Here is a 115,343-nt window from a genome sequence, read left to right as displayed (position 1 = left end):
ACGAGTTCGGGGCATTCGCGCAGAAGAACGGGTGGATTCCCGCCCTCTATTCGACCCACGCCGAGGTCGCTAAGGCGGCGCAGAATCTGGGTTGGACTGCCGTGCGGGTAGCTGAAGAGGCCGTGGTTCCGATGGCATCGTTCACGCTGGTGGGTAAGAAATATCAGGATTTGCGCACCGCAAAGAATCGGGCCGCTCGCGAGGGCGTACACGTCGAAGAGGTAACTTGGGAGGATCTTCCCGAGGGCGGGCGCGATCAGATTCGCGCGATTTGTGCCCGCTGGGTCGAGGGCAAGGCGTTGCCGGAAATGCATTTCACCCTGGGTGGGGTGGCTGAGCTGCAAGATCCCGCCGTGTCGCTTTTGATTGCTGTTGACGATGAGCGCACCATTCACGGGGTAACTTCCTGGCTACCGGTTTACCGAGACGGGCAGTTGGTTGGCCGCACCTTGGATGTGATGCGCAGGCGCGAGGGCGGTTTCAAACAGGTCATCGAGCTGCTGCTGGTAGAACAGGCTATTGCCTGCCAGGAAGCCGGTTTAGAGTTCGTGTCTTTGTCGGGGGCGCCGCTTGCCCCGGCGCCGGCGGGCGAGGAACCGAGTGAGATTGAGGAACGCGCTTTCCTTTCCGATTCGTTGGATCGGGTGGGGCGCATGTTGGAGCCGGTCTATGGGTTTAGGTCGTTAGCCAGGTTTAAAGCAAAGTTTCAACCGACTTACGAACCAATGTACCTGTTAGTTCCCGACGTAGCGGAGCTACCTGCGGTAGGTTTTGCCATTGGTCGCGCCTACTTACCCGATTTTGGGGTGACCGATGCGTCCATGATGGCCGCCCGCTGGGTGAGGGCGAAGCTGGGGGTCTGACCCTACCCCTTGATCGCGCTTGTGCCAGGACCCAATTTTTCCTGCTGCCACCCGTGTCGCCTGGCGCCGTCCACTGGACGCAGAGAGCGTGGAACTTCCCGCCGCATTAGAGTCCTTTAACGTTATGCGACGATGAATCTACCTTGTTATTCTCGTGATGCAAGGGGCTCACTCTGCCCGACTAAAGGAAGATGCCCCAGTAGCAACCCGAAGCAACGAAGGAGTTCGCATTGAGACCCGAAACCGTTCCTTACGCACGCACCGACCAAGACCACCGATAATCCTGCGGATAATTCATGATTACGTGTTCTGGGATATCGTTCCATTTTCCCGACGCTCGGCAACTGCGAACAATCTTCACAAATATGGATGCCGAATTCGCATCCGGCTTATTTCACGTGGTTATGGGCCCTTCCGGGTCGGGGAAGACTACGTTGCTAAACCTGCTTGACGGCTCCCTGGTTCCCGAAAAGGGAACCGTGAAGATAGCGGGAAGACCAGTTTCCGACTTTCCACTAAAAGACCTGCGAGGGAAGGTACTGGCCCGAGTATTCCAGGACTATCGGCTAATTCCCTACCTCAGTGCGCGTGACAACATTCGGCTGGCTCAGCAGGTTGCAGGCACCCTCGGCCACAACCCTGACACAGCGTCCCGATTATTACAGCGTCTGGGGTTAGGGGATATAGCCGACTCACGCGCCGACCAACTCTCTGGGGGCGAAGCACAAAGGGTCGCAATTGCTAGAGCTTTAGCGAACAAGCCAAAAGTCATCTTGGCAGACGAACCAACAGGTGCCTTAGACGAGGAATCCTCTAGCGGAATCTCCGAATTACTCGGTGAACTAGCACACGAACTAGACGTGTGCATAGTCACCGTCACCCACGATCCAGCAGTGGCTAAAGCCGCAGACAGAGTGCTGGAAGTATCTGAACACAAACTGATCGAAAAAAGGTAATACGCGCAATGCGGATGAAGGTTGCAATAGGTTTTCTTCGAGAGCATTTCCGCCTAGCATTGATCCTAAGCGTAGGCCTACTGGTCTTTTCTACATGTGCTTCCCTTTCCGGAATGTTCCGCGCAAATTTCATAAACGCCATCGAAACCGACTGCAAGACAACCTACGGCGGATATCAATACAAGGTCGGTACCACAACTTCTAAAGCGCGGACAGATCTTTTGAGAGGCGCTAAGAACAGCAAGTTAGTCCCGGTCGCGAGAACTAGTCATGTTATAGAAAAGGCCAATCACTCGACGAAAACTACATTGATCGAGACAGGCAGAGATTTCCCCTATGGAAAGTTGATAGTAGGCCACAGGCCACACAACCAACACCAGATTGTGCTCTCGCAAGCTACATCACAGAAGCTGGATGCTAACATTAACGAGCGAATAAAAATAGGGAACTCTATCTTCGAAGTTGTAGGAATTGCAATCCTACCTGCCCATATAAGCGAGGAATTTGCTGTAAAACAGATGCCGCCACCGGAGCAGCAGGCAGCCACTTTATGGTTTACAAATCTTAATCTGGAGCAGGAAGAATATGCTTCGAAAGACATCCACGCCGGTACTATTCGATCTACCTCAGTGGACAGCGCAACAGAGTATATATTACATGGAGAAAAAAAGACTCTCCTCGATAGCTGGCAGGTACTGTCTATAATCCTTTCGTTAGCTGCCGTAGCGCTTCTGGTGATAAGCGCTACTGTTGTAAGTAAAATTGCCGCTAAAACAGTGAGCTCGCTGCGTGCTATAGGAATGAAACAGCAATTAGCCTGGCTTTTATCTGCTGGAGTTATCGTCACATCACTAGTAACTACAGAACTACTCGGCGGCTTGTTCGCTCATTTAGGAATGTGGCTCCTGTGCGGTTACCTAGGTCGTAAATTCGATCAATTCTGGACAGCCTACGAGCCAAGTAGTGTGTATACCTGTTATATCCGAGTTTTTGCGACTATACTTATTTCACTCATAGTATTACTTGTTTACTATAAGTCGCGCAACAGAAGGCGCCACAAAACGGCAGTGAGAGTTGGAACTGGATCTCTCAAAACTATTTCAGGGTTCGGAGCTGCACTTTTAGCAATTTCCGCTATCTCAATCTGGTTCGCTGTTCCTCTTACATCAATCCTGTATTTCCCATCAATTATCGTAGCCGTAACTGGCGCTGCCCTACTCGCGTGTTCATTGTCATGGGTGAGTATCGGCAAACCATTACGGGAGACTGGTATTGTCAGCTCAGCCTCCACTCTTACCCTTACTCCCATGGTTGCAATAGTTATTTCACTTACCACTCTGATGGCAATTTCTTTCCAGGGGCATGCTAACGCCTTAAATTATGGCAAACCGGACGGGGACAACTACCTGACTGCAGCAAACATTAGTTCCCAGCATGTATCATATCTAAAATCACAATTCCCCGAAGTAATGAGAAACTCAATTATTTTCGCCTTGCCAGATGAGTCTCGGTATATGCCGCGTATAGTTCCCGACACTTATCGGCAGTGTTTCAATAAATCCGATAATCCCGATTCATGCCGTCAATGGATGGACTTAATCGGATTTACGATAAGCGCCCCTCCTGGTGAGGATCTCACCGGGTATATATCACCCGAATTGGGAGAAACTCAACAAGGGAACAAATTTGATATTGCGTTAATATCCGCTCCAAAGTTTAGTATAATAAAATTTATTCCACTTACGTTAGATAAGAAAGTAAATCCGCGCCTCACGCAAGCAAATCTACCCGGGTGGATTGCGAATCCAAACGATGCTCGGTTGCAACAGGCCGGAATTGTTCCCGGTCCCGATCGTAGAATCTACATTCCTGATTTCGCCACAAAACCTATTGTTCAACAGACTGGTTTCAGAAGAGCAGCGGCAACAGTATCCCCCTCTATCGCAATCACTGAGGCAACTAGTGTGAATACTTCGTCTTTACACAAATTGTCTTTGGCTGTTTTAGCTTTGGGTTTCACCCTTAGTGCCGTACTAACAGGGACGGGTCTTACCTTGGCGCGGAAACGCAGCGCCGCCCTGCAATTCGTTGTAAACAACTACGGTGGGGGCGATAGCCTGCTGCGTAACCTCCGATTGCGGGAGGTGAGCCCCTACCTCTGCTCCATAATAGTTTCAACAATAATCGGCTGGCTAATGTCTACTCCCGGGGTTGCCGGACGCGGCCCCACCCCACACCAGGTTAGTGCCGGCTACACTTGGCTAATCCCCCCTGTGCTTCTGACGATAATATTCCTAGCCGAAGCATTCCACCTGCCCAAAGACCGCAGAAAACTATCCGCCCCACAGGAATAAACCGCTACCCTTCGAGCTCACAAACTAAAGCTGCGCACTTTTCAGCCAATTCGCCGCCCTCTACAAGGGACTCAGAGAGGCCAAGATATTCAAAAATCTTCGCCACCGCAACACTAGGCGGCCGCGCAACCAGTTCCCGCAAATACCCGCCATCTGGATCCACCACGGGCGCTCCCATCCCACGCAGATGTGCTATCCAAGCAGCCAGAGGGCGAAGCGCCGGGGTAGGATCCACCCCAGCCGTGGCGGCAGCCTCAAGGACAGGCACAATCCGAACCGGGATCTTCCTTGACCCATCGTGAGCTATCTGCGACAACTGATGGCGGATCCGCCGATTCCTGAACCGCTTTAGCAATTCGCGTCTGTAAGCAGCCGATTCTACCTGCAAGAACGCCCCCGCCAGATCCCAAAACTGCTCTACCCACCGTTTCAGAAGAGGATGCGCAATCGCCTGAGCCACAGTGTCGCAACCCAAAATGGGACCCGCATAGGCCAGCAGCGAATGCGAACCGTTTAACAGCCAAAGCTTACGTTGACCGTAAGGCTTTACATCCGAAACGAATTTCGCCCCAGCCAACTCCCACCGTGGCCGCGACGCCGGAAAATCCCCCTGAATCACCCACTCTTTAAACGGTTCAGTAACAACAGGGGCAGCATCACAGTAACCACACTCAGCGCGCACCAACTCGACCTCTGCAGGGGTAGTAGCTGGCGTAATCCGGTCCACCATGCAGGTGGCCCAACTGACCTCTAGACCACCCCAGCCCCCCAGCCCCGTGGCGGAAGCAAAACCCTCCACAGCCGCTCGCACTGCCGCCCCATTTTCTGCCAAATTATCGCAGGGCAAAATTGTAATCGGGCCCGCCTCTGCCCTGGCGCGCGCCCGCAGCCCAGCCCAAATGCGTCCGGGAATCGAGGCCGGAACTCGCCCTTTCCTGACGCCCTCTAAATCGTCTTTGATCTGCGGGTTTTCTAGGTCTAACCGGCCAGCAGAATCCAAACAATAGCCGGCTTCAGTAACCGTAGTAGTAACCACACCAACCTCAGGGCGCGCAAGTAGCTCTAGAAACGCCCGCGACTCAGAAGCTGGATATACCTGTGAAAGCGACGTAATGACCTCAAAAGAATCACCCTGCGCTCCCCTGGTAATTAACGTGTACAGCCCCCCTTGAGGGCGAAGCTTTTCCGCCGCCTTGGGGCTGCGCCCCGTAAACGCCGCAATCCCCCACCCGGCCTCGGCCTCAGTTTCAGCCTCGGCAGTGTACGTAGCCAAATGTGCTCGGGAAAAGTTACCCACCCCCAGGTGGATAATTCGCACCTGGCGGGCCCGCTCACTTCGGCTTAGACGCCTCATACCTGCGCTGTCGACGCCCTCTCGATTAGCTTCATGGGCAAAACCATTGCCGGCACCTGTGCTACCCCGTGCTTGCGGATCTGCCCTATCAACATTGAAGCCCCTGTAACCCCCATTGTGTAGGCGGGCGTAGCAACCGTGGTTAGCGGCGGGAACGAGAGTGTCGCCGCCATAGTATTGCCTATACCTATCACCGACACCTCGTGCGGCACCTGGATCCCATTGTCGCGAAGGAAACGCACAAACCCGGCCGCCATCAGATCGTTGTAGGCAATAACCGCGGTAGTCTTCGCGTGCAGGAACTCCTTGCCTGCGGCATACCCGCCCTCGACACTTCCAGACTGAGGGCTGGTGCGGCGGACTCTAATCCCAGCCTGTTCGGCGGCTTTCAAAAGTGAACGCCAACGCACTCCGTCGGCCCAGGATTCTTCGGGACCCGCCAAATACGTAATGCGTTTGTGCCCCAGCCTCGTAAGATGCGAAACAGCGTATTTCATTCCCGCCCTGGTGTCAGTGACGATCGAAGGGATTGACGAGACCGCCCTGTTGATCGTAACCACTGGCTTTACTTTGATGATCTGGCGGATAGCGGAATCAGACATTCTAGACGAGGTGAGTGCAATCCCATCGGCGGTAGAAAGAACGCGTTCTACCCCGGCCCGTTCCTTAGGTCCATCCTCGAGAGAGTCAACCAACATCACCATGTAGCCAAGCTTGCTTGCGCGCGCCTGAAAACCCCTGACCGTATCGCCGAGCAACGGGTTGGAAATATCGTTCACAACAATTGCCAACATCTTATTGATGGGCGTGGACACGGCTCTGGACACCGGGCCCGTGCGGTAACCCAGCTTGCGGGCAGCCTCACGTACCCGTTCCGCGGTTTCGGCATTTACCCGCCCGGGCCGGGAAAACGTCCTAGAAACTGTCGAGGGCGCAACCCCGGCTTCTTGCGCTACATCATTAATAGTTACCGCCTTGCGGGCACCCCTACCGGTGGTCCGCCCGTGTGGCAGCGGAGCTTTGTTGCGGCCCAGGATACTGTCCAGGCCGCGCTTGTTAGGTTCGGTCACGTCTGTACCTCTTTGTTGGATATAATTTATTGTAGACAAAATAAGGAAATTATTAGAGGTTCTAACCAATTTTTAATGTTTCTTGGGCGGGGAAATCCTACGCGCGGCATCTGGAATAAGCCTTAGAAGGTTCAGGGCGCATCGGGAACCCCCGGCGACAGCGGTAACATCCAGCAGAGGGCGCACCAAACTTCGAAAAATACCCACCTAGCACTAGGCTTGCAGCAGCTATTTACAAACAAAAAAGGCCGCTACCCTAGTAGCGACCAACATTTCTGTGGAGCTAGCGGGACTCGAACCCGCGACCCTCTGCTTGCAAAGCAGATGCGCTACCAGCTGCGCCATAGCCCCTTACAAGAAAAGCCGCTCACGCGGCCTGTGGGCCTAGCTGGACTCGAACCAGCGACCTCTTCCTTATCAGGGAAGCGCTCTAACCAACTGAGCTATAGGCCCGCCGTCGCAACTGCGACACCGTTAGACTATAAACCACGAACGGCGTCAAAGACAAACCAATTTCGCATTCCGTTGCAGGCATCACAACAGTGCCGCCCCGCGCGCCCACTACCTCGCCTCTTCAAAGGATCGCAAGCAGCGCAAAAAGTGGGCCCGCACGGCAAATCCGTACGGGCCCACTCGGCGAAGAATTATTCATCCATCAAGGTCAACTTGAGGCCACCAACCAAAGTAGCCGCAATGTTGTAAAGGAACGCAGAAATGGTAGCCAGCGCGGTTAGCAATACCGCGTTACAAACTGCAAACACGGTGGTGAGGCCCAAAACGCGCGGCAACTTCATCATTTCAATCAAAGATCCCAAAGTATTCTCGGAATCTATCGATTCGACAAAATTGCGCACTGAGCTAAACACCTGCAACCCATTCAGCAATAGCCAAACAACTAGGGCGGCCAAAATCATGGCCACACCAAATGCCACCGACAGCAAAAATGTCAGTTTCATAATGGTCCACGGATCAATGCGCGATACGACCAGGTCTACCTGACGGGCCCCGTCGGAAGCTGGCTGTTCCACGTCGGTGCTCATTTGTTCTCCTCACCTTCGGATTCGTTTTCCGATTCTGCCAGGTTTTCGCCTGCTTCGCCCTCACCTATGCCGATTTGGTCCGAATCAGTATCAGATTTGTTACCGTTTTCGTCCTCTTCGGGCTCATCTTGAATAGTTTCAGCATTCAAGGTCATTCCGATCACATAGTCGCGCTTGTCGGGACGCGAGAAAATAACTCCCTGCGTGTTGCGGCCGGTGCGCGATACCTCGTCAACGCGCGAACGCACTACCTTGCCACCGTGCATCATGACCATCACCTCGTCGCCCTCGCCAACGACCAGTGCTCCCACCAGGTCGCCGCGTTCCTCGACCAAGTTGGCCACCTTGATGCCCAAGCCACCGCGCCCTTGGACGCGGTATTCACTCAGCGAAGTACGCTTGCCATACCCGCCCTCGGTAAGGACAAATAGATCCGCCTCGTCCTCGACCCGGCGCATCGCCAACAGTTCGTCGTTGTCGCGGAACCGCATACCCGTAACCCCGGAAGTGGCACGCCCGGTGGGGCGAAGCGCTTCGTCCGAAGCGGTAAAACGCAGCGACTGACCCTTGCGCGAAACCATAATCAGATCGTCTTCAGCATTGGCCAGAACCGCCGAAACTAACTGGTCGGGCACCCCATTGGCATCTTCGCGAAGATTGATCGCTATGATGCCCCCGGAACGATTTGAATCGTACTCGCTAAGGCGAGTCTTCTTCACCAAACCCCGCTTGGTGGCCAGCACCAGGTAATCAGCCTGCTCATAGTTCTTTATCTGCAGCACTTGGGAAATGTGCTCGTCAGGCTGAAAGGCCAACAGGTTTGCCACATGCTGGCCCTTGGCGTCGCGCCCGCCCTCGGGGAGCTCATACCCCTTCACGCGGTAGACGCGCCCGAAATTAGTGAAGAATAGCAACCAATCGTGTGTGGTAGTGGTGAAGAAATGTTCCACCACATCCTCGCTGCGCAAGTGAGCCCCGCGCACCCCCTTGCCACCACGCCGCTGGGAACGGTACTGATCCAGGCGCGTGCGCTTGGCGTAGCCCGAACGCGTAATGGTAACCACCACGTCCTCTTCGGGAATCAGGTCCTCCATGCTCATCTCGCCGTTAAAGGGCAGGATCTGAGTGCGCCTTTCGTCGCCATACTTGTCAACAATCTGGCCCAATTCTTGGCCCACGATTGAACGCTGGCGCTCGTCAGAGGCCAAAATGTCGCGGTAATCGTCGCAGCGAGCCTTTAGTTCGTTGTGCTCGTCAACAATCTTTTTCCGTTCGAGGGCGGCCAGCCGGCGCAGCTGCAAAGCCAAAATTGCGTCGGCCTGGATCTGATCCACGTCCAGCAACTCCATTAGGCCTTCGCGTGCCTCATCTACAGTGGGGGAGCGGCGGATCAGCGCAATAACCTCGTCCAGCATGTCGAGGGCTTTCAGGTAGCCATCCAAAATATGTAGACGTTCAAGCGCTTTATTTAGGCGGTACTGGGTGCGCCTCCGGATCACGTCAATTTGGTGGTCAACCCAGTGTTTGATGAAACCATCCAACGACAGGGTACGTGGCACGCCGTCGACCAAGGCCAACATGTTCGCCGGGAAGGAATCTTGCAGCTGAGTGCGCTTGTACAGGTTATTCAAAACAACCTTGGCCACCGCATCGCGTTTCAAAATGATTACCAAACGCTGGCCGGAACGCCCCGAAGTTTCGTCGCGAATGTCGGCCACACCCGTAATCTGGCCATCCTTGACCAGTTGGGCTATCTTCTCGGCCAGATTGTCGGGGTTCACCTGGAACGGCAGCTCGGTTACTACCAGGCATTGCCGGCCGTGGATTTCTTCTACATTGACCACCGCGCGCTGGACTATAGAGCCGCGCCCAGTGCGGTAGGCTTTTTCGATTCCCGACCGGCCCAAAATAGTTGCTCCAGTTGGGAAGTCAGGGCCCTTGATGCGGGCCATAAGCCCTTCGAGGAGCTCCTCGCGGGACACTTCCGGATGCTGCAAATACCACTGGATGCCATCGTTTAGTTCGCGCAGGTTGTGCGGGGGGATCCGCGTGGCCATACCCACAGCAATCCCTTCGGAACCATTAGCTAAAAGGGCGGGGAAACGCGCGGGCAATACGACGGGTTCGCGCGAGCGGCCGTCGTAGTTATCCATGAAATCGACAGTGTCCTCGTCAATGTCGCGCACCATTTCCATGGCCATAGGCGCCATCTTGCACTCGGTATAACGGGGAGCCGCAGGACCCAGGTTGCCGGGCGAACCGAAGTTACCCTGGCCAGCCACCAGCGGGTAGCGCATAGACCAAGGCTGCACTAGGCGAGCCAACGCATCGTATACTGCTGCGTCGCCGTGCGGGTGGAAGTTACCCATAACGTCGCCAACAACGCGCATACACTTAGAAAAACCCGCGTTAGGGCGGTAGCCGCTGTCGTACATCGTGTACAGGATGCGCCTATGCACAGGCTTGAACCCGTCGCGCACATCGGGCAAGGCACGCCCCACGATTACCGACATTGCGTAGTCCAGATAGGACTTTTGCATTTCGTTCTCGAGGTCGACCTGCATGAGCCGTCCGCCCGCCTTAGTGGGTATAAGCTCAGCCGAGGCTACATCGTCACCCGTAGACATGCCGAAGGCGTCAGTGGCATCCTCCGGGGCGTAGCGTTTCGGATCATTTTTTTCGTCAGACACTTATTTTCCCCTTTAGATATCCAAGAAGCGTACGTCGGATGCATTGCGCTGAATGAAGGCGCGGCGAGCTTCCACGTCCTCGCCCATAAGCATTGAAAAGACCTCGTCAGCGCGAGCGGCCTCCTGCATTTCGACCTTCTTCAAAATTCGCCCGGACGGATCCATAGTGGTTTCCCACAGCTCCTGGTCACTCATTTCGCCCAGGCCCTTGTAGCGTTGGATGCCACCCTCCTTGGGAAGGCATTGGCCCCCATTCAAACCGGCCTTGACCTTCTCGTCGCGTTCCTTGTCCGAATAGACAAAATCGTGGGAAGCGTTAGACCACTTGATGCGGTAAAGCGGGGGAGTGGCCAGATAGACGTGCCCATTTTCGATCAGCGGACGCATGTACCGGTACAAGAAAGTGAGCAGCAACGTAGTGATGTGCTGGCCATCGACATCGGCATCTGCCATCAACACAATAGTGTGGTAGCGCAATTTCTGAATATCAAAATCTTCGCTAACCCCAGTGCCGAGGGCGGTAATCAAGCTTTGAATAGTCTCTGAAGACATGGCCCTATCCACCCGGGCCTTTTCGACATTCAAGATCTTGCCGCGCAACGGCAAAATAGCCTGCGTTTCGGGGTTGCGCCCCATAACCGCACTGCCACCTGCCGAATCGCCCTCGACAATAAAAATCTCGGAAATCGAAGCATCCCGGGAAGAACAATCGCGCAACTTGCCGGGCATGGAAGCGCCCTCGAGCACACCCTTGCGCCTAGTGGCTTCACGCGCTTTGCGGGCTGCAATTCGCGCCGACGCCGCCGACTGGGCTTTGTGCACGATCGCCTTCGCCTCAGTGGGATGCTCGTCCAACCAATCACCTAGACGCTGGTACATGTTCGAATAGACGAACGTGCGCGCCGCAGTATTTCCCAACTTAGTCTTGGTTTGGCCTTCGAACTGCGGTTCAGTCAGCTTGATAGAAATGACAGCCGTGAGGCCTTCGCGCACGTCGTCGCCAGTAAGGTTCGAATCCTTTTCCTTTAGCAACCCCTTGTCGCGCGCATACTTGTTGAGGACGGTAGTGAGCGAAGTGCGGAAGCCTTCCTCGTGAGTGCCGCCCTCGGTGGTGTTGATGGTATTAGCAAACGTATGTATAGAAGTGTTATAGAGGGTAGTCCACTGCAGGGCGATCTCGACACTCATGCCCGCTTCGGTATCTTCCGCCTCAAAATCAATAATCTGACTATTGATCACATCAGTCTTTTTGCGGGTGTTCAAAAACTGCACATAATCGCGCAACCCGTTCTGGTAGCAGTAACTAACCCGCTTGACCTTTTCCTGATCCGTGTCGGCAACGCCATCCCCGTCAAGATCCTGGCCCGCAATCTCGTCGCCCTCGACAGTAACGCCCTCGCGCAGATCGGTAAGCGTAATGCGCAAACCCTTATTCAAAAAAGCCATCTGCTGGAACCGCATGCGCAAGGTTTCGAAATCAAAACGCACCGTTTCGAAAATTTCCGGATCGGGGTAGAAGGTTTGCGACGTACCGGTTTCACTAGTGGGTTCGCCCTTCTCGAGTTCCCCTACAGGGTGGCCCCCGTTAGCGAACTTTTGCCGCCACACGAAACCCTGCCGGCGCACCTCGGTGTCGACCCGCTTAGACAGTGCATTCACCACCGAAATACCAACGCCGTGCAACCCACCGGAAACAGCGTAGCCGCCGCCCCCAAATTTGCCGCCGGCGTGCAATATGGTCATTACCACCTCGACGGTGGGGCGGTGTTCGGTGGGGTGCATGTCCACGGGAATGCCACGGCCGTTGTCGTCAACACGGATGCCCCCATCTTTTTGGATGGTGACCTCGATGTGGTCGCAGTAGCCGGCCAAAGCCTCGTCTACCGCATTGTCCACCACTTCGTACACCAAGTGGTGCAAACCGCGTTCACCGGTTGAGCCAATGTACATACCCGGACGTTTACGAACGGCCTCGAGTCCTTCTAGAACAGTAATATCCGAGGCGCCATATTCGCCCTGGTTGTGTTGTGGTTCGCTCACCTACAACCCCTCTTTTTCTTTCAAACAGCTAGGGAAATGCGTCAAATCCAGAAACTATTCTAACGCGGTTTTACGCGCTTGCCGAACTCGATAGGGCCAGGGATACAGAAGCGGCCCTTAAATCGCTTCTAGGGGCCATATTTGAAAGCAGTCGGGATTTCGTTTACTGATACGTTTGCCTCGCGCAGCAAAATCTCTATCCGTAAGTGTCGCGTGGGCCACGGCCCTTCACGCGCAGGCGACCGTGAGTCCACTTGGGGGCTGCCGGGGCCAAAATCGTCACCTCGGTTATGAAGCCGGCTCCCACTTTCTTATCAATTCGATTTAGCAGCGTAGGAATCTGCATACGCAGCGCACTGGCCCAGGGGGTAGAGGAGGCCCGCACCACCAACTTGGGCGCCTGCACCGTTTCAATCTGGGCGTGTTCTAACAACTTCGGCCCTACAATTTCAGGCCATTTAGCCTCTATCGAGGCAGCCCGCAGGGAATCATTCCACCCATTTTTATAGGTCAGATAGGACGCAATAGTAGAAACCTTCTTGGGGTCGCGGCGGGAGGGACGCGGGCCGGTGCCCCCGCCGGCTATTCCCGGGGGAGCCTGCCAAATTTTGTCTACTTCGGGTGCCGGGTCCTCGCCCTCTTTGGCACGTGTGCCCTTGCGTTCGCGAATGTGGCGCAATTGGCTTGCCGAAAGGCGCGCATTTCCTTTTTCCCAAGCCTGCTCCTGCATGCGGCGCAGGGCTTCGCGAGCGTAGCGAGTCCCCTCATTCATCGCGCCGGACAATTTGTGTTCCCTTTTCCTGATCGAAAGCTACGTCAAAAAATGTGGCTTGACTAATTTCGGGCAAATCCTCGCCCACCGCAGCCGTGACGATAACTTGCTCTGAAGCCTGCATTACCTTGGCTAGCGCCTGCCTGCGGTGCGTGTCGAGTTCAGCAAATACGTCGTCCAAAATCAAGATTGGTTCCGTACCATCTTCCTTCAGCAACGCAAACGCCGCCAGTCTGAGGGCGAGGGCGGTTGACCAGGTTTCCCCATGGGAGGCATAGCCCTTTACAGGCATATTTTCTAAGGTAAGTTCCAGGTCATCGCGGTGGGCTCCTACCAGATTTACCCCCCGCTCTAATTCCCGAGGGCGCATAGCGGCAAGCGCCTGAACCATCTTGGGTTCAACCACTTTTTCGTCCATCAGTTCTTCGGCGGCAAGCGGAATTTTTGAAACCAGCGAAGAACGGTAGTTGATATGCAAGGCGCGGGCATCTTCCGCAATTGCCGCGTGAGCTCCGACCAACAGTGGGGCTAAAGCAGCAACGGTTCGTGCCCTCGCCGCAATAATCTTGGCAGCCACCTGCGCTAAATGACTGTCCCACACCTCCAAGGTGGCGGGTGAAGCCCCACTTGTTCGGCCCGTGCGCAAGAGTGCGGCGCGTTGACGCAAGATTTTGTCGTGCTCAGAATAGACGGGCGCAAGTAGGGGGTGTAATTGAACTACTAAATCGTCTATGAATCGACGTCTACCTGCAGGATCACCCCGCACTATTTGCAGATCCTCGGGGGCGAATACAACTGTTCGCACAATACCGAGTAACTCGCGCGGCTTTATTCCACCCCGATTTAGGCGTGCCCGATTTGCTTTGCCTCGAACAATTTCTACCTCTAACAGCTTTTCGTGGCCATCTTGGACGGCCCTAGCTCTAATTACCCCGGCTGAGGGAACAGGTTCACCCCCGCTCGCGATTCGCACCAAAGCCGTGTCGGCAGCCACCCTGTGCGAAGAGAAGGTGGCCAGATAGGCCACCGCCTCCACCAAGTTTGTTTTGCCCTGGCCGTTTTTGCCCAAAAAGACGTTGATCCCACCGGAAAGACGCGTTACAACATGCCGGTAGGATCGAAAATCGTCTAAGGCCAGATCGGTTAGGTGCACCCTACCCCTTATATGCCGTAACGAATCGGCATGAGTAGATAGCGGTACGAGGGATCTTCGCCGGCTCCCGGCTCTTCTTGGCCGGTGAGGACGGCCGGCTTAGACGGATGATTAAACGACATCTTCACATAGGGATCGTCGATGGCGTTTAACCCGTCTAACAGGTAGTGCGGATTGAAAGCGGTCACTATAGGTTCGCCATCTAAGTGGAGTGGCACATCTTCGCGAGCCTGTGCGTCCTCACCTTGGCCTGCTTCGAGGGTGAGCTGGCCGGGTTCGAGCGTCAGTCGCACCGCCGTGTTTCGTTCAGCAACCAAGGACACACGCTTGAGGGCGGACTGCAGTTCCACCCTATCTACTACCGCGTGTATGGACGTAGTTTCGGGGAAGAGCCTGCGAACCTGCGGATAGTCGCCATCGGTGAGCTGACTGGTCATGCGCCGGCCACCCTGTTCCATTGCCAAAATGGCTGCTGCCCCTTCGTCAGTGGAAAGCGAAATTTTAACCTCACCGCCACCAGAAAGAGATTTGGTCATGTCCGTGAGCATTTTCGACCGCACCAAAGCCCCAGCTTGCAACGACTCATCCTGCGGCTTCCACTTGATATCGCGCTGAGCTAGGCGGTAGCGGTCAGTAGCCAACATGGTGAGTGTGTCGCCGTTAATTTCGCAATTGATAGTGGTGAGCAGTGGCAGCGTATCGTCTTTGGAAGCAGCAACTGCTACCTGTGAAACGGCCTGCGAAAAATCGGCAGAATCTATAGTTCCCACAACCGGGGGAACGGATGGCAATGCCGGATAGTCATCCAATGGCATGGTAAGCAGCGAAAACTTCGACGAACCGCATTTGATGCGCACCTTGGGCCCGTCGAGTATGACATCGACGGGTTTCGCTGGTAGTGCTTTACAAATGTCAGCTAAGAGGCGACCCGATACTAAGACTTCCCCGTCCTCTTCCACTTGGGCTTCGATAGTTGAACGTGCCGAAGTCTCGTAGTCGAAAGAAGAGAGCACCACAATAGAACCCTCCGTGGTTAGGCGTACCCCAGCTAAAACAGGAACCGCGGGGCGCTGTGGCAAAGTTCGGGCCGTCCAAGTTACGGCATCGGCCAGTACATCGCGGTCTACACGGAACTTCACGCCGCTTCCCTTCTTTAGAAAAGTTCGAGCAATTGGAAAGTTGCCCGCGCGTCTACTTGACGCAAGCTACTCACACTTTAGTGCAGGGGCGAAAGCTCTGCAAAAAGGTTTCACCCCGTTCGACACTTAGCTAGGCAAACACGAGGTTAACTAGCTGAGCCGAACTGAAATTGTTTCATTTTTGGGTGTCGGAGGAAAAATTTTGCCCGTCTGCGGGCAGCGCAGGCAGCGGCCGGGGAGGCCTTTGGTATCGATCCACAGAAAAATCCCACAGTTAAGGGTTCATAGTCGTCATAGGTGCTGTGGATTTCGTGGATAAGCGGATTTTGGGGCGTAATTTCAAGAAAAACACTTGGGATAAAAAAGTGGAGAAATCTGTGAGTAGATGCGGTCTGGTGTGGAATTCTTGTAATTCGCTACAGGCGGCGTCCACAGATTTTTGTAAGTTGTGAAAAGAGGGGTCTTGTAATTCCACAGCTATCCACAGACTTATCCACAGATGGGGATAAAATCCCGGAATAGAGCCTTAAAGTTCGCTTAGGTCACACTAATTTACCTGCCGGTTACCCGCGCGCCTTCTGTTTGATCCGGTTGGTGAGCTCCGTGACGTGATTGAAGGTCTGAGGTTTCTTAGCCATCTGCTCAGTAATCTTCCGTTGGGCGTGCATGACCGTGGTGTGATCGCGACCGCCGAATTCTTGACCAATCTTGGGCAGCGAGAGCGTGGTGAGCTCGCGGCACAAATACATGGCTATTTGGCGCGCTTCAGACAGTGCGCGCGAGCGGTCGGCCGAACAGAGCTGATCCAGCGTTACCCCAAAATATTCGGCTGTTTGCACCTTAATGAGTGCCGGAGTGACCTCGGGATCCTCCGGATCCGAGACAATGTCCTTTAGAACCATTTCCGCTAGCGAGCGCGAAACTTTGGTGTCGGAAAGTGAGGCAAAGGCAGTAACGCGCAGAAGGGCGCCCTCGAGCTCGCGAATGTTGGTGGCAAATCGCGAGGCGATGTAGGCCAGCGAGTCGTCGTCTACCTCGAGGCCTTCGGCCTGGGCCTTCTTCCGCAAGATAGCGATTCGGGTTTCCAGATCCGGCGGTTGCACATCGGTCATCAATCCCATTTCAAAGCGCGAGCGCATGCGTTCTTCGAAGCCTCCGAGCTCCTTGGGAGGCACGTCGGACGTGATAACTACCTGCTTGTCTGCGTTGTAGAGGGTGTTAAAGGTATGGAAAAATTCTTCGACGGTCTGTTCCTTACCCTGCAGGAACTGGATATCGTCGATCAACAGAATATCTATATCGCGGTAGCGGCGCTGAAAATCTTCGGCTCTACCTGCAGAAATAGAATTGATGAAATCGTTTGTGAACTCTTCTGAGTTCACGTACAAGACCTTGATTGCCGGGTACAGGTTGAGGGCGTAGTGGCCGATGGCATGCAACAGGTGGGTTTTGCCGAGGCCGGAACCACCGTAGATGAATAGGGGATTGTAGGCCTTTGCAGGAGTTTCAGCGGCAGCGTTGGCTGCAGCATGTGCAAAACGGTTCGAGGAACCTATGACGAAGGTCTCGAATGTGTATTTCGCGTTTAAATGAGTATCAAAGTCTGCGTTGGGGTTGGGTACCAAACCGAGCTTAGGTTGTTTATTTGGTGCTGGGGCATCCGTTTTTTCCTGCTCTGAAGCCGAATTAGAGTTATCCACAGGCTTGGGGGCGGGCTGTGGGTTTTCGACGGGCTTCGAACCGATAGTGGTTTCGATAGGTTTTACGGAAATTGCGATCGAAAGAGGGCGCCCAAAGGCCCTCGAAAGTGCCTCTTCGACGGTTGTCGCGAGACCGCCCTCGATCACCCCTTTGGTGTATTCGTTGGGTACCGAAAGTAGAACAGTATCGGACAAAATGCCTAGTGGTTCGGTCATATCCAAGAAGCCAACTTGTGCTTTGCCGAGGGTGGGATCGTTTGCGAAAGACTCCACTATGTCTTTCCACGCCGCGGCTAGGGCGTCTTGGTCCATTACTACTCCGTCCGTTCATGCTGGCAACTAAGGGATTACCCCTTACTAAATCATATTCCACAGGTTTTTCCACAGTTGTTGATAAACTACGTGGATGTAATACCTGTGGAATCACAAGCATGTTATTTCGGGTTGATCTGTGTATATAACTGCTTCACTTATCCACAGCTGGGGAAAACTTTGTGGATAACTACATCGATGTTATTCACAACTACCCACAGGCTGTGTAAAACTAGCGCTGTAGGGCAACTTCGCCAAATGCGTCACACCTGGCCAAAGGCTGTTGAAATAGGCCCAACAGATACGTACCCTTGATGTTTGTTTGTGCCCTCTTTAGGGCCACCACCAGACTTGAGGGGAATCCCCTAAACAACAGGAGAAGTTATGAGTACAAAGCGCACTTACCAGCCCAGCAACCGCCGCCGCTCCAACAAGCACGGCTTCCGCGCCCGCATGCGCACCCGTTCTGGCCGCGCCGTGATTGCAAGGCGTCGTTCCAAGGGCCGCAAGTCCCTCAGCGCCTAAGGTGCTTCCCCGGGAGCACCGGATGGTTGACCCCGCCGATTTCACCACCGCAATAAAAGGGGTGCGCGGGGCGACTAAGCAAATGGTGGTACACATGAGCGACCAGAGTGATACAAGCACTCTGGTCGGCTTCATTGTGCCCAAAAAAGTGTTCCCGCACGCAGTCGACCGCAATTTGGTGAAAAGGCGGTTGCGCCACCTGATGGCTTCTAGGCTTGAGCAAATAGAGGGACGTAAGGTAGCAATTCGCGTGCTCCCTGGCATCCGGGGAGTGAGCTTTCACGCGCTCGAAGAAAGCCTCGACCTCGCCATCGTGAAGGCCTGCAAAAAGGTGGGCCAACAGTGAACCTCGCCAAGAGCGCATTGATGGCAGCTGTAAGGGGATACCAAAGGTGGATATCCCCGCTGTCTGGACCACGCTGCAAGTATTATCCAACTTGTTCTGCCTACGCTCTGAGCGCGATAAATATACACGGAGCCATAAAAGGGCTCATACTGGCGGTGTGGCGCCTGGCGCGCTGCAATCCGTGGAGTAACGGAGGACTCGACTACGTGCCCCTAAAAGGGCAGTGGAGGCCGGGTCCATCCGAAAGACTCACTGAAACAGAACTGACCGCTTACTGGCGTGCCCTAGACGCAGGCCAGAACGGTAAAGCAAACGACATAGTGGAAACCGCGCTCGCAGCTAGAAAAGCTGAAGCCAGCGCTGGCCCGCAACACAGTTAGGACACCTAATGGGTTGGTACGACACAATTCTCTTCCCCATAAAGTGGCTGATCGCCTGGATTATGTATGGGGTTCATGAAGGTTTAACCTTCCTAGGATTCTCTGGCGGGGCAGGGCCTGCATGGGTTTTGGCGATTGTCGGTTTGACACTAATCATTCGCGGTGCAATATGGCCTCTGTATCTGAAACAGATTAAGTCTTCGCGCTCGATGCAAGTGGTGCAGCCCGAGATGATGAAGATCCGCGAGAAATACAAGGGCCGCAAAGACCAAGTCTCGCAGCAGCAAATGAGCCAAGAAACCATGGCACTGTACAAGAAGTATGGTGTTTCGCCCATGGCCTCGTGCTGGCCCATGCTAGTGCAGCTGCCGATTTTTGCTGCGTTATTCCGGCTTCTGTTCTCTCTAGGTGCGGTAGCGAACGGCACCTATGCTAAGCCTGCAATTGGTCCAATCGATGCCTCGTTGGCCAACGAGATTCAGCATTCTACCTTCTTTGGCGCCCCACTTTCGACGTCAATGGTCAACGCCCCCGACTGGGGCACAAAGATCGTCGCTTTGGCACTGATCATTCTGATGATGCTCACCCAGTTCCTGACGATGCGCCAGTTGACTATGAAGAATATGCCGGCCTCCGCCCTTTCAGGGGACAATCCGATGGCGCGGATGAACAAGTCCATGATGTACACGATGCCGCTTATCATGGCGTTCTCGGGTTGGGCGCTTCCTATTGGTGTGCTCGTATATTGGGCAACCACTAACATCTTTACTACCTTCCAGCAGGCCTTCGTCCTCTGGCGGATGCCCACGCCCGGCTCGCCGGCTCACGACCGCCTTATTGAAAAGAACAAGGGTAAGTACGCCACCTACCGCGAGGAACGCGAGGCAGAATACAACGGCGAGTTGGCTAAGCTAGGAGTAAGCGACGAGCAGGTAAAGGGAGCCGCTACAAAGATTTCAAAGGCTGCTGCCAAGGGCAACGACGACGCTAATGCCGTCCTCGCTGACAACCCCGACAAAGATAAGCTGCTGCGCGGCGTAGAATTGCGTGCCGAGATGCTCGAAGAAATGCGCCAGCGTCGCGTCAAACTACAGCTGGAAAACGAAAAACCGAAGCCGCGCACTAAAGAAACCTTCATGGAAAAGATGATGAAGAAGGCTGAGGAGCAGAATAAACTCCAGCAACAGGCGCAGCGGGTTTCAGGCACACAAAAAGGGCAGCAGCGGTACCAGCCATCGCGCAACATGTCCAAAGCCGAACGAGCCGCTGAGGCCAAACGGCGCCGCAATCTAGCCCAGCCCAACAACGGGAAGGGCAAAGGTAAACTAAGTGATGACGAAATCCAAAGGCGCAGGGTTGAAAGGCAGCGCGCCGCAAGGGCCAAGCGCAAGAAAAAGAACCAGAAGTAAGGGCCGAATTCCGGAGGAAACATGCCAAATCAGAGCCAAAATGGTCTGGTGACCGACGACAACGCTATTGAGGTTATCGGGGACGAAGAGGAAACTGCTACCGGTGCCAACGAGCGGGTGGAGCAGTTAGAAGAAGAGGGCGACATTGCGGCCGACTACCTCGAGGAGCTACTCGATATAGCTGATCTTGGTGGCGACATAGACATCGACGTAGAAAACGATCGTGCCAGCGTCGAAATTGTTGCCGAAGGGGAAGATCTGCGCGATCTGAAGCGGCTGGCTGGCAAGGATGGCCACGTACTCGAATCGTTGCAAGAACTTACAAGACTTGCCGTACAGGCCCGTACGGGCCAAAGGTCCCGGCTGATGCTAGATGTGGCCGGCTTCCGAGCTGACCGCAAAGTTGCACTGCGGAAGATTACCGAAAAAGCCATAGCGCAGGTGCGCGAGACCGGTGAGGACGTTGAACTCAAGCCGATGAATCCTTTCGAGCGCAAAGTCTGCCACGACGTTGTTGCCGAAGCCGGGTTGACCTCTGAATCAGAAGGTTCCGAACCGAAGCGTTACGTAGTGGTGTTGGCACCCGAAGGTGACGAATGAGCGGCGAGCTCGAAACACCTTCGCAGGCAATAAAGGATTATCTAGGCTATTCGTTTGCGCCGCTTGAACATTTTTCGTTCATGCTTCGCGATGAGGGTGAGCTGCGCGGGCTTATCGGTCCTCGAGAGCTTCCGCGTCTATGGACACGACACATTGTCAACTCTGCCCAGGTTGCAGAGTTTCTGCCGCCTGAGGATCCGAATGAGGAATTCAGTATTCGCCTGGCGGATATTGGTTCTGGGGCCGGTTTTCCTGGAATTGTGCTGGCGGCTATGCGTCCGGACATTGAGGTGACGCTGATTGAACCTATGGAGCGTCGAATCGAGTGGCTCGACGACGTGGTTAGCGAGATGGGGCTCGACAACGTGACACTCATCCATGGTAGAGCGCAGGAAGCCATGCAGCGCAAGAGGGCGAAGAAATTTCACCTCGTCACTGCGCGTGCTGTTGCCAATATGAAAAAGCTAGCTCCCATGGTTTCGCCCCTGCTTTATGTAGATGGCAGGCTGCTAGCGCTCAAAGGTCGCAAAGCCAGACAGGAAGTTGAAGAGGCACGCCACGTCCTCAAGAGGTCTCGGTTGATTAAGGTGAAGGTTCATGAGTTGCCGTCACCCGCCGCGCCAGATGACCCGGAAGAAATTACGCGTGTAGTTGAGGCATTGCGTATTTGAGTCACGCTAGCCCGTAAATTTCAGGCGGAGATTCAGTGGGGGTATGTTTCACGTGAAACATACCCCCACTGAATATTTTGGGTCCCCTGCAGGGCTCCGCGAATCATGTGATTTTTCTATACCAATCAAGGTAGGTTGAGTGGGTTATTCCTGGGCGCTGGCCACTATGATGGTTAGGTAGATCGACATGGGAGGATTGCGCGTGAGTTCACGTACAAAGTCTTTTGCAGAAAAGTTGACTGCTAGAAACGAAAAGGCGCGAAGGTTAAAGAAACTCAAATTCGAAAAGCCTAAAGGTACCCGGGTAATTGCGGTAGCTAATCAAAAAGGCGGCGTAGGCAAAACGACGTCAGTAGTTAACCTTGCGGCTGCGCTTGCCGACAATGGCTTGGACGTCTTAGTAGTGGATTCGGATCCTCAGGGGAACGCGTCGACTGCGCTTGGGGCTGCGCATGGAATCGGTACTAAAGATACTTATTCTGTGCTGGTCGGGGAGGCTTCTATCGATGAGGTAGTGGTTCAGAATCCGGAATTCAAGACACTCAAAGTAGTTCCTGCAACCATTGATTTAGCAGGAGCGGAAATGGAGTTGCCAAGCGCGGAGCGTCGCGAATACCTGTTGCGCGATGCACTTAAGGCTTATATCGATGAGCACCATCCTCACTATGTGTTCATAGATTGTCCGCCGTCACTTGGTCTACTGACCCTCAATGCGTGCGTAGCGGCAAACGAAGTGCTGATCCCAATGCAGGCTGAATATTACGCACTTGAGGGGTTGTCGCAACTCCAGCGATCTATTTCCGGGATAGCGGACGCGTTCAATCCGGGGCTGCACATTTCGACTATTCTGATGACCATGTTGGACCGGCGTACCCGCCTTGGTAAAGACGTAGAGACTGAAGTTCGAAAGCACTTTGGCGAGCAGGCTTTGCATACGGTGATACCAAGGAATGTAACCGTTTCAGAAGCGCCGAGTTATTTTCAAACAGTCATTAGTTACGATCGCAAAGGCATGGGAGCGCTTGCTTATAAAGAAGCAGCGTATGAATTAAATAAAAGGAGTTTTGAGTGAGTGCGCGTCGATCTGGTGGGCTAGGCAGGGGGCTAGGGGCCCTGATTCCTTCTGAGCAGCGTGAACCTGAGCCCAAGAAGGGTAAACCGATTGATATATTTTTTCCCGATTCTAAGGAGCATCCGTCGGGAGGATCCAGATCGGATCTGCTTTCGCCGCGCAAACGTCCGAAAAAGGCCGTAAAGAAAAAAGAGGCCGCAACTAAGGCAGGCCGGGCCGCCTCCTCCGGGCCTTCAGGCAATGTTTCACGTGAAACAAATTTAGTGAAGGTTCCGGGAGCATCGTTCGGGGAAATAGCGATCGCAGATATTATTCCGAATGCGAAGCAGCCTAGAAGGAATTTTGACGAACAGGAACTTGACGAGCTGTCCGCTTCGATTGAAGAAGTAGGTGTGCTACAACCCATCGTCGTTCGCCCTCTGAAAGAACTAGGCCCTAAAGGGGAACACTATGAACTTATTATGGGGGAGCGACGGTGGCGAGGCTCGAAGCAAGCGGGCAAAGTAACGATCCCTGCGATTGTTCGTAAAACTGCGGAATCTGATCTGTTGCGCGACGCCCTCTTGGAAAACTTGCATAGGGCGAATCTAAATCCTCTTGAAGAGGCTGCCGCATATCAGCAACTGATGGAAGATTTTGATTGCACCCAGGCCGAGTTGGCAGTGCGAATCAAAAGATCGCGACCCCAGATTGCTAATACTGTGCGTCTACTCAAACTTCCCGCGCCCGTACAGAGAAGGGTTGCAGCCGGAGTTCTTTCTGCAGGGCATGCTCGGGCACTACTTGGACTTTCAGAAGTGGCGGATATGGAACGGTTCGCTTCGCGGATTGTTTCCGAAGGGTGGTCTGTACGGTCTACGGAAGAACAGATTGCATTATTCCTCCGGGATGGTGCCGCAGAGCCAATAAAGAAAAAGTCTCGTACTCCCATAGCAATCAGTGCTACGCAACAGTCTTTTCAGGATCAGTTAGGTAATAAACTTGATACGCGGGTTTCGGTAAAGCCTGGAAAAAAGCGGGGCAAGATCGTGATCGAATTTGCAGATGAGCAAGATTTCGCTCGTATTGCTGGATTGCTGAAATGAGATAGTCGGGATATAAAACCTAGCCGAAAAGGAATGTTTCACGTGAAACAGTGGGGGCGGGAGCCAAACGGCTCCCGCCCCAAACTAACAGCGCTTTGTCAGTCAGTAATATCAGTAACTTCCCGGACACCTTGAGTAAACGCCCGCTGCACAAGCGACTCCAAAATCTTTTGGAAGTTGGTTCCCTGCGCTGCGTCCGCCGCCTGCGGGAACAGCGAGGTGTCGGTCATGCCTGGCGTTACGTTGGCATCTATGAACCAGGGAGTACCTTGTTTATCTAGAATGATATCGATGCGGCTGAGGAAGGAAAGCTCTAAGACTTTGTGGCAATTCAAAGCCAACCCCGATACGGCCTCGAGTTCCTTCGCCGACAATCCGGCAGGCACGGCAAAGGCTGAGCGGCCGGCTTCGTAACGAGCGTCGTAGTCGTAACGCCCCTCTTCCGGAATTACCTCAACAACCGGTAGGGCAGTGGGGCCGTCTGCATCATCCACGATAGAAACAGCTAATTCCCGCCCCTCCACATAGTGTTCGACAAGAACCTCGCTATCGTAAGAGAAGGCCGAGATCATGGCGCGAGAAAGATCGGCGCGATCTTTTACAAAAGTAACGCCCAAGGCACTCCCGCCACGAGCGGGCTTCACCATCATGGGAAGACCGAGTTTCTGTTCGAGCAGATCGAGGATTTCGTTCGAATCGAGCTGCTGGAAAGCCTGCTGTGGAAGCGAAACGGCAGCAGGAGTAGTTAGCCCATTTTTAGCAACCACAGATTTGGCCACAGGTTTGGCAGAAGATAACTTGCACGCCTGTGGGCCTGAGCCAACAAAGGGAAATCCAGCGAGTTTAAGCAGCGATTGTAAGGTACCGTCCTCGCCAAGCGATCCGTGCACCAGTGGAAAGACCACATCGGGCGAAAAAGCGTGAAGTTTAGAAATTAGATCAGGGCCAAATTCGATCAGTTTTGCCTTGTACCCGGCACGAACTAGCCGGTTAGCAACGCGGGTTCCAGAGGCGAGGGAAACATCGCGCTCGCCAGAAACCCCACCCGCTACTACAGCGACATTTTTTGCCTTCTTCTGTTCGGACGACTGTTCACTGTGAGCCATGATTAGTTCTCCTTAGCCTTATTGCCGCCAAAAATATTCAGCAGCTCTAACTCACGATCCATCACCACTGAAAGCCTGCGAACGCCCTCGCGAATCTGGTCAGGTTCGGGATAGCAGTACGAAAGACGGATATTCCTGCGCCCGTTCCCATCGGCGAAAAAGGCTGTGCCCGGCGTGTAGGCAACCAACTCGGTAACCGCGCGAGGCAACATCTCTTTGGTGTCAATTCCCTCGGGAACAGTTAGCCAGGTGTAGAAGCCGCCTTCGGGTTTTGTCCATTCGCAGTAGGGTAGATATTCCTCGAGCGCAGAAAGCATGGCACCGGCACGCTCTTCATACATCGCACGGAAAATCTTGACCTGTGAATACCAATCGTAATCGCGCAAGTATGCGCTAATAGCCATTTGCCCGACCATAGAAGGCGACAGCACTGCGGATTCAGAGGCCAGAACCAGCTTCTGTCGAATAGCGGGGGGAGCGGCGGCCCACCCAATCCGAAAGCCAGGGGCGAACATTTTCGAAAATGAACCCAGGTAAACGACAGAATTCGGATCGTAGGATTGTAGGGAGGGAAGCGGATCGGAATGGAACCCTAAAAGACCGTAGGGATTGTCCTCTAAAATCAACACGTGATGCCTACGGCAAATTTCAACGATCTTTGGGCGACGTTCAGCGGTAAGAGTTACCCCGGCCGGATTGTGATAGTTCGGTACAGTGTAGAACATCTTCGCGGGGGTGCCGGCCTTTTCTAGAGCGGAAAGGGTTTCGTCTAGGGCCTGGGGAATCACGCCCTTGTCATCTAGGGGCACATGAGTCACTTGTGCTCGATAAGCCTCAAACACCCCAAGCGCGCCCACATAGGAAGGAGACTCGGCAACAATCATGTCGCCCGGATCGATAAAAATTTGGGTGACGTAATCTAGAGCCTGCTGAGAACCGGTAGTGATAACAATATTGTCAGGGTTCGGGGCATAACCGTCATATGTCATAAGCTGGCTTATTTGTTCGCGAAGCTCAGGGAAACCCTGTCCACTACCATATTGCATGGCTTGGGCGCCGTGGCGAACAATAAGTTGCTTTGCTGACTCCGCTAAACGGTCTAACGGGAGGTCCTTAATATTAGGCATTCCACCGGCCAACGAAACGACTTCGGGCCTTGAAACAACCGAGAATAGCGCCCTAATTTCACTTTGCCTGAGGTTGCGTGCCTTCTGTGAATAGATGTCGTCCCATTGGTCAAGGTTAGATGGACGCGAATCCCGCGTCTTCTTAGTGGTCACATGTGCCTCCTTATTGGCAGCTATGCAATATATAGTGCCACTATTTCCATAAAATTTGCGAAACTCATGTTTAACATTACCGAATGTTTAAATTCAGATGGGTCGGCTAGGCTTGTAATGTGCAAAAGACGTTTACTGCGAATCTGGCCGCCAATGTAGTTGCGGCCGTGTTGGTTCCACTACTGCTGGCCGATGCGGCGCTGGCTGCTAGCCCATTTTTACAATCATTACTAGCCGGAGAGCACACGGGGTTAAAGCAGATCTGGCTGTCGCTAGTGTTAGTGGCTGGCGCAGCTGCTTGTGATTTCGCGGCGAAGGTGGGTACCGGCAGGGCTGCGGGATGCCAGGAAGGGCAGCTGCGTCGAAGCCTTTTGCATAAGCTGTTTTCCGCAAGTCCCCTAAAAGCTCCGCAGGCGGGCAGATTTACCGCTATAGCTACAGGTATTGTGGAGCGAGTATCAGCCTCGCGCACCTGGGTGGTACCTGAGTTGTTTGCGATTTTATATGCTCCTTTCTGTGTCAGTGCAGTGTGGCTGCTGTGGGGCTTGTGGCGTTCAGCGTTAGTTCTAGCAGGCACTAGCGCCGTGGCTCTATTTGCCGTTCAATTCTTTTTAAAGCGCATTCGCAAATCCGCGATGAAAAATAGAAAGGCCGAGCAGCGGCTCTCGGCTTCGTACCTAGAAGCGCTCAACGCCCTCGCGTCTGTCTCTTATATTCGGGGGCAGAAATACCTTTCAAAGCGCGTTAGGGGCTCAGCTTCCCGCCAAAAAAACAAAACGATGGCATTACTGGCCGTGAATCAGTCTGTACTGCTCGTGATTCACCTACTCGCTTTTTCAGTAAGTTTTGCGGCCACGGCGTTGGTGCTCAGTTATGAGGCGCCGTACACGGGGAGGGCGGTGGCAGCATGCCTGTCGCTAGTAATTGCGTTGCGGCCTGTCGACAGAGCTGGGTTGTATTTCGTGTCGGTTATGGGAGGGCGAGGAAGTGAGAAGGCGCTTGCCGGTTTTTCTAAGCGTCTCGAGCAATTCCCCATTGAAGAGGTATCGAATAGCAGTGGGGCAGCAATTGACTTAGTTGACGTAACGGTGGGCTATAAGCAGCAAGAGCCTGTATTGCGAGATTTCAACCTGCGCATAGAAAAAGGTGAGCACGTGGCGGTAATTGGACCGACAGGAGCAGGTAAGACGACTTTGGTCAATCTTCTACTCGGATTCGTAAAAGCAGATAAGGGCCGGGTAGCGATTGACGAGGTTGATTCAACTACCTCTTTTCCCGCGCTTTCCTCGATCGCTTACGTACCGCAAAATCCCTACCTTCTAGGAGCTACCTTGCGGGAATGCCTAGGCAATGCAGAAGAGGAAACAATGTGGCAAGCGCTCGAAAAAGCCCAGATTGGGTCGTGGGTGCGGGCTAGTGGGGGCTTGGATATAAAAATTGTCGAGGGCGGCAAAAACTTATCTGGGGGCCAACGTGCCCGGATCGCAATAGCACGGGCACTACTGACCGGCAAACAGATATTGCTTTTAGACGAGCCCACGGCAGCAGTAGATGAAGATAGTCAGCGAAAGATACTTAGGGTTATAAACCAGCTAACGGGAGAGCGAACTATTGTCCACGTGGCCCATCGGCCCGAAGCCATCGCCTCAGCACAAAGGGTGGTGACGCTGAAGTGAGAGGAAAATCCGTAACTAGACAGCTGCTGGGTCGCCTCAAGCAGGGACGTAGAGCGTTGGTAATTTCAGCGTTAGCAAGAATTCTCGGAGCGGTAGCGCGGATGGCGATGTTTGCTCTGGCCTTTGTGCTAGTAGGTTGTGCAGTAGCCGGAAAAGCTCCCCGTCTCGAATTGTTTGCAGCTTTAGTATTGACGGGGATTGCTAGTGCAGGGTGTTCTTACGCTGAACACTACTTTGGTCACTTAGTTGCCTTCAGTATGCTTGCTGATCTTCGAGTCGCTCTATTTGACCGCCTAGCTCAGGGGGCGCCGGCATCAGTGGGTGGCCTGGATATAGGAGCTGTATTACCTGCCGCTGTGCGGGATATAGATCGGGTAGAAGCTTATTACGCGCACACAATAGTGCCGAGAGTTGCGGCACTAACGGTTCCGGTGCTCGCAGGAATCACTGTGTGGCAGTTGACGCAGTTTACGGCAGGGCTGACATTGGTTGTGGGGCTATGGCTAGGCGCGTTCGCCCTCCCAGCGCTCAGCGAAGGCCCAATCACCAAGGCAAAAAAAGCTGAGCTGAAGCACCGAAGTGTGCTGGCACAAAACCTAACCGCTTGGCGTAGGGCACTACCCGATCTGCTGAGTACGGATCGACAGGGGCAGGCCCTAGCGGCGGAAGCAGCACTTAGCAATAAGGTAGGCGCAGACCTCGAACGCGTACAGCGCTACCGGGGCGTTCGAGCGGGGATCGGTTGGGCCTGGGATGCCCTTACGCTCGCCGCCGTGGCAGCTCTGGCAGCTTTCCCAGCTGCACAACCCCTCCCTAGAATGCTTGCCGCCCTCGGCGTCGCTGTGGGGGCACTTGCTTCTGCCACCGCTCTCCGGGAGGGATCTGGAGGGCGCACCGCTGCGAAACAGGCAGCCCTACGTGTGTTCGCTATGATGCGGCAAGCACCACAGCAGCTTCAGGGAAAAAACTGGAGCACAGAGGGTGCACCAGAAGTGATTTTCGATGCGGTTAGCTTCAAATACCCCAAAACTGAGCGTGGACTAAACAGGTTAGATCTGCACATCTACCCCGGCCAATACGTCGTTTTGTCCGGGCCGTCTGGGTCAGGCAAATCAACGTTAGGCGCACTGCTGGCACGTGCCTGGGATCCCGACGAGGGCGGAATAATAGTTGACGGGGTTTACCTAAATACCGTTTCTGCCGAGGCTGCACGCAAGCGCATTTGCGTGGTCAGTCAGGAGGGAAAACTAATCACAGACACCGTGGCCAATAACCTGCGCCTTGGCGAGCCCTACGCCGAAACCGACCTGCTCGCCGCCCTCAAAGTAGTTGCCCTCGACAAAGATATTGAAGCACTCGGAGGATTAGAGGCAACAATTACGCCCACCCAGCTCTCGGGTGGGCAGACAAGCCGGCTCCTGCTAGCGCGAGCACTCCTGCGCCAGGCAGACATGTACGTGCTCGACGAGGTCACCTCGCACCTAGACTCCAAGACCCTGAAGCAAATAAGAACAAACCTCAAAAGCCGATTGCAGGGAAAGACAGTACTAGAGATAACCCACAGAGTAAACGAAATAGCAGACCCGGACCTGCGCTACATACAAATAGAAAATGGCCGGAAAAAGGTGTGAACGCACAAAAGTGGGGGCAGCTAGACTGCCCCCACTAAAAAGAAAATAACTTACTTGGCTACCTCGTCTAACGCCGCCACAAGATCCTTCTTAGGACGCGAACCAACCAGGGTGCGCACCAGATCCTCGTCCTTGAAAATAGCGAACGTTGGGATAGAGACAACGCCATACTTCGCGGCAGTCGCAGGGTTGGCGTCAATATCGAGCTTAGCCACTACAACATCGTCGCGTTCGGCAGCCAACTCGTCGATAACTGGTCCCATCTGCCTACACGGACCACACCAGGTAGCCCAAAAATCCACCAAAACCGGCTTATCAGACTTGATGACCTTCTCGATGAAATCGTGATCGGTTACCTCAACAGTTGCCATAATTTACTCCTAAAGTTGCTCGAGGTAATGTTCAACGTCCAGTGCAGCCCGACAACCAGAACCGGCTGCGGTTACCGCCTGCTGGTAACGCGGATCGGCCACGTCCCCGCACGCGAACACGCCAGAAACGTTAGTTGCCTGCGAAGGCGCGGCCACGGTGATGTAGCCTTCAGGGCCAATCTCGAGTTGACCCTGCACCAGTTCGGTACGTGGAATCTGGCCGATAGCCACAAACACGCCTGCTGCCTCTAACTGGCTATCTTCCCCAGATACTCTGTTGTGCAAAGTCAAAGAGGTGACTCCGCCCTCGCCGTTTATAGCGGTTACTACGCTGTTCCAAACGAAGTTAATCTTCGGGTTTGCCTTGGCGCGATCCTGCATAGCCTGCGAGGCACGCAACTCGTCGCGCCTGTGCACAACCGTGACCGAGGAGCCAAACTTAGCTAGGAACGTAGCCTCTTCCATTGCAGAATCGCCGCCGCCCACAACCACAATAGGTTTGTCCTTAAAGAAGAACCCGTCGCAGGTGGCACAGTAGCTCACCCCCCGGCCAGAGAACTCCTCCTCGCCGGGAACCCCGAGCTTACGATATTCGGACCCGGTGGAAACAATAACCGTCTTAGCTAAATACTCGCCCTCGTCGGTCACTACCTTCTTCACGTCACCTTGCAGCTGCAACTGCTCAGCGTCCTCAAGACGAATATCCGCCCCAAAGCGTTCGGCCTGCGCCCGCATCTGCTCCATCAAATCCGGACCCAAAATGCCGTCTTTGAAACCCGGATAATTTTCCACATCCGTGGTTTGCATGAGGGCACCACCAGCCGTGACGGACCCAGCTATGAGCACCGGGTGCAAGCCGGCTCGGGCGGTATAAATCGCCGCAGTGTATCCGGCTGGGCCGGAGCCCACAATTATTACGTCGTGCACGGTATCTGCCATGCGTACTCCTTATTTAGCGTGCATCCTTGTAACAAATGGGCTGGGGGCAAATATTCCTACCGAACAGTGATCTGGCCTATAACTGCGCGGTTGCGGCCCTCGCCGTCGCGGGGGAGCTCCGGAATCCACAACACCAAAGAATCGGCCTCGACCGGCTTCTTCAATTTCAGTGTGGTGGTGGGCTGGTTGAACTCGCCAGTAGCCAGAGGATCGCCTTCCTTCGGTTTGTCAGCGCCCGTGGCGCGCAACTCGATCTTGCCGCCATTAGCGGGCGTATTCACCGTGACCTCGCTAACCTTCGCCTTCTCTTTGAGCAGCACAGATACGCCTATGCCGGACTTGAAACCAAAACGAGGGCTCTGGTAGTACCGCGACATCCACACTGTGGCAGGATCGCCGTCGATCATCTTGTCCTGATCTTCGGGGTGTTCATTCTGATCGCCCTCCGGATCCAGGGAAGCAACGGCTGCAATTTGCGGCTTCTTGGCAACGGGTGCAGAAGGTTTCTTGGTTGCCCCACCCTTTTGCGATTGCGAGGCCGAGGTTTTGGGTGCGGCCTGATTTGCAGAGGGAGAAGAAAGTAGCGGCGGCAAAACCAAAATTAGACCAAGCACCAAGGCGATGCCAGCACCGGCGGTAGCGCCAATCATGGTGCGCCGCACCGGGTTGATCAGGGGGGAGTCGTCTTGGGCATCGGCGCGCTGAACTTTGGGAGCCGTACGCGGCGGCACGGAAGTAGTAGCAGCCGGAGTGTAGCCGGGGCCAAAGGACGGAAGCTGGCGAGTAGTGGTATCAGCGGTTGCCGGCTGCTGTCCCATCAAAATGGCCTCAAAGGAGGCGGTGTTAGCCTCGATTTCCTTTTCAGCGCCGTCGGCGGGGGGAATTACTGCATTCTTCGTACCTACCAGGGGAACTCCAGCAACAGTGCGCACGTTAGTCGCGTTCTTAGTTACATGGACTTCGCTAGTGGCATCCGAAGTACCTTCTTGGTTTGCCTGCGTGTCGTTGGCCCCGGAAGCGCGTGTCGCAGACGAACCTGCCGGTGCCGCATTCCCGTCCTCGGAAGGTGCTCCAGTATCAGAATCAGTCTGGTCTGAACCGGATTGGTCTGAATCGGCTGGTGCGGCAGCATTCTTAGCCGCGGTGGAACCCTGGCTAGGGGTAGCTTCAGAATCAGAGCTGGCCTCGGGTTCCGGCGGCGGAGGCGGAGTCTGTGCGTCCACTCCAAGCGGTGAGTCGGCCTCGGGCGGTGGCGGGGGGACTTCCTGACCGGTGGCCCTAACCTTTCCAAGAAGGGCCGACTTCAACGAATCCCAACGCTGTGGGGACACCGCCGACAAGGCCTCGGGAGCAGGCACCGGATCAGCCTCGGAGCTAACCTGGGCGGGCACGGGCGCCGAAGCCGCATCCACCGGGCCCTCGCTGGCGCCCTGGGGTAGAAGAACTAGGTGAGCGTCGGGCCCAGAAATAATTGGTTCTTCGTGATCTTCGTGCGCCACGGCGTCCTCCGAATTTGCTGTCATGCCTTCTAGTTTCTCATGTTCTGCGCTATTTGCGTGCTCGGCTTGCCGTCCCAGATGCAGCCGGGAGGCCAATGGGCCTGCCACAATTTTTATGCCTTCGCTGCGCAGTAGAAAAAGACCGGCAAGGTAGATCCCAAGCATTGCGAATCCTACGATTGCAACGCGAGCAAGCGCGCCCAAAAAGCGGGTCGAGGTAGACGAATTTGCACCCCCGGACATGGCACCCATGAAGTGTAAAATCAGCCAGCCTGCCAGCAGTGCGGGAACAATTGCCGCCAAGTATTTGGCGTATTCGCGTAAAACAGCGCCGGGGTTAGCTCCCGGCAGGCGTCGGTCAACCACAATGCAGCCTACGATGGCGGCAAATATCCAACCGCTGAGCTCGCCCGCAGCAGCACCCTGCACCCAGTGGGTCGGATTTAGCACAAAATACGAGGTGCCCGCCACGACTGCTACCACAAGAGCCATGGGCGCCTGCACAAAAAATGAGGTCTTTGTATCTTCCTGGCTCAGCAGTAGCGACTGAGCTGTAGACCAGATGGCAAGGAAGGGAATATTGAACGCCATTACGGCCACGACACCCGCATAACCGCTGATAGCCGCCGCATCGAAGCGGGGCATAATCACCTGCATCACAGGCACTGCAGCCAGCGCGAGGGCGGCGGCGCAAAATACGGTAACGGAACCAATGCCAATAATTGTTTGGTTGTAAGTGCGTCTTGCCCCACCCAGGTCGCCAGTAGCGATCATTTGCGACATCTTGGTGAAGAGGGCGGTAATTAGCGACACTACCACCAGCGCAATTGGGATCTGGTAGATCATGAAGGCCGTGTTGTAGGCCGTGGTAGACGCAACGAACTCGCCAGTTTTTGCGGCAACCCCGTTGCCCGCAGCAGCAACGTTGGATACAACCAGATACGAGCACTGGCCGGCCATCAAAGCAGCAAACGCCCAAAAAGCGGTTTTGGAAACCTGGCCAAGGCCGTGCCCTCGGAACCCCCAAACAGGTCGGAGCCTGAACCCGGAACGGTACAGTGGCGGCAGCAAAATTAGGGCCTGAGCGACAATTCCGAGAGTGGTAATTCCGCCCAACAGCGCAATAGCTTTACCAGACCAGAGGGAAGGATCGGTAGCCCAATTCTTGTCGCCCATAATCCACAAAAACAGACCCATGCCGGCAATGCCCACAACATTGTTGACCACTGGAGACCACATGTAGGGGCCGAATTTACCCATCGCATTTAGGAGTTGCCCCCACAGCGCGTACATGCCGTAGAAAAACACTTGCGGCAGGCACCAGAACGCAAAAGCAACTGCAATCTTGTACCAGTCGTGGGCGAACTTGTAAGCGTAGAGCTTTACCAGGAAAGGCGCTGCAGCTACGGCAATAACGGTGATCAGTGCGAGCCCAAGCGTGAAAAAGGTGAGCAGGCGGTTTATATAGTCTTCGGCCTCGTCGCCACCTTTAGACAGGGCGCGTACGATTTGCGGCACCAACACGGCAGACAACACTGAAGAGGCGATCAGGTTGTAGACCGTGTTAGGCAGCGTGTTGGCCGCCTGGAAGGCGTCGTTGGCGCCTACCTCGCCAATAATTGCTATCAGGAGGGCAGCACGGACGAACCCGAGCACCCTGGAAACGGCGGTTCCTGCCGCCATAATCCCGGTTGCGCGAGCGACGTTAATTTTTGCTAGGCCAACTTTGCGGCTCATGGAATTTCCTCAACTGGCATTTTGCGCCCTCGACGGAATGTTCGGACTAGGCCAAAAATAAATATTGCCACAACGACGCCACCCGCCCCTAGGATCGCCTTGTCCTCGAGGCCGGGCCGCACCCTCATGTGCAAAGGATTGGCCTGGGAGATTGGTTTGCCGGTGCGCGTGGCAATGCCGACTCGCACCTGAATGTTGCCGTTTCCTACGGCTTTTAGGGGAATGTTGGCGGTTGCCGCGGAATGGGCTGGCACCTGCATGTTCTGGGGTTTGCCCACCTGTAGGCGAGGGTCTGAAGTGCGCGCTTTAGCTTGCACGTTCACCCCTATTGCCAGCGCGTTGGAAATGCGCACGGGCAAGGTGGCTTCTTTGGAAATCAGGTTGATGGTTGATGACGGTTGGGCGGCAACGGCGTTGCGCAGGGCGGCAGCGTCTGAATCCAGCGTTCGCAGCGCGTTTTTACGCAGCGGCGCCGGGAGGGTATTGCCGGCGGCCAACAGCATTTGAGATTGCAGCGAGTAGGTGAGTTTTTCGGGGCTGTCGCTCACCTGGGATAGTAGGTCGGTTACCGTGCGCACGTTTGCGATCGGGTCGGTAGCCGAGGTGGTAGGGGCCCCCTCCAGCCCACTGGGCAGGTACTCGTCGGCACGCGCATCCTTCGACAGGGCTTCCTGCAAGGTGATGGGTTCGCTCCAGCCGGTATTGAAGAGGGCGAGTGCCCGCTTTGTCTGTGCTGCGTTCGCGTTTGGTGGCAGCTCGGCGCTGACGATGCGCGGGTCGAAGGGGCGTTCGTGGTTCATGATTGCCACGTTTGCCAGTGCCAGTTGGGTCAGGTCGAATTCGGTTAAATTGCCCTGGGGCATGGCGGCCAGCGTTTTGGCCAGTGATTGCGAACTGAGTATTGCCGGGTGGTCGCCCTTGGCATACAGGTTTGTCCGGGCTGAGGGTGTGTAGGACAAATTTGAGGTGGGTTCTCCGCTATTTTGGGGGGCTAAGATGGGCCACTCGGCGGGTACTTCTTGCAGTTGGGACAGTGAGGGGGCGGCTCCAAACCAGGCGAAGTTGGTGCTGGTTTCGATGCCGCGGTCGGCTAATGCCTTGGCGGTGGCGGCAGTGCGTTGGTCGGCGCTCAGTGATAGAGGGCGGGTGGTTCCACTGGGGCGTTGGGCGGGGAAGCCCCAGGGGGTAAGTAGGATCTTGCCGCCTTTGTTGGAGATTGTTTTGAGTGCGGCGAGGGCGCTCGCGGACGGAATTGCGGCGTATTTCGGTTGCTCTAGTCCCACTGTTTTGCCGCGAGAGAGTGGGGAACCGGAATCCAGGCAGGCCGGGTCAATTAAGTAAACTACTCCCGGGCGAGCGTTTTTGGCTAGTTCCTGCAGTTTCCTAGTGGAATCAGTGTCGGCTAAAGCTATGCCGGCAGCCAATTCGTTGCCCTCGGCAATACTGTCGTTTGCTACGTAACTGGCCGGCCCTACTCCGGTTTTACCTAAAGTGTCTTTGGTAGTTACGCGAACGGCGTCTTGGCGCAGGCCGCGCACCGGCACCTGCAGCAGCAATTTGGATTTATCGGTCGCAAAAGGCGCCTCGACTAACATGATCGACCGGTCAAAAGCCTGCCCCACCGAGGCGGTGATGCCGCGAGGGCCCCACTGGTCGGAAGTTGCCGGGATCTTGTCTGTAGCAATAGTGGCCTCGACGGACACCTCCCCGTGTGCGGGAACGTTCGGAATGGAACCAGACCAAATTTGCACTTGTTTTTGCGAGTCCTCACTTCCGCGCAACCAAGCCGCCAGCTCGTTGGCGTCCAGAGGGGAAGCGGCCATAACGCTAACGGCTGCGGTTTGCTCGCGCAAAGGCTCAGCTCCAGGATTTTTTACCTGAATGCGGACCCTAACCTGGTTGGTTTTAGAGGTGAGTGTAGGGGTTAGTGAGGTGATAGTAACGGTGGGGCCATCCCCTGCGAGGGCGAGCGGGGGCAGGCCAACAAAGAACAAGGCTGTGGCCAACACACACAACAAAATCTGTTTGCGCATCACTACCCAACCTGTAGAAGTTCACGTGCCTTATGTGCAACTCGGCGCTCATTAGAATAGGCCAGCAGTGTAAGGGAAGTGTTCAGTGGAATCCAAGCCGCATCTAGTGCTTCGTGATCAGGATCGCCCTCGACAGTGAGCTCGCCGCCCACCGCTTCCAGCAAGAAATGGTGCACTACTTTGTGAATGCGGTTGTGCGGGGAGGTAAACGTGTAATCGATAGAAGCTAAATGGGCTAGCACGCGCCCATCAATGCCGGTTTCTTCCCACACTTCCCGTTCGGCGGTTTGGGCAGGAGTTTCGCCAGCTTCGATGTGCCCCTTGGGCAGGCACCATTCAATCCGGTGGAACCTGTTTTGGCGGGCAATTAGCGCTACGTAGGGGCGGTGGTTTACAACGTCCACAACCACGCCGCCGGCCGAAGTTTCTTCGACCAAGGGCAGCGTTTTTCGGCGCCGCCGGCGCACTCGGGCGGTGCGCGAATAAGTGCGTGAACTGTGGACAGACATATTCCCCATGGTATTGCCTGCCGCAGTTCTCAGGGCCGACCAACTGGCTAATGAGCCAAAATCACACTGCCGAAGGCCATAAACGCCCAGGTTGAGGCTGCCCCGTGGCGCTTCGCCCGTGGCGCAATTGGCCTGCAAGTGAGCAACATCGCCGGGTGTGGGCTGTCTAAGTGCCGGCGCTGCCAATAGGATAGCGGCCGGAGGACAAATGCTACAGACTTTTTCAACCGCTGCGGCGGGCATGGCCGGTCCGGTTTCTGCGGGACTGATCGACTATTTGCGCAACCCCGAGGAGCTTTTGCTAGCTCTAGGCCCCTACGTGCTGATCGGGGTGGCAGTGATTGTATTTATTGAATCGGGGCTACTATTTCCGTTTCTTCCGGGCGATTCGCTGCTGTTCACCGCGGGGTTGTTGCACCAGCAGCTGGGACTTAATTTCTGGGTGATGATCGCGGTCGTAATCGCAGCCGCGGTGGGTGGCGACCAGGCAGGATATTGGATTGGCCGCGAATTTGGGCGGAAGCTATTCAAGCCAGATGCCCGTATTTTGAAGACTGAATATTTGGACGAGGCCGAAGCTTTCTTCGACAAGTGGGGCGGGCCCGCCCTCACCCTGGGTAGGTTTGTCCCCGTAGTGCGCACATTTATTCCCGTAACTGCCGGAATGGCACGCATGCACTACCCGCATTTTTTCCGCTGGAACGTGATTGGCGGAATTGCTTGGGGCGGTGGCATGTGCGCCTTGGGCGTGTGGCTGGGGCAGATCCCCGCAGTGCGCAACAACATCGAAATCATGGCCGTGTTGGTGGTGTTGATTTCGGTGGTTCCGATTGCGATTGGATTCTTGCGCAAGCGTGCTCAGAATAGGCAGCAAAAGTCCGTCAGTAGCAGGCACTAATTTTGTATAGGCGGGGGCCTTCACCTGTTGGCGCCGAGGCCGCTTTCCACACGAGCGTCATTTTTTCTTCGGGAATGAGTTGGTCTAGGCGGGCGGTGCGTTTAGTGCGTTTGCGCCCGCGGCGGGCGCCCGACGCGGTTGGGTCAGTGTCCTTGTAGTAGTACTGGATGTTCTGCGAGCGTAGGAATTTACAGGCGGCGCTATCCAGTGGGGCAATCTTCTTGAACAGTGCCCATTCTGTTTTTCCGATGGTGGAGGCGTGCTTGTAGTAGGAATTGACCCCGGCTAGGGCGTATCCGAAGGGTACTCCCGAGTCGGGCACGCTAAGAACGGTGGCGGAGCCGGTGATTTGTTTGATTTGTGCGAACGAATTTAGTTCGGTGCGGGTGGCGAAGGTTCCCCACCCGATCCGCATGGGATCGTAAGAGAGGGCAACGAGTTCGCTCCGTTCGTGCGCCCTGGCGAAGGGGGTTACGGCTATGCAGAAGAGGGCGAAGCAGGTAAGTAGCTTAGCTGGAGCCCCTCGAGTGGTTGCCCAGGTGCCTATCGCGTAAATTCCTATGGCTGCGGTTGCCATGAGCGCTACCGAGAAGGCGGTTTGGAGCCGTTCGGGCTGCATGTACCAGGGGGAGGTGAGCCGCCGCAGCAGGCCCATTCCGGAAGAGCAGGAGAAGTAGAAGGCGCAGGTCAGCGCCAGTGAAAGAACGATCCAGTGGTTGATTCGGTTGACTACAAGCCAGATGCACCCGAGGGCGGCGAGCGCGAGGGTGAGGATATACAGCGAAGTTCCGCCTACCGCTCTGCGCATGGTGGGCCAGTCGGTTAGCAGTGAAAATGCGAGTTTAGACGGTGCGGTAGGGGCACGGTAGTAGCTGAGGACGCGGAACATGGGCCCGAAGAAACCTACAATTCCGCCCAGTACTACGAGGGCGATTAGGATCCAGATCAGGGTGTAGATGCGAGGATCTAGAACTTTGCGGCGCGACCAAACTAGCGGGAGGGCTTTCCCGAATACTAGTGGGGCGCAAAGTAATAGCAACGAGAACCCCCCAATTGGGTGGCAGATTAGAACGCCTAGGGCGGCTAGGGCGGAGGCGGCCCGAAAGCCCCAGTGGGTGCCGCGGGTGGCGGCTATATTTAGGGCTCCAAGGGCACCGGGGGTGGCGGCCATGGCGCAGAGGTAGGGCAGGGTGGATAGTACTGTTCCGAGCTGGGTAAGGCATAGTGAGCCGGCCGCTATTAGGGGGGTGGCGACGATGGCTAATTGTTTGGCGGGGGTTTGCGGGGAATAAGTTAGCAAAGAGTGTGTGAGCCCGGTCAGGGTGATGATTCCAAGGGCGATCAGCCCAGCAGCTGAGGCTGAAATCGCCAGCCCCAACGGAGTTGACTTGGTTGTCAGTGCTGCAACGAAGGCGTGGTAGAGCGTCGGATAAAAATCGACTTTGCCATCTGGATTGATGGGAGCTAGCCCTCCGAGGGGGGAGGCGTTGCCGTAAAGCTGGACAACTTTGATCGCGTTGATGTGGAACAGTCCATCCCAAAATTGCGACGGATCGGTGGGTTTGGCTAGTCCTCTAGCAAATTGGCACAGGGTAATGGCAATGGCCAGGCCAATGGTTGCTGGAAGTGCCATGCGGGCGGGGTAGGGAAGAGCCTCGCTATCGCGAGAATGTGCAGTGGGTAGCGAACGGCGGCCGAAGTGGGTTACTAGTGCGCGCACTGCGGCAAGCAGCAGAATTTGGGCCACTAAGAAACTGGCAACTACCGGAAAAGACCAGCGCAGGTGCAGCCAGGGTGCAACAATCGAGGCGGCCCCTACCATACCGAAGGTAAGTGAGGGCGCCATAGCGGCTGCCTGCAGGCCGTGAACTCGAAAGAGCCTAGCTAGAAAGTAACCGGGTGCTAGCGCGAATATGATGATGGCGAGTGCGAAAAGAGCCCACCCGGCATCCGGCACATAACTCATGGGCCTATTGTAAATGCCGGGAGGGCGCAGGTTATTTTGTGTTGCGCAGTCGCAGCGAGTTAGAAACCACTATCACAGAAGAGCACGCCATTGCTGCCCCGGCAATCATGGGGTTCAGTAGGCCGAAGATGGCTAGGGGTACGGCGGCTATGTTGTAGGCGAATGCCCAAAATAGGTTTTGTTTGATTATGCGTAAAGTGGCCCTGGAAATGCGTATGGATTGGGCTGCGGCCAGCAGGTCGGAACGCACCAACGTTATATCTGAGGCCGCTATGGCAGCGTCTGTGCCCGAGCCCATGGCCATGCCTAACCCTTGTACGGAAGCTTGGGCGAGGGCGGCCGCGTCGTTTACGCCGTCTCCGACCATAGCCACGGTTCTACCATGCTCTTGCAAGGATTTCACGTGTGCCTGTTTGTCTTGCGGGAGGACTCCGGCGATGACAGTGTCGATGCCTACTTGTTTGCCTGCGTGTCGCGCCGCTTTAGCGTTGTCGCCGGTAAGCAAGATAGGTTCGATTCCCAGCTGGCGTATTTGTGCTAGTGCCTCTTTTGAGGTTGGGCGTACGGTGTCGCGGAGCACGATTATGCCTATGGCCTCTGCTCCAGCCACGGCCTTAGGGGAAACGGTTATTTCTGTGGCCTGGGTGCGCGTCGCTGCCTCGCCCCCGCGCCGAGAGGTTAGCGTGGCGGTGTAACCTGCTTTTTCTACGGCTGCCAGCAGGTCAGCGGTGCTTACGTCTGGTTGGGCGTCGATGTGGGCGGATTCGGTAGCCAAGTTCACGGTGGCGGTGGCCCCGGGCACCTTGTTCAGTTTCTTTTGTACGCGGTTTACGCAGGCTGCACAGGACATGCCGGACACTGCTAGCTCAATTTGGGTGAGGGGCGTACCTGCCTCTTCGTGCACTGAAGTCTTTTTCTCGAGGGCGTCTGCTCGCCCTTTTCGTGTTGCAACCATGATGGCGGTAGCTCCAGTGGCTTCCGCGGCGGCAAAATCCTGCTGTAGCCGTGCGGGCACGCAGGCCCCTAACTCCTGTAACCACGTCGGCTTACCTGCGGCGAGGATTTGGCCATCTACCTGGCTGATGACGCCGTTGCCTGCGACCGAGGTAAACCCTTCAGCTCTGCTTAGTTCCTGCGGGCTGGCGGCCACAATAGCGCGCGCTACCGGGTGCTCAGATCCGGCCTCGGCGGCGGCGCCCAGGGCCAGCACCCGGTTTGGGTCTTCCCCTACTACGTCTTCGACGTGCATCTTGCCGCGCGTGATGGTGCCGGTCTTGTCCAGTACCATCGTGTCTATTGCGCGGGTGGATTCAAGTATTTCGGGCCCTTTGATGACGATCCCCAACTTGGCGGCGCGCCCCGAACCGACTAGTAATGCGGTGGGGGTGGCAAGACCTAGCGCGCATGGGCAGGCAATCACGAGCACTGACACGGCGGCAGTAAAGGCGGCGGAGGTGTTTCCGGTAAAGATGAGCCAGCCGATAAGGGTGAGGGCGGAGATGGCTAGAACGGTGGGGACGAATACTGCCGAGATCTTGTCAGCCAGTCGCTGCACCGGCGCTTTTCCGGCCTGCGCCTGGGTGACTAGACGGGCAATTTGGGACAGGGCGGTGTCCTCGCCAACGCGTGTAGCCTGCACGGTAAGCGCGCCCGAGGTGTTGATCGTAGCGCCCGTAACCGGATCCCCGGGGCCCACATCTACCGGAACGGATTCGCCGGTCAGCAAGGAGGCATCGACGGCGCTATGGCCGTCGCGCACCAACCCGTCCGTAGCGATCTTTTCGCCCGGACGCACAAGGAACAGGTCGCCCTCGGCAAGGGTGGAAGCGGGCACTTGCTTTGTGGTGCGCGCCCCCGAATCCGAGATCGAAATGAGAGTGGCCTCTTTGGCACCCATAGTCAGAATGGATCGCAGCGCATCACCCGCATTGTGACGTGCCCGCGCTTCAGCCCAACGCCCGCCCAGCAGGAAGGTGGTGACCATGGTGGCGGCCTCAAAATAGAGGTGCATGGCGCCGTGGGCGTTGCGGGGCATTAGCGACATGTCCATTTTTATGCCGAGCTGGCCCGCGCCCCCGAAGAAGAGGGCGAATAGCGACCAGCCGGTGGCCGCTATAACGCCAAGGGAAACCAGGGTGTCCATGGTGGAGGCGCCGTGGCGGGCGGCTCTGAATGCTGCCCTGTGGAAGGGCCAGGCACACCAGGTAACGACGGGGGCTGCCAGTGCGGTTACCACCCACTGCCAGCCGACAAATTGCAGGGCTGGCACCATGGAAATCACCATGACCGGAATGGAAAAGACGAGTGCGACGAAGAAGCGACGCCTCATAATTTGGGCCCTGCGCGCCTGCCCGTCGGTGCCCTCGGCGCTGTTTTCGGTGGCGATATCAGGTTGCGATTCTGGTATATTTTCGCCCAGAGACATGTGAACTCCTAAGACTCATGGCTCGGGTCCCGGCGGGCAGGCCGGGACCATTTTTATTTGTGGGTGGTGGTCTTAGTGAATGTCGTCGATGCCTTCGAGTTCGTAGCCGGCCTCGTCGATGGCTTCGCGCAGGGAATCCTCGCTTAGGACCGCGTCAGAGGTGACGGTGACAACCGAGGTGCCTTCCGGGTTCAGTTCCACGTCTACAGCGTTTACGCCCTGAATCTTCGAGACTTCCTCCTGCACGTGCTTTACGCAGTGCTCGCAGGTCATTCCCTTAACTTTGAGCTTGGTAGTCTGCATTGACTTTTCCTTCCTAATTTTGCTTGCAAATGTCCTCTGCCAACTCGCGGGCGTATCCGGTGTACGTAGCCGGGCTTAGCTGCAAAAGCCGGGCCTCGACTTGTTGCGGCATTCCCAACGTTTTGATGAACGCGCGCATTTCGGAGGCCGTCACCTTGTGACCGCGAGTCAATTCTTTTAACCGCTCGTAGGGGTTTTCCATTCCCGAAGCACCCGAAATTGAGGCGGCCCTCATACTTTGTTGAATGGCTTCGCCTAGTACTTCCCAATTATTGTCGAGGTCGGCTGCCATAGTTTCTGCGGAAACGTCCAGCCCGGCCAGGCCGCGGCTTAGGTTGTCGAGGGCGAGGAGCGAGTGACCGAGTGCGACGCCGATGTTGCGCTGGGTGGTGGAGTCGGTCAGGTCGCGTTGCATGCGGGAAGTCACTAGTGTGGCCCCTAGGGAATCGAGTAGGGCAGCGCTGATTTCCAGGTTAGCTTCGGCGTTTTCGAAACGGATCGGGTTTACCTTGTGCGGCATAGTGGAAGAACCGGTTGATCCCTGTGCGGCTAGGTTCTGGTGGAAGTAGCCCATAGAGATGTAGGTCCACACGTCTGTTGTTAGGTTGTGCAGGATGCGTCCGGTGCGGGCTACGTCGGCGAACAGTTCTGCGTCCCAGTCGTGGCTTTCAATCTGGGTGGTGAGCGGGTTGTAGGTAAGCCCCAGGTGCTCAACGAAGCCTTTGGCGGCGGCCGGCCAATCAACCTGTGGCACCGAGATGCGGTGGGCGGCCCACGTGCCTGTTGCGCCGTTGATCTTGCCCAGGTATTCCTGCTGCTCGATGCGATGCAGCTGGCGGCGGATGCGGTGTACGAAGACGGCCAATTCTTTGCCGAGGGTTACCGGGGTGGCGGGCTGGCCGTGGGTGTGCGCCAGCATGGGCACATCCGCTGCCTGCAGGGCCATTTGCTTTAGCTGATCCACCAGTTTTTGTGCCGCTGGTAGCCATACTCTCTGAATGGCAGCGCGAATGGTGAGGGCGTAGGAAAGGTTGTTTATGTCCTCGGAAGTGCAGAAGATGTGCACGATCTCGTGCATCTTGTCCAAGTTGGTTTCGCCCAGCACCTGGGGGGCTTTGTCTAGGCGGTCCTTTAGCAGGTATTCGACGGCTTTCACGTCGTGCTTGGTAACGTTTTCGGTTTTCTTCAGCTCCGCAACGGTGGCTGAATCAAAGTCGGTGACTACCGCCCGCAGGTAGTCGCGTTCGGTATCGGTTAGTTTTGGAGCACCTGGGAGCAGATCGTTGTCAGTGAGGTAGATCAGCCATTCGACCTCGACGTGAACGCGGGCGCGGTTGAGCGCAGCCTCAGAAAGGAAGTTTACGAGTGGCGCTGTGGCTTTGCGGTAGCGGCCATCTAGGGGCCCGAGCGCAATCTGCGGGGTTGCAGCGGATAGGTCTTTGCCGTCGGGAAGATCAAAAGTTTTGTCACGGGTGTTCATAGCAAAAACTTTACGCTATGGCGGTGCCAGAATGGATTATGGCCATTTTTAAAAAGGATCCGCGCGTGGTGCGCGAAAAGGCAATGAGGAAGCTGCGCAAGGAAGCGTCGGTACCACTTGATAGGGCGCGTTACATTGCGGTGGCTTCCGGGCAAATGGCTCCTTACCAGCGGGTATTAGCCGAGGCAAAGTTGTGGGTGGCGCCCGGATTCACTGATTTTGACGAGGCCGATTCGCTGCGTTTTGTGCGCGCGTTTTGCACTGAGTTACGGGCGCGGGCCGTGTGTGGGCCCGGCGAGTTTGTGCGGGTTGGTGTTCGCGACTTTCCCGCAGGGGTGGGGTTGCGCATTGACCCAAGCCTGGGTACCGAACTGACTGTGGAACCAGACCAGTTAGAGGAGGTGCGCGCGCTCGCGGCGGGGCAGTTTGTGCCTGCCGCGTTGAAGGCTGTTGCCGCGGACGAGGTTGTGGAGGAGCCAGAGTTGGGCGGGCAGGTTGGCGCAGACCTCGCCGAGCGTGTGCGGGTTGCGGCGGGCGAAGGCGCGCTTGTGCAGGTGACGGGGTTGCGGCTTGCCGGCGAGGGTGGTAGCGCTTGGCCGGCCATTGTTGTTACTGGTCCTGTGGGGGAAGGGTTTGCTGCGGTTGCCCGCGAGAGTTGGCGTGGGGGCGTGGCGGTTATGGTGAGTGGTGTTTGACCTGGTTGTTTGTTTCTTTATGTTGGGCGGGTGTGGAGTGGCTTGGTTTGGGTGGGCATTGGGAAGTGGTTTGTGCGGTGGCGGGTTGGCGAAAATGGGACTTAGACCGAGTCGCCTACTCAGGACGCGTAGTAGCCGCAAAAGCAGTATCAAGGAGAGAATCTAGCGAGGGCTCAGGCAATGAGATCTCTGACCCCTTCGCCAAATGGGTTAGATCTGTAGAGACAAAGTACGCGTCCGAGTATACTTCCCTTGTTTTTAATACTCCTCCAAAAGATGAAGCCGGACTTTATTCATTGGAGTGGTTAAGAAAGCCAAAATATTGGTCAGCTAGCTACGGGGCGGGAGCGATGTGGCAACTGTATACACCCGAGCCTACTACTTTTCCTGAGCAGAATACCCTCCGAGCTTCTGCCGGAAAAATATGCTCCTCAATTTTGGAAGCTCTGAATCTATGGAAGTATGGATGAGTAAACATATTGGTGTTACGAAGGATAACTACGGGTTTGGGCGAGAAGACGTTCTTGCCGATGCTGATGCTTATCTTTTGATGAGTAGGTATTGGAGGAAACTAGAGAATCTTTCTACTGCCTTGCAGCAGCTGCGGAGTAAACCAAAAGCAATTCGAATTTTAGAATTCTACCAAGCTAGGTTTGCTTCATCGCCGGATAATCTAAAAAAAGCTTTTCGGAACCTGCTGGGCAATTGGGGGAACACTTCGGTCCCTATGTTGGGTAGCCCGCTGACCGTCGCTGCGCATTCTGATAGGTTACCTGACGCAAGTGAAGCTAACCGTCTTGCTAGCATCTTTGCAATTTGTCTAAGTAGAGGGTGAGACGTGCTTACTCGTGGCAGGTGAACCGTGCTGGTGCACCGCTGTCTGGGCCAATGCCTATATTATAGTACGTGTAGAGCGTCGCGGTTCCTGATCTCCAGCGTACTTCCCAAGCAGTATCCCGTATCGGTCCTAGACCATCGGATGACCATGAATACCTTGTCTTCGCGCCAAGGAGCGCTCCATTGGATAGAGTATAAAACTGCCCGTATCTGTGGTACATTACGCTATTTCCCCAAGAGTAGATAATTTTACAGCTTGTGTTTTCTGGCCTGGAAGGAATAATGCCATAACCATCCATATTGCAGACAGTCGCTATAGCAGTGGTCATGTTTATGAGGAGTATTGCTACAAGAATTAATCTGACCCACCATATTTTAATCCTCGAATCTGTCTGTGTTCTCGGTGCGATAAGTAAAATAAAAGCTAAGATCGTGGTTATCATATAAACTGCAACAGGAATTAAGAGGATGTTGATGGGTGTATCTAGCAATACGATGGGCGCGCCTGAGATCACGTTACCTTTTGAGTAATAAATCTCCACCGAGAATGTAAAAATTCCTAGTGTTAGGAAAACTAGGAAGCAGATCCGTAAAATAGTCAGGCTAGAAAGGATATGTTTTCTTTGCATACTTACCATAAGCCTTCCAGAATATTTTCACTTGAGATTTTATCAGTTAGGCATGTTTCAGGTTAGTTGAGGTGCAGGCTGACCAGAGCGAGAAAGAATCCTACATACAGCGAGCGCGCTCAGGCAGGACACTTTAGCGGCATAACGGAAACCGGTACTTACTACGCAATCAAAGCTAAACAAGTAATCCGCTTAGGGTATTGGCGTGGTCAAGGATGCGCGTGCCCGCGAAGGTCGGGTGCCGCTTGAGCGTTTATTCTTTCCTGGGATCGGCCGGATTTTTTTACATACTTTCGTACAGAGAAAAAGTATTTGATCCCAAAGTATAGTGCTGTGATGGTTGGTATCGCCGCAAGTAGGCACCACGGCCAAGGCAGCCACCCCCAGGACAGTCATTGCGCAGATGGTGATCAGTCCAAGCTTAAAGTAACCCTCTTCTGGCTGAGTGCAGTTTCTAGCCACCCCATGTGGTGCTAACAACTGGCCCCGTCTATGATTGCTTGCGCTTGTGCATCTCCCTGTCTATTTTGTAAAGATTGCATATTTTTTGATCGTAGTCACCTGTTATAGACCTGTATATATAGAGGAGCACTCCGGCAATTACCGCATAAATTAACCAGCATTCAGCGCATATAAGCAGATTCGGTAACTCGCTGTTAACGCCAACCCCGATGATCGCCATTGCGTTGCCTAGACCAACGACGAAAAAGTTCAAGAACGTGGCGATTCCCGTAGACAGTAGTCGTAATGCGTAGGAAAGGCCTAACGGCTGAGTCCATCCCGTGGGAGGGTCGGCAGCTAAAAGAACTATGCCGGTAAGTAGTACGCCCCAGAAGGGAATAACTCCTAAAGGAGGTAACAAGAGGTTTAATAATTGTGCGGGGATGGCCGCTAATCCAAAAGATATGCCAGTCCAGTAGATATAGGAACGAATCGCATCCTTGATTAGGCTTTTTACGCTTGCAAATCTCACGATCTGGTCAACCTCACTGTTCAAGAAGCTACTCGCATAAACGACACTACCTCTATGGCAGTATTGCTGCAGTCTGCTAGCGGACGCAGAATCTGGGGCGACTTGAGGCCAGCACAACTGAGGTGTGCTCACCGGTATTGCTTGTTTCTATTTGCCGGGCGGGATTGGAGTGGTTTGGTTTGGGTGGGCATTGGGAAGTGCTTTGTGCGGTGGCGGGTTGGCGAAGGGGGTACGAGAATGTTGGTGGGTGGTTGTGGTGGGGTGCGGACTGTGTTTGTGCCGTGGCCCCAGATCGCTCGAGGGTAATCGTGTAGGGACTCTAGAGAGACCGATCCCGACCTGGAATTTTTGGTGGGGGTGGGTGGGGTAGGAGTGTTTTGTGGATGCGATGGTATTGAAGACTCAACAGTGGCTTAACCGGACTTATAAGTCGAAGACTGGTTTTGGGTCTGTGGTAGAAGATGGTCGAACTGGGTGGGGTACGATTGGTGGGTTGATTCGTGCTTTGCAGGTTGAGCTGGGGATTAGACAGACCGCTAGTAATTTTGGGGCGGCAACTCAGGCACGTTTTCGGGCTAGGTGGCCTGGTGGTATTAAGCAGTCTTCTGCTACTAGCAATGTATACGCAATTATTCAGGGGGCGTTGTGGTGTAAGGGGTATGCGGGCGAGTATGGGGGAATAACTGGGAAGTTTACGGCTAGTGTGGCTGCTTCTATTAAGGCGTTGAAGAAAGATATTGGTATATCTGCTGTCTCTTCTACGGTGGATTTAGAAGTGATGATGGCGTTGTTATCTATGAAGCAGTTTAAGTTGTTGTCTGCTTATGGGGCTAAGAACCCGATTCGTGTTGCCCAGCAAGTTATAAATGGCAAGTATAGGGCGTACACGGGAATTATTCCTACTGATGGCTTGTATGGCCGTGATATGAATACTGCGCTTATTCAGGTGTTACAAGCACTTGAGGGGTTTTCTCCGCAGGAGGCGACGGGTAATTTTGGATTGGGGACTCGTTCACGTCTTAGGACTGTTTCTGGTGGGACTGGTGCTTGGGTGTGGCTTGCTAGTGTGGCGTTGGCGTGTAATGGGTATTCAGTTACTCCGACTTCTTCTTGGAGTAAGGCGTTGGGGACTTTCGTGCGTAGTTTTCAAATGGCCTATGCGCTCGCGCGAACCGGTAGGGTAGATCGGACTACGTGGATGAGTCTTTTGACTTCAAAGGGGGACCCGGATAGGCCCTGTGTTGCTTGTGATACTCGTTTTGAGGTTACGGATGAGTTCGCTAAGTATTTGAAGGCTGATGGGTATCAGATTGTTGGCCGTTATCTAAGCGAGCCGAATCAGAAAAATATTGCCGAGTCGGATTACTTCAAGGCGTTGCGCACTGGTGAGCTTGAAAGAATCGTGCGCTCAGGATTGAAGTATTTCCCTATTTTTCAAGAGTATTCTACTAAGCTGAGTTACTTTACAGCCGCGAGTGGGGCTCGTCATGCACGCGAGGCGTATCAGGCGGCTAGGCGTCTGAAAGTGCCTGCAACCGTAATTTATTTTGCTGTTGATTATGACGCTACCGATCCGGAGGTGACGTCAAATATTCTGCCTTATTTCCGCGCGGTCAACGCTAATCTAGCGGGTGGGTATCGGGTGGGGATCTATGCTTCGCGTAATATTTGTACCAGGGTGGAACAGGCCGGCTACGCGGTCGCCTCCTTTGTGTCGGATATGTCTACGGGCTTCTCTGGCAATCTAGGCTTTCCAATCCCGAATAACTGGGCATTCGACCAATTCCATGAAATAACCGGTTACAAAGGCAAATGGGACTTAGACCGAGTCGCCTACTCAGGACGCGTAGCAGCCGCAAACTTGGTATCAACTAAATCGTCTCGCCCAAGTTACTCCTCCATGTTATTGACAGATCTCATTGAGAATTTCGAAGATCAATTTGAGAGAATGCGAAAAACGTACAAAATGCAATCATTTGGTCGAGACTCGGCATTGGATAAGCACGGAAATGAGTTTACTACCGCTATTTCAACATGGCACTGCACTCTAAACTATCTGGCGACGTCGTATTTAAAGGGGAGTGTAAAGTGGTCCGCGGCAGCAGAACTATATCGCGAGCATGACGCAAAGCTTCTCAAAGCAAATAAGACTATGTTTCAAATAGTTGCTGCCTTACAAAAATGGATTGGAAACGATAGACAAAATTGGGTAGATTCCCACGGGGGAGAGGTTGACGTCGCTCATCTGGCCGTAACTACATTAGGTTATGTGAACGCAAATCCTTCGGTGCCCGACAAATGGACTGGATGGGCTGGAGACCTAGCCTCTGCGTTAGGTCCTATCCAAAATTTATTCAATCATAACCCGCGAGCGAATTTAGGTAAAATTGCTACGGCGTTAGTCGGGCAAGGAGGCAACTATAAAAATCACACAGGCCTGAAAGGCCTGAAACTACCTAGTAATCTGCCTAATAACTGTAACTATTCAGATTTATGTAGTGACGCAGATGCTATAGCGCTGGCGTCAAATCTAATAGCCGGAAATGGTGACGATCCGCACCTTCTTTCTAAGACATTACGCACCTACTATAGCAATCCGGTGAAGCTTGCTTCTAGATTCAAGAATATAAGCAACAGTATAGGGGCACGTACTAAGACCGAGGCGAAAACTAAACTTTTCGAAGAGATAGTTCGAAATTTTAACAATTTTTATGTTTGGGCGTTATCGAGCGGTGGGGACCAAAACCCGCCATCACAAATAGTGATACCGTCCAACGATGTTAAGCATGCGGCTTGCAATGCGCTGGCTGAGTTTATCTTCTAGTTTCTAGTATCTCGATCGGTTTGAATTGTATTTATATAACATTATCCCAGCCAGTGTCACATATATAAGCCAGCAACTACCGAAGAACAAAATATTGTAATGCCAATCGTCTATACTAAGCCTTTGCGTGATTGCATCGCGCGTATATATCTTTGCAGAAAAGAGCGATAACGTCGCGACTCCTGATGATGCTATGCGTACGAGATAGGAGATATAGTATGGTTTCCGCCATTTTTGTGGTGGATCCATTATCATAAGGGCTATTCCTGTAAAAACTGCCCCCCATAGTGCTATAACGCCTATAATTAATCCGATCCGAGCAAGAGCGAAAGCTGGGATTATCGAGAAACCTAGTAATATGCCAATCCAACAAACATAGGTGCGGATTGCATCTTTGGTAAAGTTCATCGGGCCCCCACTCTGCGGTGCCAAGTGTGAGTGATATGAAAACGAAGTCTCCTATAGTACCGTATAAGGTTTGATACTTCACCTACAAGGGCAGTGTGCTGTTCACTTAATCAACAGGCTTACGTGTCGACGTCCGCATTATCATGCGGCCTATTGGTTAGATCGCGTAGGTACAAAGATTCCACGGTGCGATCTTGGTAGCGGGAAGTCGCACCTGCGAGAAAAGTAGGTCTTGGCACCCGCTTGGGCGCCGCTTGAGCATTTATTCTTTTTTGGGATTGGCCGTATTTTTTACATACTTTCGTACTGATAGAAAGTACTTGATCCCAAAGTAGAAGGCCGCGATCGTTGGTATTGCTGCGAGTAGGCACCACGGCCAAGGCAGCCACCCCAGGACAGTCATTGCGCAGATGGTGATCAGTCCAAGGGTAAAATAACCTTCTTCTGGCTTACTCGATTCCTTCTTGGGTTTCGGCGGCTGGCCGGGACGCGAAGAATCGTAGTGCTGACTATTTTCTACCATTTAGCACCATCCAATCTATAAGAAACATCCGCTTACTACGCCATCTAAGCTGAACAGTTCCAGCATTAGCGATACTGCTTGTTCACCTCCACTGGCTTCAACCACCTCGCTTGCAGCCGCGATTGCAGCGCCCTTAGACTTATTTGCGGCGCGAGCAGCCTTATATGCGGCTATTGCCTTACTAGCCAGGGCTTTTGCGCCTCCAGCTGCCTTCAATACCTTTTTTATTTTTAGGACTTTTGAAAAGACGAACACGTTAGACGCAACAGCTTTTGATATTCCCCAGGCACATGCTCCAATGCTCGACTTTGGTGACAAATGATCGCTTCCATGAAAAAGATTCTTCTGTTTCCATAGTTTGAATGTAGTATCGTTCTTGAGGGCGGAATTAGGTATCGATTCTATAAATGAAAGTCCTTCATGCAGAAGATTTTCGCTTGTAAAGACATTGTCTTCACTTATAGCGATGTGAGGGGCATTGTCACGAACCTCCTCAATCGCGCTAGTTGCATTTGCTGTACCAGCAAATGTTAGGGCCATAGCGGTTGCGGCTATGATCGGGAGGCTAGTCTGGCGGAAATGTTTCATTGCAAGTCCCTTACTGCTGAATTTACATGTAGGTGTCTCGTCCATGAGCCTGTCAGGTGCTGCCATGCGGTAGCCACGATAGTGTCCCGCACTCGACCATGCAACGTTAAAATGGCTTAATGATGCCGAAAAGCGTATTTGGCAAACTGTCAACGACCGGCCCAGTTCGCTTTCCGGGTCCCGCACTTTTCCGGTCAGTCCAACTCTTTGCGGCAGAACCGAACAGTCCCCATGCCGATTAGCAAGAGGGCGACTACTATACCGCTCAGAAGGGGCCAAGTAAGGGCGGTGTGGGCGCTATGTGCAGTTACCTTTCCCGCTAGCTCGGATATTCCAAGCAGCGTATGTTTAGCTCCCCACGGCCAGAATCCGCCCAAAGTGAGCAGTAGGTATGCTGCGAATCCACTGCCAACGCCGGCTCCCATTCCGGTGCCCCCAGACCTGGACCCTCCAGTCAGATTAGTCCCAAAAAACACGGCAGCCAGCAGGATGAATGCGAACACTGCCCAAACGCAGCTTCCGCCTAGCAGAGCTGATATCCGGGTCTGCTTCCAGATCGCCCTCGTCAATAAAACGAAAACCCCGGTAGCAAGCGCGAACGATGCCGCTGCACCAAGCAACAAACTCAAAAGTGTCCCCAGGCGCAACCCGGCTCTACCGACCCGCCGCGACAGGAAAAACGGCCAGTTGCCCTGCCCGGCAGAAAGGAAGGCCGCAGAGGCAAGAATGAGCGCAAAACTAAAAACCTGCCCCAGGTTCTTCATCCATTGCGCCCCCGCCTGCTGCCAGGAAGGATCCGGTAAAGGAAGGCCAGCAGCCGCGCCCTTATTAGAAGATCCCATCAGCGCATCCAGAATTTGGGGCGAGTATTTGGCGGTCAACGGAGAAAGTAGCGCCAAGAAAACGCCTATGCCAAGAAGGATCCACAGGCTAGCAGAATGTGCCAGCCTGCCGGACTCAACTTTCGCCATGGCAGAAAACCCGGTCAAATGGGTGGTTTTGGAATGTTCACTCATTGGTTGCTCCCGTGAAATATTCGTAGGCGTGCTGGAGTGCCTCCTCGCCAGCCCCAACCTGCGCGGAAGGAAAATCCTGCGTTAGCGCCTTCCTGAAGCGTTCAGCCTGGGCGGCCGGGATGCGTACCGAAAAGGTGCGCTCCCCATTGCCTGCGGCCTCCTCTAGCAAATCTGCCAAACGCCCCTGCGCTCGCAGCCTGCCGCCATGCAAAATGCCCACGTGCGTGCACACGCCCTGCACGTCAGAGAGCTGATGCGACGAAAACAGCACAGTGGCCCGCCCCCTTAGCTGCCGCAAAATTGCCAGCACGTCGGCCCGGCCCATAGGGTCGAGGGCGCTTGCGGGCTCATCCAGAATCAGCAATTTTGGTGCGCCCACCAGGGCAGCCGCAATGCCGAGGCGCTGCTTCATGCCGCGCGAAAAATTGCCGACCTTGCCGTGGGCGGCCTTTAGACCAACTAGCTCTAAGAGGTCGTTCGCCTGTTCGGCCGCCTGCCCGCGAGCCAGGCCAGCTAGCCCTGCCAGCATTATTAGCGCATCTTTCGGGCCCAGCCACGGACTGAGCCGGGGCACGTCTGGCAGGTACGAAACGCCAGCTATGGGGAGGGAGGGTAAATTCCCACGCGCACTTCCAAGCACTTCTACCGTTCCGCTGGTGGCGCTAGCAAGCCCAAGCAGGATCCTAATAGTTGTGGTTTTGCCCGCCCCGTTGGCGCCAACGAATCCGTAACAGGCTCCCGAAGGCACAGACAGATTCACGTCTTTTAGGATCCGCTTGTCCCCGTAGGTTTTGGTGAGCCTCTGGGTTTTTACAGCGAACTCGTTCACGAGGCATCCCCATACAGGTGCCCTATAGCAGTTTCAGTGTCTGCTTTTTGTTGGGCGGTGCCCACTACGGCCGAGGGCGCGCTCCCGGAAAGTTCGTTTCCTTGCTTTTCGCGCCGGTCTTTTTGCTCCAGGTGGGCGGCGATCAAGAAGATCGTGGATCCTAGCAGTTGCCCCAGCAAAATAATAATGAGCCACGCGGCGCGTGGGACCCCTTTTATGCGCCCATCAGTTCGAGCCAGCTTGATCAGGGCGATTACTATAAGGGTGATTTGCACGAGCGCGAGCACCCCAATAGTTGCCTGGATTCCTACGGGCAGCGCTTGCAGTTTGTCGATTCCGTTCACTGGTCCGTTCCTTCTTTCTTGGTTAGGGACTGTTGTACGCGGTTTAGCCCGTGTCGGACTACAGAAACTAAAATGCTTGTGCTCACAAGCGGGTAGGCTGCCAGAGCGGCAAAGACTACTGGATTGGACTTGCCCGCCTTAGAGGTGGCAGCTGCCCGCAACAGCAGTGCGGCGGTAGCTTGGATTCCTAGAGCGCGCCCGCTCGCGGCCACATCTGCCCCTTGGTTCTTAGCACGCGAAGCGAGTGCGGCTGCCCCCAGCGAAGCTAGTGCTGCCGGAAGAGTAGCCTTGGCCCCAGTGGCAAAACGGCGAGGCCTGCCGTGCCAATCCCAGCCGGTGGCAAGGGCTCGCCCTCTGGAAAGGCTGGCGGCTGCGAGGCAGAGTGCTGCGGCCCCGGCTACGGGAGCGATCGAAAGAGCCCGCGCGACCCGCGGCGAAATGTATGCGCGCAGGTCGCCCAGCGAATCGTCGGGGCGAATCAGGCCGGCTTTAACCGCTAGCGCGCCGGCGTTTATGTCCCACCCGAGCCCATCCGGTTTGCGCACGAAGAGGGCGGGATTTTCCGGCTCGAACGTGCGCAGAAATGCTTCGTCGTTTAGAAGTTCGGAAAGGTTCAGGTTCCAGTTTTTATCCGCTGCCTTCATTTGTTTCCCTTCATAATTAGCTCTATTGCGCGGGCGAGGCTTTGCCATTCGCTGTAGAGGTCGTGCAGCCGGGTGCGGCCTTTGGCAGTAAGTGAGTAGATTTTGCGTGGGGGGCCGGCCGGAGAGGGTTCCCACTTGGTGGTAACGAGCCCACTTTTGCGCATGCGCGCCAGCAGTGGATAGAGCGTTCCCTCGGTAATTTCGAGACCTGAATTTTGGACGATAGCGCTAAGTAGATTCCCTCCGTAGGTGGGGGTAGACGCTAACGTGCCCATTACGGCGAGCTCTACGATCCCTCTGCGCAGTTGTGATTCAGCCATAGCCACTTCCCTTGCAATGCCAGCTACCTTGTTCAACAAGGTACCAGATTTCTTCAGTCTGGCAAATACCAATTTCACGCATACGAAAATGCCGCCAGCACAAACCACCTGGCCGTCTTTGCAAAAGTGCGAGCGGTGTAGGTGGGGCTGGCGGCAAAAATGCCCGAGGGAGCTAAGAAAACTTGCGGTCTACCTAGCTTGCGCGGCAGCGCGAATAGCGCCAGGGACCGCATTTAGGATCACGTCCATGGCCTCCTGGTCGTGGGCAGCAGAAAGGAACCAAGCTTCGTAGCACGAGGGCGGCAATGCCACCCCCGCAGCTAACATGGCGTGGAAGAACGCCGTGTAACGGGCTTCATCCTGAGCCTTCGACTGGTCGTAGTTGCGCACTCCATCGGCAACGCCCTCGCCCATAAATAGGCTGAAGAGGTTACCCACACTGTTCAACGTGTAAGGCACTCCCTCGGCCTCCAGAGCATCCCGCAGCGCCTGCTGCAACTGCGCCGAAACCTTGTCTACATGATCGTAAACACCCTGGTCAGCAAGCTGCAGAGTCTTCAAACCGGCCGCGGTAGCCAGCGGGTTACCAGATAGAGTGCCGGCCTGGTATACGGGACCGAGCGGAGCCAAATAATCCATTATCTTGGCGCTTGCCCCCAGAGCGGCCAGCGGCATGCCCCCGCCTACAACCTTGCCAAAAGTGAATATGTCCGGATAGTAGCTTGCCTCAGCAAGTTCCCCCTTAGCCCAGTTGCTGCGCGCTGGCGCCTGCGCCTCGGCCTCGGGAGGCAAAGTAGCAGGCAAAGTGGGCTTGTAGCCAGCCTCCCACCCCCAGAATCCGGCTCCAGAAACGCGGAAACCGGTGAGTACCTCGTCCATGATCATTAGTGCCCCCGCAGCGGTAGTGACCTGCCGGATGGCCTGGTTGAACCCGTCTACCGGCGGCACAATACCCATGTTCGCCGGCGAAGATTCCGTGATCACACAGGCGATTTTCTCCCCATACTTCTCGAACGCCTGCCTAAGCGCGTCTATGTCGTTGTAGGGCAGCACAATGGTATCGGCAGTGGTACCCCTAGGAATGCCCGCACTTCCGGGTAAGCCCTGGGTGGCAACCCCGGAGCCGGCGGCGGCCAGCAGCCCGTCAGAGTGGCCGTGGTAGCACCCGGCAAACTTCACTATCATGTCGCGCCCGGTGTAACCGCGCGCCAGCCGCACCGCGGTCATAGTAGCTTCAGTGCCGGTAGATACCATGCGCACCTTTTCGGCTACGGGCACGCGGGCAGTGATGGCGTTCGCTAGCGCGGTCTCGGTGTCGGTGGGAGCTCCGAAGCTAAGCCCACTGTTAGCCGCTTCGCGCACCGCTTCGATTACCTCTGGGTGGGCGTGCCCCAACAGGGAAGGACCCCACGTGCACACCAAGTCGACGTATTTGTTGCCCTCGTCGTCCCACACGTAGGGGCCTTGCGCTTTGCGGATAAAACGCGGGGTGCCTCCCACTGATCCAAATGCGCGCACAGGGGAATTCACGCCTCCGGGAATTGCTACTTGGGCTCTGGTAAATGCGTCTTTAGAAGTAGTCATGGCGCCATTGTCTCACTTACCGGCCCGGCGCACCTGCCCCTCTTGCACGGGGTTGAGGGCGAAGGCTCCCTACTGCCAGTCGCGTTTGGGAATTACCATCCAGCAGATCAGGTAGGCGAGCACTCCCCAGCCGGGCAGCATCGCAGCGATTACGGCCAGCAACCTGACCAGGGTCGAATCCCAGCCCGTTTTCTCGGCTATGCCGCCACAGACCCCACCGACCCAGCGGTTCGTGGGGCTACGCCAGAGGACGCGGCGCGGCACCATCCACGGGCTGTCCGGGCCGCCCCTAAAATTCTGCCCGCCGCCGTAGCTAGATTGTCCATTCGATTGGTAGTGCTGTGCGTTCATACTCCGATGATGTCAGAGCGCAGCCAGCTACGCTATAGGGGTTTCCCCTGATTACCGGCAGCCTGCGTTACAGTCCCATTCACTACTACGGTGCCGCTGTATTTGCGCCCTGCCGGCAGGGCGCGCACAGTTACGGTGTCGCCAGCTCCAACTTTTTCAATCTGCCTGTTAGCTAGCCTGGTCAGTTCACTCAAATCGCTTTTACCTGCCGAATCGTCCATAAGGCGGATCTGGGCTCCGCGCTCGCGGGCTGCTCGTACCGTGGCAGCCAGCGGGGGCACCATTAGCCCGGCGGCCCTAATGGAGTCGCGCAGCTGGTTTTCTATCACCCGTGCCTCATCCTGCAGGTTGGCGGGGTCTTCACCTCCAGCCAGCTTAGATAAGAAACAACCCACCTCGTCTCGCACCGCCTGGAAGCGGCGGCGGCGCAACTGCATGATTTCGAGGGCACTGGCACCCCGCTGTTGCAAAAGTGCCTGGGATTCTTCGTGTGCCTGAATTGAAATGAACACCCCATCGATGGAGTACTTGAGCAGTAGGAAGAACAAAAACATGCCGCCCGAATGCACTAGCGCCCACAGCACCGCATGCAGCGGGTGGCCCGCACAGGCGTAAGGAATGATCGTGCATGCGCACCCGAGCACAGCCAAGAAGAAACCCATTTTTGCCCGCTTGCGCATGACCAGCCACATCGCGGGGACAACCATAACCGTGTAGGGGTAGATGCCGGCGCCCGTATGGTGGTAGGGAGCTCCGGCTAACACCGTCAGCACGGGTGCGCCCACGTAGCAGGGAATAAATAGGGTGAGCAGCCAATGCTGCGGAATCTGGGCAGGCGAGATAGCCATTGCGACGAACGGGATCGCGACGCAAAGAGTGGCTAAAATTTGCAGCGTGGTATCGGTGTGCTGGTTCGAAAATACGTAACCAGCTAGGGCTACCACAAAGGGCATGGGTAAAAGTAGGGAGCGGGTGAGAGGGCTCTTCAGCACCTTGGTAAAGGTGGGAGTAGAGCCCGTAAGGCGCAAAGTCCGGGTTGCGCCTGAGGCAGCTAACCTATCGTAGGAAAGATAGAGGTGAACGGCGGTGCCTCTTCCAGGTTTGGTTTCAATCTTCACCTTGCCGCCGATGCGCTCTATGCGCGAAATAATCGAGGTGAAAATCCCCATTCCGGCTTTCGTGGGGTCAAAACCGGGCCCATTATCTTCGATGGTGATTGAAAACATGGTGCTCTTCCAAGGGTGGGCTCGCACCACCAGGCGCCGCTCGGTGGCCTGGGTGTGTTTTTCGACATTGCGCATGGCCTCGCGAATAGCCATGATTAGCTCCGCACTAGCTGACCCGTTGAACATTACGGGGTGGTTGCTGATTCTGCGCACTAGCAACGAGAGCTGGCCGGTAAGCACAGTGGACAAAAACGAGGGTACGCGGAAGCTGAAACCCCTAGAGAGGGCCTCGTTCGAGAGAATCCAGAAAAGGTGGTTGGCGTCTAACCTTTCCGGCAGATTCAAAATAGCGCGTGAGCTGTTACTATCTACATTTTCCTGGTCGGCAGGAGCAATAGAATACACCACCTTTAGTGCCCGTTTTGCGGCCTCCACCACTTTTTCGCCCTCGCCCTTTATGCCGCGACCTACGGTAACGGCAACCGCAATCACATAGTCGTGTACGAGGGCGTTGATTTGGGCATTGGTGGATTCCAAATTCTCGCTTCGGGCCACTTTAGCGCGCCGGCTGAGGGTGTCGTTCAGACGCTTAGTGTGTAGGGCAATGCCGCGTACCGTCACCCACTCGGCGAGCAGATACGGGCTGGCAATCAGAGCCGCGTAAATGACGAACAGGAACGCCGCAGCAGGTGGGGTGGCAGTAAATCTTTCCAGCACACAGAAGGCTAAAACCGCCTGAGCCCCCACCAGGGGCACAATCCACTTGCGCAGAGCGAGCATCGCATACATCAAGCTGAGGGCGGTACCGTGCAAAATAAATGGGAGCGGATTGATAGCCACCTTCATCGAGAACAGGTTGTTGTGCGGATCGATACCGTAAATTAGGGCTACCACGCAGGCAATGCTCGTAGAAAATGCGGAAAGGCGGGCGCTAACTTCCATAACCCTGTGCAGCAGGGACACCGCGGGTGAATGCGGCCGCAGTTTTTCAACAACTATTACCGCGCAGGCGCTGCCCAGGCACGCGAGCATTGGGGCATCCAGGATGGTCACTAGAATGCGCGACATGACCCTGTCAGAGGCATCAATTTGTCCCCCCACCAGAGGAATTGACACCAGGGTGAAGTAGAGCCCAGAAATGCCAACAATCAGCAGTATTAGTTGCCTCAGGCGGATTTCACTGGCCCGCGCCTCAGGAGCGGTCATGATGCTGCCACGCCGTAGCCGGCACGACTGAATCCTCGACCGCCCTCAGGTACAGGTCTACGCGCGATTCCGCATCCCGGCCAGCCTGCTGATATTTGATACGAATGTTGCGCACGTAGGTGTTTACGGTGTGTAGCGAGAGCGACAGTTTGGTGGCCACCTGCTGCGAGGTAAGCCCGCAGGCATATTCTGCTAGCACTTCCCGCTCAGTGTCGGTTAGCACGGAAGTAATGAAGTGTTCATCCGAATCAATTGCTGCCGCCCAATCTAAGCCAGCCACCTCGGACCCGTTGGCCAGGGCCAGCAGTGCCTGTACCAGTTCATCCTGTGAATCGGACTTGCGCACTACGCCAACGGCGCCGGCCTGGCAGGCTGTGCGCACCAGGTAGGGATCGTCCGCAGAGGTGTAAATAAGCACCTGGCAGCCCGCATTGCGGGCCGTAATCACGTTGTCGCGAGGGGTCGAATCGTCCCTCAGACGCAAATTGAGTAACACAATGTCTGGGCGCACGTCGCCCAATAAACTCTGCAGGGTGGGGTATCCTCCCAAGAAACTGATTTCTTCAACTCCTGTGAGCATCTGTTCGACGCCTAGGCGCATGAGCGGGTGATCCTCCACCAACGCGACGGTGCTTATACGCTCCATAAAACCCTCCATAGTTTCGCAAAGCCTAATCTTACTTGCCAGAACCGTTTGAGGGTAGCTTCCTTTCAGTGATCCAGATATCGGTCAGGTAGGGAAGGCTCAACCTGGCGCCAGCACAGTGACCCATGTGCCGGTAAATATACCAACGTAGGTTTCCCTGCATCTTTTCGCGCCCAGTCTCGTTGGCGTTCAAGTAGGAGGCATGGGTGCGCCCGAGGGCGATCACGTCCTCGGCAGTGACAGTGTTGTACCAGCGCACCTGGGTGCGCCTGGCCCGCCCGAAAGGCTCCCCCAGAGGAGGCGGATCCCCGCGGCGGACGTCACCCGAGCGCATGATGCGGGTCAGACGGTGCACCCAAGGGACCGACACGTCCAACTGGTTGTACAAGATAGCTAGATGCCCGCCCTCGGCAAGTAGGCGAGCCGCCTCGGCGCAAGCCGGGTGGGAATCCAACCAATGCCAGGTCTGTGCCGCCACCACCAGGTCTGCCCAACCGTTGGGCAGGGGGGTGTGGTGGGCGTCCGCACAGTGTAGTTTGAGGCGCCCGGAAGCAAAAAACTCAGGGTCGGTGTCGGCGCGCAGCTGCTCACACATTGAGGGCGAAGCCTCCACCGCTGCTACTTCCGCCCCCCGAGCTAACAATGCCCGCGTGAGAGTACCCGAGCCGGCCCCGAACTCCACCACCCGGCGGGGGGAGCCTTCCCACAGGGCCTCTAATGCGGCCGGCGGGTAGGCGGGGCGGGCTGCAGAATAGCCGGGCAACACCTTAGAAAAAGGGTTTGCCCCAGGCTTGGACCAGCTCACTTGCCCCTGCGGGCAAATTCCAGCGCCCAGTAGGTCAAGATCACATCGGCTCCCGCCCTGGCTATAGCGGTAATAGATTCGTCGATTGCGCGCTCGCGGTCGATCCACCCGTTTGCTGCGGCGGCCTCGACCATGGCGTATTCGCCAGAAACCTGGTAGGCAGCTACGGGCACGTCCACAGCCCCGGCCACGTCCGCCACCACATCTAGGTAGTGGCTGGCGGGCTTGACCATAACTATGTCGGCGCCCTCGGAAATATCTAGCAGGGCCTCGCGCATACCTTCTATGCGGTTGGCTGGATCCTGCTGGTAGGTTTTGCGATCGCCTTTGAGGTTACAGCTGACCGCTTCGCGGAAGGGGCCAAAGAAGGCGGAAGCGTACTTGGCCGAATACGCCATGATGGATACATCCTGATGCCCGGCAGCGTCTAGGGCCTCGCGAATTACCTGAACCTGCCCATCCATCATGCCTGAAGGGGAAACCATGTGGGCGCCGGCCTCGGCCTGCGATACTGCCATCTTCGCGTACAACTCTAGCGTGGGATCGTTGTCTACCCGGCCATCTTCGGTAAGTACCCCGCAGTGGCCGTGAGAGGTGAATTCGTCAAGGCAGGTGTCGGCACACACTACCAGGGCGTCGCCCACCTCTTCGCGGACGGCGGCAATGCCGCGATTTAGGATTCCTTCCGGGTCCCAAGCGATCGAGCCGGAGGCGTCTTTTTGCCCTTCGGCGGGCACCCCAAACAGGTCAATGCCACCAACGCCGGCCTGGGCTAGTTCGGCTGCCAGCTTCTTGATGGAGTCTGTGGTGTGCTGGTATTGGCCTGGCATTGCCTCGATGCGTACTGGTGAATCAATGCCTTCGCGCACAAAGACGGGCATAATCAGCTGAGCTGGAAACACCCGCGTTTCGGCAACCAGGGCGCGCATCGCGGCGGTGGTGCGCAGGCGGCGAGGGCGAATGAACGGTGACATTTAGACTCCTTCAGTTTGTTTCCCTGCCATGCTACCGCGCGCATTCGCGATTCAGTTTTGGTGGCTGCGGATTACCCCTATGCCCTGAAGAGGGCCCTTGCCTAACTGGTTTTTGTAATCGGCGCAGTACCGTTCGATCAACGCCCCGGCTTTGCCCCAACGCTGGGCGGAAATGTCTAGGTAAGACAAAATGTCCGAGAATTTGGAGCGGACGCTGGGTTTGGTTACTCCGAGCGAGTACATGAGGTTGGCAAATTGTTTACCTTCGCACACGCTGTTTCGGTCGGAATCGGTTTGGGGAACCTGGTATTGCGTTTCGAGGGCGCGCACGGTTTCCAGGAAGATTTCGCCAGCCATGAGCATGGAGCCGATTTTGCGGCCGTGGGAGAAGAAGGTGCGGTGTGGGTTGATGGGGCGCACCATGTGCGAGGGGATTATAAACGGCAGCGGGCAGCGTTCGATGGAGTGTGACACAGCTGCGCGGGCGGTTGTCATACCTACTTCGTCTAGGATTTCCGGTTCGGGTTTGCGCTGGCCCGCTTTGATCTTTGCCACCGCAGCCCACACGCGCCGGTCGTAGTAGGTGCCCGAAGGGTCGATCTTCACGTCGAAGCGGGTGCGTTCGCCGCGAAAGTATTCGCCCAGTTCGGCCCTGGCTTGGCGCAGTATGTTGCGGGCGTCCTCTTCCGTGTGCTCCAGGGTTATGGGGGTGGACAGGCCCAAGTCTAGGGGAGCGTCTTGGCCTTTCAGAACAATTGCTGAAAGGCCGTTCTGCCCGGCGTAGCAGGTTAGTTCGCCGAAGGGGGAGGGCAAGACTGTGGAAAGAAAACGCGTATGCATGTGTTTAACGTATCTTGCCTCACCACTTTAAGGAAATCTTTTTAATGTTTCTTCTAAGCAGAGGGCGAGCCCTTCGGCACTTGGGTTGGCAGCTGTGCCCAAAACGTTTATGCCGAGGTCGAGGGCGATTTTGCGGGAGGGGTTGCCTATGGTGATTGCCGGCGGGAGCGGAGCTGGCGCCAGCTGTGCTAGGGCGCGGGCAGCGGAGGCGGAGGTTAGAGCAACTAGATCGGCGTGCTCGTAAATAGGAGGCAGCGTTTCTACGGGAACCGTGTCGTAAATGGGGCACGGCAAAACGCGCAGGCCCAGATTGGTCAGGCCGGTGGCAAGGGTGGGGTGGGCCTGGGCGGATCCGGGCAGCCAAGCTATCTTGCCTGACTGGTGGAGCAGCATCATGGCGGCCACTAGCCCGGCGGCACTGTGCCCTGCCGGCTCCAGATCTATTTCGATACCAGCGTGGTTCAGGGCGCGGGTGGTGGCCGGCCCCACCGAGGCTATGCGGGCGCCACTGTTCGCCACGAAGGAACGGCCGCCCTCGCCCAAAAATTCGACAGTGCGGGCCGAGGTGACAAAAACCCAATCTGGCCTTTCGGTGGGAAGTGCGTAGTCGAGGCCGTATTGGCGAGTCAGGGGGGCGGCTGCTAGGTGGCAGGGGGCGAGGGCGGCGAGGTCTTTTGCTAGGGCTCGCTCGGGGGAGGTGGTGAGTACGGTCAGCATCAGTGCGCCGAAACGTCTGCGTTTGGGTCGTTGGGCCCGGATATGCCCGGCGCCCACAGGGCTTGCGAATCGTGGGTGGGCCTGCGATGCGTTTTGCTCGCTTGCAGGTCGGTGATCTGAGCGGCCCCTTTATCCAGCAATTCTTGCGCCACCTGCAGGCCTGCCTGCCGGGCTGCCTGATCGCGTTCGGGCACGGTTTGTTGCCCTAGCGAAAATGTGCACTCGGCAGAGAGCTTTTTAGTTCCGTCAATTGAGATCACAGCGCCAACTAGCCGCATCCCCCCTTGGGTGAGCTGCGCATGCGCGCCAACTGGGGCGGCGCAACCGGCCTGCAAACCTTCGAGCACCGCGCGCTCGGCGTGGGCGGAGGCCCGGGCGGCGCGATCCTCGATCATGCCCAGGGCTACCGCCAGTGGCGAAGACCCGGTCCAAGGAGCATCTTCGCTGCGGCATTCGACCGCCAACGCCCCCTGGGAAGGGGCAGGCAGCATTTGCTGGGCAGAAAATTCTTCGCTGATGGCATCTTCGCGTCCCAGGCGGGCGAGCCCGGCCTTCGCTAGAACTACCCCGTCCAGGTCTCCACCTTGCAACTTGCGCCGGGCTAAACGGGTGCCCACGTTGCCGCGAATGTCCACTACTTTCAGGTCTGGCCGCAGGGCGCGCAACTGAGCTGCCCGCCGCGGGGAGCCGGTGCCCACAGAAGCCCCCGAATCTAGTTCCGCCAGGGTGGCTGGGCCACAAAAAGCATCGGCGGTTGCCGCCCGGGGTGGGACAGCCCCGATCACCAGTCCGGGAACGGGCGCGGTGGGCAGATCCTTGAAAGAATGCACTGCCAAGTCGCACTCGCCCTCTAAAAGCGCCGTCCGCAAGGTGGCCGCAAAAACGCCCACTCCACCCAAACGGGCCAGCGAACCAGCCATGTGGTCGCCGTCAGTGCGAATAATGGTCAGCTCAACTTTCACGCCCAGGGTAGAGAGCATCTGCGCTACAGATTCCGATTGGGTGCGCGCCAGCTCCGAGCCGCGGGTGCCTAGCCGAATCATGCTTTCACCTCTAACGCGTTTGGCACCACTGCAGCCAGCCCGGTTCCAGCCACCCAGGCGCCTGTTATCTGCAGGCCGGGCACCTGCGCAACTTTTTGCGCCAAAGCTGCTACGCGCTCGCGGTGGGCGGGGGTGTGTGGAATGATCGCCTGCCCCCAGTGCACGGGCTTTGCCTCAAGTACTTCTTCGGGCTCAAATCCCAATAGTAGGGCGGCGTCTTTGACGGCTTCCTGGGTAGAGTGCGAGCGCGCCTGCTCGTTTCGGCGCCCGTAGCTCAGCCGCAAAATATGGGTGTCGGGGCCAATCTTTTCGGCCAGTTCGCGCCCTGCCCATTCCCATTTCGCACTGTAGTGGGTGAGGGCTTTTGCCCACGTCAAAGGCTCTTCGCCGGGGGTGGGAGCAGCCACCAACAGTCCGGATCCGCGCGGGGCCGAGTTGAGCCTGCTATCGCGCACGCACAAAGTTACCCCGGACATGTCGGCGCCCCTCGGAATCTGCCAGCCTTTTAGCGCTTCGTCTAGATCCGCTACGCCGGAAAGTAGTTCAAAGGCTGCCGCCGGGTCGGTGGCGAGTACCACCTTTTTGGCTTGGACCGTGCGTTCTTGGGCTGTGTCCTGTGGGCCGTGCGGGCCCGAAGTGGTTTGCACAAGGGTTACCGTAAAGCCATTTTCCGTTTGGACTAAGTCCTTAGCGCGAGTGTGGGTACACACTGTTGCGCCCGTCTTTTGAAGGTGGAGGGCGAGCGCCTCGGGCAAACGGAACATTCCGCCCTCGACAGAGAGCACGGCAGGGGCGCCCGGCTTTTCCCCACGCAAACTGGCAGCCGCCTTTACGAGCGAGCCAGTGCGCGTTAACCCCTCACGCAATCCGGGGGCCACGGTGTCGACGTCCAGCTGGCTTAGGGGGGCAGAATGGATACCGCCGGCAACCGGGGCTACCAGTTTTTCTAAGGCCGCCTCGCCCAACCTGGTAGCCACCAAAATGTCGAGGGTCTTAGCGTCGGCCCCAACCTGGGCAGGCATAGTCAAATCTAGCTCCAGCCGGGCCCTTTCCTGGCTGGTGAGGGCGTCCAAAGCGGGATCTTCCAGATTTGCAGGAATCCCCAGCACTCCGTGAGCGATGCGGCTGGCCTTGCCAGAACCGGTCGGGGTGAAAATCCAGGACGAACCAGAAGGAGCCACCTCGCTCAAGCCCAATTCCCCACACAGCTCGCGCACTTTTGTGGCCCGCCTGGCGAAGGACTCAGCTCCCAAATCTACGCGAACGCCCCGGAAATCGGCGCTAGCAAGCAGCCCGCCGCAGGTACCCCTTTGTTCAACCAATAGGGGAGTAAGCCCCTGCTTTGATAGCTCATACGCCGCACAAAGCCCGGCTACGCCGACACCAAGAACAATTGCATCAAAAGTTTCCACGTGCCCTCCTGTATTTCCTACAGTCTATGCACCCTTTGCACCAGTCGCGTTAGTACGTGCGGGTCAGTCTGCCGCGGTACCCCGTGGCCAAGGTTCAAAATGTGGGCATCCGCAGCCTTCCCGGCATCCAAAATTGCGTCCACGTGCTCGTCCAATAGCCGTGGCGGGCAGGCCAGCATTGCCGGGTCGATATTACCCTGCACTACCAGCGGCGAGGGGGAACCGTGCTTGCGCAGGGTGGTTATGGCCTCGCTCAGATCGGTTCTGTAATCCACGCCCACGCAGGTAGCGCCCTCGGCAAAATCTGTGAGCAGCGAAGCGGTGCCCACCCCAAAGTGGATAGTGGGAATTCGCAGGGCGCTAACGCCCGCCAACACTCGGCGCGAATAGGGGGCGCAGTAGCGCAAGTAGTCGGCCCTCGAAAGGGAGCCGGCCCAGGAATCGAATAGTTGGAAGGCGCGGGCCCCACCGGCGATTTGGGCTTTAGCGAACTGTAGAGAAAGCTCGGCACACCAATTGGCTAGCATGCGCCAGGATTGGGGGGCCGAATGCATCAGAGTGCGAGCGGCCAAGTGGTCGCGGCTAGGGCCGCCCTCGACCAGGTAGGCGGCCAGCGTGAAAGGTGCCCCCGCGAACGCCAAAATGGGTACGTCCACCTTGGTGCAAGCTAATCGCACAGCTTCGGTTATTGCCGAAGTGTCGGGAGTGCGGTGGGACACCAGTTCCCAAATGTCGGAGGCGTTGCGGTAGGGCTTGTCCATTACAGGGCCTACCCCCGTCTTGATGTCAACGTTTATCCCGGCCAGCTTCAGAGGCACCATAATGTCCGAGAAAAAGACGGCGGCATCCACCCCGTGGCGCCGCACCGGCTGGCAGGTTAGTTCCGCAGCTAATTTAGGATCCAGGCAGGAATAGAGCATGTTTTTGCCCGCACGCAGACGCCTATATTCGGGGAGCGACCTGCCTGCCTGGCGCATAAACCAGACGGGCGTGTGAGCGGGGCGCTTCCCCTTGAGGGCCTGCAAGAAGGGGGTTGCATCAGCCATGTTGCTCCTATTTTCGATACTAAAAACGACACTAATTCCGCGCGAGCTTCTTCAACTCACCATTGTGCCCCAACTTTGCCGCAACTGATATTATTGCAGATCAGACGGTGTCCTTAAGTGTGGTAAATATCCGTTTTGCGACTAGATTTGTGTAAGTGTCACAAAAGTTTGGTTTTTCTGATTCAATCTAACGCGTGGGTTTAATGAGTGTGTCAGTGCACCACGGCGTGCACGGACTAGACAGAGTAGGTCAAGCCGCAGCCAATTGTGAAGATCTGGCGCGAAGACTCACCCGCCGTGCAGACGTGCGCGGCGCAATGATCCTTTCCACCTGCAATCGGGTGGAAATATACCTGGACACCGAAGCCGGCTCAGACCCTGCACAGGTGGCGCTCGCGGTAGTGAACAGCTTATTCCCCGCCGATTCTGTGGGCTCACATTCGTGCCCGGTACATTCGCGAGCCAACGTACTAGTTGGCAAGGGCGCCCTAACCCACCTATTTGAAGTGGCCAGCGGACTAGATTCCATGGTCGTAGGCGAACGCGAAATTTCCGGTCAGCTGCGCCGCGCCCACGTGGTAGCCACTCGCGAACACACCACCTCCACAGACCTGTCGAGGGCGGTCGAAGCGGCCCTGCACACCTCGCGCAATGTCGCTCGCCTTACCGGGCTGGCGGGTACAGGCAGATCCGTCGTTGCCGTAGCCCTGTCGCTAGTAGCACCCATATGGCAAGAAGACCCGGCGTCAGTAAACGCGCTCATCATCGGCACCGGATCCTACGCCGGAGCCTCAGTTGCGCAACTGCGCGGACGCCAGATCGAAAACATCGCCTGCTATTCCTCTTCGGGCAGAGCCGAACGCTTTGCTAAAGGGCATGACGTTACCCCAATCGCTGCAGACGGGCTGGTTGACGCCCTCGCCAAAGCCGACTTGGTAATATCCTGCCGCGGATTGGGCGCACCCATCTTGAACGCGCAGCTGGTAAGCGCGGCCCAAAAGCAACGGCAAGCAAGCCAGACCATCTTGGATATGGCCCTCACCGGAGACGTCGCCGAGGACGTGCGTCAAGTTAGCGGGGTGCGCGTGCTTTCCCTGCGCGACGTGCAAGAACAAATCCCCGAAGCCGCCGTAGGGCACATCGAAAAAGCCCACGCCCTCGTACAAAAAGCGGTGGAGACAGCATTTGCCGAAATCGAATCGCGCCGCATGGACCCCGTGGTAGTGGCACTGCGCGAACACATTTGGCACATCCTGGACGAAGAAATAGCCCGCCTGCCCCACCGCAACCAAATGTCCCGCGAAGACGCAGCTGCCGCCCTACACCACTTCGCCTCGCGACTAGCCCACGTGCCCTCGGTCAATGCCAGACTCGCCGCCACCCGCGGCTCCGACTACGAATACGTGCGAGCCCTGCACGCCGTAATGGGCATAGACCTGGCTGAAGCCGCTGTAGAAGCCGATGTAAAACCAAAGAAAATGGCTAACTACTGCCCACTAGCCGAACTCAGGGAGGAAACTGCGTGAGCGCAGATGCAATCATGGTCTGCAGTTACGGCGGACCAAACGGACCCCAAGATGTACTTCCGTTTCTGCGCAACGCCACCAAAGGGCGCGGAATCCCAGACGCTAGACTCATTCAGGTAGGAGGCCACTACAAGCTCTTCGACGGGGTAAGCCCAATAAACCAGCGCAACCAAGAACTGATGGACGCCCTCCAGGCCGAACTAACCCGGCGCGGCATCAACCTGCCCATCGTGATCGGCAACCGGAACTGGCACCCCTTCTTCACCGAAACCATGGCAAAACTTGAAGCCGAGGGCAGGCGGCGGATACTCTGCCTATTCACCTCCGCGTTCGCCTCCTACTCCGGGTGCCGCCAATACCGCGAAGACCTCGCCGCAGCCCAAAACGAACTCGGCACCGACTTCGAACTAGACAAAGTGCGCCCCTACTACACCACCGAAGGATTCGTAGCCGCCAACGTCGACGCCATAGTCGAACAAATGCGCAAACTACCCCACGCCCACCTAGTGCTAGTCACCCACTCAATCCCAGTGGCTATGAACCAAAACTCGGGCCTGCCCGGGGACCCAAATCAACCCAACTATCTGCGCCAACACCAAGATCTAGGGGCAGAAATCTGCCGGCGCGTCTCCGCTACCTTAGGCAAGCAAATAGCTGTCGACCTAGCCTTCTGCTCCCGATCCGGCCCCCCAATGGCAAAATGGTTAGAGCCAGACATCAACGACCGGCTGCAACAGTTAGCAGACGAAGGGGTAGAAAACGTAGTGGTAGCGCCCATAGGATTCATAACAGATCACATGGAAGTCGTCTACGACCTGGACACCGAAGCAAAAGAAAGTGCCGCCAAACTAGGGCTAGGCTACGCCCGTGCCGCAACCGCAGGTACCCACCCAGCGTTCGTGGGCGCCCTCGCCGATGTTATTTGTGAACGCCTCAACCCACAAAAGACTCAGGGCAAGGACGCAATTGGACCAATCTGGCCCGCCCTCGCCCACCCCGAATCCTGCAAACCAGCAGCGGACTACCAGAAACTGCCCGCCTGTCTGGAAAGTAAATAAGGAAGGAATGCCAATGCCGCACCCAGATTCCATCGCCCACCCGAACGCCGACAAACCTGCCTATGAACACGATCCGCGCGACGCCGCGCATGTCGACCCAGACGAGGTGAACGCCCGCGACAACTATTCGTTGCAATGCGTATTCCGCACCGCTATTGCGATTCCCACGGCAGAAACTGAGGCGCTCGCCAATGCCATGGAAGAGGCCGTAAAAGCTACCGGCGTGGAAATCCGCGGCTGGTACGACGTAGGCGGCTACCGGGCCGACGCCGATCTGATGCTGTGGGCCCTATCCGACAGTGCAGACAAACTGCAAGCCGCCTACCATGCGCTGGTCCAATCCGAGTTGGGGCAGATGCTGGAGCCGGTGTGGTCGGCAATGTCAGCCCATAAGCCCGCCGAATTCAACTACCGCCACCTGCCCGCCTGCTTCGGTGGGGTAGTGCCGCGCAAGTACGTGGCGGTCTATCCGTTCGTGCGCAGTTGGGACTGGTACTACCTGCCCAAGGCGCGCCGCAGCGCGATCTTGAAAGAGCACGGCATGAACGCCCGCGACTATCTGGACGTGAAAGTGTCGACCCTGGCGGCATTCGCGTTGGGCGACTACGAATGGACTATCGCTCTAGAACACGACGATCTGTCGCGCATCATGGGCGTGCTGCGCGTGCAGCGCGACGCCGAAGCGCGCCTGTTCGTCCGCGAAGACACCCCGTTCTTCACCGGCCCTCGCGTTGAGCTGACCGAATGGGCAAGCCGCCAACCCCATTTTGGTGAGGCCGAGGGCGGCTGCGGTTGCGGCTGCGGTGAGGGCCACGACCATGGCCACGACCACGGCGGTTGCGGCTGCGGTGAGGGCCACGAGCACGGTGGTTGTGGCTGCGGCCACGGGCACAAGCAGGATGTAGAAATCGAAGACAAACCTGCCAGCGCTAAATAGCTAATCCCGTTTGCTTCGGCCAGCTTCCCCCTTCCAGTATTTGGTGGGGCGGAGTTGGCCGAGGCTATCGTATTTAAGCGGCCAATTATGTTTCCACAGGGACGGTTACAGGTGTTGGCAGGGCCGCGCATGTGCACTAAGTATTTTTGCTCTTTTCACCTCCTAGCCTTCGGTTAGGAGGTAGTGATGACAACAGGTTTGGCGGGCCCTCAAGTGGCCCTTATAAAGCGCGAGCTGGAATCGGTGCTCTGCGGGATGCAGCTGGATTTTGGTATCTGGCAGGGCAAAGCGGCAAATAGCGCTAGAGCACAGGCGGAGGCGATTCGGGGCGAACTGGTAGCACTCAACGCGTTGGCCGATAACTTGCATGCGCAAGTGGTTGCAGCGGGGGCGTAAATGGAAATCTGGACTACGGGTACTTCGCGGGTCGATACTGCTCAGCTGCGGCGGGTGGCACACCTGTTGCGCTGGCTGTTGCCCAGGCTTTTGGCAGCCCAGGGAGCTTCCGTGAGCGTACGGGCAACCTTAGAAGCTGAAACCTACCTGCTGGGAGCTTCTGTGGCCGCCTGTCTAGGTGAGGCGTACAAGGTTAGCGCTGGAACCGCACAAATGGTTGGTCGAATCGAATCCTTCGCCTGTAAACTCGAGGCGGCCGCCAGCCGGTACGAACAGGCTGAAGCTCGCAATCGTTCCCGCGCGCACAAAAATTTGCTGGGGGTGGCGCTGTTTGGCCTGCTCGATGGCGTGCCGGCGCCTTTGGGGGGCATAGTACTTACAGGCGTTGGCCTACTGCCGGTATTTGGGGTTACTAAGCCTTTGGGGATCGAGGGCGAACTGGCCGCCCGGGGTATGAACAAGACTTCGCAGTGGCTGTTTCCTACCTCAACATTGGTGGGCAGCCTTAGCGGCAAGAGCCCGGCTCAGGCGGCAGCTGCTCCCGCGGCGGTGCTGGCCGCCTTGTCCGCAAATCCGGCGGGTTTTCCGCGTCGTATTCGGCTGGTGGGGCCAGACGGGCGGGTGAGCTATGTGCGAGCTTCTGACCCCCTTGCGCAGCTGAAAGCTTCGCGCCTGCAAAGCCTTGCCATGGGCGTGGACGTGCTCCAATCTCCTCGCGCTATCGAGGGCGCATTCGCGTTGCTGGTTGGCGCTAACGCGCTCGAGGCACGCAATCGGGGGCAGACCATAAACAAAATGTACGGGCATACCGCCCCTAAATTGTCTCCTACCTGTGCGGTGCGTGTGGCCGGCGGCCCCCCTGCGGCAGCTACTGCGCTTACGGCTTCTGCCTTGGCGGGGCGGTTGGGCCAGGTGAAAAGCTGCGCACCCGCCGACCCCGGGGCGCACGTGGAGGTGCTCAGGCATGTGAACACCGCCGGCAAGGTGTCGTGGACTGTGAATATTAGGGGGATGGAGACATTTGCTTCAGGTGGCAAAAATACACTCGGCATGCAAACTAACTTGCAGGCCGTAGCCGGCATGCGCGCAGACCAAGAAATTGCGGTCGAAAAGGCATTGGAGCAGGTGGGGGCCCGCGGGGAGCCCGTGGAGCTGGTTGGCCATTCCCAGGGTAGCGCGGTGGCTACTTCGCTCGCAGCCGACCCGGTTTTTACCCGCAAGTACAATGTGAAGTCCGTGCTTGCGATCGCGGGTCCTACTAGGCCTGCTACGGCCCGCAAAGCGGCAGAAAATGGGGTGGATGTGCTGTTCGTGCGCGATACTTCGGACGCGGTGCCGGGCCTAGATGGGAATGCGGTGGATCCGCAGCTGCCGTCGCTCGTAGCTGACACTACGGACAATCCGGCCAGGGTGCCCCATTCGATGGAAAATTACCAGCGCATACTGGCGGAGGCTGAAAAACGGCATGTTCCCTACCTGCAAAGTTGGAACGCTAGGCGGAATAGCGCCCTGGGCTTAGACCGGGGGGCCACAACTAAAGCCTATGAATTCTTTGCTGAGCGGGTGGGGCCAAACCGGTAATCGACTACATCAACAAGCTGGCTCCGAACAGGGTTATCAAAATAGATTCCACTGCAACCACTAGGAAGCCGTGCGAGGATTGTTGTACCCATTTTGCGGTTAGCGGGGTAAATGCCATTCGCACTACATACAAGGAGGCTGCTACCAGGGCAGCTTGGCTAAGCTCACCCAGGCCAAACCCTAAGATGGCGCTAAGGAACAGGAGTACATGAACAACAGCAGCTGGCACCACGTATTTTGCGTGTAACCCGTTTCGCCCCAGAGTGCGCAGATAAGTGATGGTGCCAAACGAGGCCATAGCCATTAGGAGGGCGCAGATTCCTGCCCATCCCCAGCCGGCACTAACCTGGGCAGGAGCCAGGGCGTGGTCTGGGGATGGCCCCGAGGAGTGTTGTAACCAATCGGGTGCCCAGAAGGGCCTCGAGAACCCGTTGCCCACGTCGAAGGCGACCAGCAGGATGAGCGAAGAGGCACACACCGTGCACAACCTGGTTAGTGGAGTCCGCCAATTGTGGGCAAAACACTGCCAGCCTGCGGTTATGGCGAAGGGCAAAAACGCCACGGTCCATTCAGTAAGGTAGGGGCTCACGATCAGGTTTACTACCGCTAGCACAGCACTGATGGCCGAATAGGTGCGCGCGGGAGCCCAGTAATGGTGGTCTAGCCCCGAGCGCAGCCACAGGCCGATGGCGTTAAAACACATGTAGCCAACGATCCAGAGGGCGAAAAGCGGCAGGTGTTCCCAACTTGGTTGGGCCAAAAGTGTCCCCACCAAAAAAGGGATAATTGCTAGCGGGAAGGCCGCGTAATAGTCCGGAGTCCACCCGGTTGGGGTTAGTACGTCTTTGCCTAACGTGTCGGCGGGAAGCGTGCGGGTGCTGGAAGGGTGTTTTTTGTTAGGGGGGCTAGCAGGAACTGATTTTTGCGCTTCCTGCGGTACGGACGTGGTGGGTTTGATTGCCCTCATCATGCCGGTGGTGGCCACCCCAAGGCCCTCTTTTACCTGCGGAGTCATTTGATCTGCAGTAATTTTGGGGATTTGCCCGGTATACGGCGTGGAGGTGACTCCGCCGCCGGAAGGGGAAGTTTCTTGTGAGACTACGCCGCGGCCAGTTTGGCTGCCGAGTTCGGCTTGCCTGTCGCTCAACGAGCGACGCTTCGGGTGCTGCGGATTGTCTGTCATCGGATACACCTTATCGGAGGTATATAAAAGTGCGGTAACAACAAGCTGGCAAAACTGTTCCAGTTATGTAACAATTCTAGGTCTTTTGTCGTATTGTGGCTCCTCATGCACAAGTTTACCTGTCTCATTTAGTGTTGGTTCATGGCAGGATCTGCGCTCGAGGTGAAAAAGGCACTCCGCGACACCTACGTGGTGGGTTTGGGGTATGTCCCCCTGGGGTTTGCCTTTGGGGTTTTTGCGGTGACCCAGGGGTTCCCCATGTGGCTTGCGGTGGTTTCTTCGATTGTCATATACGCAGGATCTATGGAATTTACCGCTGTGGGGCTGATCCTCTCGGGGGTATCTTTGCCGCAAATAGCCATCACTACTTTCTTTGTGAATTTCCGGCACTTGTTTTACGGGCTTTCTTTCCCCCTGCACCGGATACGGTCTGTGCCTGGGCGTCTTTATGGGGTGCACGCACTGACTGACGAGGCGTATGCTTTGCTGGCACCGAAACCAGCGGGCACGCTCAGTGGAGTGCAGGTGCTTACCACTGAAGCCCTGTGCCAGTTTTATTGGGTCGTGGGTGTTGGGGGCGGGGCGTTAGTTGGGAATCTGCTTACTTTTGATACTAGATTCTTGGGGTTCGCCCTCACCGCTTTGTTTGTGACTCTTGCGGTTGACGCCTATAAGCAGAACCACCAGTGGGGCATTGGCCTGGCTGCGTTTGGGTGTGCCGTATTCGGGGTGTTCCTGGCGCGAGGGCAGATGCTCGTGATTGCCCTGGGGCTGTTCACGGTACTGATATTGGCTAACGCCTGGTTCCAGTTGCGGAGGGGTAAATGAACTATGGGTATGTGGCCGCAGCGCTAGTAGTGATTTTTGCGGTTACTTACGCTTTGCGGGGGGTGCCGTTTGTGGCGCTGTCTAAGGTGCGCGATAGCGAGCTGATGCGGGTGGTGGCTCAGACCATGCCGCTTGGGGTGATGGTAATACTTGTTACGTTTACTGTGGCTGACGTGAGGTTGTCGGTGCTCGCGTCTTGGGTTCCTGCGTTGGTGGGGATTGTGGTTACTGCCGTGGTGCATTGGCGGTGGGCGAATGCGCTTGTGTCGATAGTTGCGGGCGTGGGCGTGTACTGGCTGTTGGGGATGGCGTTCGCCTAGTGTGGCGTGTTTGACGGTGATATGATTTTCCGGTTTTGGCTTGGGTAGGGTATGCTTTTGTGAGCCACGGGGTGTGGCGCAGCTTGGTAGCGCGCTTCGTTCGGGACGAAGAGGTCGCAGGTTCAAATCCTGTCACCCCGACGAGTGAGGCCAAAAAAGCGGGAGCGTAAGCTTCCGCTTTTTTTGCGCCGAAGGAGGAGGGGGTCGTAGGGAGCGTGGTGACCGAATACCCCACTAGTGTGGCCCATAAAGCGGGAGCGAAAGCTTCCGCTTTTTTTGTGCCGAGGGAGGAGGGGGCGTTTGCTTTAGAGGATTCCCTGGGCGTCTTGTTGCTGGCCGTTATTTTGTTGGGGGACATCAGACGGTACCTGTTTTGGTGTGTTTTGGCCCGTGTCGCTGTTGTTGGGGGCTTCGATGCGTTTTGGGGCTTATATGGGACTCCCCGCCGGTAGCTTTGAAATTTCAGAGCTACCGGCGGGGAGTTTAGCCGTTGTGAGCTAACTATTCAGTTTTCGTGAATTAGTTGCGCGAGGCCGCTTTGCGGCTGAGGCGTAGGGCTACGCCTCCGGCGGTGACTAGAGCGCCCGTTGCCAGTAGGAACAGTGCGCTAGTGCCGGTTGCGGGCAACTTGGCGTTGGTGTTCTGTTCGGTCTTGACCGTGTGGCGGGTTTCGGACTTGCCGTTGCCACCCGGCTGGCTGGTGCCCTCGCCGTTGCCTTCGCCCTCGGACTTACCCTCGGTATCGTCCTTGCCGGCGTTGGCATCGTCGGCCTTCTTGGCTAGGGCGTCCTTGTAGGTGTCGCCTGCAGCCTTCAGGTCTTTCAGGGCCTTGTCGACATCGGCCTGGGTTGCGTTCTTGTTGCCAAGAACTGCTTTGGCGGCGACTAGGGCATTCTGGTAGGCCTTGGCCGCATCCTTGGTGTGCTCGTTGCCGAGCGCATCCTTGAATTCGTCGCCCTTCTGAATGTCGGCAGCGGTTTTAGCTTCGGCCTCTAGCTTGGACGAGTCAGTCGGGTATTCCTTCGTGATCTTGTCTTCAGCGTCCTTCAGGTCTTTCAGAGCCTTGTCGACATCGGCCTGAGTGGCCTTCGGATCGGCTAGGACGGCCTTAGCGGCTTCCAGCGCCTTCTTGTAGGCGGCCACGTCGGCGTTCTCGCCCATTCCGTTCTTGGAGGCAACAGCGTTGGCGTATGCCGGGGTCTGCTCGAAGGCGGAGGCCTCGCCAACCTTCTTAGCCAGCTGGGAGGCGTCCGTTGCGAAGGGGGCCAGGCCGGCTTCGGCGTCAGCGATTGCCTTTTCGGCCGCATCTACTTCAGCCTGGGTGGCCTGCGGGTTAGCTAGGACTTTCTTGCCGTCGGCAACCGCCTTGTCGTAGGCGTCCTTGGCGTCTTTGGCCTGCTTGTTCTTTTCCGCATCCGGCTTGCCGTCTTTGTCTACGTATGCTGGGGCAGCAGCGTTGGCGTAGGCGGGGCCGGCCTTGGTGGCCTTTTCATTGTCGAGGGCGTTTTGCAACTTGCGGGTGTCGGTAGCGTACTTGTCCACCAGGTCGCGAGCGGCTTGCAGTGCAGCTTTGGCCTCGTCTAGTTCCTGCTGGGTAGGCTGGTTGGCTGGATCTGTGGCAGCATTTTGGTACTTCAACAGTGCGGCCCCTGCCTTGGTTACGGCATCCTCGTAGGCGGCCAGATCTTTGGCAGCCTGCGAATCGGCACCGTCTTTTTGTGCCTTTTCTTTGAGGTTCGCAAATGCGGGCAGACCTTGGACGGTGATCTGGTTGTTTACTTCTTCGATCAGGTCCTTGGGATCAGAGCTGAGCTTTTGCAAGTCGGCTTCTGCCTTCTTCAGGGCGGCAGTTGCTTCGTCTACCTGCTTCTGGGTGGCCTGCGGGTCGGCGAGGACCTTCTTGGCGTTTTCTAGAGCCTTGTCGTAGGCGTCCGCAAAGCCCTTGGCGGCCTGCGGGTCTGTGCCTGCGGGGACCTTGTAGTTCGGGTTCTTTGCGTTCTTGTAGAAGACGCTGGTCTTGCCGTCGTTGTTGTCTACCGAAGCGGTTACAGCTGCAGATAGCTTGGTCTTGTCGGTCGCCCGCTTGTCGAGGGCGGCCTTAGCGTCGTCCAGTGCCTTCTTGGCAGCGTTCACCTGGCTTTGGGTGGCGTTGGGATCTTTTAGAAGATCTTCGGCAGCCTTCATAGCCTGGTCGTAGGCTTGCTGTTCTTCACCGGTGGCGTTCACGTAGATTGGGGCGGTTTTTTCAACCTGTCCGTTCTTGTTTAGTGAATCCTTCAGGGGCGCCAGGTCGGTGGCGTCTTCGGAGGCGAAGGGTGCGCGCGCCTTGTTGAGCTCGTCCAGGGCCTTGTTGACCTCGTCCTGGGTGGCGGTCGGCTTAGCCAGGACGTCTTTAGCCTTTTGTAGGGCGGCTTCGTAGTCGCTTAGGTGTTTGGAAGCCTTCTGGTTCTTTTCGGCGTTGGGGGTGCCGTCGGAGTTCTGGAAGCTCTGTTCTTTAGCGTTTATGTAGCCGGGAGTCTTCTGGAAGGCCGGGTCGTCATTCACCTTAGCTGCTAGCGCTTCTTTGTTGGAAACGGTTACAGCTTTGATGGAGTTTACGCCCTCGTCCCGCACCTTGGGTAGGTCTTCCTTGGCAGCTACTGCCTTGATTGCGGCCTTCGCTTTTTCGGCGGCAGCTTCGGCTGCCTTCTTGGCTTCAGCCTTGTCAGCGTCGAGGGCGCCGGGGGCGTCCTTGATTTCAGCCAACTTGTTGTCGAGCTCCTTTTGCACCGCATTTAGAGCGTCGGTGATGTCAATCAGCTGGTCTTTGGATTCGGTGAGCTTCTTGCCCAGCTCCTTGTATTCGCTAAGTTTCTTGACGTCCTGCGCGTTTACGGCGTCTTCGGCAGCTTTGATGGCCTCGTCGAGTTTAGCGATAGAAGGATCCGACTTGCCTTTGACGTATTCGTCGCGCTTTGCCTTGAGGGCGGCGAGTTGCGCCTTCAGTAGTTCTTTAGCGGTTAGGTCGGTCTTCTGGTCAACGTAGAACCCGTTGAACAGCGGGTTTACGTAGTGCTTTACCGAGCGCTGCAACTTTAGCGAGGAGTCGCTGCCCCAGGATTCGTATACTCCGTTGTCGTTATCAAAATCAGAGGTGATCTGCACCTTGTAGTCGGTGACGCCCTTTTCCAAAGTGATCGGGCGAGACGTGAAACGGCCTTGGGCCCCCGATTCTATGCCGTCGAGGTTAGCGGGCTTTTTGAAAGTGGCCTGCGAGGCGTACTGGACTGTTCCCCCGGTCTTAGAACGGGTGTAGGGGATAGCTGTGCCATCCGCGATTTCTTCTTTTGAAGCCTCGTTGTAGTTAAAGGTTGGTGTACCCTTGCCCTCGCCGAACGGGGTGACAGTGTATTTTGCGGTGGCATCTTGCTTGCCCGGGTCGAAGGAGGCTGTGTAGATTTCGCTTTCCTTGCCGTCTTTGGTGGCGAGCACGCGCACCGTGTAGCCGGCAGCCCGTGAGGTCTGGGCTAGGGAGCCGGTATTGAAATCGACAACTACCTGGCTGCCGTATTCCTTCGAGTAAGCCTTGAAGGAACGTTCGATGCCGTGGAACGGTTGGACAAAGTTTTTACCGTTGATTTTTTGGGCACCGGTCTGCTGGCTGAAATAATCCCAACCGCGGCCGATGGCCAGCACGTATGGAGCCTTGCCGGTAGCCTGCTCGTTTACGAAGTACTGGACCTCGGGGTTCCACTGGTCTGCGGTATTGGGATGTTCCTGAACATTCGTAGTGGAAGAGCCCAACATGGAGTTTAGGTACAGGCCGTCCTTGCGAGCCTTTGCAACGGCGAACGTGCCGCCGTCTATGGCTCGCCAGCCGCCTAGCTCGTTTACCTCTTTGATGGCACCGGGCTTCAGGTTCAGCTTGTCTGCTGCAGCCGTGAAGGCGTTGTCGGCAAAGGTGTTGTTCTTTACAGTCTCAGGCAAGTTTTGTAGGGCAGCCGCGTAGCCGGCCTCGGTCTTGTCAACCTCTTGCATGGTCTGGTTCGGATCTGGCTGCGGCGTGGAAGCTGAATTCTCAGCCGCAACGGCGGGCGCAGTCAGCAAAGAAGTTGCTAGAGCGCCGGCAACTAGGGCAGTAAGCGCATGCTTAGAACTGCCGTAGCTGCTTTTTGTTAGCAGTTTTTTATTCATTTTCCTTTTCACATTCGTGCGTGTTACACAATTTTGTATAATTGTGGTTGCAGAATCGCACAAGATATTACCAACCGTTCAAAGTCCTGCCCACCTGTATTTATGTGCTCTAAGCGCATGCAAAAAGGCGACAGGAATGAATGGAAAATAGCTATTACTTAGGGCAGTAATAAGGTCGTTTTAGAACAAAATGCGAGCCGGAATGGAAAATATTATAAGTGTGAAATAAATGCTTTATCAGGCGCGCAGATTGCTTATAGCGAGCTTGTGGTAACTCTGCCGGGTGGTGTGAGCGCGCGGGGGTTCCCCTAGGGGGCCGCCGCCCGGTTGTGCTTTGGGTGCTACGGATGCGAGGCCGCTAGCTCCGGTCAGTTTGCGGGGTTTATATCGATAAAAGCAATCTCGGGGCGGCACCAAAACCGCAGTGGCGCTGTTTTCGAGGTGCCAAGCCCCTTGGACACGAACAGCTTGGCGGTGCGCCCGCCCGCGCACCAGTCGTGCAGGCCGGACGCATACTCCAGGGGAATGTCGGAATTATTTACTAAAGCGCCAACAAACGGCACGCGCACTTGGCCGCCGTGGGTGTGCCCGCAAATAATCAGATCGGCCCCAGCCTCGGTGAAGGCGTCTAACACCCGCCGATAGGGGGCGTGGGATACCCCTATGCGCAGGTCTGCCTGCTCCCAGCCGGCGGGCGGGGAAGGAACCCGGTCCCGGTCAATGTGCGGGTCGTCAACTCCCATAATCGAAACGTTGGCAACAGGGGCAGGATCGCCCTCGGCAGGCAAAGCCCGCACCTGTAAATCTACGGCCCTGTTGCGCACATCCTGCCAGGCGCCCTCAAAAAACTCGGCGAGTGCGGCGTGCGGCAAATCCGGGACTTCGGGGCGCTCGTCGGCAGAAGAAGTACCAAAGAAATACCGGAACGGATTCTTAAAGTGGGGCCCAAAATAGTCGTTAGAACCAAACGTGAACACCCCGGGCCGCCTTAGCAGCGGAGCAAACGCCTGCTTGGCCATGTCGAGGGCGCCCGGATCCGAAAAATTGTCGCCGGTATTTACGCACAACGAAAACGGCACATCTGCCGCGGAGGCGATGAAGTCCACCTCCCACCGCTGGGAAGGCCACAAATGAGCGTCGGCAACCTGCAAAATGCGCAGGCGGGCAGTGCCAGGCCTGCCCGGAACGCTAACCGCCGTGACCTTGGGGAAGCGTCGCTCCACGCTGCCCCAAACCAGACCAGCCAGGCCAACGAGCGCGCCGGCACCTAAAACCTTAGCCGCGCGGATCAACGTTCCTCAATAATGGTGGTCTCGGTGACCGTGGTAGACGGCTCCTCGCTGGGCTTCGGGGCTGGCTCGGGCTCTTCCGGCTCAGGTTGCTGCCTGGGCTCTTGCCGCTGTGGTTGCTGGGCGGGTGCCTGCCTGCGCGGTTCGGCCCTGCGGGAGTTAGAGCCTATGTCAGAATAGTCGAAACCGCGCGCCGCAATCCCCTCGTGGGCCGCCCGCATGTAGGCCTGCCAAGTGTTGGCCGGCAGGGTAGAACCGTACATGATGTCGAAGTAGCGGCCCCCAACGACTACGTCGGCCAAAGGAGCAATGCCCTGGGCGTGGCCCACCCACACCGAAGTGGAAATGTCAGGGGTGGAACCCACAATCCAAGCATCCGACGGGCCGGTAGTAGTACCCGTCTTAGCAATAGCCGGACGCCCAATAGAGGCATAGCCCAAGGAACTGTACGAGTTGTAGGTACGCTCCAAGGTCCAAGTAGTTTGCTCGGCTGGGCCCTTGTCCATAGCCTTCTTGCAAGACTTTTGCGGCACCTTCAGCTTCTTGCCGGAAGCGTCGGTAACGGCGCTGATCGCCAGCGGTTTGCAGTATTCGCCCTTGTTTACAAAAGTAGCGAACGCGTTAGCCATATTGAGCGGAGGCACCGACCCCGAACCCAAAATATCGGAGGGGCGGAAGGTGGGATTTGACCCATCCCCAGGAACGGCATGCACGCGCTTGGCCACATCCTTGATCTTGCAAAGGTCCAGGCGCGAAGCCATGCCCGCGTAGGTGGTGTTTAGCGAGCGCTGCGTACCTTGCAACACGGTGGTTGCTCTAGGCGAGAAGTTCTCGTTGTTGTGAACCTGCCAGGCGTCGGGAGCCGCGTCGCAATCGCCTATGTTCCAGTCCGAGGCCGAATAGTTTGTGCGCCCGCCAACTACCGCGTAGGGGGAATAGCCGGCTTCGAACCAGGCGGCCAAAGTGATGGGCTTGAACGACGACCCGGTCTGGTAGCCCGCGCCGCCGCCGTGATCCTCGTCGGCTGCGAAAACCTGCTCGGTAGCCGAAGGATCCTTGTCGGTGTTAGAACCAAAGTTCGTGTTCTGGGCCATCGCCAAAATCTCGCCTGTACCCGGGCGAACAGAAGTGATAGCAATACGAGCGTCGGAAGGATCGTTGATTGGGATCGCAGTGGTGGCTGCTTTGGCCGCCGCATCTTGCATGCGCTTATCCAAAGTAGTGCGAATCCGCAAGCCGCCGCGCATGAGCAGATTGCGCCGCTCGGCAATGTCTTTTCCGAAAGCCTCGTTCTGGTAGATCTCGTGAACTACGTAGGCGCAGAAGTGGGCGGCATCCCCGGCAGCGCCACAACCTTGCGGGGTGTTGGACGGCTTCAACATGTCCTGCACCTTTTGGGCCTTGGCCTCCTGGTACTGCTCGTTAGTGATTGCCTTTGTTTCGAGCATCGTGAACAACACCTGGTTGCGCCTATCCTGGGCCTTTTGCGGGTGCTGGAGCGGGTTGAACCCAATCGGATTTTGCGTAATGCCGGCCAGCAACGCGGCCTCGCCAATAGACAGTTCTTTGCCGGGCTTCGAGAAGTAGTGATGGGCGGCCGCCTCAGTGCCGTAGACGTTGGGCCCGAAAGGCGCAATGTTCAAATAACCTTCCAAGATCTTCTTCTTGGACATCTTCTTTTCGAGAGTGATCGCGTACTTGGCCTCGCGCAGCTTGCGCGAAACCGAATGTTCCTCGGCCTTCGCCCTAGCCAGCGGATCGTTCTTCTGCAGTGCGGTTTCTATCAACGTGTTCTTCACGTACTGCTGGGTGAGGGTGGAAGCGCCCTCGGTGTCGCCCCCAAGGAAGTTGTTGACAAGTGCGCGCGACATGCCCATAACGTCGATGCCGCCGTGATCAAAAAAGCGCCTATCTTCGATTGCCACCGCGGCCTTCTGGATCCACGGAGACATCTTCTCGAGTGGCACCACAATGCGATCTTCGGCGTAAAAACGCGCCAACTCGGTGCCGTCGGAAGCCTCAATAATCGACTGCTGCGACGGGGGCAGGGCCTCGAATTCGCCCGGCATCTTAGAAAACGCCTGGGTGCCCTGCGTGGTAGCCATACCCGCCATACCAATTGCAGGAATAGAAAGGCCTGCTAAAAAGATTGCGCAAAGGCCAACCATGGCAGCCATAGACACCAGCAGGTGGCGGTACTGCTTCGTAGAAACAGGACGCGCCCCGGTCACCAGCGCATCAAACCTAGAAGACCCAGAAGATTTCGACATGCCTTTAGCCTAAACAATCTGGCAGATAAATGATAAGAGACTTACCCACAATGGGGACATTGTTACTAGCTCGTTAGCTACGAGCCAAACCAAAAAGTGCGTTCCCGCATGGACAAAAATAAGAAATGTAGGTACCGTCACACTTAGGCAACGAAGCCAAAACAACGAAGGGTCTAAGCTGCAATGAATTTGAACGGAGATCAAACCTGGGCCGCAAAAGCCCTGTGCGCACAAGACGAACCAGACGCACTGTTCGTCCAAGGAGCCGCCCAACGCCAGGTTAGAACCCGTTGTTACAGCTGCGAAGTGCGCCTGCAATGCCTAGCCGACGCCCTCCAATCCGAAGCTAACTTTGGGGTGTGGGGCGGGCTCACTGAACGCGAACGGCGGGCGATGCTCCGGCAAATGCCCAACATTACCGACTGGGCGGACTGGCTGGAAAACTCGCCCTCGCCATTAGCTGAAGAAATTCGCAGCCCCCACATCCCCAGGGTCCTCGCCCGAGTGCGCAAATAAACACTCTTGCAGGTGGGGGGCGCCCTCTGCGGCTCTCCCGCAAAAAATGGGCCCAACAATCTAGGCCGCACCCGATAGGATTAGGGCATGACTAAATGGGAATACGCAACCATTCCGTTGCTAACACACGCCACAAAGCAGATACTTGACCAGTGGGGCGCCGACGGGTGGGAACTCGTCGCCGTCATCCCCGGACCAACCGGTTCGGACAATCTAGTCGCATATTTGAAGAGGCCAGTTGAATGAGTGAAGCACTCTCTGCACGTCTGAAAGAACAAGGTATCGAACTGCCCAAGGTGGTTCCCCCTGTTGCCGCCTACACCCCAGCTCGCCAAATCGGCGAAGGCAAAATTCGCACTTCCGGGCAGTTGCCCATGCGCGACGGCCAGCTAGTCGCTACCGGCCACGTAGGCCAGGGCGAAGTATCTTTGGAAGATGCTCAGGACGCCGCCCGTGCCTGCGCCCTGAACGCGCTTGCCGCCGCTGTTGCAATCGCCGGCAGTGAAGATGCGATTACCGGCGTCGAGGCCGTAACCGCCTTCGTTTCTTCCAAGCCCGATTTCACCGAGCAGGCTCAGGTAGCTAACGGCGCCTCGCTGTTCTTCGGTGAGCTCTTCGACGAACCCCACGTGCGTTCCGCCGTTGGGGTTGCGGCTTTGCCGCTCGGCGCTCCCGTCGAGGTCGAGGTCGTCTTTACCACCAAGTAGCACTGCAGCACTGCGCATTTCGCGCAGCGCAACCAGTACGTAAAATTCCCCGTCGCCATTGCAGGTGGCGGGGAATTTTTGTGTAGCCGCTTTAGGCGCGGGTCCGGGCCTGTTAGCAAGCTTGCTTGTTAGTAAACTTTGGCGGTAGAAAGCGGCCTCGCCCTCGCGCTAGGTGCACCGGGGGTGCGCGAGGGCGAGGCCTGCAGGCAAAACAAGAGCCCGAGCACGAGGCTCGGGCTCTTGCACAGAATTAAACTAGCGGGCGCGGCGAACCAAACGCTCAAGGTCAAGCAGCATTACCGCACGGCCCTCCAAACGAATCCACCCGCGGGAGCCGAACTCCGCCAGCGACTTGTTCACAGTTTCGCGCGAAGCCCCAACCAACTGAGCCAGCTCTTCCTGGGTAAGATCGTGGGGAACGTGCACGCCCTCGTCGGTACGCGAACCGAAACGCTCAGCCAAATCAACCAGCGCCTTAGCAACGCGGCCGGGCACGTCAGAAAAGACCATGTCGGCCAACGCCTCGTTAGTGCGGCGCAAACGGCCAGCCAGATCGCGCAGCATCAGCTTGGCCATCTGCGGATGCGAATCGATGAACGCCATCAAATCGGTGTGTGCCAGCGACAGCAACCGAGTAGAAGAAATAGCGGTGGCAGTTCCAGAACGAGTGCCACGGTCGAACAAGGTGAGCTCACCCAAAATTTCGCCTGGGCCAAGAATCGCCAACAAGTTCTCGCGGCCATCGGAAGTAGTGTGCCCCAGCTTCACCTTGCCCTCGGTGACAATGTAGAGCCGGTCTGCGTCGTCGTTTTCCTCGAAGAGCACCTCGCCACGGCGAAGCGTAACTTCAGACATCTTCTGGTAAAGCTCGCCAAGCGTGGCCTCGTCGAGCCCTTCGAATAGCGGTACCTGACGGATAATATTTGCGTCCACGTTTCCTCCTCGCGCCGGGACTAGCGGCATGGTGGTATGTATAGCTTAGTTTAATCATTCCCAGGAGCGTTTTATATCACAACGGGCAGTGTTGTGTGAAAAGAGGTAAATGTGCTTGCCGATGCATCCTTGCACAGCCGAGCTGTACAAATAGCGCGCACGCTAGCCCGCGCCTACCCACAGGCCAAATGCTCCCTAAATTATACGAACGCCTACGAACTGTTAGTGGCTACTGTCCTAAGCGCTCAAACCACCGATGCGCGGGTGAATCAGATCAGCCCACGACTGTTTTCCACCTGGCCCACCCCGGCCGCCCTCGCGAAAGCTGAACTAGCCCAGGTGCAAGAAGTGGTACGGCCGCTGGGAATGTATCGGCGAAGGGCCACCGCCCTAATAGGGCTGGCAGAAAAACTAGTAGAAGACTTTGGCGGGCAGGTGCCCCCAACCCGCGAACAGCTCGTCTCGCTACCCGGCGTGGGACGGAAAACCGCAAACGTAGTGTTAGGAAATTGGTTCGGAAAATCAGAAATCACCGTCGACACCCACGTGGGCCGCATAACCCGACGGCTCGGCTGGACGGACCAAAAAGATCCACTAAAGGTCGAGGCCGACCTGCGGGCTCTACTGCCACACGCTGACTGGACGATGCTGTGCCACAGACTCATCTTCCACGGCCGCGAAGTATGTACGGCACGCAACCCCAAATGCGCTATTTGCCCAATTGCGGGCCGGTGCCCTTCGGCCAACCCAATTCCTGCAAATAAGTAAGGAGGGCGCCATTTACCTGCTCGGGGGCCTCTTCCGTTAAAAAGTGGCCGGCGCCCTCGACCGCAATCTGCGCGAGCGGGCGAGTCACGTAGTGGGAATCGCGCGCAAAAGCCTGCCCCGGCATAATCGGGTCGACCTTTCCCTGCAGGGATAAAACAGGCACGGACACAGGCTGCTTAGCCACCTCGCGGACCGGCGCCGAAAGCTTGCGCGCCCTCCGCAAATAACTGAGCGCAGCAGTGGCAGCAAACGGATTCTGCAAGGCCCGAGCGTACCTGGGGGCGCACTGTTCCATAAGCCGCCTGCTCTGCGGCCCACACCAGGAACGTAGCAGCGCAGGCACCAGCGAACCGCGCAAAATTGCCCGCTCGGGCAACCACGGCAGCTGAAAAAACAAGTACTGGGCGGCGCCCCCGGAAAGCATGCGCCCGCGCAGCGAACGCACGGCCAGCGGGTGTGGGGCAGCCAAAGTGGCAATCGCCTGCACCTGCGTTGGCGCCACCGCGGGAGCAACCCACGCAATAGCGCCCCCGATGCCCTCGCCAACAATTACCGCGTTGGAAATGCCTAAAGACGTAAGCACTCCCGTGCAGTCTTTGGCCAACGTAACTAAGTCGTAGCCGGAAGGCTGCCGATCCGAGCCCCCAAAACCGCGCAAATCCATGGCCACGGCCGAATACCCGGCGGCGGAAAGCGCTTCGAGCTGACTGCGCATAGCCCACCAGTACTGCGGGAACCCGTGCAACAGCAACACGGCCGCCGAGCCTTGCAAACCAGCCGTAACCACGTGGAAACGCGCCCCATTCGCATCGACGTTGAGGTGCTGCCAAGGGCCCTCGGGGCGAATCAGCTCAGCGGGGACGGATTGTTCAGCTTTCACTTGGCGCGGGAAGCCCTTTTCCTATTCTCGAGGGCGTCCTCGACCTTTTCGCGGGTACGGGTATCTTCGCGGCCCTTGCGGCGGGCACCGTGGGCTACAAAACCAACGGCCAACAGTACTGCTCCAGCTAGCGCCAGGGTGCCATTGGCAGACAGCAAAGCAAAGGTGGATACGAAGCGGGCCGCCAGGGAACCATCCGCAAGGTTGCGCACAATGTTGTCGCTCCACAGTGAAACCAGAGGCGAAATCACAATTCCGGCAACACCAGCGGCAAAGAGCAACGCCCCTGCCACAAACGAACCGAGAGAGGACCAGCGGGCAAGCAGCACGGCCAAAAATGCGCCCGCGGTGCCGAGTGCCACCAGTAAGATGCGCCCTACTGCGGTGCCAAGGGCAAAGTATTGGGCGCCCTCGACAGGAGCTACCCCGGCCACGAACAGGGCGAGGGCGGCCGGCACCAGCAAGATCGTCCCAACTAGCACCCCGAAGTGTGCCCACCCGCGGGACTTAGTGGATGGGCGCACGGTTGCGCCCTCAAATAGGTCCTCTTCGGCGGTGTCAGCCTGCCCCTGGCCTGCCTGAGGGTCGCGCTTTGCCCAGGTGGGCTCGCCCTCGACGGGCGGAGTGGTCTGGGTGGGGGCTAGTAAAGATTGGCGGCGAATCAGAGTGGATTCAGCCTCGGCCTCGGGGTCGCGGGGGCCGTCGGAGCTGAACCGCTCGGACAGGGGAGTGCGCTTTGTAGTGTCAGTGATTGGGGTAGAGGGGGCAAAGGAGGGAGCCGCTTCTGCCGGCTGGGGCCCTTCCGGCTGGGCTGCTTCGGCCGGCTGGGGTGCTTCCAAGTTATGCGCTTCGGCCGGCTGGTGTACAGGGGCAAACGCTCTGGCAGAAGAAGGCGAGCCTTCGGCCTCGGTTTCGCTTTGGGTCTGGGCAGGCCCAGAGGCTTCAGGTTCGGCCGCGGCGAGGGGGGTAGAAGCTGCAGTTTCTGCTGCGGGGGACGAGGCGGTGGAGGCTGGCGCCTCCTTTAGTGTTTGCGGACCCTGTTGGGGAGCGGCCTCGACTGTGGCCTGCTGCTGATCTGCCTGTTCGCCCCCGGCGGGTGGCTCCTGTTCGGCGGGCGGCTCCGGGGGTTGTTCGCTTTGGCTTGCGGATGAAGATGAGTCGGTCTGGGCAGAATCGGCTCCCGAATCAGCCGTGGTGGCACTGTCTTTGGGCTGGGCCGCCGACACGAAATTGTAGGGCGTGGATCCTGCGCGGTCGGGGATAGTTGGACCCTGGTTGGTGGGCTCGACGGGTTCGCCCACAATAGCTGCGGTCTTTTGGGCGCCCTGCACGGGCATCGTGCCAGTTTGGGGCGCAGCATCGTCAGCGATCCGCCAGATGCGGCGGCCTGCAATATCTTTGGGGTCGGCGTTGTCACTCATGGAGCCTCCTACGTACACAGTTGCTTCCACGATAGCCGAGCGGAAGGGGTGGGGTATTTTCCCGCGCGGGACAGTCTAAATTTCCATATCCCGCAGATAGGTTTCAAGGTCCAAACCGCGTTTTTGCGCTTCCTTCGAACACGAGCGCACCCGCGCCCAATGTGCGGCGTGAACAGTGGCTACAGCTGCAGCACCAATCGCCGAAAGGGGAACGGCCGTAAGTCCGAGGGCGGTTGCAGTGGGAAAGTTGGGGCCAATCCCATATCCGGTTACGACTTGTAAAAACGATACCCCGCAGGCGGGCAGCGCAATAAGGAAGGTGGCACACAGCAGGGGCCCGAACGAAGAATACATGCCGGCAAACGTAAGTAGGAGGGCGAACAACACCACCCCCAGCAGCGTGATTAGCTCGCAGGCCCCGTTCAGGCGCAAAAACAGGTGTGTGGGCCCGCCGGTCACGTCCACCCCGTGGGCTCGAATGAGCAGCATCACCCACAGCCCTACTGAGGCGGTGGCTGCCAAGTAAAAGGAACGTATGGAGTCGCGCCCCCGCGAAGTAGGTAGGGGGGCCCGGAATGTTTGGTCGGAAGCAACAATGCGCAACAATTCCTCGTCTGGGCGGTCCGCCGCCCTCCTGCGAGTGATTTCGCAGGCTAATGCCGACCCAAACAGCACCCCGGCTAAGGCTGGTAGAAAGGCTGCCCACCAGGTGGGGAGCAGTATGGAAATGCCCGGAAAATCCAGTCTAAAGGCGGGGCTTACCAGCGCCCCGATGCACGCGATAGCGCCGCCTAAAGTGAGCCCTAACTGGGAGCGAGTAGTTGTGAAAGAAGCGCAGGCTAGCAGTGCGCAAACCCCAATCACTATCCACACTAGGGCCAGCGGTTGGGCGAAGGGCTTGCCAACTGCCGCGGTGGCGAGTTGCTGCCCGGCCCCAACCGTGAGGAGGATGGTCCCGAGTGGGCCCAGTACGGCGCACAGTATGTTCAAGGCGCGCTCAGGCCTGGCTTCGGGGAACTTTTCGGGCATGGTCCCATACTACCCGTGGCATTGCTGTAGAAAAGACTCAATTGTGCCGTCTAGTATTTGGCTATGCAATCCCAAAATCCCGGTTCTCAGATCGGCGCAGCGGTGAAGGTGCTGGCAACGCCTGAGCCGGTTCGCCAGGCGTGCGCGCGGGCCGATGCGGCCGTTGCGAAGTTGCGTTTCCACGAAGGCTTGCGCCACAGGTGGCCTCAGGCTCGCACCGAAGCGGCCGTGCGTGAGGCGTCAGCCTCAGCTCTTTGTGAGGGCGCGCGAATCGACATTTCCGAATTGCGCCAGGCTGCGGCGGACGGTTCTTTAGCTGGCCGTGTCGAGGACGCCTCCTGGGCGATTGGGGTGGGGGCGTTGGCGGCGCAGCTGCACTTGGTCGAGGTTATGGCGCCTTTGAACGTGAGGGGAAGGCGAGGGCGGCGAGCCCCCGTGAACTTTCCGGCTCTGCTAGCTGGGTTGCACCGCGACGCCTGCGTGGGTCTGTTGCAGCTGGGGTTGATAAAGCCGGACCAGGTGGGTTTGCCCCTTGCCGGGGCCGGGCAGGAAAAGGTGGAGCGGGCCAGGGTCTTGGCGGCTGCTGCTGGGCCGGCGTGGGTGCGGGCGGCGCTGGTCCACGCCGAGCTGAGCGACGCGTTCGCAGGCCCGTCCGGGGTAGTGGCCCGTGCGGGAGCAAGATGGGTGATGGTGAACGGAGGGGCAGAACCCACAGGCGTCGCCCTCGTGTCCGAACGCTGCGGGCGGGACGGATTAGGGTACCGGGCTAAGCTGCGGGCGTACCGCCGCGCTAGCCCAGACGGGGTTGGGGCCTGGATAGCGTGGATCGTTGAGGCTGCTGCCCAGGGCGCAGAGCGTGGAGCCGACTTGGCGCTAGAAGTGCTAGGGCAGAAGTTGGCTAAATAGCCCTAAACCCTAGGGCCTAAACCCATGTGTCCACAGGCTGGGCAAAGTCGCTTATCCACAGCCGCCGCGTTTTTGGTGAGCGCGCCAGGTGGAAAATCGCCACCATTGGGCCATGGAAACGAATCGGGTGGCAGTGTGTGGGCGCGGCAGCAAACAGGCCCGCTTTGCGGCGACGCTAGTGCAGTTGCTGGGAATCGAATGTGAGCCCACCTCGCACGGGCAAGAGTGCGCGAGGGCGGCGGTAGTAATAGACACGCAGGGGTTGCACGTTGGCGAGCGCGGGGTACTTCCCGTTGGCGTAGGTGGGCTGCGTTTGCCGGGGGACGAGGCCGAATTCTTGCGTGCCGTGGACCGGCTTTTGCACCCTGAGGCGGCGGCGTTGCTCGGGGTCTTCGGCAAGGCTGGCGGGGTGGGCGCTTCCACCATGGTGATGGCCATAGCTAGGGTGGCGGCGCGCAAAAGGCCGGTGGCGATCTTAGATTGTGCCGATCCGCCTAGCCTATTTGGGCGTCTGGCAGGTGGGCAGGAGGCAGGTTGCGGCGGCAGCGAAACAAGCTACCGCGAGGGGCAAAGTTACCGGGAAGGCTGCGAGGGGCGTGAGGGCCGCGAGGGGTATTGTGGCAGTGAGCTAGCGGAACTTGCCGGGTGCAGGCAGTGGCGCAATATTACGGTCGCTAAATCCGCCCCTGACAGGCTGGGACACGCCCTCGCCCTGGCAAGAAAGATTGGCCCGGGCGGGCTGGTAGTAGTCGATGCGGGGCGGGCTGGTTCGCGCGGGAGCGCCAAACTTCGCGCGCTTTGCGCCCGGGCGATTGTGGTGGGGTGCGGCCGTTTCCACCGGGTGCGTGGGGGCGAAAAGTTTTGGCCCGGGCCGCTGCTAACTCTGCGTATAAGGGCCCTTATTAGGGGGTGCTGTGGAAAATAGGTTGCTCAGAGCGCTCGCGGCCGGGGGCATGGCGTTGCCACAAGCGGTTGCCTCTGCTACCGAGGATGCCCCCACCCCTGCCGAATTGTTGGCGCGCTACCGGCGAGCACAGGCCGAAAGTAGCGGTCTCACCGCAGAACTGGCCCAGGTGCTAGCGCAGCAGGACGTAACCGACGTGCTTATAAATGGTCCCGCACAGGTGTGGGTGGATCGGGGGCGGGGGCTGGTCCGTTTGCCGCTGCGGCTGGGGGATTCGGCCCAGCTGCGCGAATTGGCCATGCGCATGGCGGCCGCGTGTGGGCAGCGCCTTGACGAGGCGGCCCCTATCTTGGATGGGGTGTTGCCCTCCGGCACCCGTGTGAACGCATTGCTACCCCCGCTTGCCAGCGAGGTTACGATTTCATTGCGCACTTTCCGGGCGCGAGCATTTTCGCTGGACGAGCTCGTCTCCTCTGGTACGGTTGCCCCCGACCTGGCGCCCTTCCTAGAGCGGGCCGTGGCCGCTAAGGTGTCGGGGCTAATCAGTGGGGGTACGGGCACTGGCAAAACCACTTTGCTGACCACCTTGCTGGGGCTGGTGGCCCCCACCGAGCGCATTGTATGTATAGAAGAGGTTGGCGAATTGCGTCCGGCACACCCACATGTGGTTCACCTTGCCGAACGAAAAGCAAATGTCGAGGGCGCGGGCGGGGTAAGCCTGGCGCAGCTGCTGCGGGCCAGTTTGCGCATGCGGCCAGACCGTCTTGTGGTGGGCGAATGCCGTGGGGCCGAAGTGCGCGAAATGATGTCGGCTCTGAATACGGGGCACGAGGGCGGCTGGGCCACCCTGCATGCAAACGGGGTGCGCGAGGTGCCCGCTCGGCTATTGGCTTTGGGCGCTACAGCCGGCATGAGCGAGCCGGCGGTGGCAGCGCAGGCCGCAGCCGCATTTGCGCTGATAGTCCACCTGTGCCGCCGCGAGGGGAAGCGGTGGGTGAGCGAAATTGGCGTTCCCCAATACGAGGGCGGAAAACTGCAGGTGCGCCGAGCCCTCTACGTGCCGCATCCGGGCGGGCCGGTCTGCCAAGAGGGGCCGCTGCCATGGCAGTAGGTAGCCTGTACCGGAAACTAAAGGAACGTTTCTTTGCTCCCACCCCAGATTTAGCGGCCGTGGCCGACGAACTGGCTGCCCGCCTAGCTGCAGGTCAGGGCCCTGCTAGGGCTTGGGCGGGGGTGGGGGCTAAAGTATCCTCTCCCCAAGGTGTTCGGTGGGGGCACGCTGGGGGCAGCGCCCTGCTAAAGAAATTAATTGGGCGTGGACCAGGCTCCCAGCCGGCAGAAAAACCAGGGCCTTTGCCGCCTGCCCTGCAGATAATAAAAGAGGTATCTGAACAGGTGGGGATCCCCTTAGTTAGCCTCTTGGAGCGGCTAGGCCAATCGCTGCGCCAAGACCAGGCCGCAGCGGCAGAACGCCGCATCTCGCTAGCGGGCCCGCGCAGCTCCGCCCGCCTGCTCGCCGCCCTCCCTTTGCTGGGCATGGTCCTGGGGTGGGCAATCGGCGCCCCACCCTGGGTGGTGCTATTCGGGTCCAAAGCCGGCCTAGTACTAGCTGCAGCCGGCGCCTTCTTTGAAGCGGCAGGGCTCTACTGGATTCACAAGCTATTAGACAAAGCCCACCAGAGCGAACTGCACTACGCAGCCGGGCTGTCAGTGCCGCTGTGGTGCGACCTAGCTAGTGCCTGCATAAAGGTAGGCACCTCGGTGCCGGCGGCGCTAATGGCCCTCGGGAAAGCGGGCAAAGTAGACGACTTGCAGCTGGCTGGCCGGATGCTAGTGCTGGGTGCTCCCATGGAACAGGTGCGGGCGGAATGCTCCCCAAAGTGGCGGCTGCTTTGGGATGCTCTGGAACCCAGCTGGAACGAAGGGCTCTCGCCCGTGCGCCTGCTAGCTAGGGCCGGCCAAAGCGCTCGCCTGCAGGCCGCCCGCAAAGCCCGCGAGGGGGCAGCCGTACTCGCCGTGCGTCTAGTGATGCCGCTGGCGCTGTGCCTACTGCCCGCATTCATCTGCACCGGGGTGCTCCCAATAGTGCTCTCACAAGCCAAAACGCTACTTTCGTAGGTATCCACAACGCCCTCAAAAGCACTTATCCACAGCGAAGAGAAAATAGCGCAAAAGCAAAAAACAAAACTGAAAAAGTAAAACCGTGCTCGGGTGAGCACCCAACCCAGAACAAAGGAGTAGAAATGGGGAACTTAGCAAGGTGGGCTCTAGCCCTCAGGAACAAGGCCTACCAGATAGGCACAGACCTGGCCTTTCCCGCTCAAAAAGAAGAGGGAATGACAACGGCTGAATACGCGATCGGCACTATTGCTGCCGCCGGTTTCGCCGGGCTGCTAATAGCAGTGCTCAAATCAGGGGCAATCAAATCCGCCCTCACCGCCATCATCAAACAGGCACTGTCCATATGAGATCCGGCAACGTCAGGGTGGGCGAACAAGGAATGGTGAGCGCAGAACTCGCCCTGGCGTTGCCCACCGTAGTCGTTACCGCCCTAGTAGTTTTAGCCTTCGGCTCCGCCGGCGCCAGTGGGGTGCAGGCCTGCAACTTAGCCAGAGCTGCTGCTAGAGCCCAGGCCATAGGTCAGGCCCTTCCGCATGCCGGCGGCATGGAACTCAGCGTACAGGCGGGGGCAAATTCGGTACGGGCAACCGCTGTAAAACAGCTGCCCGGTCCCCTCAAAGCTATGGGGGTGATCGCCAAATGCAGCGCCGAAGCGCCCCGCGAACCCACCCTGTAACTGGTGAAACTGGCTCGGGAACCGTGCTTGCGCTAGCCCTAGTTGGCATAGTAGTTCTAGCATTGTCGCTGGTAGGGGGCGTAACTGTGGCGGCAGTAGCCAAAACTAAAGCCCAAAATGCAGCCGACTTTGCGGCGCTCGCGGCAGCCGGGGCAGCCCTACAGGGGCAAGACGGGTGTGCCGCAGCGGCAGACTTTGCCGAGCGGGGCCGCACTCGCCTTGTTGCCTGCAAACTTACTAGCAGTGGGCCTTTCCAGGATGCGATCGTCACGTGCGCCCTGGGGGTGCGCCTGGCGGGCGTTCGGCTAGAGGATAAAGCCAGTGCTAGAGCGGGCCCTACTGATCCTGGCGAGGGCGGAAACTAGCAAAGTGAGCACGCTAATGGCCCCCTGCTTGTGCAATGGGTCGTTGTTGTTGCCGCATTTGGGTGACACGATGCAGCGCGGGCAGCCGGTTTCGCATTCGCAACTGCTTACGCGTTCCAGGGTGGCTTCCAGCCAATTCTGGGCCGTTTCGAAGGCATGCGCAGCAAAACCGGCTCCGCCCCTTTGCGCGTCGTATACAAAAACGGTGGGTTTGCCAGATTGCTCGTGACTCACTGTAGACAGGCCGCCCAAATCCCACCGGTCGCAGTTGGCTAAAAGCGGCAAAATGCCGATGGAGGCATGCTCCGCCCCGTGCAGAGCACCTCCCAAAATTTCGGGGTCCAGCGCCAGCTCACGCATGCCCTGGGCGCTCAACTGCCACCACACCGCTTGGGTGGGCAAAATTCGTTCGGGCAACGAGAGGGGGTTTTCTGAAATAAACTTTAGTCCCGGCAGCCGCAAGAGGTCATAGCTAATTACCTGCGAGCCCACCTCCACCTCGCCTACAAAGAAATTCACCAGGCCATCCGGGTCGGTAAGCCCGGAGCGCTCACGCAGAATCCTCACTCGGGTCTGCTCCCAAGGGCGCGTGCGCAACTTGGCCGGGCCGGGCTCCACTAAAGCCGCGTCCTCGTCCCGGCCCACTATCCGGTACACCCGGCCCTGGTGAACGTAAATGGCCCCCGGGTGGGCCACCGAATCGGCTCGGGATTCATCCACGTCTCCAACCACGGCGCCGGTGTTCGCGTCGATCAGCTGCAAGGGCTTGCCGCCCCCGCGTATGTCCACCAGATCCCACGGGCGCTCCGGGCGGGTAACATTCCACACCCAGGCGCCTTCGCGCTTATGCAATAACCCCATGGCACACAGTTGGTCCAAAAGCTGATGGGTAATGCCCAGTTCTGCAATGTCTGCGACCGTCAGAGGGGCCTCGGCGGCTGCACAAGAAACGTGCGGGCCAACTACGTAAGGGTTGAGCGTGGGAAAGATAGATTCTTCCACGCCGGCAAAAATCTGTTCAGGGTGGTCACAAAAGTACTGGTCTAAGGGGTTTTCGGCGGCTATTAGGATGCCTACGCCATCGTGTCCGGCCCGGCCAGCCCGCCCTAGCTGCTGGTGTAAAGATGCCCGCGTGCCAGGCCAGCCCGTAGTGATCGTGGCATCGAGCCCAGACACGTCAATCCCCAACTCTAAGGCCGAGGTGGTAGCCAGCGCCCGCATTTTCTTACTGCGCAGCGCCGCCTCCAACTCCCGCCGCTCCTCGGGCAAATATCCTCCCCTGTAGGCGGCCACCGCCCGCATCAGGGCAGGGTCCCTAGTAGAAAGATAGTCAGCGGCCACCGCCGCCACAGTTTCTGCCGCCCCGCGCGAGCGCACAAAAGTCAAAGTCTGCTCGCCCAACTGCGCCAGCTCTGCCGTCAGTTCGCCAGCCTCAACAACAGTGGACCGGCGCGGGTAGGCCTCCGGGTCTTCCCCCTCCTCGCCCTTTACCTGCTTAGGGCGCCAAACTAAGAACGCCTTGCGCCCTGAAGGGGAATCGTCCTCGATAATAGCGCGCACGCGCTCGGGAGGAATCCCCAGAAAGTTTGCTGCCGCCTGGGCCGGGTCGGCCATGGTCGCAGACAAAAACACTACTGTAGGGTCAGCCCCGTAGCGGCGCGCCAGCCGAAGCAGGCGGCGCACCGTCCACGCCACGTGTGCCCCGGTAAGCCCCCGGTAGGAGTGCAACTCGTCTACAACTACTAGCGACAGGGAACGCAATACTCTTCGCCACCGCTGAGCCGAAGGGAGCAGTACGTGGTGCACGTAATCCGGGTTGGTCGCAACAATGTCGGCATGTTCGCGAGTCCACGCCTTCACGTCCGCCTCCGTGTCCCCATCGGCCGCCCCCACGCGAATCGGCAGGGGGCCCGCAGGAGCCGATATCAGTTGCCGCAACCCGGCCACCTGATCGGCGGCAAGAGCCTTCGTAGGGGTCATGTAGATGGCGCAGGGGCGGGAATGGAACTGCGATATTTTCGAGGTCGAAGCGCCCTCGGCGGCAATTACCCGGGCCAAATGCGGTAACCACACGGACAAAGATTTGCCAGAACCGGTGCCCGTAGCAACCACGGTAGCGTGGCCGGCGCGAATAGATTCAGCAGCCTTTATCTGGTGTAGCCACGGCTGGCCCACTCCGGTTGCCGCATAGGCATTCACCAACTGTTTGGGCACCCACTTGGGCCAGGGGGCCAACACTTCCTGTTTTGGAGGGTGCCAGAAAGCAGCTAGCAGCCGCCCGTCGATTTTACCCAGGCTGGCCAGGCGTTCTAGCAGCTTGCCATGGGTGGGAAAATCCTTCGCCCCCTCGCGTACGGCCTCGCAAACGGTAGAGCCTTTCTGTGGCTCAAAGCGCACCCAATCAGACATACAAAACACCCTACGCTAAAACTAAAAATCCAGAACTAGCGCTAGCCTTAATCCGTGGTCAAAAAGAACTCCTCGACGCCTGCGCGCCAGGGCGCCCTCGTAAGGCGGTCCCACCAGCGCCGCTTTATTGGAGTGCTACTTTGTGCCCTGCTGGTGGCGGCCATGTGGTGGTTCTTTGTGGGCACCCGCCTAGGCCAGCTGGTAGATGGAATCGCAATGGAAACTGCCAAACAAAAGGTTCACCACCTGGGCGGATATGACAAGACGGTGCTGGGAACCGTATCGGTTCCGTCGATTGCAATCGTGATGACCTTGGCCGCAGCTGTGGCTCTTTTTCGGCGCCGTTACCACCTGGGTATGCGCGCTGTGGCCGTGGTTGCCGGCAGTGTCCTTTCTGTGCAGGGGCTAAAACATTACTTGCTGTACCGCCCTTCGCTTGGGATCACTAACCTGCTGGGCAACTCGTTTCCGTCGGGCCACACTGCCGCTGCCGCTGCCGCTAGCGTCGCCCTCGTGATGGTGGTGCCTCATCGGTGGCGTTCGCCCCTGGCGTGGGCGGGGGCGTTGTTCACGGCGGTGATGGGGCTGTCGACGCTGGTAAACGGCTGGCATCATGGATCTGACGTGTTGGCCGCCATCTTAGTTGTGGGGGCTTGGGCGTTGGCTCTTTCGCCCCTCGAGACCGGGCGGCGCACTTCGGGTGCGGGCGTGCAGTGGGGGAGTTTGCTAGCCTGGTCGCTTTTTGGGGTTGGGGCTGCCATTTTTGGTGTAGCCACTTTGGCGGTTGTGCTCTCGCAGGCCTACCGCGGCGGAGTGGGGACGGCGCTGCTGATAAATCATTTCGCCGAGGGCGGATCGCTGGTAGCGGGCGGGCTGGCTGTTGGCATGGCGGTTTTCGTTTGTGGCATATCCTTTTTGGTTATGGAAGAGGTCGACCGGCTGGCCTCTAAGTGAGCTTCGCCTTTGAGCTGACCAAAGTTAAGGGACGATTTGGGGGTGTGCCCAAAATGGGTATGTGTGCTGCCAGCAAAAATAGCCCGCACGTAAAATAGTGGTAGGTATACACAAGAAGGAATTGCGATGGCACGAAGCGGCGCAGAAGAACTGCGGGGGGAAAAGAAAAATCATAATAGCCTCCTAATTTTTGGGGCGCTCTGGCGTGACGACCTGGGCAAGGTTGCCGTAAGAGCCCTGCAGGGCATGATCATCGTTACTGCAATATGGCTGGTGAGTAAGATTTTGATCCAGCTGAAGCTGGTCACATTGCCCCTGCTAATCGCCCTCATTATTGCGTCGGCCATGCACCCGATTATTCGTTTTTTGCGGCGTTACATGAATCGGGTGTGGGCGGCTGTGATCACTCTGGTGGGGTCTATTGCGATCTTGTCGGGGGCGATTTCGTTTATCGTTACCACAGTCGTAAATGAAATGAGCGGGCTTACTAGCAAAGCTCAGCAGGGGTTTTCTGAACTGGTTGACATACTGTCGAGCTGGGGGATTCCGCTCGCCCACACGCACATTTCGCAGTATGCGGATTCGCTGTGGAAGCTGGCGCAAACCTCGTCGGCGCGGGCCAGCGCACTGGAAGGGGTCACTATTGTCACCTCGATTATGACGGGTGCGCTGCTAATGATCGTGTTCTTGTTCTTCTTCCTGCTGGACGGGGATAACATGTGGGATTTCCTGGTGAGCTTTTTGCCGCAGCGCGCGCGGGTGCGGGTGAATGCCGCCGGTGAGGCTTCCATGCACGTGCTTGGCCGCTACATTCGCGGGACCGTGTTGATTGCGGCGTTCGCCGCCTGCGCCGATCTGGTGGCGATGCTGGTGATGCGGGTGCCGCTGGCGTTCCCACTGGCAGCCATGATCTTCTTGGGGGCGTTCGTGCCTATTGTAGGGGCTCTAACTACCGGGTTGGCGGCGGCGCTGGTTGCGTTGGTTGCCGGGGGGCCGGCTGCCTCCCTGGTGTTGGTTTGCGTGGTGATCGTGGTAAACCAGATCGAACACTACGTGTTGCAACCTAAGGTGATGGGTTCTTCGTTGAGCTTGCACGGGATCATCATCATTATTGCCCTGGGGATTGGTGCCCAGCAGGGCGGGGTGGCCGGGGCTTTGCTGGCGGTGCCTATCACGGCGGCCGTATGGTCGTCTTTCAAGGTTTTCCGCGATATGGCGGGCGGGGACAACGCTGCAGCGGCGGGCGAAATAGTTGATGGGGTAAGCTCTGAAGTCGATTTGAACGAGGGCGCCACTTCCGCTGGGTCGAGCGCCGTGCGCCTGGCGGCGAACGATCCTGACAGCGGCAAGGCCGGCAGTTAGTAGACCTTCTTCCTGTTGGGCTGGCGGAGTTCCCTAGCCGTTGTCTATTACTTTGAGGGCGGGCAGTTCTGCCAGCAGATCCTGCGCTGTTAGCGAGACGGTCACTAACGACTGGATCAGATCAACAATGTAAGATGGCTTGTTTACCTCGCGGCAATAGTCGTTTGGATCGTTCACAATGCCGGAGGCTTTATGGGTAGTTACCCGGTAACGATCCAGCACCCATTCTAAGGGTGAGCGGCCCCCAATCTTCCATTCATCGGCCTTTTCGGGAATGCCCGAAATTGTCAGGTAGTCGTTGAAAATGATGGCGTCGTGCTTGCTGCGCTTCTGCCACCTGGGCTTTTCCACCCTATATTTGGCCCACGGATCTTCGGGCGTATGAAGCGACCAGTCAAGATGTAGGCCATATTTTTCGGCCTGCTCGTAATTTAGGTGTAGGTCTGCAAGATCCCGGCCGATCTGAGAGTATTCCCAGAAGCCTTCCACCTTCGGAATGCGCGGAAGCATCTTTTTCAAATCAGCGCCATAGTTTTCCCTATACTGCGGGTGCGAAAGCAGGGCGTAGACGTAGTAAAAAATGTCCTCTTTGCCAATGGTTTCGTCTGCGTAAGCTGTTCGGTAGGCGTTAAGAGTCGCGTCTGTGATGTTATCCCTGCGCGTGTACCCATCAACCTCAACTGAATCATTGTCTGCTACTGCTTCAAGGTTGAAACCGCCATCCTCAGATTCTTTCTTCTCCCAGGTGTACAGCGAGAAAATCTGACATGTTGCTAGGGAACTCAAATCTGGCAGCAATTGGGTAATGAAGCATCCCCAATCACGTCTGTAATCTGTAGATATAAGAATGCCTATATTCGCGTGTTTAGGAGTGGGGAACAGCTGCGGTAGCTGGTATACACGCTCATTCATACTACGATCGAAGTACACTGGTTGCTTGCAGAAAGGCCTATAAATTGCTGGCCTGATGTTTTCGCCTGCAAACGTGTGTTTTATTCCTCTCTCGAAATCTTTGTTTAGATTTCCACCCCAGGAGACGAATGAGCCATCACGATTTACTTCGGAGAACGGAACTCCCGAATCAACAGATTTATTGTAATTATCGATCATTCGGCTCATGTTTGAAGCTACTTGTTCTGTCGAGAAGTTGTAGCACCAGGCGTCACGGGTGGTAGCTAAACCTCTGGAGTAATTTCTGAATAGGCCTGGGGTGTTGGGCTTGCCTTTGGTTTTCTTGTCGCCTATTGGCTGGTAAGTTCCGTATTTCTCGTCGCGCTGGTTGATCCAATCGCCGTGAGTGTTTGGTTCGATTAGTGTAAAGCCGCCAGCTGGGTCCTGTTCGTGAACACTGATTGAGGCGAATTTTTCTATTTGCTGCAGTTTTTCTTCCTGGCTTAGGTAATCATCTACCTCGGCATAGTGGATAGTGGCGGGCCCGGTATTTGCCTTGTTCTTGATGAAAATGCTGATAGCAATACCTGCGCGCGATCCGCTCCCGAAGATTTTCCCGCCTTCGCGTCTGGATTGTTCACCCTGGGTTCGCTGGTTGCCTTTTAGGTTGAAGATGTAGATCTGGTCGAACTCGTCTTGCAGGGTTAGGCGTACGCCCTCGGCACTATTGCCATCCACGAATGAGCTGTTGGAAACCATGCCGATCACGCCCGCATCGCCGATGCGGTCAGTGGCCCAACGCAGGGCGCGGTAGTAGGAGTCGTAAAGACTGTTCTTGTTAGTGCCCGTAGAGAGCTTCACGTAAGTGTTTTCGATGCGCCTATCCAAGGTGGGGTATTTCAGGTTCTGGTTGTTATCATTCGCACTCTTCTGGCCCGCAGAATAAGGCGGGTTCATCACAACCACGCGAATGTCCTGTTCTTTTTGCCGTTTTACGCGCTCGGAGTTTTCGGCAAGGTCCCCAAAACGGGCAAGCTGATCCTCGCCCTCATTAATCTGGAAAGTGTCAGTGAGCGCAATACCCTCAAATTCGGTGTACCTGTCCGCCTGGCCTTGTTCCTTGCGTATCTGCCGGTAGACCGACTCAATGTTGATGGAGGCAATGTAGTAGGAGAGTAGGACGATCTCGTTAGCGAAGATCTCGTGTTTGTACTTGTACTCCAGATCCTCGGGTTTGATTAGGCCAGACAGCAGCAGCTGGCTTATAAACGTGCCAGTGCCAAGGAAGGGTTCGATTATAGAAACTCCGCGATCGCCAAGATGCTTACCAAAAGCTGCGTAAAGGGCGTCGTCGGCTGAATGAAGAATGTAATCTACGACCTCGATAGGGGTGAAGACAATCCCCAGGCGGTCCGCCATAGTGGGGAAAGCCTTCGAAAAGAAGCGGTCGTATAAGGTGACCATGATCCGCTGTTTGCCCGCAATATTATCAATGTCCTCAATGCGGGAAACCATGGTTTTGTAGAAGGATTCGAGCGGTTCACGCTCCTTCTCGAAAACCTTGTCTGTTGCCAGCGCATCGAGCATCTTCTGCATGGCGCGGGAAACCGGGTTTTGTTCGGTGAAGGTTTGATCTGGGAACATGGCGTCGAACAGCGGCTTAGTAATGATGTGCTGAGCCAACATCTCGACAGCTTCCGCATTCGAAATCTGCGGATTCAACGTGGAACGCAAAGCCGAAGTGAATTCTCCGAATAGGTCTTTGTGCTGCTGGTTTTCCAGCAAGTTCTCGATCAGATTGATGTAGCGGGCGGCAATGTCGGCAATGTCTTTAGACCAGTCATCCCAGTACAGGCGAGTGCCAACCTTCTTTACGATCTTGGAATAAACTGCATCTTTCCACTCTTCTACAGGGAAAGTGAAAGCGGCTTGCTGCGGCCTCGGCTCGCGCTCGCCCTTTTGAGGGGGAGTCTCCATCTGCCCAATGTCCTGGCTCTGCGCGGGCCTGGGAAGGTTCACCATGTCAACGATAATGTTTTCGGGGCTGGAAGTATTGAACTCGATCTTGTTGATCGTATTGTCAAAGCGTTCGTCGTGAGCGCGGATAGCCTGCAAAACCTGCCAGGTGGCCTTAAACCGTTGGTTATCAGCTAACGCCTCTTCGGGGCTCATCCCCGCTGGGATGGCCACTGGAAGAACAATGTAGCCGAATTCCTTACCCTCCGCCTTCCGCATGACGCGCCCTACCGCCTGAATTACATCAACCTGACTACGGCGCGGATTCAAGAAAAATACTGCATCCAAGGTAGGCACATCGACGCCCTCAGAAAGGCACCGGGCATTAGTTAAGACGCGGCATACCGGAGAGTCTTTAGAACTTTCGCCCTCTTTCAACCAATCCAACTTTTCGCCGCGCTCGATCGCATTCATGGTGCCATCTACGTGCTGACACTGCACGCCAAGGTTGTCAGTAGTATCTGTGTTGTCTAGATCCTGCAGGTGGATCCGCACCAAATCCGCAAAATCATGAGCTATCCGCTTGGATGTCTTGATATCTTTAGCAAAAGCAACAGCGCGACGCATAGGAGCAGTGTCCTGACCATAAGACACATCAATTTCGCCTGAGCGACGCTTGGCCATGGCGTTCCAGCAGCCCACAAGCTTGGCCATGTCGGTTAGGGGAAGTTCGCCCTCGTCATTAGCAACGCTCTGGTATATCCGCGAAACCTGATCTTCAGAGATAGCCAGAACAACTACCTTATAGTCGGTCAGCAGCCCTTCCCCCACAGCTTGGCCGAAGCTGAGACGGTGGAAGATAGGCCCATAGATCGTCTGGTCATCCATGGAGGCAAGCACCGCATCTTTCTCGGTAGCTTTTTGACGAGTGTTTTCGTTGAAAATACGTGGGGTCGCCGTCATATACAGGCGCCGATCGGAGCGCACATTGTTATTGGAATGAATCTTTACGAAATGCGATTCATTATCCCCAGCTAACGTGACCCCTGTAGTCCGGTGGGCCTCGTCGCAGATGATCAGGTCAAAATCATCCATGCCCGCCTTCTGCGCGGCCGTAACCACATCAATGGACTGGTAGGTAGCGAACACAACGTGTAACCCGTCCTCGGTGGAAGCGGCAGCAGCCGACTTGGCAAGGTCTGCCCCATTAGTAGTCGGGGGGATCTTCAGGTCTACTGCAGCGATATCAGTTAGATCATCGGTCTTCCGCCTATTGACCTTAGTGTCAGAGCAAACAGCCCACGAGTGCAGCATTTCTGAGCACTCAGCAGACCATTCTGAAAGAGTCTGGGTCATTAGAGCCAGAGAAGGAACCATGAACAAAACCTTGGCAGTGCCGCCATTGAGTTCCACCAAATGTTCGGCGATCTTCAAAGAGGTGAAAGTCTTACCTGTACCACACGCCATGACTAGTGTTCCCCGGTCGTGGGTCTCAAAGCCCTTGAACACGTCAGCGAGCGCGCGAGCTTGGTGGTTACGAAGCGTCTTTTGGGGCAGTACGGCCACCCCTGCTGATGGATCCGACTTCTGGAAGGTAGACCAGTCGATATTAGACGTGCGGAAATCAGTAAGTCCCACCCTGGTTACAGGGATCTGCTGACCCTCAATGGCAGATTCTGCGTTCGCAGACCATGTTTCCCCTGTTGTTTCCACGTAGATGCGACGTGAGAAAGGTGCCTTGCCAGATTCGGACAGGAACGAATCAAGGTCAGATTTTTGAATATGGTAACCGGGCGCGTAAAACTTGCACTGGACAGCAGCCAGTGAACCATCCCGCCCCTGGGCTACCAGGTCGATGCCGCAATCAGGACGCCCGGCTCGATCTGGCCAATCTTTCCACAGCCAAACCTCGCAGAACTGACGCTTCATCTGTGCGTCGTTTAGAAGATACTGGCGAGTCAGTTGCTCCAAGTAGTTGCCCTTTAGCCGTTCTGAATCCGACAATGCCCTGTACGAGTCAAGCAAGGCATCAAACGCGGCCAAATCAGCAACAGTCTTCACGGCACAACCACCCAGATAGAACAAATATTCGCGTCCAAGTCTATCGAAGATGAACAGCACCCCGGCACAGGGTTCAGCAATTATCGAAACTAGGCGCGGCCGGCGCCGGCAGTGCTGGCCGGGCTGCTAGTTGCCTTTAGGTTTGGCCTGTTTTGCCAGAACAACTAGCTGTACGAATGCGTTCAGGGTACCAAAAATGAATATTGGGTTCCCGAAGAAGGAAAAGGCGGCAGACTTTCCTATGACAATCATGAAAAAGAAGGCGGAAAGAAGCGCTGCCACGGCCGATCCGATGGCGTAAAGCGCCCGCCTTTTAGTCGAAGCAGCTTGCCGCTGCGCCTGTGAGTCCCCCACCTACAGCTCCCTTACATGTTGGCGACGTTCCTACCAATATAAGACAATACTGAATGAGCCGATCAGTGCAAGTTAGGGACTAGAGCAGCGCCCGCTTTTTCGCTTTTTGCCGGAAAAGCCAAGCACCCGACCGTGCCGCCTGCGCGGGCAATTCGGTCGGGTGCCGCCAATAGTTAGAGGGCGCCCTACAGTAGTGCGGTACGTTCGATGCTGGCTTCGCGGCCAGCGCCCACGCCCACTACCGAAATGCGGCAGCCGGACAGTTCTTCGAGCCGACGCACGTAAGCCTGCGCGTTTACAGGCAGTTCTTCGAAGCGGCGGCAGCCGGTAATGTCTTCCTCCCAGCCGGGTAGCTCCTCGTAGATGGGCTTGGCGTGGTGGAAGCTGGTCTGGTCGGCCGGCATTTCATCGACGCGTTTGCCATCCACATCGTAGGCCACGCAAACGGGAATCTGCTTGTAGCCGGTCAACACGTCCAGCTTGGTTAGCACAATGTCGGTGAGGCCGTTGACGCGGGCTGCGTAGCGGGCTACCACGGCGTCGTACCAGCCGCAGCGACGCGGCCGCCCGGTGGTAACCCCGAACTCGCCGCCGGCCTGGCGCAGGTCTTCGCCGGTCTGATCCAGCAGCTCGGTGGGGAAGGGGCCCTCGCCCACGCGGGTTACGTAAGCCTTCGCGATGCCCACCACCCGGTCGATGCGGGTGGGGCCAACGCCCGACCCTGTGCAAGCTCCGCCCGCGGTAGGTGAGGACGAAGTAACGAACGGGTAGGTGCCGTGGTCAATGTCCAACATGGTGGCCTGCCCGGCCTCGAAGAGGACGTTCTTGCCCGCATCCAGCGCCTTGTTTACTTCCAGCGAGCAATCGAACACCATCGGCTTCACCCGGTCCGCGTACTGCAACAGCGAGTCGGCCACCTGGTCGACGTCTACGGGATCCAGGCCAAATTCCTTCTCCATGGTGAAATTCTTCTGCTCCAGGGCGCTCTTTACCTTCTGGCGCAGTATCGATTCGTCGAACAGATCCTGGATGCGGATGCCGATGCGGTTCATCTTGTCCGCATAGGTGGGGCCGATGCCACGCCCGGTGGTGCCGATTAGGCGGTCGCCCAGGCTGCGTTCGGATAGCTTATCCATGATCTTGTTGTACGAGGGGATGATGTGCGCGTTTGACGAGATGCGCAGGCGCGAGGTGTCAATGCCCTCGGCCTCCATCTGGTCGATTTCCTGGAACAGTACGTCGAGGTCGATTACCACGCCGTTGCCGATTACAGGGGTGGCCTTGGGGTTGATAATGCCTGCCGGGAGCAGGTGAAGTGCATATTTTTTGCCATCTACTACAACGGTGTGGCCAGCATTGTTGCCGCCGTTGAACTTTACGACGTAGTCAACATCCTGACCGATAAGGTCGGTTACTTTGCCTTTACCTTCGTCGCCCCACTGGGCGCCCACCACAATAATCGCAGACATCGCGTACTTGTCCTATTTGGATCGACTGTCGGGCGGCCTTAGCCTTCCCGCGTAGAACAGGTGGTTCTACCTACAAGAGTTTAGGCTAGTTTTACTTTCCAGTCGACTTTGGGGACGCCTTTGCCTAAGGGCGCCTCCCGCTGCCGCGTGAAGGCGCCCTGTTTTGCTGGGGTGTACGCTAGCGGGCCTATTTGGCTTCCGCTTTGGCTTGGGCGCGCACCTGGGCAATGTCGTATATGGCGATCCCGGTGGCTACGGCCGCGTTCAGCGATTCGACGGCGGCCGAGATTGGGATGGAGGCGATCACGTCGCAAGTTTGGCGTACGAGCCGCGACAGGCCTGCGCCCTCGGACCCGGTCACTAGCACTAGCGGCTGGTCGGCTACGGTAAGGTCGCGGGTGGTTTCGGTGCCGCCCGCATCCAAGCCCACAACGAAGTAACCGTGCTTTTTACATTCTTTGAGGGCGTGTACCAGGTTGGCTTCGCGTGCTACGGGCACCCGCGCCAGCGCGCCTGCCGACACCTTCCACACGGTGGCGTTCACAGAGGCCGAGTTGCGGGTGGGCACCAGCACGCCGTTAGCGCCAAACGCCCCCGCCGAGCGCAGTACGGCCCCGAGGTTGTGCGGGTCCGTTACATGGTCGAGGGCGATCAGCAGCCCCGGCCCTCCGGCCTGGTTTGCTTTTTCGAATAGATCAGAGAGCTTGCTGTATTCGTATTCGGGTACTTCGATTGCGACGCCTTGGTGTACTGCCCCGTCGGTGGCGTAGTCTAGGTCTTCGCGTTCCACTTGCAAGATGGGTGCTCCGGCGGCGTTGGCTACGCGGAATGCCTGGCCCATGCGATCGTCTTTGGCGGCGCCGCCCGCGACGAACATGCGGGTGATCTTGATCCCGGCGGCTACGGCTTCGGCAACGGAGTTGCGACCAAAGACTAGTTCGTGCCCTTCTGGCACTTTGATAACGGCTTTGCGGGCTTTGGCTGCGGCCTGCGCTTGGGCGGCTTTTTCGCGCACTTCCCGGTACCGTTTGCGCTTGTAGGCGGCATGGTAGGGCCGGTTTTCGGCTTTGGGGGTGGGCCCCTTGCCGGCTAGGGCGCGGCGGTTCTTCCCGCCGGAACCTTTGGTTGGGCCTTTCTTGGCTACGCGGCGTTTTGACCCTGCGGGGCGTCCATCGTATTGACTCATGTAAGCATTTTAGCCGCCCGGTTGGGGTTTTCCAGCAAGCAGGCCGGGGGTAGTTTGCGGTTATTGTTTATGGCATGGGCGTTGAAGTTGAAAGAAAGTTTTTGGTCACTGGCGAAGGTTGGCGCCAGCTAGTGTCTGGTTCTGCCGCTATTAGGCAGGGGTATTTGTTGGCTGATCCTGGCAAGGTTGTGCGCGTGCGCCTGTTTGGCGAGCGCGGTTTTTTGACGATAAAGGGTGGCCAGTCCGGCCTTGCCCGAGCCGAGTTCGAATACCCTATCCCTAGCGCCGACGCGGTTGAACTGTTGCAAATGTGTACCGGGTTGGTGCAGAAGATGCGCTATGACCTGGCCGTGCCTGGGGCGCTTTGGACGGTCGACGTTTTCGAGGGCGCAAACGCGGGCCTTACCGTTCTAGAAATTGAGGACGAGCCCGGCCAAAAGAGTGTTTCTGCCCTTTCGGATGCGGAGCTGCCCGCCTGGGTGGGCCGGGAGGTAAGCGAGGATTTCCGTTATACGAACGCCGCCCTCTCCCAACGTCCTTACGGCAGTTGGCAGAGGGCGTAGCGCTTATCTTCCCCGCGTTGCTTTAGGGGGTGGCTACTTTAGGGGCAGGTAGTTGTTCCGCCTGCGTTGGAGCAGATAGGAGCCTACGTACAGGCCAATCCCGGCGGCCAGGTTTGCGGCCATGACGGCGAGGATCATCTTGACGGTGGGGCTAACTCCTACGATGCAGGTGGGGATTATTCCGGCGTAGAAGTTAAAACCTTTGGGGTCGGCGGCGGCTCCGATTAGCCAGTGGGGCTGGTTGTATTGGCCGTTCAGTGAGGCCACTAGAACAGCTAGCCCCCCAACCGTTACCGCCGCGTAGGCGATCCACGACGCGATCACTAAGGTGAGGCGTTTGCGGATTGGTTTCAGCAGGTAGCTTACGTATAGCATCAGCGTCAATCCGGTGAATACGGAAATGCAGTAGTTGGGGATGGGCAGAAGGTAGCGTACCAGGTCGGGCTTGCTTTCACGCAAAGAGGGCAGGTAGCAGGCCAGGTAGGCAACGATTAGGTAGGCGCCCAAAATGGCAATGTTTTTGCTTGCCAGCCCGATGCGGCTAGTGGGGGATAGCAACGCCAGCCGGTCGTCGCAAATGCCGGTTAGCCGCAGTACGGAGTGGATGGCGTACACCGAGATCGCAACCACCAAAATTAGGCAGCCTATCTCGTATGCCATTGCCGCGGCGATGTTGTCGATGGCTGGCGCCACGATGGTAAGTAGGTATTTGAGGGCGATTAGTGGCAGCAGGATGCGCCCGTGTTTTATAGCCAGCAGTTTAGTATCTGTCATTGTTGCACCAACTTCTTGTAAGCAACTTCCAGGTCGCCGCCCCCTAGTTCGCGTAGGGACGCGGCACTTTCGTGGGCTAGTAGCCGTCCGGAGTCGATTAGCACTACTTCGTTGAAGATGTGCTGGACATTGTTTATTAGGTGGGTACTGAAGAGCACCGGGGTGTTGGGTGCTTTGAGGTCGGAAACTAGCTGCAGCAACTGGTCTCGGCCCACGGGATCAACCCCGCCTAGCGGCTCGTCTAGCACGTAGAGTTGCGGAGAGCGCGACATGGTTAGGGCTAGGTGTAGCCGTTCGCTCATGCCTTTGGAAAGTTCGCCCACTTTCAGGTTGGGTTTTACTTTTGAACCGTCTAAGAATGCGTCGAAAATTTCGGCGCGAAAATCGCCGTGCCTGGAGGCGAATAGTTCTTTGCATTGGCTCACTTTGAGCCAGCCGTACAGGAATGGCGAATCGGGCAGGTAAGCAATATTTTCTCGGCTGGGCCCATTCAGGGTGCCGCCGTGCTTTTCAATGTCGCTAACTATGGTGCGCAGGAGGGTTGATTTACCTGCGCCGTTAGGGCCGAAGAGGCCGACCACGCCGGCCGTGTCAGCAATTTTCAACGAGTCCAGGTGCAGCGCCTCGTATTTGCCATATTTGACCGATAGGTCGTGGGCGCGCAGGACGTATTTGCCGCTGTCCATATGGAGTTCAATCTTTCTGAGAGAAGTTAGGGGGCTTTCGCCCTCGAGGTAAATTATTTCAGCCGGACGGAGGAAAATATATTGGGGGCTCACCTGATTTACCCCCTACTCATACCCTGAGAGGGCAGGGGGAAGTTAGCGTACGCCTGCGCATAAATAGCCTGGCTGCGCAGGCGTTGAACCGCGGCGGGGCCCAGCAAATCTAGGGGGTAAATTTGCGCTTTGCTAGGCGAAGGCGCGGGGGCATACAAGTGTCGCCAGCACCCGTGCTTAGTGAGTGCTGGCGACCAAGCCCGCTAAGCTCGCGCGAGCTCAGTGGGCGCAGAACTATGTGCTGCCTTTAGGCAGTTTTCTGTGCCGAGTGGATGGGCGCCTGCACTGGCTCGGCGGCCCCAGCTGGGGTCACGTCCAGGCAGTCACCGTTAAAGGCGCGGGCAAACAGCATCTGCCCGTTGTGCATCCACTGCTGGCTGCCCTCGCGTCCAAGCGAGAACCCCTGCGAGCCCGCCACAAAGCCATGTCCGGTGCGCCCGCCCCGGTATTGGATGCGGTAGCGGTCGGGCAAATCGCGCAGTATGGCAGTGCCCTCTTTGAACCGGTTGTAGACGTAAACCCCCTGAGCGGTGAGCAGCATGGCGTTGAGCGAAAGCCACCGATCGCCCGAAATTTCGACGATCTTTTGTGCGGCCGCCGCGATTGCCTCGGGTAGCTCCATGCTCTGGGCGAAGTAGCGCACTGCGCAAAAGTAGGCTTCGGAATCGCAGATTCCCTTAGGCGCGGGCCCGCCAACCTGGGCGAGCCAGGTGCGCAAGCCCTCGGGGTTTGCGAATACGCCGTTATGGCAAAAAGCAATGTTGTCGGCGACGAAGGGGTGGTTGGACCTTAACCCAGAACCCATACCGGTGGAAGCTTGCCGCAGGTGCAGCATCACGTTTTTGCCGGGCATTCGGCTAACGCGGGCGAATTCGTTACACATGAATGCCGGCTCCAGGCAGCGTCGAACCGCGAACTTTCCAGGCGCACTGTCCATGGTGGCTTGGCCCCAGCCGTGGCAGTGTTCGTGGGAAAGATCGACGAGTTCAGCCAAACCATTGCCCAGTATGTCAGCCGGGGATTTTGCCCGCGGACCAACGTATACCAGCATGCGGCACATGTTTCGTCCTTCCACGATAGTTGTTACTTTCGGCGCTCGCGCCACCGGTCGGCGACGCGCGTTAAGACAATGTTAATCGCGATATAGATTAAGGCAATTAAGAAATATGTTTGTATGTAGCTGTTGGCTTGCGCTGAGAACAATTGCCCCTGGTGCATCAAGTCAAAATATGAGACGACGTAACCCAGGGTTGAGTCCTTTAACAGGGACACCAGTTGGGTTAGCAAGTTGGGGGCTACTAGCCGCAAGGCCTGCGGGATCACAACGAGGGCGCTTACCTGCCGGGGCAGCAGACCTAGCGACAGTGCGGCCTCGCGTTGGCCTGTAGGCACGGCTCGGATTCCTGCCCGGAACACTTCGGCAGTGGTGGCCGAGCACGAGATGATCATGGGGATCACTAGCAGCCAGAAGGTGGAAAAGCGGATCCCGTAGCGCGGCAGCGCCAGCATGAACGCGTAGATTACTAGCAGCAGTGGCAGCGAGCGGAAGACCTCCACCCACGCTCCACACACTTTCGAGAGGACTCTATTTTTTGCTTCGCGCCCTAGCGCTAACGCTAACGCAATGGGGAACATGAAGAGGGCGGCCACGGCAGTTGCCAGCAGGGTTCCGCCTACGCCTTGGGCAAAGAATTTTAGGGTTTCGGGGCGGGTGAAGGGCAACCATTTTTCGGGCAGGAGCTGGTAGTTCCACCAGAGCTGATAGAGGCCGCCGGCTGCTGCCGCAACTATTAGAACGATAGAAATGGCCGAGATGATCCAGATGCGGCGGCGCCCGCGGGGGCCGGGAGTGTCAAAGAGGACGCGGGTGGGGTTTTGCGTTTTTGTGCTCATAGCCCCGCCTGTTCTACTTCAAAGCGGTCTACGGCGGCGGCGCCCTCGCTGGCCCTGTCTATGCGGTGGCGGGCGTCGACGCGGCGTTGTAGATAACCGCCCAGGGCGCCGGCCCCAAGTGCGATTACTAGGTAGCAGATGCCGGAAACTAGAAATAGCAGTACGGCTTCGGCGTATTTGATGTTCAACTGCTGGGTGATGTTGGTCAGCTCTGGTACGCCTACGGCGGCGGCAAGTGAGGTGCCAATTAGGGCCCCGATAAAGACGTTTACTAGAGGCTGGATCATCGACGTGAAGGCTTGCGGCAAAATGATGTGTCGCAGCTGCTGGAACATGTTCAACCCCAGGGCGCGGGCGGCCTCGGATTGGCCAACCGAAACCGTGTTGATACCCGAACGGATGGTTTCACACACGAAGGCGGCCGAGGACATGACGATTGCTGCCAGGGCAGAACCGAAAAAGCCGATCTGCAAGCCTGCGTCGGGCAGCCCGAAGGCGGTCAAAATTAACAGGGTAAGCAGTGGAATGTTTCGGAAGAATTCCACGTACACGGTGCCAAAACCCCTTAGCACGGGCACGGGGGAAACCCTAAAGATGGCTATGACGGTGCCCAGCACTAGCGCGCCCGCGTAGCCGAGCACGGCCAACACCAAAGTGCGGCCGAGCCCGGCTAACAGCAGGCCAAAATTGTCGACGATCAGGTGCAACTGTTACTTCTTCTTTGCGGCCTCGCCGAAGTCGCCAATGGTGGGCGGCTTGGGGCGTCGGTGGTGTTGAATGGGCCGACGGTCTTGTCCCACAGCTTCTTCCAGGTGCCGTCCTCTTCGATCTTCTTTAGGAAGCCGTTTACGAACTCAACTGCGTCCTGCTTGTCCTTGGGCAGGCCGATGCCGTACGGATCCTTGGTCAGCGGCTTGCCAACCACCTTGATGTTGCCATCGGACTTGGCTACGGCGGACAGCAGCATGGCCTCGTCTTGGACGTAGGCGTCGACCTGGCCCTGCTTGACCGCGGTCACGCAGGCTTCGTTGTTGTCGAAGAGAGTCTGCTTGGCGTCGGGGATCTTCGATTCAACGAGCTTGAGGGCGGTGGAGCCGGACTGGATAGCGATCTTTTTGCCTTTTAGGTCGTCAATGGATTTGATGTCGTTGTTGCTGTCCTTTACCAACACTGAAACGCCGGAGGAGTAGTAGGGGCCGGCGAAGTTGACCTTTTCGAGGCGCTCGGGGGTTACCGAGTAGGTTGCGATTACGGTGTCCACAGACCCGTCAATTAGGCGCGGTTCGCGGGTGTCCGGTGTCATCACGGTCATTGAGGAATGCTTTGCCACATCGGCTTCGCTACCGCCCAAGATGTAGTGGGCTAGTAGGTCGGCAATGCCGGCGTCGAAACCGGTTACCCGGTTGGTGGTGACGTCTGTGAGGGCGAAGATGGGGGAGGTGCCCACGCCGCCGTAGTCGAGCTTGCCTTTCTGCTTGATGGCCTTGGCCCAGGGGCTCTTTTCGATTTCCGCGTCCGAGGCGACGGGGCCGGAGGCCACGAGTTTGTCGAAGTCGGCTACGGTTATGCGCTCGCCGGTGGCCGATTTGCTTGCGGTTTTGCCGGAGGAAGCGTTGGGGGCGTGGCCCTTGTCGGGGCCTGAGCATGCTGCCAGCGCCGAAACGCTAATTGCTGCGGCAGCCGCAATGGCACCTAGTTTGCGAAGTTTCATGTTTACTCCTTGCAGTTCCCTGGTACCGGCGGGCGGTATCAGTGGTTCAGTATTTTGGACAGGAACGCTTTGGCGCGTTCTGTTTTTGGGGTTGTGAAGAATTCTTCGGGCGGGGCCTGTTCGACGATGTTGCCGTTGTCGATGAAGGCGATCCGGTCGGCTACTTGGCGGGCGAATCCCATTTCGTGGGTGACGATTAGCATGGTCATGCCGCCTTTTGCTAGTTCGTCGATTACGTCCAGAACCTCGTTGATCATTTCTGGGTCGAGGGCGGAGGTCGGTTCGTCGAACAACATCATTTTGGGGGACATAGCTAAGCAGCGTGCTATTGCAACTCGCTGCTGCTGCCCTCCTGAAAGTTGCGCAGGGAATGAGTCTGCCTTGTCGCCGAGGCCCACGCGCTGCAATAGCTGGTGAGCGTTTTTGCGGGCTTCGGCCGGTTTTTCGTGGCGCACTTTGATGGGTGCCAACGTGATGTTGTCCAGTGCTGTTTTGTGTTCGAACAGGTTGAAGGATTGGAATACCATGCCAATTTCGGCGCGTAGGGCGGCTAGTTCTTTACCTTCTTGGGGAAGTGGTTTGCCGTCTATTTCGATGCTGCCGGAGCTAATGGTTTCCAGCCTGTTGATACACCTGCACAGCGTGGATTTGCCGGAGCCGGAGGCGCCTATTAGCGCCACGACTTCGCCGGGGTAAATGTCGAGGTCGACCCCGCGGAGGGCTTCGAAGTTTCCGAAGCTCTTGCGCACGTCCCGGATTCGTACGAGTGGCTGTGCCGATGTAGAGCTGTCCATATAAAGATGCAATCAAACTAGAGGTGTTTTTGTTCCAACCGCTCGCATTTTGAGTGAAAAGTCACCCTCGCTGGAAGCGCTGGTGGGAGCGCTTTTGGCGCAGGTGTTCCAACTTTGCAAACGCGTTAGGTTGTGCCCACAAGTCTATCCTTTGCGGCCATATTTTGCCGACTTCGAAGCGTCAGTCGGGCAGTTTTACGCCGCACTCGGCAGCTACTTCTTCGAGCGAATAGGTGCGCACCCGCCCGGAGCGCGTCCTCAAGTTCAGCGCTCATAGGGAATCTATCTTTGGCGGTTTTGGGATGCGCGGCTGGGGGGCTCGGTACACTCGTGAATGTACGGGCGAGGGTGTGCCTAGGCAGGGAAGCGGGGCCCCGGTCGCCGTTCGGACTAAATGGTAGGGGAGTGATCTCTTTGCAAAGAATGAACAAATTAGGAATCATTCTGTCAGTCATATTCTTGTTGATCGCAATCGGGACTTTCTGCGGTGCCGCCAACAACGTTTACCTCGTGGGGGCGGCAGATGCGGCCGGGGCAGAGGCGGTGCACCACCTGCAACGCGGGATGGTTTTCCTGCTGTGGAGCTTCGGATCCTTCGCGCTCTGTACAATTTGCGCCTTTGCCGCGCTGGCCTTCCGCGGCCGGTCTGCCGCTGTAGCTAGCCCAGCATACAAGTAGCAACTAATTTCAGGGCGGGCCGCTGGCGTTTAGGCGCGCAATGCGAAAGCATTGACACATGAACTTTTTCCCGCCAGCCCCCGCCCGCCCCGACTCCGTAGTTGAAGGGGACACCTACCGCTTCACCGTATTAACAGCGCGCCTGATACGCATGGAGTATTCCCCCACGGGTACTTTCGCCGACCAGGCTTCCTTCATGGCGATCAACCGGGATTTCCCCACCCCCGATTACCGCGTGCTCCAAGACGGCAGGGGCGTCGAAATCCTCACCGAAGCCCTGCACCTGCGCTACAGCGGCGGCCCATTTTCGCCCTCCTCCCTATCCATATCCCTACTGGGGCACACTGGAACCGGTTCCAACACGGTATGGCACTACGGGGATGCCCAACCCACCACTCAAGGTGACTTCCTTGCCAACCTGGGCGGTACCGCCCGCACCCTAGACGAGGCCGACGGCGCAGTAAACATAGAACCCGGCCTCATATCCCCACGTGGGTACGCTGTCATTGACGACAGTGCCACCCCGCTCGTGCAGAACTGGCCCACCACCCGCGAAAAAGGCGCCCGCGACCTGTACTACTTCGGCTACGGACACGCCTACCAAGATGCCCTAAACGCCTTCTTCGCCCTCGCGGGAAAAACCCCGGTAATCCCCAGGTGGGCGCTAGGAAACTGGTGGTCCCGCTACCACCGCTACACCGCCACGGAATACCTAGACCTGATGGACCGTTTTGCGGCCGAAAAACTCCCCTTCTCCGTGGCCGTACTAGACATGGACTGGCACCTGACCGAGCTCGACCCCAAATACGGAAACGGGTGGACCGGCTACACGTTCAACAAAGCCCTCTTTCCCAACCCGGCCGAGTTCATGCGGGCCCTGCACGAGCGCAACCTGCGCGTCAGCCTCAACGAACACCCGGCCGACGGGGTGCGCGCGCACGAGGACGCCTACCCGGCCTTCGCGTCCGCCCTCGGCGTTGCAGACGGGGCCCCCATCCCCTTCGACGGCGCCTCCAAAAACTACCTGCAGGCCTACCTAGACCTGTTGCTACACCCCTTAGAAGAACAAGGAGTGGACTTTTGGTGGATGGACTGGCAGCAGGGCAAACACACTTCGATCGCCGGGCTTGATCCGCTGTGGATGCTCAACCACCTGACCTTCACCGACAACGCCAGGGTGCGAACAGACGGCAAGCCCCGCCGCCCCCTGGCGTTTTCGCGCTATGCCGGACCCGGCTCGCACCGCTACCCGGTGGGATTTTCGGGGGACACGGTGGTCAGCTGGGATTCGCTGGCATTCCAACCCTATTTCACCGCCACGGCCGCCAACATTGGCTACTTCTTCTGGTCGCACGACATTGGTGGGCACATGTTCGGCGTCAAAGACAACGAACTAGAAACCCGCTGGGTGCAACTGGGTGTTTTCAGCCCCATTTTGCGACTGCATTCCACCAACGACCCATTCAATTCAAAGGAGCCGTGGCGCTATGGCCAAGTCGGTGAACGCATCCAAGGTAACTACCTGCGGCTGCGCCACCAGCTGATCCCCTACCTGTACACTGCCGCCTGGCAAGCTCACCTGCACGGAGTGGCATTGGTGCGTCCCCTCTACTACGAAGAGCCCGAAGTAATGGACGCCTACCACAGCTCGGGAGCCTTCTTGTTCGGGGCCGACATGCTGGTAGCCCCCATCACTGCGCCCGCCGACCCGCGCACCCACCTTGCCAAGGCGCACACCTACCTGCCGGGTGGCGAATGGGTCGACTTCTTCTTAGGCACCCACTACCTGGGAGGAGGCCGGCGAGTGTTCTGGCGGACCCTAGAGCACGTGCCCGCCCTTGTGCGCGCCGGCGCGCTGATCCCCCTGGCCGAACAACTTTTTACCGGGGCCGGAATCCCCGTCGACCAGGCTCGCGCCCCGAAAGAGCTCACCCTAACCTTCGCTGTACCCACCAGTTCCGAAGGGAACTACACCTCCACCTACATTGAGGACGCCCCTGGGGCCGAAGAGTCGCCCTCGCCGGCTCCCGCCCAAACCCGGATGAAAGCAACGTGGAAGCGGCAAGGTAGCCAACTTGAGCTGCACCTGCAAGGCGAGGGCGTGAACCTTCCCAAGCGGGTGCGGCTGCGGCTAATAGGGGCCAGCCTGGATGGGCAGGGTGAATCGGTACTAGACCTGGGCGAGGTTGACCTGGGGGCTCTAGATTGCCACCTCACTTTGCGCCTGGCCGAACCGGACTGGCAGGCCCGCGCCTTCGAACTGATCGATCAAGCCGAAATCTCCTACCCCCTAAAGTCAGACCTGGGGCGGGCCGTCAGTGCGGGCGACGATTTGGCGCTAGAGGCGCTCGCGGGCCCGCAATCACTGGTTGGGGCGCTGCGGGAGGTATTGCGCAACTGCTAGGGCGTACCTGGCGTGTGTTGGATCGCTTTTTGTTCCTTTTTGGCGCCCCTGGTTGGCAGCGCACCGTTTTTCTGGTTTTATATACCTTTGGTACGTGGGTGCATTTTAGAAGTATTCGCCACCCACCAGCCTCAACACCCCAAAATGGTCAAAATGCGGACAAGTTGTTCATTAAGTGGACGCTCGTTTTAGGCTGATTTCACCCAATCTAACTCGAAAAGAAGGTAGACGTGGCTGAAACTAAGTCCAAAAACAACGCCCGCGGCGTCTGGTCCGGGCAACTGGGTTTCATCCTCGCCGCAGTCGGATCCGCAATCGGGCTCGGCAACATTTGGCGATTCCCAGGGGTAGCTTACGAAAACGGCGGGGGAGCATTCATAGTTCCCTACCTGTGCGCACTACTAGCCATAGGCCTGCCCATCTTGTTGCTGGACTACGCTATTGGCCACCGCTTCCACGGCACCCCGCCGCTAGCATTCCGCCGCATCAACAAAAAAGCCGAATTCATCGGCTG

General features: G+C 57.1%; 99 protein-coding genes and 3 tRNA genes (2 of these 102 cut by a window edge). 42 read left to right on the top strand and 60 right to left on the bottom strand.

Annotated elements, in window-relative coordinates:
- The 3 genes from G437_RS0101555 to G437_RS0101545 all read left to right on the top strand — a co-directional run.
- Positions 1-863: the final stretch of a bifunctional lysylphosphatidylglycerol flippase/synthetase MprF gene (locus tag G437_RS0101555; RefSeq protein WP_024330846.1), read on the top strand. 1,585 nt of this gene lie to the left of the window's left edge; 863 of the gene's 2,448 nt are visible here — the last part of the coding sequence; its start codon lies off the left edge, out of view; it ends in the stop codon at positions 861-863.
- Between the two features lie 296 nt (positions 864-1,159).
- The gene (locus tag G437_RS0101550) at positions 1,160-1,819 is read left to right on the top strand and encodes an ABC transporter ATP-binding protein (protein ID WP_081638874.1); all 660 of its coding nucleotides are present in this window, start codon (positions 1,160-1,162) and stop codon (positions 1,817-1,819) included.
- Between the two features lie 14 nt (positions 1,820-1,833).
- Positions 1,834-4,173, top strand: a complete 2,340-nt coding sequence (locus G437_RS0101545; RefSeq protein ID WP_155845677.1) for an ABC transporter permease family protein — start codon at positions 1,834-1,836, stop codon at positions 4,171-4,173.
- A 4-nt stretch (positions 4,174-4,177) separates the two neighbouring features.
- On the opposite strand, the gene G437_RS0101540 is transcribed toward G437_RS0101545, so the two are convergent.
- The 11 genes from G437_RS0101540 to dnaA all read right to left on the bottom strand — a co-directional run bounded on the left by G437_RS0101540 (position 4,178) and on the right by dnaA (position 17,443).
- On the bottom strand, positions 4,178-5,527 hold the full coding sequence (locus tag G437_RS0101540) for a mannitol dehydrogenase family protein (RefSeq protein ID WP_051141854.1): 1,350 nt from the start codon (positions 5,525-5,527) through the stop codon (positions 4,178-4,180).
- Positions 5,524-6,597 carry a LacI family DNA-binding transcriptional regulator gene (locus G437_RS0101535; RefSeq protein WP_024330842.1) on the bottom strand — a complete coding sequence of 358 codons (1,074 nt, stop codon included), beginning with the start codon at positions 6,595-6,597 and terminating at the stop codon, positions 5,524-5,526. Before G437_RS0101535 ends, G437_RS0101540 begins: the two co-directional genes overlap by 4 nt.
- A 278-nt stretch (positions 6,598-6,875) precedes the next feature.
- Positions 6,876-6,948, bottom strand: a tRNA-Ala gene (locus G437_RS0101530).
- A 28-nt stretch (positions 6,949-6,976) separates the two neighbouring features.
- Positions 6,977-7,050 (bottom strand) — tRNA-Ile (locus tag G437_RS0101525).
- Between the two features lie 191 nt (positions 7,051-7,241).
- Entirely contained in the window at positions 7,242-7,637 is a 396-nt protein-coding gene (locus G437_RS0101520) for a DUF3566 domain-containing protein (RefSeq protein WP_024330841.1), read from the bottom strand.
- Positions 7,634-10,201, bottom strand: coding sequence for a DNA gyrase subunit A (gene gyrA, locus G437_RS0101515; protein WP_231782333.1), 2,568 nt, complete (start codon positions 10,199-10,201; stop codon positions 7,634-7,636). The genes G437_RS0101520 and gyrA overlap by 4 nt, the downstream gene beginning before the upstream one ends.
- 138 nt (positions 10,202-10,339) lie before the next feature.
- Complete coding sequence (gene gyrB / locus G437_RS0101510) at positions 10,340-12,367, bottom strand: DNA topoisomerase (ATP-hydrolyzing) subunit B (RefSeq protein WP_024330839.1); 2,028 nt, start codon at positions 12,365-12,367, stop codon at positions 10,340-10,342.
- Positions 12,368-12,563: 196 nt separating this feature from the next.
- Positions 12,564-13,139, bottom strand: a complete 576-nt coding sequence (locus tag G437_RS10840; RefSeq protein WP_024330838.1) for a DciA family protein — start codon at positions 13,137-13,139, stop codon at positions 12,564-12,566.
- Positions 13,132-14,292 (bottom strand): DNA replication/repair protein RecF, encoded by a 1,161-nt coding sequence (gene recF, locus G437_RS0101500; protein ID WP_024330837.1) that lies wholly within the window; start codon positions 14,290-14,292, stop codon positions 13,132-13,134. The genes G437_RS10840 and recF overlap by 8 nt, the downstream gene beginning before the upstream one ends.
- Before the next feature lie 8 nt (positions 14,293-14,300).
- On the bottom strand, positions 14,301-15,431 hold the full coding sequence (gene dnaN / locus G437_RS0101495; RefSeq protein WP_024330836.1) for a DNA polymerase III subunit beta: 1,131 nt from the start codon (positions 15,429-15,431) through the stop codon (positions 14,301-14,303).
- Positions 15,432-15,994: 563 nt separating this feature from the next.
- A complete protein-coding gene (gene dnaA, locus G437_RS0101490) occupies positions 15,995-17,443 on the bottom strand; it encodes a chromosomal replication initiator protein DnaA (RefSeq protein ID WP_024330835.1) in 1,449 nt (482 codons plus the stop codon).
- Positions 17,444-17,827: 384 nt separating this feature from the next.
- On the opposite strand from dnaA, the gene rpmH reads away from it, so the two are divergent.
- From rpmH to G437_RS0101450, 8 genes are all read left to right on the top strand, one after another.
- Positions 17,828-17,968 carry a 50S ribosomal protein L34 gene (gene rpmH / locus G437_RS0101485; protein ID WP_024330834.1) on the top strand — a complete coding sequence of 47 codons (141 nt, stop codon included), beginning with the start codon at positions 17,828-17,830 and terminating at the stop codon, positions 17,966-17,968.
- Between the two features lies 1 nt (position 17,969).
- Positions 17,970-18,314, top strand: coding sequence for a ribonuclease P protein component (rnpA, locus tag G437_RS0101480; protein WP_024330833.1), 345 nt, complete (start codon positions 17,970-17,972; stop codon positions 18,312-18,314).
- Between the two features lie 20 nt (positions 18,315-18,334).
- Positions 18,335-18,694, top strand: a complete 360-nt coding sequence (gene yidD, locus G437_RS11110; RefSeq protein WP_070622381.1) for a membrane protein insertion efficiency factor YidD — start codon at positions 18,335-18,337, stop codon at positions 18,692-18,694.
- 8 nt (positions 18,695-18,702) lie between these two features.
- The gene (gene yidC / locus G437_RS0101470) at positions 18,703-20,103 is read left to right on the top strand and encodes a membrane protein insertase YidC (RefSeq protein ID WP_024330831.1); all 1,401 of its coding nucleotides are present in this window, start codon (positions 18,703-18,705) and stop codon (positions 20,101-20,103) included.
- Positions 20,104-20,124: 21 nt separating this feature from the next.
- Positions 20,125-20,703 carry a Jag family protein gene (locus tag G437_RS0101465; protein ID WP_024330830.1) on the top strand — a complete coding sequence of 193 codons (579 nt, stop codon included), beginning with the start codon at positions 20,125-20,127 and terminating at the stop codon, positions 20,701-20,703.
- Entirely contained in the window at positions 20,700-21,374 is a 675-nt protein-coding gene (rsmG, locus tag G437_RS0101460; protein ID WP_024330829.1) for a 16S rRNA (guanine(527)-N(7))-methyltransferase RsmG, read from the top strand. The genes G437_RS0101465 and rsmG overlap by 4 nt, the downstream gene beginning before the upstream one ends.
- A 202-nt stretch (positions 21,375-21,576) precedes the next feature.
- Positions 21,577-22,446, top strand: coding sequence for a ParA family protein (locus G437_RS0101455; RefSeq protein WP_034490107.1), 870 nt, complete (start codon positions 21,577-21,579; stop codon positions 22,444-22,446).
- Positions 22,443-23,531 carry a ParB/RepB/Spo0J family partition protein gene (locus G437_RS0101450; RefSeq protein ID WP_024330827.1) on the top strand — a complete coding sequence of 363 codons (1,089 nt, stop codon included), beginning with the start codon at positions 22,443-22,445 and terminating at the stop codon, positions 23,529-23,531. The genes G437_RS0101455 and G437_RS0101450 overlap by 4 nt, the downstream gene beginning before the upstream one ends.
- Before the next feature lie 98 nt (positions 23,532-23,629).
- On the opposite strand, the gene G437_RS0101445 is transcribed toward G437_RS0101450, so the two are convergent.
- Together G437_RS0101445 and G437_RS0101440 are read right to left on the bottom strand one after the other, a co-directional pair.
- On the bottom strand, positions 23,630-24,637 hold the full coding sequence (locus G437_RS0101445; protein WP_024330826.1) for a D-alanine--D-alanine ligase family protein: 1,008 nt from the start codon (positions 24,635-24,637) through the stop codon (positions 23,630-23,632).
- 2 nt (positions 24,638-24,639) lie between these two features.
- The gene (locus G437_RS0101440; protein ID WP_024330825.1) at positions 24,640-25,917 is read right to left on the bottom strand and encodes an aminotransferase-like domain-containing protein; all 1,278 of its coding nucleotides are present in this window, start codon (positions 25,915-25,917) and stop codon (positions 24,640-24,642) included.
- A 119-nt stretch (positions 25,918-26,036) separates the two neighbouring features.
- Here G437_RS0101440 and G437_RS0101435 point away from each other — a divergent pair, with 119 nt between their 5' ends.
- Complete coding sequence (locus G437_RS0101435; RefSeq protein ID WP_024330824.1) at positions 26,037-27,593, top strand: ATP-binding cassette domain-containing protein; 1,557 nt, start codon at positions 26,037-26,039, stop codon at positions 27,591-27,593.
- Positions 27,590-29,224 (top strand): ATP-binding cassette domain-containing protein, encoded by a 1,635-nt coding sequence (locus G437_RS0101430; protein WP_083309786.1) that lies wholly within the window; start codon positions 27,590-27,592, stop codon positions 29,222-29,224. Before G437_RS0101435 ends, G437_RS0101430 begins: the two co-directional genes overlap by 4 nt.
- A gap of 50 nt (positions 29,225-29,274) precedes the next feature.
- Here the strand turns inward: G437_RS0101430 and trxA are convergent, their stop codons facing one another.
- Genes trxA through G437_RS0101400 form a run of 5 tightly spaced genes read right to left on the bottom strand, consistent with a single transcriptional unit; the run spans position 29,275 to position 36,312 of the window.
- A complete protein-coding gene (gene trxA, locus G437_RS0101425; protein ID WP_316145054.1) occupies positions 29,275-29,598 on the bottom strand; it encodes a thioredoxin in 324 nt (107 codons plus the stop codon).
- A 6-nt stretch (positions 29,599-29,604) separates the two neighbouring features.
- Positions 29,605-30,534, bottom strand: a complete 930-nt coding sequence (trxB, locus tag G437_RS0101420; protein WP_029769140.1) for a thioredoxin-disulfide reductase — start codon at positions 30,532-30,534, stop codon at positions 29,605-29,607.
- Between the two features lie 56 nt (positions 30,535-30,590).
- A complete protein-coding gene (gene murJ / locus G437_RS10835; RefSeq protein ID WP_051141852.1) occupies positions 30,591-33,770 on the bottom strand; it encodes a murein biosynthesis integral membrane protein MurJ in 3,180 nt (1,059 codons plus the stop codon).
- Complete coding sequence (locus tag G437_RS0101405; protein ID WP_034490051.1) at positions 33,767-35,803, bottom strand: DUF6049 family protein; 2,037 nt, start codon at positions 35,801-35,803, stop codon at positions 33,767-33,769. The genes murJ and G437_RS0101405 overlap by 4 nt, the downstream gene beginning before the upstream one ends.
- 2 nt (positions 35,804-35,805) lie before the next feature.
- Positions 35,806-36,312 carry an NUDIX hydrolase gene (locus G437_RS0101400; RefSeq protein ID WP_024330819.1) on the bottom strand — a complete coding sequence of 169 codons (507 nt, stop codon included), beginning with the start codon at positions 36,310-36,312 and terminating at the stop codon, positions 35,806-35,808.
- 208 nt (positions 36,313-36,520) lie between these two features.
- On the opposite strand from G437_RS0101400, the gene G437_RS0101395 reads away from it, so the two are divergent.
- The gene (locus G437_RS0101395; protein WP_024330818.1) at positions 36,521-37,210 is read left to right on the top strand and encodes a DedA family protein; all 690 of its coding nucleotides are present in this window, start codon (positions 36,521-36,523) and stop codon (positions 37,208-37,210) included.
- Here G437_RS0101395 and G437_RS0101390 read toward each other — a convergent pair.
- The 4 genes from G437_RS0101390 to purB all read right to left on the bottom strand — a co-directional run bounded on the left by G437_RS0101390 (position 37,194) and on the right by purB (position 43,384).
- Positions 37,194-39,176, bottom strand: a complete 1,983-nt coding sequence (locus G437_RS0101390; RefSeq protein WP_024330817.1) for a DUF6541 family protein — start codon at positions 39,174-39,176, stop codon at positions 37,194-37,196. The genes G437_RS0101395 and G437_RS0101390 overlap by 17 nt on opposite strands.
- Before the next feature lie 31 nt (positions 39,177-39,207).
- A complete protein-coding gene (locus tag G437_RS0101385) occupies positions 39,208-41,601 on the bottom strand; it encodes an HAD-IC family P-type ATPase (RefSeq protein WP_024330816.1) in 2,394 nt (797 codons plus the stop codon).
- A 72-nt stretch (positions 41,602-41,673) separates the two neighbouring features.
- Positions 41,674-41,904: a heavy-metal-associated domain-containing protein gene (locus G437_RS0101380; protein ID WP_024330815.1), complete on the bottom strand. Its 231-nt coding sequence runs from the start codon at positions 41,902-41,904 to the stop codon at positions 41,674-41,676.
- Between the two features lie 13 nt (positions 41,905-41,917).
- Positions 41,918-43,384 (bottom strand): adenylosuccinate lyase, encoded by a 1,467-nt coding sequence (gene purB, locus G437_RS0101375; protein WP_024330814.1) that lies wholly within the window; start codon positions 43,382-43,384, stop codon positions 41,918-41,920.
- 17 nt (positions 43,385-43,401) lie between these two features.
- Between purB and G437_RS0101370 the strand changes: the two genes are divergently transcribed.
- Positions 43,402-44,079: a hypothetical protein gene (locus G437_RS0101370; protein WP_024330813.1), complete on the top strand. Its 678-nt coding sequence runs from the start codon at positions 43,402-43,404 to the stop codon at positions 44,077-44,079.
- A 466-nt stretch (positions 44,080-44,545) separates the two neighbouring features.
- On the top strand, positions 44,546-44,914 hold the full coding sequence (locus G437_RS0101365) for a hypothetical protein (RefSeq protein ID WP_024330812.1): 369 nt from the start codon (positions 44,546-44,548) through the stop codon (positions 44,912-44,914).
- Positions 44,915-46,035: 1,121 nt separating this feature from the next.
- Here the strand turns inward: G437_RS0101365 and G437_RS10830 are convergent.
- Positions 46,036-46,542: a hypothetical protein gene (locus G437_RS10830; RefSeq protein WP_024330810.1), complete on the bottom strand. Its 507-nt coding sequence runs from the start codon at positions 46,540-46,542 to the stop codon at positions 46,036-46,038.
- 364 nt (positions 46,543-46,906) lie between these two features.
- On the opposite strand from G437_RS10830, the gene G437_RS0101350 reads away from it, so the two are divergent.
- Positions 46,907-49,342 carry a glycoside hydrolase domain-containing protein gene (locus tag G437_RS0101350; RefSeq protein ID WP_029769138.1) on the top strand — a complete coding sequence of 812 codons (2,436 nt, stop codon included), beginning with the start codon at positions 46,907-46,909 and terminating at the stop codon, positions 49,340-49,342.
- 670 nt (positions 49,343-50,012) lie between these two features.
- On the opposite strand, the gene G437_RS0101345 is transcribed toward G437_RS0101350, so the two are convergent.
- The 18 genes from G437_RS0101345 to hemE form a co-directional block, all read right to left on the bottom strand.
- Entirely contained in the window at positions 50,013-50,273 is a 261-nt protein-coding gene (locus G437_RS0101345; protein WP_024330808.1) for a hypothetical protein, read from the bottom strand.
- A 15-nt stretch (positions 50,274-50,288) separates the two neighbouring features.
- Positions 50,289-50,927 carry a hypothetical protein gene (locus G437_RS10825; protein ID WP_141739537.1) on the bottom strand — a complete coding sequence of 213 codons (639 nt, stop codon included), beginning with the start codon at positions 50,925-50,927 and terminating at the stop codon, positions 50,289-50,291.
- A 128-nt stretch (positions 50,928-51,055) separates the two neighbouring features.
- Positions 51,056-51,877, bottom strand: a complete 822-nt coding sequence (locus tag G437_RS10820) for a hypothetical protein (RefSeq protein ID WP_024330806.1) — start codon at positions 51,875-51,877, stop codon at positions 51,056-51,058.
- Complete coding sequence (locus tag G437_RS0101330; RefSeq protein ID WP_024330805.1) at positions 51,870-52,706, bottom strand: ABC transporter ATP-binding protein; 837 nt, start codon at positions 52,704-52,706, stop codon at positions 51,870-51,872. Before G437_RS0101330 ends, G437_RS10820 begins: the two co-directional genes overlap by 8 nt.
- Positions 52,703-53,050, bottom strand: a complete 348-nt coding sequence (locus G437_RS0101325) for a hypothetical protein (RefSeq protein WP_024330804.1) — start codon at positions 53,048-53,050, stop codon at positions 52,703-52,705. The genes G437_RS0101330 and G437_RS0101325 overlap by 4 nt, the downstream gene beginning before the upstream one ends.
- Positions 53,047-53,694: a DUF5808 domain-containing protein gene (locus tag G437_RS10420; RefSeq protein WP_024330803.1), complete on the bottom strand. Its 648-nt coding sequence runs from the start codon at positions 53,692-53,694 to the stop codon at positions 53,047-53,049. Before G437_RS10420 ends, G437_RS0101325 begins: the two co-directional genes overlap by 4 nt.
- The gene (locus G437_RS0101315) at positions 53,691-54,014 is read right to left on the bottom strand and encodes a PadR family transcriptional regulator (protein WP_024330802.1); all 324 of its coding nucleotides are present in this window, start codon (positions 54,012-54,014) and stop codon (positions 53,691-53,693) included. Before G437_RS0101315 ends, G437_RS10420 begins: the two co-directional genes overlap by 4 nt.
- Before the next feature lie 189 nt (positions 54,015-54,203).
- The gene (hemL, locus tag G437_RS0101310) at positions 54,204-55,598 is read right to left on the bottom strand and encodes a glutamate-1-semialdehyde 2,1-aminomutase (protein WP_024330801.1); all 1,395 of its coding nucleotides are present in this window, start codon (positions 55,596-55,598) and stop codon (positions 54,204-54,206) included.
- A 69-nt stretch (positions 55,599-55,667) separates the two neighbouring features.
- On the bottom strand, positions 55,668-55,949 hold the full coding sequence (locus G437_RS0101305) for a PspC domain-containing protein (RefSeq protein ID WP_024330800.1): 282 nt from the start codon (positions 55,947-55,949) through the stop codon (positions 55,668-55,670).
- 32 nt (positions 55,950-55,981) lie between these two features.
- Positions 55,982-58,321 carry a sensor histidine kinase gene (locus G437_RS0101300; RefSeq protein ID WP_024330799.1) on the bottom strand — a complete coding sequence of 780 codons (2,340 nt, stop codon included), beginning with the start codon at positions 58,319-58,321 and terminating at the stop codon, positions 55,982-55,984.
- Positions 58,308-58,967, bottom strand: a complete 660-nt coding sequence (locus tag G437_RS0101295; protein ID WP_024330798.1) for a response regulator transcription factor — start codon at positions 58,965-58,967, stop codon at positions 58,308-58,310. Before G437_RS0101295 ends, G437_RS0101300 begins: the two co-directional genes overlap by 14 nt.
- 31 nt (positions 58,968-58,998) lie before the next feature.
- The gene (locus tag G437_RS0101290; RefSeq protein WP_024330797.1) at positions 58,999-59,772 is read right to left on the bottom strand and encodes a class I SAM-dependent methyltransferase; all 774 of its coding nucleotides are present in this window, start codon (positions 59,770-59,772) and stop codon (positions 58,999-59,001) included.
- Complete coding sequence (gene hemB, locus G437_RS0101285; protein ID WP_081638871.1) at positions 59,769-60,746, bottom strand: porphobilinogen synthase; 978 nt, start codon at positions 60,744-60,746, stop codon at positions 59,769-59,771. Before hemB ends, G437_RS0101290 begins: the two co-directional genes overlap by 4 nt.
- A gap of 51 nt (positions 60,747-60,797) precedes the next feature.
- The gene (locus tag G437_RS10815) at positions 60,798-61,586 is read right to left on the bottom strand and encodes a methylated-DNA--[protein]-cysteine S-methyltransferase (RefSeq protein ID WP_024330795.1); all 789 of its coding nucleotides are present in this window, start codon (positions 61,584-61,586) and stop codon (positions 60,798-60,800) included.
- Between the two features lie 27 nt (positions 61,587-61,613).
- The gene (locus G437_RS10810; protein WP_024330794.1) at positions 61,614-62,303 is read right to left on the bottom strand and encodes a uroporphyrinogen-III synthase; all 690 of its coding nucleotides are present in this window, start codon (positions 62,301-62,303) and stop codon (positions 61,614-61,616) included.
- Positions 62,303-63,346, bottom strand: a complete 1,044-nt coding sequence (gene hemC / locus G437_RS0101270; RefSeq protein WP_024330793.1) for a hydroxymethylbilane synthase — start codon at positions 63,344-63,346, stop codon at positions 62,303-62,305. Before hemC ends, G437_RS10810 begins: the two co-directional genes overlap by 1 nt.
- Positions 63,343-64,758, bottom strand: coding sequence for a protoporphyrinogen/coproporphyrinogen oxidase (locus G437_RS0101265; protein ID WP_024330792.1), 1,416 nt, complete (start codon positions 64,756-64,758; stop codon positions 63,343-63,345). Before G437_RS0101265 ends, hemC begins: the two co-directional genes overlap by 4 nt.
- Before the next feature lie 17 nt (positions 64,759-64,775).
- Positions 64,776-65,804 (bottom strand): uroporphyrinogen decarboxylase, encoded by a 1,029-nt coding sequence (hemE, locus tag G437_RS0101260; RefSeq protein WP_024330791.1) that lies wholly within the window; start codon positions 65,802-65,804, stop codon positions 64,776-64,778.
- Between the two features lie 203 nt (positions 65,805-66,007).
- Between hemE and G437_RS0101255 the strand changes: the two genes are divergently transcribed.
- From G437_RS0101255 to G437_RS0101235, 5 genes are all read left to right on the top strand, one after another.
- On the top strand, positions 66,008-67,330 hold the full coding sequence (locus tag G437_RS0101255) for a glutamyl-tRNA reductase (RefSeq protein WP_051141851.1): 1,323 nt from the start codon (positions 66,008-66,010) through the stop codon (positions 67,328-67,330).
- Positions 67,327-68,388, top strand: a complete 1,062-nt coding sequence (locus G437_RS0101250) for a ferrochelatase (RefSeq protein ID WP_024330789.1) — start codon at positions 67,327-67,329, stop codon at positions 68,386-68,388. Before G437_RS0101255 ends, G437_RS0101250 begins: the two co-directional genes overlap by 4 nt.
- 13 nt (positions 68,389-68,401) lie before the next feature.
- The gene (gene hemQ / locus G437_RS0101245; protein ID WP_024330788.1) at positions 68,402-69,325 is read left to right on the top strand and encodes a hydrogen peroxide-dependent heme synthase; all 924 of its coding nucleotides are present in this window, start codon (positions 68,402-68,404) and stop codon (positions 69,323-69,325) included.
- Positions 69,326-69,511: 186 nt separating this feature from the next.
- Positions 69,512-69,721 carry a hypothetical protein gene (locus G437_RS0101240; RefSeq protein WP_024330787.1) on the top strand — a complete coding sequence of 70 codons (210 nt, stop codon included), beginning with the start codon at positions 69,512-69,514 and terminating at the stop codon, positions 69,719-69,721.
- A complete protein-coding gene (locus tag G437_RS0101235) occupies positions 69,722-71,302 on the top strand; it encodes an alpha/beta hydrolase (protein ID WP_024330786.1) in 1,581 nt (526 codons plus the stop codon). It begins immediately after the preceding gene.
- A 4-nt stretch (positions 71,303-71,306) separates the two neighbouring features.
- Here G437_RS0101235 and G437_RS0101230 read toward each other — a convergent pair whose 3' ends face one another.
- Complete coding sequence (locus tag G437_RS0101230; protein ID WP_024330785.1) at positions 71,307-72,485, bottom strand: YwiC-like family protein; 1,179 nt, start codon at positions 72,483-72,485, stop codon at positions 71,307-71,309.
- 141 nt (positions 72,486-72,626) lie between these two features.
- On the opposite strand from G437_RS0101230, the gene G437_RS0101225 reads away from it, so the two are divergent.
- The 3 genes from G437_RS0101225 to G437_RS0101215 all read left to right on the top strand — a co-directional run bounded on the left by G437_RS0101225 (position 72,627) and on the right by G437_RS0101215 (position 73,774).
- Positions 72,627-73,313 carry an AzlC family ABC transporter permease gene (locus tag G437_RS0101225; RefSeq protein WP_024330784.1) on the top strand — a complete coding sequence of 229 codons (687 nt, stop codon included), beginning with the start codon at positions 72,627-72,629 and terminating at the stop codon, positions 73,311-73,313.
- Positions 73,310-73,633: a branched-chain amino acid transporter permease gene (locus tag G437_RS0101220; RefSeq protein ID WP_024330783.1), complete on the top strand. Its 324-nt coding sequence runs from the start codon at positions 73,310-73,312 to the stop codon at positions 73,631-73,633. Before G437_RS0101225 ends, G437_RS0101220 begins: the two co-directional genes overlap by 4 nt.
- Positions 73,634-73,700: 67 nt before the next feature.
- Positions 73,701-73,774: transfer RNA gene (locus G437_RS0101215), tRNA-Pro, on the top strand.
- Between the two features lie 378 nt (positions 73,775-74,152).
- On the opposite strand, the gene G437_RS10410 is transcribed toward G437_RS0101215, so the two are convergent.
- The 3 genes from G437_RS10410 to G437_RS0101195 all read right to left on the bottom strand — a co-directional run bounded on the left by G437_RS10410 (position 74,153) and on the right by G437_RS0101195 (position 81,365).
- Positions 74,153-77,806, bottom strand: a complete 3,654-nt coding sequence (locus tag G437_RS10410; RefSeq protein WP_024330781.1) for a DUF1542 domain-containing protein — start codon at positions 77,804-77,806, stop codon at positions 74,153-74,155.
- Positions 77,807-78,174: 368 nt separating this feature from the next.
- Complete coding sequence (locus G437_RS0101200; RefSeq protein ID WP_024330780.1) at positions 78,175-79,098, bottom strand: metallophosphoesterase; 924 nt, start codon at positions 79,096-79,098, stop codon at positions 78,175-78,177.
- Positions 79,095-81,365 (bottom strand): transglycosylase domain-containing protein, encoded by a 2,271-nt coding sequence (locus G437_RS0101195; protein ID WP_024330779.1) that lies wholly within the window; start codon positions 81,363-81,365, stop codon positions 79,095-79,097. The genes G437_RS0101200 and G437_RS0101195 overlap by 4 nt, the downstream gene beginning before the upstream one ends.
- A 183-nt stretch (positions 81,366-81,548) precedes the next feature.
- On the opposite strand from G437_RS0101195, the gene G437_RS0101190 reads away from it, so the two are divergent.
- The 3 genes from G437_RS0101190 to G437_RS0101180 all read left to right on the top strand — a co-directional run bounded on the left by G437_RS0101190 (position 81,549) and on the right by G437_RS0101180 (position 82,588).
- The gene (locus tag G437_RS0101190) at positions 81,549-81,881 is read left to right on the top strand and encodes a WhiB family transcriptional regulator (protein WP_024330778.1); all 333 of its coding nucleotides are present in this window, start codon (positions 81,549-81,551) and stop codon (positions 81,879-81,881) included.
- 87 nt (positions 81,882-81,968) lie between these two features.
- Positions 81,969-82,127: a Sp36 family protein gene (sp36, locus tag G437_RS11290; protein WP_004807936.1), complete on the top strand. Its 159-nt coding sequence runs from the start codon at positions 81,969-81,971 to the stop codon at positions 82,125-82,127.
- Positions 82,124-82,588: a RidA family protein gene (locus G437_RS0101180; protein WP_024330777.1), complete on the top strand. Its 465-nt coding sequence runs from the start codon at positions 82,124-82,126 to the stop codon at positions 82,586-82,588. The genes sp36 and G437_RS0101180 overlap by 4 nt, the downstream gene beginning before the upstream one ends.
- A 255-nt stretch (positions 82,589-82,843) precedes the next feature.
- Here the strand turns inward: G437_RS0101180 and G437_RS0101175 are convergent, their stop codons facing one another.
- The gene (locus G437_RS0101175; RefSeq protein ID WP_024330776.1) at positions 82,844-83,521 is read right to left on the bottom strand and encodes a Crp/Fnr family transcriptional regulator; all 678 of its coding nucleotides are present in this window, start codon (positions 83,519-83,521) and stop codon (positions 82,844-82,846) included.
- Between the two features lie 111 nt (positions 83,522-83,632).
- Here G437_RS0101175 and nth point away from each other — a divergent pair, with 111 nt between their 5' ends.
- The gene (gene nth, locus G437_RS0101170; protein ID WP_024330775.1) at positions 83,633-84,289 is read left to right on the top strand and encodes an endonuclease III; all 657 of its coding nucleotides are present in this window, start codon (positions 83,633-83,635) and stop codon (positions 84,287-84,289) included.
- On the opposite strand, the gene G437_RS0101165 is transcribed toward nth, so the two are convergent.
- The 3 genes from G437_RS0101165 to G437_RS0101155 form a co-directional block, all read right to left on the bottom strand.
- A complete protein-coding gene (locus tag G437_RS0101165) occupies positions 84,231-85,169 on the bottom strand; it encodes an alpha/beta fold hydrolase (RefSeq protein ID WP_024330774.1) in 939 nt (312 codons plus the stop codon). The two genes, nth and G437_RS0101165, sit on opposite strands and share 59 nt — an antisense overlap.
- The gene (locus tag G437_RS0101160; protein WP_024330773.1) at positions 85,166-86,590 is read right to left on the bottom strand and encodes a hypothetical protein; all 1,425 of its coding nucleotides are present in this window, start codon (positions 86,588-86,590) and stop codon (positions 85,166-85,168) included. The genes G437_RS0101165 and G437_RS0101160 overlap by 4 nt, the downstream gene beginning before the upstream one ends.
- Before the next feature lie 75 nt (positions 86,591-86,665).
- Positions 86,666-87,619: a hypothetical protein gene (locus tag G437_RS0101155; protein WP_024330772.1), complete on the bottom strand. Its 954-nt coding sequence runs from the start codon at positions 87,617-87,619 to the stop codon at positions 86,666-86,668.
- Between the two features lie 63 nt (positions 87,620-87,682).
- Between G437_RS0101155 and G437_RS0101150 the strand changes: the two genes are divergently transcribed.
- The 7 genes from G437_RS0101150 (at position 87,683) to G437_RS11105 (ending at position 92,591) form a co-directional block, all read left to right on the top strand.
- The gene (locus G437_RS0101150) at positions 87,683-88,525 is read left to right on the top strand and encodes a Fic family protein (RefSeq protein WP_024330771.1); all 843 of its coding nucleotides are present in this window, start codon (positions 87,683-87,685) and stop codon (positions 88,523-88,525) included.
- A gap of 112 nt (positions 88,526-88,637) precedes the next feature.
- On the top strand, positions 88,638-89,450 hold the full coding sequence (locus tag G437_RS0101145; protein WP_070622360.1) for a CpaE/TadZ family protein: 813 nt from the start codon (positions 88,638-88,640) through the stop codon (positions 89,448-89,450).
- Entirely contained in the window at positions 89,440-90,540 is a 1,101-nt protein-coding gene (locus tag G437_RS0101140) for a TadA family conjugal transfer-associated ATPase (protein ID WP_024330769.1), read from the top strand. Before G437_RS0101145 ends, G437_RS0101140 begins: the two co-directional genes overlap by 11 nt.
- Positions 90,531-91,547, top strand: coding sequence for a hypothetical protein (locus G437_RS0101135; protein WP_024330768.1), 1,017 nt, complete (start codon positions 90,531-90,533; stop codon positions 91,545-91,547). Before G437_RS0101140 ends, G437_RS0101135 begins: the two co-directional genes overlap by 10 nt.
- Positions 91,548-91,672: 125 nt before the next feature.
- On the top strand, positions 91,673-91,897 hold the full coding sequence (locus G437_RS0101130; protein WP_024330767.1) for a DUF4244 domain-containing protein: 225 nt from the start codon (positions 91,673-91,675) through the stop codon (positions 91,895-91,897).
- Positions 91,894-92,226: a hypothetical protein gene (locus G437_RS0101125; RefSeq protein ID WP_024330766.1), complete on the top strand. Its 333-nt coding sequence runs from the start codon at positions 91,894-91,896 to the stop codon at positions 92,224-92,226. Before G437_RS0101130 ends, G437_RS0101125 begins: the two co-directional genes overlap by 4 nt.
- A complete protein-coding gene (locus G437_RS11105) occupies positions 92,190-92,591 on the top strand; it encodes an Rv3654c family TadE-like protein (RefSeq protein ID WP_070614025.1) in 402 nt (133 codons plus the stop codon). The genes G437_RS0101125 and G437_RS11105 overlap by 37 nt, the downstream gene beginning before the upstream one ends.
- On the opposite strand, the gene G437_RS0101120 is transcribed toward G437_RS11105, so the two are convergent.
- On the bottom strand, positions 92,532-95,000 hold the full coding sequence (locus G437_RS0101120; protein ID WP_024330765.1) for a DEAD/DEAH box helicase: 2,469 nt from the start codon (positions 94,998-95,000) through the stop codon (positions 92,532-92,534). The two genes, G437_RS11105 and G437_RS0101120, sit on opposite strands and share 60 nt — an antisense overlap.
- 54 nt (positions 95,001-95,054) lie before the next feature.
- Between G437_RS0101120 and G437_RS10405 the strand changes: the two genes are divergently transcribed.
- A complete protein-coding gene (locus G437_RS10405; protein WP_051141849.1) occupies positions 95,055-95,954 on the top strand; it encodes a phosphatase PAP2 family protein in 900 nt (299 codons plus the stop codon).
- Between the two features lie 126 nt (positions 95,955-96,080).
- Entirely contained in the window at positions 96,081-97,316 is a 1,236-nt protein-coding gene (locus tag G437_RS0101110; RefSeq protein ID WP_024330763.1) for an AI-2E family transporter, read from the top strand.
- A gap of 33 nt (positions 97,317-97,349) precedes the next feature.
- Here the strand turns inward: G437_RS0101110 and G437_RS0101105 are convergent, their stop codons facing one another.
- From G437_RS0101105 to rlmB, 3 genes are all read right to left on the bottom strand, one after another.
- The gene (locus G437_RS0101105; RefSeq protein ID WP_244263213.1) at positions 97,350-102,224 is read right to left on the bottom strand and encodes a DEAD/DEAH box helicase; all 4,875 of its coding nucleotides are present in this window, start codon (positions 102,222-102,224) and stop codon (positions 97,350-97,352) included.
- Between the two features lie 539 nt (positions 102,225-102,763).
- The gene (locus tag G437_RS0101095) at positions 102,764-104,047 is read right to left on the bottom strand and encodes an adenylosuccinate synthase (RefSeq protein ID WP_024330760.1); all 1,284 of its coding nucleotides are present in this window, start codon (positions 104,045-104,047) and stop codon (positions 102,764-102,766) included.
- A gap of 187 nt (positions 104,048-104,234) precedes the next feature.
- Entirely contained in the window at positions 104,235-105,233 is a 999-nt protein-coding gene (gene rlmB / locus G437_RS0101090; protein WP_024330759.1) for a 23S rRNA (guanosine(2251)-2'-O)-methyltransferase RlmB, read from the bottom strand.
- A 74-nt stretch (positions 105,234-105,307) separates the two neighbouring features.
- On the opposite strand from rlmB, the gene G437_RS0101085 reads away from it, so the two are divergent.
- On the top strand, positions 105,308-105,796 hold the full coding sequence (locus G437_RS0101085; protein ID WP_024330758.1) for a CYTH domain-containing protein: 489 nt from the start codon (positions 105,308-105,310) through the stop codon (positions 105,794-105,796).
- A gap of 33 nt (positions 105,797-105,829) precedes the next feature.
- Here the strand turns inward: G437_RS0101085 and G437_RS0101080 are convergent, their stop codons facing one another.
- The 7 genes from G437_RS0101080 to G437_RS0101050 form a co-directional block, all read right to left on the bottom strand.
- Positions 105,830-106,570 carry a hypothetical protein gene (locus G437_RS0101080; RefSeq protein ID WP_024330757.1) on the bottom strand — a complete coding sequence of 247 codons (741 nt, stop codon included), beginning with the start codon at positions 106,568-106,570 and terminating at the stop codon, positions 105,830-105,832.
- Positions 106,567-107,256: an ATP-binding cassette domain-containing protein gene (locus G437_RS0101075; protein WP_024330756.1), complete on the bottom strand. Its 690-nt coding sequence runs from the start codon at positions 107,254-107,256 to the stop codon at positions 106,567-106,569. The genes G437_RS0101080 and G437_RS0101075 overlap by 4 nt, the downstream gene beginning before the upstream one ends.
- Before the next feature lie 340 nt (positions 107,257-107,596).
- A complete protein-coding gene (locus G437_RS0101070; protein ID WP_162138731.1) occupies positions 107,597-108,400 on the bottom strand; it encodes a class II glutamine amidotransferase in 804 nt (267 codons plus the stop codon).
- A gap of 32 nt (positions 108,401-108,432) precedes the next feature.
- On the bottom strand, positions 108,433-109,242 hold the full coding sequence (locus G437_RS0101065; RefSeq protein ID WP_024330754.1) for an amino acid ABC transporter permease: 810 nt from the start codon (positions 109,240-109,242) through the stop codon (positions 108,433-108,435).
- Positions 109,239-109,949 (bottom strand): amino acid ABC transporter permease, encoded by a 711-nt coding sequence (locus tag G437_RS0101060; protein WP_024330753.1) that lies wholly within the window; start codon positions 109,947-109,949, stop codon positions 109,239-109,241. The genes G437_RS0101065 and G437_RS0101060 overlap by 4 nt, the downstream gene beginning before the upstream one ends.
- The gene (locus G437_RS0101055; RefSeq protein ID WP_024330752.1) at positions 109,940-110,953 is read right to left on the bottom strand and encodes a glutamate ABC transporter substrate-binding protein; all 1,014 of its coding nucleotides are present in this window, start codon (positions 110,951-110,953) and stop codon (positions 109,940-109,942) included. Before G437_RS0101055 ends, G437_RS0101060 begins: the two co-directional genes overlap by 10 nt.
- A 38-nt stretch (positions 110,954-110,991) precedes the next feature.
- On the bottom strand, positions 110,992-111,747 hold the full coding sequence (locus G437_RS0101050; RefSeq protein WP_024330751.1) for an amino acid ABC transporter ATP-binding protein: 756 nt from the start codon (positions 111,745-111,747) through the stop codon (positions 110,992-110,994).
- 423 nt (positions 111,748-112,170) lie between these two features.
- Here G437_RS0101050 and G437_RS0101045 point away from each other — a divergent pair, with 423 nt between their 5' ends.
- The 3 genes from G437_RS0101045 to G437_RS0101035 form a co-directional block, all read left to right on the top strand.
- The gene (locus tag G437_RS0101045) at positions 112,171-112,425 is read left to right on the top strand and encodes a hypothetical protein (RefSeq protein ID WP_024330750.1); all 255 of its coding nucleotides are present in this window, start codon (positions 112,171-112,173) and stop codon (positions 112,423-112,425) included.
- A gap of 58 nt (positions 112,426-112,483) precedes the next feature.
- On the top strand, positions 112,484-114,829 hold the full coding sequence (locus G437_RS0101040; protein ID WP_024330749.1) for a glycoside hydrolase family 31 protein: 2,346 nt from the start codon (positions 112,484-112,486) through the stop codon (positions 114,827-114,829).
- A 230-nt stretch (positions 114,830-115,059) separates the two neighbouring features.
- Positions 115,060-115,343: the 5' portion of a sodium-dependent transporter gene (locus tag G437_RS0101035; protein WP_024330748.1), read on the top strand. Its footprint extends 1,276 nt past the window's final position; the window shows 284 of its 1,560 coding nt (coding positions 1-284); it begins with the start codon at positions 115,060-115,062; its stop codon lies off the right edge, out of view.

The organism is Winkia neuii subsp. neuii DSM 8576 (assembly GCF_000420405.1).
GTDB lineage: Bacteria > Actinomycetota > Actinomycetes > Actinomycetales > Actinomycetaceae > Winkia > Winkia neuii.
The sequence above is the reverse complement of the archived record's forward strand: the minus strand, read 5'-3'. Positions and strand labels throughout refer to the sequence as shown.

What these genes read in the sequence shown, in the direction of transcription:
- G437_RS0101550 (WP_081638874.1), top strand. Translation starts at nt 1,160, where the DNA reads ATGATTACGTGTTCTGGGATATCGTTCCATTTTCCCGACGCTCGGCAA.
- G437_RS0101545 (WP_155845677.1), top strand. Translation starts at nt 1,834, where the DNA reads ATGAAGGTTGCAATAGGTTTTCTTCGAGAGCATTTCCGCCTAGCATTG.
- G437_RS0101540 (WP_051141854.1), bottom strand. Translation starts at nt 5,527, where the DNA reads ATGAGGCGTCTAAGCCGAAGTGAGCGGGCCCGCCAGGTGCGAATTATC.
- G437_RS0101520 (WP_024330841.1), bottom strand. Translation starts at nt 7,637, where the DNA reads ATGAGCACCGACGTGGAACAGCCAGCTTCCGACGGGGCCCGTCAGGTA.
- gyrA (WP_231782333.1), bottom strand. Translation starts at nt 10,201, where the DNA reads ATGCAGGTCGACCTCGAGAACGAAATGCAAAAGTCCTATCTGGACTAC.
- G437_RS10840 (WP_024330838.1), bottom strand. Translation starts at nt 13,139, where the DNA reads ATGAATGAGGGGACTCGCTACGCTCGCGAAGCCCTGCGCCGCATGCAG.
- dnaA (WP_024330835.1), bottom strand. Translation starts at nt 17,443, where the DNA reads ATGGACCAAGACGCCCTAGCCGCGGCGTGGAAAGACATAGTGGAGTCT.
- rpmH (WP_024330834.1), top strand. Translation starts at nt 17,828, where the DNA reads ATGAGTACAAAGCGCACTTACCAGCCCAGCAACCGCCGCCGCTCCAAC.
- yidD (WP_070622381.1), top strand. Translation starts at nt 18,335, where the DNA reads ATGGCAGCTGTAAGGGGATACCAAAGGTGGATATCCCCGCTGTCTGGA.
- yidC (WP_024330831.1), top strand. Translation starts at nt 18,703, where the DNA reads ATGGGTTGGTACGACACAATTCTCTTCCCCATAAAGTGGCTGATCGCC.
- G437_RS0101465 (WP_024330830.1), top strand. Translation starts at nt 20,125, where the DNA reads ATGCCAAATCAGAGCCAAAATGGTCTGGTGACCGACGACAACGCTATT.
- rsmG (WP_024330829.1), top strand. Translation starts at nt 20,700, where the DNA reads ATGAGCGGCGAGCTCGAAACACCTTCGCAGGCAATAAAGGATTATCTA.
- G437_RS0101445 (WP_024330826.1), bottom strand. Translation starts at nt 24,637, where the DNA reads ATGGCTCACAGTGAACAGTCGTCCGAACAGAAGAAGGCAAAAAATGTC.
- trxB (WP_029769140.1), bottom strand. Translation starts at nt 30,534, where the DNA reads ATGGCAGATACCGTGCACGACGTAATAATTGTGGGCTCCGGCCCAGCC.
- murJ (WP_051141852.1), bottom strand. Translation starts at nt 33,770, where the DNA reads ATGAGCCGCAAAGTTGGCCTAGCAAAAATTAACGTCGCTCGCGCAACC.
- G437_RS0101405 (WP_034490051.1), bottom strand. Translation starts at nt 35,803, where the DNA reads ATGCGCAAACAGATTTTGTTGTGTGTGTTGGCCACAGCCTTGTTCTTT.
- G437_RS0101400 (WP_024330819.1), bottom strand. Translation starts at nt 36,312, where the DNA reads ATGTCTGTCCACAGTTCACGCACTTATTCGCGCACCGCCCGAGTGCGC.
- G437_RS0101395 (WP_024330818.1), top strand. Translation starts at nt 36,521, where the DNA reads ATGCTACAGACTTTTTCAACCGCTGCGGCGGGCATGGCCGGTCCGGTT.
- G437_RS0101390 (WP_024330817.1), bottom strand. Translation starts at nt 39,176, where the DNA reads ATGAGTTATGTGCCGGATGCCGGGTGGGCTCTTTTCGCACTCGCCATC.
- G437_RS0101385 (WP_024330816.1), bottom strand. Translation starts at nt 41,601, where the DNA reads ATGTCTCTGGGCGAAAATATACCAGAATCGCAACCTGATATCGCCACC.
- G437_RS0101380 (WP_024330815.1), bottom strand. Translation starts at nt 41,904, where the DNA reads ATGCAGACTACCAAGCTCAAAGTTAAGGGAATGACCTGCGAGCACTGC.
- purB (WP_024330814.1), bottom strand. Translation starts at nt 43,384, where the DNA reads ATGAACACCCGTGACAAAACTTTTGATCTTCCCGACGGCAAAGACCTA.
- G437_RS0101370 (WP_024330813.1), top strand. Translation starts at nt 43,402, where the DNA reads ATGGCGGTGCCAGAATGGATTATGGCCATTTTTAAAAAGGATCCGCGC.
- G437_RS0101365 (WP_024330812.1), top strand. Translation starts at nt 44,546, where the DNA reads ATGAGTAAACATATTGGTGTTACGAAGGATAACTACGGGTTTGGGCGA.
- G437_RS0101350 (WP_029769138.1), top strand. Translation starts at nt 46,907, where the DNA reads ATGGTATTGAAGACTCAACAGTGGCTTAACCGGACTTATAAGTCGAAG.
- G437_RS0101345 (WP_024330808.1), bottom strand. Translation starts at nt 50,273, where the DNA reads ATGGTAGAAAATAGTCAGCACTACGATTCTTCGCGTCCCGGCCAGCCG.
- G437_RS10825 (WP_141739537.1), bottom strand. Translation starts at nt 50,927, where the DNA reads ATGGCAGCACCTGACAGGCTCATGGACGAGACACCTACATGTAAATTC.
- G437_RS10820 (WP_024330806.1), bottom strand. Translation starts at nt 51,877, where the DNA reads ATGAGTGAACATTCCAAAACCACCCATTTGACCGGGTTTTCTGCCATG.
- G437_RS10420 (WP_024330803.1), bottom strand. Translation starts at nt 53,694, where the DNA reads ATGAAGGCAGCGGATAAAAACTGGAACCTGAACCTTTCCGAACTTCTA.
- G437_RS0101315 (WP_024330802.1), bottom strand. Translation starts at nt 54,014, where the DNA reads ATGGCTGAATCACAACTGCGCAGAGGGATCGTAGAGCTCGCCGTAATG.
- hemL (WP_024330801.1), bottom strand. Translation starts at nt 55,598, where the DNA reads ATGACTACTTCTAAAGACGCATTTACCAGAGCCCAAGTAGCAATTCCC.
- G437_RS0101305 (WP_024330800.1), bottom strand. Translation starts at nt 55,949, where the DNA reads ATGAACGCACAGCACTACCAATCGAATGGACAATCTAGCTACGGCGGC.
- G437_RS0101300 (WP_024330799.1), bottom strand. Translation starts at nt 58,321, where the DNA reads ATGACCGCTCCTGAGGCGCGGGCCAGTGAAATCCGCCTGAGGCAACTA.
- G437_RS0101295 (WP_024330798.1), bottom strand. Translation starts at nt 58,967, where the DNA reads ATGGAGCGTATAAGCACCGTCGCGTTGGTGGAGGATCACCCGCTCATG.
- hemB (WP_081638871.1), bottom strand. Translation starts at nt 60,746, where the DNA reads ATGTCACCGTTCATTCGCCCTCGCCGCCTGCGCACCACCGCCGCGATG.
- G437_RS10815 (WP_024330795.1), bottom strand. Translation starts at nt 61,586, where the DNA reads ATGCATACGCGTTTTCTTTCCACAGTCTTGCCCTCCCCCTTCGGCGAA.
- G437_RS10810 (WP_024330794.1), bottom strand. Translation starts at nt 62,303, where the DNA reads ATGCTGACCGTACTCACCACCTCCCCCGAGCGAGCCCTAGCAAAAGAC.
- hemC (WP_024330793.1), bottom strand. Translation starts at nt 63,346, where the DNA reads ATGATTCGGCTAGGCACCCGCGGCTCGGAGCTGGCGCGCACCCAATCG.
- hemE (WP_024330791.1), bottom strand. Translation starts at nt 65,804, where the DNA reads ATGGCTGATGCAACCCCCTTCTTGCAGGCCCTCAAGGGGAAGCGCCCC.
- G437_RS0101255 (WP_051141851.1), top strand. Translation starts at nt 66,008, where the DNA reads ATGAGTGTGTCAGTGCACCACGGCGTGCACGGACTAGACAGAGTAGGT.
- hemQ (WP_024330788.1), top strand. Translation starts at nt 68,402, where the DNA reads ATGCCGCACCCAGATTCCATCGCCCACCCGAACGCCGACAAACCTGCC.
- G437_RS0101240 (WP_024330787.1), top strand. Translation starts at nt 69,512, where the DNA reads ATGACAACAGGTTTGGCGGGCCCTCAAGTGGCCCTTATAAAGCGCGAG.
- G437_RS0101235 (WP_024330786.1), top strand. Translation starts at nt 69,722, where the DNA reads ATGGAAATCTGGACTACGGGTACTTCGCGGGTCGATACTGCTCAGCTG.
- G437_RS0101230 (WP_024330785.1), bottom strand. Translation starts at nt 72,485, where the DNA reads ATGACAGACAATCCGCAGCACCCGAAGCGTCGCTCGTTGAGCGACAGG.
- G437_RS0101225 (WP_024330784.1), top strand. Translation starts at nt 72,627, where the DNA reads ATGGCAGGATCTGCGCTCGAGGTGAAAAAGGCACTCCGCGACACCTAC.
- G437_RS0101220 (WP_024330783.1), top strand. Translation starts at nt 73,310, where the DNA reads ATGAACTATGGGTATGTGGCCGCAGCGCTAGTAGTGATTTTTGCGGTT.
- G437_RS10410 (WP_024330781.1), bottom strand. Translation starts at nt 77,806, where the DNA reads ATGAATAAAAAACTGCTAACAAAAAGCAGCTACGGCAGTTCTAAGCAT.
- G437_RS0101195 (WP_024330779.1), bottom strand. Translation starts at nt 81,365, where the DNA reads ATGTCGAAATCTTCTGGGTCTTCTAGGTTTGATGCGCTGGTGACCGGG.
- G437_RS0101190 (WP_024330778.1), top strand. Translation starts at nt 81,549, where the DNA reads ATGAATTTGAACGGAGATCAAACCTGGGCCGCAAAAGCCCTGTGCGCA.
- sp36 (WP_004807936.1), top strand. Translation starts at nt 81,969, where the DNA reads ATGACTAAATGGGAATACGCAACCATTCCGTTGCTAACACACGCCACA.
- G437_RS0101180 (WP_024330777.1), top strand. Translation starts at nt 82,124, where the DNA reads ATGAGTGAAGCACTCTCTGCACGTCTGAAAGAACAAGGTATCGAACTG.
- G437_RS0101160 (WP_024330773.1), bottom strand. Translation starts at nt 86,590, where the DNA reads ATGAGTGACAACGCCGACCCCAAAGATATTGCAGGCCGCCGCATCTGG.
- G437_RS0101155 (WP_024330772.1), bottom strand. Translation starts at nt 87,619, where the DNA reads ATGCCCGAAAAGTTCCCCGAAGCCAGGCCTGAGCGCGCCTTGAACATA.
- G437_RS0101150 (WP_024330771.1), top strand. Translation starts at nt 87,683, where the DNA reads ATGCAATCCCAAAATCCCGGTTCTCAGATCGGCGCAGCGGTGAAGGTG.
- G437_RS0101145 (WP_070622360.1), top strand. Translation starts at nt 88,638, where the DNA reads ATGGAAACGAATCGGGTGGCAGTGTGTGGGCGCGGCAGCAAACAGGCC.
- G437_RS0101135 (WP_024330768.1), top strand. Translation starts at nt 90,531, where the DNA reads ATGGCAGTAGGTAGCCTGTACCGGAAACTAAAGGAACGTTTCTTTGCT.
- G437_RS0101130 (WP_024330767.1), top strand. Translation starts at nt 91,673, where the DNA reads ATGGGGAACTTAGCAAGGTGGGCTCTAGCCCTCAGGAACAAGGCCTAC.
- G437_RS0101125 (WP_024330766.1), top strand. Translation starts at nt 91,894, where the DNA reads ATGAGATCCGGCAACGTCAGGGTGGGCGAACAAGGAATGGTGAGCGCA.
- G437_RS11105 (WP_070614025.1), top strand. Translation starts at nt 92,190, where the DNA reads ATGCAGCGCCGAAGCGCCCCGCGAACCCACCCTGTAACTGGTGAAACT.
- G437_RS0101120 (WP_024330765.1), bottom strand. Translation starts at nt 95,000, where the DNA reads ATGTCTGATTGGGTGCGCTTTGAGCCACAGAAAGGCTCTACCGTTTGC.
- G437_RS0101110 (WP_024330763.1), top strand. Translation starts at nt 96,081, where the DNA reads ATGGCACGAAGCGGCGCAGAAGAACTGCGGGGGGAAAAGAAAAATCAT.
- G437_RS0101095 (WP_024330760.1), bottom strand. Translation starts at nt 104,047, where the DNA reads ATGTCTGCGATTATTGTGGTGGGCGCCCAGTGGGGCGACGAAGGTAAA.
- rlmB (WP_024330759.1), bottom strand. Translation starts at nt 105,233, where the DNA reads ATGAGTCAATACGATGGACGCCCCGCAGGGTCAAAACGCCGCGTAGCC.
- G437_RS0101085 (WP_024330758.1), top strand. Translation starts at nt 105,308, where the DNA reads ATGGGCGTTGAAGTTGAAAGAAAGTTTTTGGTCACTGGCGAAGGTTGG.
- G437_RS0101080 (WP_024330757.1), bottom strand. Translation starts at nt 106,570, where the DNA reads ATGACAGATACTAAACTGCTGGCTATAAAACACGGGCGCATCCTGCTG.
- G437_RS0101075 (WP_024330756.1), bottom strand. Translation starts at nt 107,256, where the DNA reads ATGGACAGCGGCAAATACGTCCTGCGCGCCCACGACCTATCGGTCAAA.
- G437_RS0101070 (WP_162138731.1), bottom strand. Translation starts at nt 108,400, where the DNA reads ATGCTGGTATACGTTGGTCCGCGGGCAAAATCCCCGGCTGACATACTG.
- G437_RS0101065 (WP_024330754.1), bottom strand. Translation starts at nt 109,242, where the DNA reads ATGAGCACAAAAACGCAAAACCCCACCCGCGTCCTCTTTGACACTCCC.
- G437_RS0101055 (WP_024330752.1), bottom strand. Translation starts at nt 110,953, where the DNA reads ATGAAACTTCGCAAACTAGGTGCCATTGCGGCTGCCGCAGCAATTAGC.
- G437_RS0101050 (WP_024330751.1), bottom strand. Translation starts at nt 111,747, where the DNA reads ATGGACAGCTCTACATCGGCACAGCCACTCGTACGAATCCGGGACGTG.
- G437_RS0101045 (WP_024330750.1), top strand. Translation starts at nt 112,171, where the DNA reads ATGAACAAATTAGGAATCATTCTGTCAGTCATATTCTTGTTGATCGCA.
- G437_RS0101040 (WP_024330749.1), top strand. Translation starts at nt 112,484, where the DNA reads ATGAACTTTTTCCCGCCAGCCCCCGCCCGCCCCGACTCCGTAGTTGAA.